At 41.6% G+C, this 115343-nt stretch carries 114 protein-coding genes and 2 riboswitches (1 of these 116 only partly in view); of the genes, 32 read left to right on the forward strand and 82 right to left on the reverse strand.

The features are described from left to right. On the forward strand, positions 1–520 hold the 3' portion of the coding sequence (locus tag MHI46_RS15370) for a M23 family metallopeptidase (RefSeq protein WP_228280212.1). The gene continues 428 nt to the left of window position 1, outside the view; 520 of the gene's 948 nt are visible here — the last part of the coding sequence; the start codon falls outside the window, past its left edge; it ends in the stop codon at positions 518–520. Positions 521–547: 27 nt separating this feature from the next. On the opposite strand, the gene yunB is transcribed toward MHI46_RS15370, so the two are convergent. From yunB to MHI46_RS15390, 4 genes are all read right to left on the reverse strand, one after another. Then, on the reverse strand, positions 548–1318 hold the full coding sequence (gene yunB, locus MHI46_RS15375) for a sporulation protein YunB (RefSeq protein WP_082672222.1): 771 nt from the start codon (positions 1316–1318) through the stop codon (positions 548–550). A gap of 69 nt (positions 1319–1387) precedes the next feature. After that, entirely contained in the window at positions 1388–1693 is a 306-nt protein-coding gene (locus tag MHI46_RS15380; protein ID WP_024425980.1) for a DUF1805 domain-containing protein, read from the reverse strand. A 67-nt stretch (positions 1694–1760) separates the two neighbouring features. Further along, positions 1761–3134: a bifunctional UDP-sugar hydrolase/5'-nucleotidase gene (locus tag MHI46_RS15385; protein ID WP_251181239.1), complete on the reverse strand. Its 1374-nt coding sequence runs from the start codon at positions 3132–3134 to the stop codon at positions 1761–1763. A gap of 66 nt (positions 3135–3200) precedes the next feature. After that, entirely contained in the window at positions 3201–4052 is an 852-nt protein-coding gene (locus MHI46_RS15390; protein ID WP_142945122.1) for a DUF72 domain-containing protein, read from the reverse strand. Between the two features lie 305 nt (positions 4053–4357). Between MHI46_RS15390 and MHI46_RS15395 the strand changes: the two genes are divergently transcribed. The 3 genes from MHI46_RS15395 to MHI46_RS15405 all read left to right on the forward strand — a co-directional run bounded on the left by MHI46_RS15395 (position 4358) and on the right by MHI46_RS15405 (position 7738). Beyond that, positions 4358–5527 (forward strand): helix-turn-helix domain-containing protein, encoded by a 1170-nt coding sequence (locus MHI46_RS15395; protein WP_342502914.1) that lies wholly within the window; start codon positions 4358–4360, stop codon positions 5525–5527. A gap of 331 nt (positions 5528–5858) precedes the next feature. Beyond that, positions 5859–6710, forward strand: coding sequence for a helix-turn-helix transcriptional regulator (locus MHI46_RS15400; protein WP_338592585.1), 852 nt, complete (start codon positions 5859–5861; stop codon positions 6708–6710). Between the two features lie 155 nt (positions 6711–6865). Beyond that, positions 6866–7738 (forward strand): SDR family oxidoreductase, encoded by an 873-nt coding sequence (locus MHI46_RS15405; protein WP_338592588.1) that lies wholly within the window; start codon positions 6866–6868, stop codon positions 7736–7738. A gap of 192 nt (positions 7739–7930) precedes the next feature. On the opposite strand, the gene MHI46_RS15410 is transcribed toward MHI46_RS15405, so the two are convergent. The 3 genes from MHI46_RS15410 to MHI46_RS15420 all read right to left on the reverse strand — a co-directional run bounded on the left by MHI46_RS15410 (position 7931) and on the right by MHI46_RS15420 (position 11540). Further along, complete coding sequence (locus tag MHI46_RS15410) at positions 7931–8659, reverse strand: NPP1 family protein (protein WP_039181218.1); 729 nt, start codon at positions 8657–8659, stop codon at positions 7931–7933. 290 nt (positions 8660–8949) lie between these two features. Next, positions 8950–10149, reverse strand: coding sequence for an MFS transporter (locus MHI46_RS15415; RefSeq protein WP_342502915.1), 1200 nt, complete (start codon positions 10147–10149; stop codon positions 8950–8952). Positions 10150–10304: 155 nt separating this feature from the next. Next, on the reverse strand, positions 10305–11540 hold the full coding sequence (locus MHI46_RS15420; RefSeq protein WP_342502916.1) for an alanine--glyoxylate aminotransferase family protein: 1236 nt from the start codon (positions 11538–11540) through the stop codon (positions 10305–10307). A gap of 171 nt (positions 11541–11711) precedes the next feature. On the opposite strand from MHI46_RS15420, the gene MHI46_RS15425 reads away from it, so the two are divergent. Then, positions 11712–12590: an endonuclease gene (locus MHI46_RS15425; RefSeq protein WP_144491492.1), complete on the forward strand. Its 879-nt coding sequence runs from the start codon at positions 11712–11714 to the stop codon at positions 12588–12590. A 17-nt stretch (positions 12591–12607) separates the two neighbouring features. Here MHI46_RS15425 and MHI46_RS15430 read toward each other — a convergent pair whose 3' ends face one another. From MHI46_RS15430 to MHI46_RS15465, 8 genes are all read right to left on the reverse strand, one after another. Further along, the gene (locus MHI46_RS15430; RefSeq protein ID WP_338592599.1) at positions 12608–13351 is read right to left on the reverse strand and encodes an IucA/IucC family C-terminal-domain containing protein; all 744 of its coding nucleotides are present in this window, start codon (positions 13349–13351) and stop codon (positions 12608–12610) included. Between the two features lie 21 nt (positions 13352–13372). After that, positions 13373–14410 (reverse strand): iron ABC transporter permease, encoded by a 1038-nt coding sequence (locus MHI46_RS15435; RefSeq protein ID WP_144494188.1) that lies wholly within the window; start codon positions 14408–14410, stop codon positions 13373–13375. Then, on the reverse strand, positions 14403–15419 hold the full coding sequence (locus MHI46_RS15440) for an iron ABC transporter permease (RefSeq protein WP_034282660.1): 1017 nt from the start codon (positions 15417–15419) through the stop codon (positions 14403–14405). The genes MHI46_RS15435 and MHI46_RS15440 overlap by 8 nt, the downstream gene beginning before the upstream one ends. Positions 15420–15492: 73 nt before the next feature. After that, positions 15493–16449, reverse strand: a complete 957-nt coding sequence (locus MHI46_RS15445) for an iron-siderophore ABC transporter substrate-binding protein (protein ID WP_039181238.1) — start codon at positions 16447–16449, stop codon at positions 15493–15495. Positions 16450–16588: 139 nt separating this feature from the next. Further along, complete coding sequence (locus tag MHI46_RS15450) at positions 16589–17497, reverse strand: alpha/beta fold hydrolase (protein ID WP_342502917.1); 909 nt, start codon at positions 17495–17497, stop codon at positions 16589–16591. Between the two features lie 226 nt (positions 17498–17723). Beyond that, complete coding sequence (gene psiE, locus MHI46_RS15455) at positions 17724–18152, reverse strand: phosphate-starvation-inducible protein PsiE (RefSeq protein WP_039181241.1); 429 nt, start codon at positions 18150–18152, stop codon at positions 17724–17726. 37 nt (positions 18153–18189) lie between these two features. After that, on the reverse strand, positions 18190–19503 hold the full coding sequence (locus MHI46_RS15460) for a HAMP domain-containing sensor histidine kinase (protein WP_342502918.1): 1314 nt from the start codon (positions 19501–19503) through the stop codon (positions 18190–18192). Beyond that, positions 19484–20185 (reverse strand): response regulator transcription factor, encoded by a 702-nt coding sequence (locus tag MHI46_RS15465; RefSeq protein WP_342502919.1) that lies wholly within the window; start codon positions 20183–20185, stop codon positions 19484–19486. Before MHI46_RS15465 ends, MHI46_RS15460 begins: the two co-directional genes overlap by 20 nt. Before the next feature lie 250 nt (positions 20186–20435). On the opposite strand from MHI46_RS15465, the gene MHI46_RS15470 reads away from it, so the two are divergent. After that, positions 20436–21638, forward strand: a complete 1203-nt coding sequence (locus MHI46_RS15470; protein ID WP_342502920.1) for a DUF418 domain-containing protein — start codon at positions 20436–20438, stop codon at positions 21636–21638. Between the two features lie 83 nt (positions 21639–21721). Here the strand turns inward: MHI46_RS15470 and MHI46_RS15475 are convergent, their stop codons facing one another. Continuing rightward, positions 21722–22654, reverse strand: coding sequence for a WYL domain-containing protein (locus tag MHI46_RS15475; RefSeq protein ID WP_342502921.1), 933 nt, complete (start codon positions 22652–22654; stop codon positions 21722–21724). An 82-nt stretch (positions 22655–22736) separates the two neighbouring features. Here MHI46_RS15475 and MHI46_RS15480 point away from each other — a divergent pair, with 82 nt between their 5' ends. Next, positions 22737–23381, forward strand: coding sequence for an NAD(P)H-dependent oxidoreductase (locus MHI46_RS15480; protein WP_342502922.1), 645 nt, complete (start codon positions 22737–22739; stop codon positions 23379–23381). Between the two features lie 167 nt (positions 23382–23548). On the opposite strand, the gene MHI46_RS15485 is transcribed toward MHI46_RS15480, so the two are convergent. The 24 genes from MHI46_RS15485 to MHI46_RS15600 all read right to left on the reverse strand — a co-directional run bounded on the left by MHI46_RS15485 (position 23549) and on the right by MHI46_RS15600 (position 47867). Then, positions 23549–25405, reverse strand: coding sequence for an alpha/beta fold hydrolase (locus tag MHI46_RS15485; RefSeq protein WP_342502923.1), 1857 nt, complete (start codon positions 25403–25405; stop codon positions 23549–23551). 57 nt (positions 25406–25462) lie between these two features. Continuing rightward, a complete protein-coding gene (locus MHI46_RS15490) occupies positions 25463–26029 on the reverse strand; it encodes a TetR/AcrR family transcriptional regulator (protein ID WP_058838126.1) in 567 nt (188 codons plus the stop codon). Between the two features lie 1023 nt (positions 26030–27052). Then, positions 27053–28231 (reverse strand): restriction endonuclease subunit S, encoded by a 1179-nt coding sequence (locus MHI46_RS15495; protein WP_342503262.1) that lies wholly within the window; start codon positions 28229–28231, stop codon positions 27053–27055. Beyond that, positions 28228–30264 carry an N-6 DNA methylase gene (locus tag MHI46_RS15500; protein WP_342502924.1) on the reverse strand — a complete coding sequence of 679 codons (2037 nt, stop codon included), beginning with the start codon at positions 30262–30264 and terminating at the stop codon, positions 28228–28230. Before MHI46_RS15500 ends, MHI46_RS15495 begins: the two co-directional genes overlap by 4 nt. Before the next feature lie 4 nt (positions 30265–30268). Continuing rightward, on the reverse strand, positions 30269–30493 hold the full coding sequence (locus MHI46_RS15505; RefSeq protein ID WP_342502925.1) for a helix-turn-helix transcriptional regulator: 225 nt from the start codon (positions 30491–30493) through the stop codon (positions 30269–30271). A 437-nt stretch (positions 30494–30930) separates the two neighbouring features. Continuing rightward, complete coding sequence (gene sufB, locus MHI46_RS15510; RefSeq protein WP_017368012.1) at positions 30931–32328, reverse strand: Fe-S cluster assembly protein SufB; 1398 nt, start codon at positions 32326–32328, stop codon at positions 30931–30933. Between the two features lie 17 nt (positions 32329–32345). Further along, a complete protein-coding gene (gene sufU, locus MHI46_RS15515; protein WP_039181277.1) occupies positions 32346–32792 on the reverse strand; it encodes a Fe-S cluster assembly sulfur transfer protein SufU in 447 nt (148 codons plus the stop codon). After that, complete coding sequence (locus tag MHI46_RS15520) at positions 32782–34002, reverse strand: cysteine desulfurase (protein WP_064498067.1); 1221 nt, start codon at positions 34000–34002, stop codon at positions 32782–32784. The genes sufU and MHI46_RS15520 overlap by 11 nt, the downstream gene beginning before the upstream one ends. Next, positions 34002–35315, reverse strand: coding sequence for a Fe-S cluster assembly protein SufD (gene sufD / locus MHI46_RS15525; protein WP_024423399.1), 1314 nt, complete (start codon positions 35313–35315; stop codon positions 34002–34004). The genes MHI46_RS15520 and sufD overlap by 1 nt, the downstream gene beginning before the upstream one ends. 18 nt (positions 35316–35333) lie before the next feature. Next, complete coding sequence (gene sufC, locus MHI46_RS15530; protein ID WP_007500355.1) at positions 35334–36119, reverse strand: Fe-S cluster assembly ATPase SufC; 786 nt, start codon at positions 36117–36119, stop codon at positions 35334–35336. A 213-nt stretch (positions 36120–36332) separates the two neighbouring features. Beyond that, positions 36333–36467, reverse strand: a complete 135-nt coding sequence (locus MHI46_RS15535; protein ID WP_254965641.1) for a hypothetical protein — start codon at positions 36465–36467, stop codon at positions 36333–36335. 215 nt (positions 36468–36682) lie between these two features. Continuing rightward, positions 36683–37051, reverse strand: a complete 369-nt coding sequence (locus tag MHI46_RS15540; protein ID WP_003212803.1) for a carboxymuconolactone decarboxylase family protein — start codon at positions 37049–37051, stop codon at positions 36683–36685. 103 nt (positions 37052–37154) lie between these two features. Next, positions 37155–37976 carry a methionine ABC transporter substrate-binding lipoprotein MetQ gene (gene metQ, locus MHI46_RS15545; RefSeq protein WP_024423400.1) on the reverse strand — a complete coding sequence of 274 codons (822 nt, stop codon included), beginning with the start codon at positions 37974–37976 and terminating at the stop codon, positions 37155–37157. A gap of 14 nt (positions 37977–37990) precedes the next feature. After that, positions 37991–38659, reverse strand: a complete 669-nt coding sequence (locus MHI46_RS15550; protein ID WP_079919062.1) for a methionine ABC transporter permease — start codon at positions 38657–38659, stop codon at positions 37991–37993. Further along, positions 38652–39677, reverse strand: coding sequence for a methionine ABC transporter ATP-binding protein (locus MHI46_RS15555; protein ID WP_058838173.1), 1026 nt, complete (start codon positions 39675–39677; stop codon positions 38652–38654). The genes MHI46_RS15550 and MHI46_RS15555 overlap by 8 nt, the downstream gene beginning before the upstream one ends. A gap of 154 nt (positions 39678–39831) precedes the next feature. After that, positions 39832–39940: riboswitch (SAM riboswitch) on the reverse strand. Positions 39941–40042: 102 nt separating this feature from the next. Continuing rightward, complete coding sequence (locus MHI46_RS15560; protein ID WP_024423403.1) at positions 40043–40384, reverse strand: SCP2 sterol-binding domain-containing protein; 342 nt, start codon at positions 40382–40384, stop codon at positions 40043–40045. Between the two features lie 120 nt (positions 40385–40504). After that, positions 40505–40807 carry a thioredoxin family protein gene (locus MHI46_RS15565; RefSeq protein ID WP_342502926.1) on the reverse strand — a complete coding sequence of 101 codons (303 nt, stop codon included), beginning with the start codon at positions 40805–40807 and terminating at the stop codon, positions 40505–40507. Positions 40808–40820: 13 nt separating this feature from the next. Next, entirely contained in the window at positions 40821–41165 is a 345-nt protein-coding gene (locus MHI46_RS15570; protein ID WP_024423404.1) for a toprim domain-containing protein, read from the reverse strand. Between the two features lie 131 nt (positions 41166–41296). Next, positions 41297–41533, reverse strand: coding sequence for a YusG family protein (locus MHI46_RS15575; protein ID WP_039181284.1), 237 nt, complete (start codon positions 41531–41533; stop codon positions 41297–41299). 44 nt (positions 41534–41577) lie between these two features. Then, complete coding sequence (gene gcvH, locus MHI46_RS15580) at positions 41578–41961, reverse strand: glycine cleavage system protein GcvH (protein ID WP_008347039.1); 384 nt, start codon at positions 41959–41961, stop codon at positions 41578–41580. A gap of 66 nt (positions 41962–42027) precedes the next feature. Next, the gene (locus MHI46_RS15585; RefSeq protein ID WP_251181255.1) at positions 42028–42384 is read right to left on the reverse strand and encodes an arsenate reductase family protein; all 357 of its coding nucleotides are present in this window, start codon (positions 42382–42384) and stop codon (positions 42028–42030) included. Positions 42385–42495: 111 nt separating this feature from the next. Next, on the reverse strand, positions 42496–44277 hold the full coding sequence (locus MHI46_RS15590) for an acyl-CoA dehydrogenase family protein (RefSeq protein WP_144494165.1): 1782 nt from the start codon (positions 44275–44277) through the stop codon (positions 42496–42498). 14 nt (positions 44278–44291) lie between these two features. Then, a complete protein-coding gene (locus MHI46_RS15595) occupies positions 44292–45467 on the reverse strand; it encodes an acetyl-CoA C-acetyltransferase (RefSeq protein WP_260774795.1) in 1176 nt (391 codons plus the stop codon). Between the two features lie 12 nt (positions 45468–45479). Further along, on the reverse strand, positions 45480–47867 hold the full coding sequence (locus MHI46_RS15600; protein ID WP_260774796.1) for a 3-hydroxyacyl-CoA dehydrogenase/enoyl-CoA hydratase family protein: 2388 nt from the start codon (positions 47865–47867) through the stop codon (positions 45480–45482). Positions 47868–48066: 199 nt separating this feature from the next. On the opposite strand from MHI46_RS15600, the gene MHI46_RS15605 reads away from it, so the two are divergent. From MHI46_RS15605 to MHI46_RS15615, 3 genes are read left to right on the forward strand one after another with little or no spacing between them, the layout of a single operon-like run. After that, on the forward strand, positions 48067–48204 hold the full coding sequence (locus tag MHI46_RS15605) for a YuzL family protein (RefSeq protein WP_003212904.1): 138 nt from the start codon (positions 48067–48069) through the stop codon (positions 48202–48204). Positions 48205–48230: 26 nt separating this feature from the next. After that, the gene (locus MHI46_RS15610) at positions 48231–48482 is read left to right on the forward strand and encodes a hypothetical protein (protein ID WP_047202428.1); all 252 of its coding nucleotides are present in this window, start codon (positions 48231–48233) and stop codon (positions 48480–48482) included. 11 nt (positions 48483–48493) lie between these two features. Continuing rightward, entirely contained in the window at positions 48494–48841 is a 348-nt protein-coding gene (locus MHI46_RS15615) for a spore coat protein (RefSeq protein WP_039181293.1), read from the forward strand. 33 nt (positions 48842–48874) lie between these two features. On the opposite strand, the gene MHI46_RS15620 is transcribed toward MHI46_RS15615, so the two are convergent. The 3 genes from MHI46_RS15620 to MHI46_RS15630 form a co-directional block, all read right to left on the reverse strand. After that, positions 48875–49126 carry a YusU family protein gene (locus MHI46_RS15620; RefSeq protein ID WP_024423411.1) on the reverse strand — a complete coding sequence of 84 codons (252 nt, stop codon included), beginning with the start codon at positions 49124–49126 and terminating at the stop codon, positions 48875–48877. Positions 49127–49197: 71 nt separating this feature from the next. Further along, entirely contained in the window at positions 49198–50028 is an 831-nt protein-coding gene (locus tag MHI46_RS15625; RefSeq protein ID WP_008347057.1) for an ABC transporter ATP-binding protein, read from the reverse strand. 145 nt (positions 50029–50173) lie between these two features. After that, the gene (locus MHI46_RS15630) at positions 50174–50620 is read right to left on the reverse strand and encodes a YusW family protein (protein WP_180272447.1); all 447 of its coding nucleotides are present in this window, start codon (positions 50618–50620) and stop codon (positions 50174–50176) included. A 113-nt stretch (positions 50621–50733) separates the two neighbouring features. Between MHI46_RS15630 and MHI46_RS15635 the strand changes: the two genes are divergently transcribed. After that, positions 50734–51576: an oxidoreductase gene (locus MHI46_RS15635; RefSeq protein ID WP_260776107.1), complete on the forward strand. Its 843-nt coding sequence runs from the start codon at positions 50734–50736 to the stop codon at positions 51574–51576. A gap of 47 nt (positions 51577–51623) precedes the next feature. Here MHI46_RS15635 and MHI46_RS15640 read toward each other — a convergent pair whose 3' ends face one another. Then, a complete protein-coding gene (locus MHI46_RS15640) occupies positions 51624–53030 on the reverse strand; it encodes a trypsin-like peptidase domain-containing protein (protein ID WP_126682297.1) in 1407 nt (468 codons plus the stop codon). A 327-nt stretch (positions 53031–53357) separates the two neighbouring features. Here MHI46_RS15640 and MHI46_RS15645 point away from each other — a divergent pair, with 327 nt between their 5' ends. Together MHI46_RS15645 and MHI46_RS15650 are read left to right on the forward strand one after the other, a co-directional pair. Further along, a complete protein-coding gene (locus tag MHI46_RS15645; protein WP_059375004.1) occupies positions 53358–54035 on the forward strand; it encodes a response regulator transcription factor in 678 nt (225 codons plus the stop codon). After that, the gene (locus MHI46_RS15650) at positions 54032–55363 is read left to right on the forward strand and encodes a HAMP domain-containing sensor histidine kinase (RefSeq protein ID WP_058838135.1); all 1332 of its coding nucleotides are present in this window, start codon (positions 54032–54034) and stop codon (positions 55361–55363) included. Before MHI46_RS15645 ends, MHI46_RS15650 begins: the two co-directional genes overlap by 4 nt. A 20-nt stretch (positions 55364–55383) precedes the next feature. Here the strand turns inward: MHI46_RS15650 and spxO are convergent, their stop codons facing one another. Continuing rightward, positions 55384–55548: an anti-adapter protein SpxO gene (gene spxO / locus MHI46_RS15655; RefSeq protein ID WP_003212782.1), complete on the reverse strand. Its 165-nt coding sequence runs from the start codon at positions 55546–55548 to the stop codon at positions 55384–55386. A 192-nt stretch (positions 55549–55740) separates the two neighbouring features. Here spxO and MHI46_RS15660 point away from each other — a divergent pair, with 192 nt between their 5' ends. Then, positions 55741–56619, forward strand: coding sequence for a TetR/AcrR family transcriptional regulator (locus tag MHI46_RS15660; protein WP_342502927.1), 879 nt, complete (start codon positions 55741–55743; stop codon positions 56617–56619). Positions 56620–56667: 48 nt separating this feature from the next. Here the strand turns inward: MHI46_RS15660 and fumC are convergent, their stop codons facing one another. Both fumC and MHI46_RS15670 read right to left on the reverse strand, forming a co-directional pair. Then, positions 56668–58062, reverse strand: a complete 1395-nt coding sequence (gene fumC / locus MHI46_RS15665) for a class II fumarate hydratase (RefSeq protein WP_024423418.1) — start codon at positions 58060–58062, stop codon at positions 56668–56670. Positions 58063–58151: 89 nt separating this feature from the next. Next, on the reverse strand, positions 58152–58319 hold the full coding sequence (locus tag MHI46_RS15670) for a YvzF family protein (RefSeq protein ID WP_003213147.1): 168 nt from the start codon (positions 58317–58319) through the stop codon (positions 58152–58154). A 112-nt stretch (positions 58320–58431) separates the two neighbouring features. Between MHI46_RS15670 and MHI46_RS15675 the strand changes: the two genes are divergently transcribed. From MHI46_RS15675 to MHI46_RS15690, 4 genes are read left to right on the forward strand one after another with little or no spacing between them, the layout of a single operon-like run. Then, complete coding sequence (locus MHI46_RS15675; RefSeq protein WP_039181313.1) at positions 58432–59856, forward strand: spore germination protein; 1425 nt, start codon at positions 58432–58434, stop codon at positions 59854–59856. Further along, on the forward strand, positions 59843–60937 hold the full coding sequence (locus tag MHI46_RS15680; RefSeq protein WP_058838138.1) for an endospore germination permease: 1095 nt from the start codon (positions 59843–59845) through the stop codon (positions 60935–60937). The genes MHI46_RS15675 and MHI46_RS15680 overlap by 14 nt, the downstream gene beginning before the upstream one ends. After that, positions 60934–62055, forward strand: coding sequence for a Ger(x)C family spore germination protein (locus MHI46_RS15685; protein ID WP_260774800.1), 1122 nt, complete (start codon positions 60934–60936; stop codon positions 62053–62055). The genes MHI46_RS15680 and MHI46_RS15685 overlap by 4 nt, the downstream gene beginning before the upstream one ends. A 37-nt stretch (positions 62056–62092) precedes the next feature. Beyond that, a complete protein-coding gene (locus tag MHI46_RS15690; protein WP_039181321.1) occupies positions 62093–62461 on the forward strand; it encodes a hypothetical protein in 369 nt (122 codons plus the stop codon). Between the two features lie 42 nt (positions 62462–62503). Here MHI46_RS15690 and MHI46_RS15695 read toward each other — a convergent pair whose 3' ends face one another. The 6 genes from MHI46_RS15695 to MHI46_RS15720 all read right to left on the reverse strand — a co-directional run bounded on the left by MHI46_RS15695 (position 62504) and on the right by MHI46_RS15720 (position 67042). After that, positions 62504–63139 carry a response regulator transcription factor gene (locus tag MHI46_RS15695; protein ID WP_024426015.1) on the reverse strand — a complete coding sequence of 212 codons (636 nt, stop codon included), beginning with the start codon at positions 63137–63139 and terminating at the stop codon, positions 62504–62506. Beyond that, positions 63136–64200, reverse strand: coding sequence for a two-component system sensor histidine kinase LiaS (gene liaS, locus MHI46_RS15700; protein WP_024426016.1), 1065 nt, complete (start codon positions 64198–64200; stop codon positions 63136–63138). The genes MHI46_RS15695 and liaS overlap by 4 nt, the downstream gene beginning before the upstream one ends. After that, a complete protein-coding gene (liaF, locus tag MHI46_RS15705) occupies positions 64197–64988 on the reverse strand; it encodes a cell wall-active antibiotics response protein LiaF (protein WP_172643439.1) in 792 nt (263 codons plus the stop codon). Before liaF ends, liaS begins: the two co-directional genes overlap by 4 nt. 3 nt (positions 64989–64991) lie before the next feature. Then, complete coding sequence (locus tag MHI46_RS15710) at positions 64992–65861, reverse strand: DUF4097 domain-containing protein (protein WP_024426018.1); 870 nt, start codon at positions 65859–65861, stop codon at positions 64992–64994. A 104-nt stretch (positions 65862–65965) separates the two neighbouring features. Continuing rightward, positions 65966–66634, reverse strand: coding sequence for a PspA/IM30 family protein (locus MHI46_RS15715; protein ID WP_024423427.1), 669 nt, complete (start codon positions 66632–66634; stop codon positions 65966–65968). Between the two features lie 15 nt (positions 66635–66649). Then, positions 66650–67042 (reverse strand): membrane protein, encoded by a 393-nt coding sequence (locus MHI46_RS15720; RefSeq protein WP_024426019.1) that lies wholly within the window; start codon positions 67040–67042, stop codon positions 66650–66652. A gap of 426 nt (positions 67043–67468) precedes the next feature. Between MHI46_RS15720 and MHI46_RS15725 the strand changes: the two genes are divergently transcribed. The 4 genes from MHI46_RS15725 to MHI46_RS15740 all read left to right on the forward strand — a co-directional run bounded on the left by MHI46_RS15725 (position 67469) and on the right by MHI46_RS15740 (position 72003). Next, the gene (locus tag MHI46_RS15725; protein WP_126682301.1) at positions 67469–68263 is read left to right on the forward strand and encodes an AraC family transcriptional regulator; all 795 of its coding nucleotides are present in this window, start codon (positions 67469–67471) and stop codon (positions 68261–68263) included. A gap of 275 nt (positions 68264–68538) precedes the next feature. Continuing rightward, a complete protein-coding gene (locus tag MHI46_RS15730) occupies positions 68539–69843 on the forward strand; it encodes an NtaA/DmoA family FMN-dependent monooxygenase (RefSeq protein WP_342502928.1) in 1305 nt (434 codons plus the stop codon). Between the two features lie 41 nt (positions 69844–69884). Beyond that, positions 69885–70871 carry an ABC transporter substrate-binding protein gene (locus MHI46_RS15735; RefSeq protein ID WP_039181335.1) on the forward strand — a complete coding sequence of 329 codons (987 nt, stop codon included), beginning with the start codon at positions 69885–69887 and terminating at the stop codon, positions 70869–70871. Positions 70872–70953: 82 nt separating this feature from the next. Then, a complete protein-coding gene (locus MHI46_RS15740; protein ID WP_342502929.1) occupies positions 70954–72003 on the forward strand; it encodes an NAD(P)/FAD-dependent oxidoreductase in 1050 nt (349 codons plus the stop codon). Positions 72004–72093: 90 nt separating this feature from the next. Here MHI46_RS15740 and MHI46_RS15745 read toward each other — a convergent pair whose 3' ends face one another. Continuing rightward, positions 72094–72663: a cob(I)yrinic acid a,c-diamide adenosyltransferase gene (locus MHI46_RS15745; RefSeq protein WP_064498056.1), complete on the reverse strand. Its 570-nt coding sequence runs from the start codon at positions 72661–72663 to the stop codon at positions 72094–72096. Positions 72664–72891: 228 nt separating this feature from the next. Here MHI46_RS15745 and MHI46_RS15750 point away from each other — a divergent pair, with 228 nt between their 5' ends. After that, complete coding sequence (locus MHI46_RS15750) at positions 72892–73206, forward strand: antibiotic biosynthesis monooxygenase (protein ID WP_039181343.1); 315 nt, start codon at positions 72892–72894, stop codon at positions 73204–73206. A gap of 151 nt (positions 73207–73357) precedes the next feature. Here MHI46_RS15750 and MHI46_RS15755 read toward each other — a convergent pair whose 3' ends face one another. From MHI46_RS15755 to MHI46_RS15815, 13 genes are all read right to left on the reverse strand, one after another. After that, the gene (locus MHI46_RS15755; protein WP_058838146.1) at positions 73358–74644 is read right to left on the reverse strand and encodes a heme ABC transporter ATP-binding protein; all 1287 of its coding nucleotides are present in this window, start codon (positions 74642–74644) and stop codon (positions 73358–73360) included. Continuing rightward, positions 74641–75699: an iron ABC transporter permease gene (locus tag MHI46_RS15760; protein ID WP_064498054.1), complete on the reverse strand. Its 1059-nt coding sequence runs from the start codon at positions 75697–75699 to the stop codon at positions 74641–74643. Before MHI46_RS15760 ends, MHI46_RS15755 begins: the two co-directional genes overlap by 4 nt. Further along, the gene (locus MHI46_RS15765; RefSeq protein WP_039181350.1) at positions 75665–76615 is read right to left on the reverse strand and encodes an ABC transporter substrate-binding protein; all 951 of its coding nucleotides are present in this window, start codon (positions 76613–76615) and stop codon (positions 75665–75667) included. The genes MHI46_RS15760 and MHI46_RS15765 overlap by 35 nt, the downstream gene beginning before the upstream one ends. Positions 76616–76787: 172 nt before the next feature. Then, positions 76788–78179, reverse strand: a complete 1392-nt coding sequence (locus MHI46_RS15770; protein WP_342502930.1) for a glycoside hydrolase family 28 protein — start codon at positions 78177–78179, stop codon at positions 76788–76790. Positions 78180–78199: 20 nt separating this feature from the next. Next, positions 78200–79693 (reverse strand): altronate dehydratase family protein, encoded by a 1494-nt coding sequence (locus tag MHI46_RS15775; RefSeq protein ID WP_342502931.1) that lies wholly within the window; start codon positions 79691–79693, stop codon positions 78200–78202. Next, entirely contained in the window at positions 79690–81141 is a 1452-nt protein-coding gene (locus MHI46_RS15780) for a tagaturonate reductase (protein WP_342502932.1), read from the reverse strand. The genes MHI46_RS15775 and MHI46_RS15780 overlap by 4 nt, the downstream gene beginning before the upstream one ends. Before the next feature lie 58 nt (positions 81142–81199). Next, the gene (locus tag MHI46_RS15785; RefSeq protein ID WP_041088294.1) at positions 81200–82210 is read right to left on the reverse strand and encodes a LacI family DNA-binding transcriptional regulator; all 1011 of its coding nucleotides are present in this window, start codon (positions 82208–82210) and stop codon (positions 81200–81202) included. A 57-nt stretch (positions 82211–82267) separates the two neighbouring features. Beyond that, a complete protein-coding gene (gene uxaC, locus MHI46_RS15790; protein WP_342502933.1) occupies positions 82268–83704 on the reverse strand; it encodes a glucuronate isomerase in 1437 nt (478 codons plus the stop codon). Between the two features lie 135 nt (positions 83705–83839). Further along, positions 83840–85594 (reverse strand): HAMP domain-containing sensor histidine kinase, encoded by a 1755-nt coding sequence (locus MHI46_RS15795; RefSeq protein WP_251181272.1) that lies wholly within the window; start codon positions 85592–85594, stop codon positions 83840–83842. A 3-nt stretch (positions 85595–85597) separates the two neighbouring features. Beyond that, a complete protein-coding gene (locus MHI46_RS15800) occupies positions 85598–86320 on the reverse strand; it encodes a response regulator transcription factor (RefSeq protein ID WP_059375037.1) in 723 nt (240 codons plus the stop codon). A gap of 174 nt (positions 86321–86494) precedes the next feature. Beyond that, on the reverse strand, positions 86495–87310 hold the full coding sequence (locus MHI46_RS15805; protein WP_047202399.1) for an ABC transporter ATP-binding protein: 816 nt from the start codon (positions 87308–87310) through the stop codon (positions 86495–86497). A gap of 20 nt (positions 87311–87330) precedes the next feature. Next, a complete protein-coding gene (locus tag MHI46_RS15810) occupies positions 87331–88353 on the reverse strand; it encodes an iron ABC transporter permease (protein ID WP_047202398.1) in 1023 nt (340 codons plus the stop codon). Further along, positions 88354–89406, reverse strand: a complete 1053-nt coding sequence (locus MHI46_RS15815; protein WP_107163065.1) for an iron ABC transporter permease — start codon at positions 89404–89406, stop codon at positions 88354–88356. It lies immediately after the preceding gene. 259 nt (positions 89407–89665) lie between these two features. Between MHI46_RS15815 and MHI46_RS15820 the strand changes: the two genes are divergently transcribed. Beyond that, entirely contained in the window at positions 89666–90604 is a 939-nt protein-coding gene (locus MHI46_RS15820) for an iron-hydroxamate ABC transporter substrate-binding protein (RefSeq protein ID WP_251181273.1), read from the forward strand. Positions 90605–90639: 35 nt separating this feature from the next. Here MHI46_RS15820 and MHI46_RS15825 read toward each other — a convergent pair whose 3' ends face one another. The 3 genes from MHI46_RS15825 to MHI46_RS15835 form a co-directional block, all read right to left on the reverse strand. After that, positions 90640–92046, reverse strand: coding sequence for an amino acid permease (locus MHI46_RS15825; protein ID WP_039181382.1), 1407 nt, complete (start codon positions 92044–92046; stop codon positions 90640–90642). Positions 92047–92237: 191 nt separating this feature from the next. Further along, positions 92238–92416: riboswitch (Lysine riboswitch) on the reverse strand. A gap of 122 nt (positions 92417–92538) precedes the next feature. Continuing rightward, a complete protein-coding gene (gene sspJ / locus MHI46_RS15830; RefSeq protein ID WP_041088277.1) occupies positions 92539–92682 on the reverse strand; it encodes a small acid-soluble spore protein SspJ in 144 nt (47 codons plus the stop codon). Between the two features lie 81 nt (positions 92683–92763). Continuing rightward, complete coding sequence (locus MHI46_RS15835; protein WP_024423455.1) at positions 92764–93192, reverse strand: MarR family transcriptional regulator; 429 nt, start codon at positions 93190–93192, stop codon at positions 92764–92766. Positions 93193–93363: 171 nt separating this feature from the next. Between MHI46_RS15835 and MHI46_RS15840 the strand changes: the two genes are divergently transcribed. The 4 genes from MHI46_RS15840 (at position 93364) to modB (ending at position 97381) form a co-directional block, all read left to right on the forward strand. Continuing rightward, positions 93364–93849 (forward strand): metal-dependent hydrolase, encoded by a 486-nt coding sequence (locus tag MHI46_RS15840; RefSeq protein WP_342502934.1) that lies wholly within the window; start codon positions 93364–93366, stop codon positions 93847–93849. A 123-nt stretch (positions 93850–93972) separates the two neighbouring features. Further along, positions 93973–95823 (forward strand): LTA synthase family protein, encoded by a 1851-nt coding sequence (locus MHI46_RS15845; RefSeq protein ID WP_251181275.1) that lies wholly within the window; start codon positions 93973–93975, stop codon positions 95821–95823. 116 nt (positions 95824–95939) lie between these two features. Beyond that, the gene (gene modA, locus MHI46_RS15850) at positions 95940–96716 is read left to right on the forward strand and encodes a molybdate ABC transporter substrate-binding protein (RefSeq protein WP_342502935.1); all 777 of its coding nucleotides are present in this window, start codon (positions 95940–95942) and stop codon (positions 96714–96716) included. Further along, positions 96716–97381, forward strand: coding sequence for a molybdate ABC transporter permease subunit (gene modB / locus MHI46_RS15855; protein ID WP_251181277.1), 666 nt, complete (start codon positions 96716–96718; stop codon positions 97379–97381). The genes modA and modB overlap by 1 nt, the downstream gene beginning before the upstream one ends. Positions 97382–97420: 39 nt before the next feature. Here the strand turns inward: modB and MHI46_RS15860 are convergent, their stop codons facing one another. The 7 genes from MHI46_RS15860 to MHI46_RS15890 all read right to left on the reverse strand — a co-directional run bounded on the left by MHI46_RS15860 (position 97421) and on the right by MHI46_RS15890 (position 105893). After that, the gene (locus tag MHI46_RS15860; protein WP_039181397.1) at positions 97421–98266 is read right to left on the reverse strand and encodes an aldo/keto reductase; all 846 of its coding nucleotides are present in this window, start codon (positions 98264–98266) and stop codon (positions 97421–97423) included. 69 nt (positions 98267–98335) lie between these two features. Continuing rightward, positions 98336–99205, reverse strand: a complete 870-nt coding sequence (locus tag MHI46_RS15865) for an ROK family protein (protein WP_342503263.1) — start codon at positions 99203–99205, stop codon at positions 98336–98338. A 63-nt stretch (positions 99206–99268) separates the two neighbouring features. Continuing rightward, positions 99269–101284 (reverse strand): Na+/H+ antiporter, encoded by a 2016-nt coding sequence (locus MHI46_RS15870; RefSeq protein ID WP_039181402.1) that lies wholly within the window; start codon positions 101282–101284, stop codon positions 99269–99271. A 312-nt stretch (positions 101285–101596) separates the two neighbouring features. Continuing rightward, the gene (locus MHI46_RS15875; RefSeq protein WP_058838163.1) at positions 101597–102208 is read right to left on the reverse strand and encodes a trimeric intracellular cation channel family protein; all 612 of its coding nucleotides are present in this window, start codon (positions 102206–102208) and stop codon (positions 101597–101599) included. A gap of 347 nt (positions 102209–102555) precedes the next feature. Then, positions 102556–102969 carry a disulfide oxidoreductase gene (locus tag MHI46_RS15880; protein WP_024423464.1) on the reverse strand — a complete coding sequence of 138 codons (414 nt, stop codon included), beginning with the start codon at positions 102967–102969 and terminating at the stop codon, positions 102556–102558. Beyond that, positions 102966–103652, reverse strand: coding sequence for a thioredoxin domain-containing protein (locus MHI46_RS15885; RefSeq protein ID WP_025094107.1), 687 nt, complete (start codon positions 103650–103652; stop codon positions 102966–102968). The genes MHI46_RS15880 and MHI46_RS15885 overlap by 4 nt, the downstream gene beginning before the upstream one ends. A gap of 141 nt (positions 103653–103793) precedes the next feature. After that, entirely contained in the window at positions 103794–105893 is a 2100-nt protein-coding gene (locus MHI46_RS15890) for a heavy metal translocating P-type ATPase (RefSeq protein WP_058838165.1), read from the reverse strand. A 412-nt stretch (positions 105894–106305) separates the two neighbouring features. Here MHI46_RS15890 and MHI46_RS15895 point away from each other — a divergent pair, with 412 nt between their 5' ends. The 3 genes from MHI46_RS15895 to MHI46_RS15905 are packed head-to-tail and all read left to right on the forward strand — an operon-like array spanning position 106306 to position 108873. Continuing rightward, positions 106306–107049 (forward strand): metal ABC transporter ATP-binding protein, encoded by a 744-nt coding sequence (locus MHI46_RS15895; RefSeq protein WP_058838166.1) that lies wholly within the window; start codon positions 106306–106308, stop codon positions 107047–107049. Beyond that, the gene (locus MHI46_RS15900) at positions 107049–107921 is read left to right on the forward strand and encodes a metal ABC transporter permease (RefSeq protein WP_058838167.1); all 873 of its coding nucleotides are present in this window, start codon (positions 107049–107051) and stop codon (positions 107919–107921) included. The genes MHI46_RS15895 and MHI46_RS15900 overlap by 1 nt, the downstream gene beginning before the upstream one ends. A 13-nt stretch (positions 107922–107934) precedes the next feature. Further along, positions 107935–108873, forward strand: a complete 939-nt coding sequence (locus tag MHI46_RS15905) for a metal ABC transporter substrate-binding protein (RefSeq protein WP_342502936.1) — start codon at positions 107935–107937, stop codon at positions 108871–108873. Between the two features lie 37 nt (positions 108874–108910). Here MHI46_RS15905 and MHI46_RS15910 read toward each other — a convergent pair whose 3' ends face one another. Continuing rightward, a complete protein-coding gene (locus MHI46_RS15910; RefSeq protein ID WP_342502937.1) occupies positions 108911–109459 on the reverse strand; it encodes a hypothetical protein in 549 nt (182 codons plus the stop codon). A gap of 88 nt (positions 109460–109547) precedes the next feature. Here MHI46_RS15910 and MHI46_RS15915 point away from each other — a divergent pair, with 88 nt between their 5' ends. Continuing rightward, a complete protein-coding gene (locus MHI46_RS15915; protein ID WP_058838168.1) occupies positions 109548–110153 on the forward strand; it encodes a TetR family transcriptional regulator C-terminal domain-containing protein in 606 nt (201 codons plus the stop codon). Between the two features lie 18 nt (positions 110154–110171). Here MHI46_RS15915 and MHI46_RS15920 read toward each other — a convergent pair whose 3' ends face one another. The 4 genes from MHI46_RS15920 to MHI46_RS15935 all read right to left on the reverse strand — a co-directional run bounded on the left by MHI46_RS15920 (position 110172) and on the right by MHI46_RS15935 (position 115275). Beyond that, entirely contained in the window at positions 110172–111104 is a 933-nt protein-coding gene (locus MHI46_RS15920) for a response regulator (protein ID WP_342502938.1), read from the reverse strand. Beyond that, on the reverse strand, positions 111101–112417 hold the full coding sequence (locus MHI46_RS15925) for a sensor histidine kinase (protein ID WP_039181423.1): 1317 nt from the start codon (positions 112415–112417) through the stop codon (positions 111101–111103). Before MHI46_RS15925 ends, MHI46_RS15920 begins: the two co-directional genes overlap by 4 nt. Positions 112418–112533: 116 nt before the next feature. Further along, complete coding sequence (gene aspA / locus MHI46_RS15930) at positions 112534–113979, reverse strand: aspartate ammonia-lyase (RefSeq protein WP_039181426.1); 1446 nt, start codon at positions 113977–113979, stop codon at positions 112534–112536. 18 nt (positions 113980–113997) lie between these two features. Continuing rightward, a complete protein-coding gene (locus MHI46_RS15935) occupies positions 113998–115275 on the reverse strand; it encodes a cation:dicarboxylase symporter family transporter (RefSeq protein ID WP_039181428.1) in 1278 nt (425 codons plus the stop codon). Positions 115276–115343: the final 68 nt, after the last annotated feature.

Here is a 115343-nt window from a genome sequence, read left to right on the forward strand (position 1 = left end):
CGTTGGAATCATTTCATCTTTTATGAAGCTATATAAGCACTACGGCCATCTTGATCTTGGAAAGCATGCTTTTCCTCTACCAGTTGGAGCTGACTACAGCTACCGAAGTACATGGGGAGATGCGAGAGGATTTGGAGGAAGAAGAATTCATGAGGGAACCGATTTATTTGCCCATTATGGACTTCCCGTTCGTGCGACATCGTATGGCGTGATTGAAATGAAAGGCTGGAACCGCTTTGGCGGCTGGCGGATAGGCATTCGAGATATTCATAATCATTATCATTACTTCGCTCACTTAAATGGCTTTGCGAAAGGACTTAAGACAGGTCAAATAGTTGAACCAGGTCAGGTGATTGGATCTGTCGGAAGCTCCGGTTACGGCCCTCCAGGCACCGCAGGAAAATTTCCGCCGCATCTTCACTATGGCATGTACAAAGACAACGGCAGAACGGAATGGTCATTTGACCCATACCCTCATTTGAGGGCGTGGGAAAGAGCTGAACGGAAACGAAAATCGTAAAAAAACAGCCCAATCATTGTTGGGCTGTTATTCCTTTTTCTCCTTTTTCTCTGGGAGAACAATTGGTGGAGCACCTGAGTTTGTTCCGCTGCCATTATAATAATCTGGTACGTCTCCTTGAACGGCTTGTATGGAGACAGGAACAGAGTTTTTAACTACGATTGTTTCAGAAGCAAATGGGATAATGACTCTTACCTTAACCTCGATCAGAACACTAATATCAATCAACGCATTGTTGATGCCATAAGGCTTAATGTTTTTCTCAACGTCCGTGTGCGGATCACCAATCACACTAAAGCGTACAGGTACTTTTGGTCCGAGGTTGGCGATGAGTGCATTTCCGGATGCCTGACCGAGCGGAATGTTATATATAATGCCGTCATGTCCATCTGCTTGATCCTTTAACGCTTCTTTTGCCTCTTTTTGAAAGTTCCCCTTTTCAATGTCCTCTAAATTTTTCTGAAGATGACGTGATAGGTCAGCCATGGCTTTCGATGTTGCTTGCGCATTAAAATCGATGGTCGTCACTTTTCCGTTCTCACTTGTATTCATGACCACCATATCCTTCATATTCTCCTGATCGTCTGCAAAGTCTTGCACTGAATATTGTATGAGGTGATTGGCGATGCGCTCTGTTTCTAGTTCAGCAATGTGAATAAGGGTTGGTTTAATGGATCGGTTGATAAAAAACAAACTAATCACGGTTGAGAGCACAAAGAATACGATGGCAAGCAGCATGACGTAACGAAATGGCAAAGGGCCCTTTTTGTAGGGGCGATAACGGCGGTTCATTCTCAATAAAAAATCCCCCCTTCTCCATTACATGTGTATGCAGACAGGCGGGGGGATAGGAATCATCTCTCTATTTTATTTCACCATTTTTAATAATGCATCTCTTCCAATTGTTCCAGCTGAGATGCCTAGCGCTTCTGCGGCGTATGTCACAGATTCTAAAGGAGCATCGAGCAATTGCTCAATGGTTCTTACACCAACTGCTCTTCCTGCAATAATTCCTCTATCTGCAAGCTTTTCATTCAAGAGCCCGACATCAAGTGCACCGCACATGATATACCCGTGTTCATTTGTTACTGCCATGAAATTTGTCTTCGGCAGCTTGACGGTGACCGCTGTAAAGGAATGGCCATCAATTGTAATAGGTGTTAAATTCACCAAATCCCTTCACTCCTCTCATCACAATCTATGTGAAAAGAGGGCGCGTGTTGTTAGGCTGAAGCGGATTTCATGTGGCTTCCTTCAAGCGCCATGTCAGAACATCACGTAAAAATTCAGGCATGAAATATTCAATGTGTTCGTGATCACGGATATGCGGAAAAAGAGAGCCTAATGTATACATATCGACTGTGCCAACTGTATAGGAGGCGTCTTTTTTGATCAATTGACCATGTACAAAGACATCCTTCACCCGTTTGACCTCGCCTTCGTCGAATGTATAGCTGAGGCCGCTATATAGCATTTTCCCCATCAGCTCTCCTCTAAAGCCGAAGCCTTTAATGCGCAGCTGTTCCATTTTTTCTTCACAGCCCCGCTGAACCGTTTCGATGAGCTGTTGACCGGTAAGCGTCACCCGAATGGGATTAATGGGATGCGGACATATCCGGTGGATTTCTTCTCTTGTGACGATCCCTGCCTCTAATGAATCAAGCACCATACCTGCATTCATCATGCCAATATCTGCCTCGCACCAATCTTTAATGGCATCTGTTAAGAGCTGCGGAAGCGGAGATTCGTCGAACCACTTCGTTTCTAGCTTCGACTCAATTGTTGTGACTTTTTCCTGCATGAGTGCTTTCGCTCTTCTTTCTGCCTGCTGTAAGGTGGTGATGGCTTCGTTTGATTCACTGATGAGCTGATCCACTGACTGCACTGTCGCCTTTTTCTCTATCAGCTCTTTGCGCGCTGTATCGATTGTCAGCTCGACGCAGCCAATATAATGCCCATACTTTTCAGCGCATGCAAGCAGCACCCCATTGTCCATCTCGCCCTGTTCTAACAGATGATGCGTGTGTGATCCTAGGATGACGTCGATTTCAGGGAAATCACGAGCGACCTCCCGATCATGGATAATACCGAGATGGGATAAGAGCACAATGACATCTGCCTGCCCCTTCACTTCCTGCAGCATGTCCCGTATGCTGTCAAACGGATCAGTAATGTTCCAGCCCAGCTTTTCATAAACAGGTATATACGCAATGGTCACGCCTAAGAGACATATTCTCAGTCCGTTTTCCAATGTGATCATATGATAGGGCTTTGCCCATGATGGCCTTTTGCCTTTCTCAAATAGATTAGACAGGACCACAGGAAATTGTGCATTCTCATACAAGTGATCAAGCTGATCATGAGGCAGCGTAATGCCTTCATTATTCCCGATCGTGACTCCATCATAGCCAAGCTGATTGAGGAGCTTGACGTTTACCTTTCCATAATCAGCTTCGGATACGAGGTTCACTCGATCCATATGGTCGCCAATATCAAACAAGAGCATCTGATCGTGAACTTGACGCTTTTCTTCAATATAAGCTGCAATTTTTGGCCAGTTCTCAAAGTGGCTGTGCAAGTCGTTTGTATGATATAACCATAGCTTCTGCAGCATGTTGATCTCTCCCTCAAGTTGTCACTGACCGTCTCATTCAGGTTGAAAGCTTCAGTCAGCTCTCGGTTAACTAAATAAATCTAACTGCTTCGGAGACAGGCTTGAATACGTGATATCCAGCAAATCAATCATCTGCTGGCCATTTGCCGCTGCATCTCCGCCGGAGTTATTATTAAACACGACATAGACATCTTTCGATTGCTGATGCAGGATGTCGAGATTCTTTTTCCACTCTTTTAATTCAGCTTCATTATATAAATATAAGTATCTCACTTCACGCCAATTCTCATGGTCTGCCGGGTGAAGCCAGCCCTGTTTATTCCTCCCGTGAAATCGGACCAATGTTTTATCACGGTGTGTAGCTTGTATGACTGGCGGAATGGAGCCTTCTCCGACTTGCGGTTCATCACAGACGGAATGAATCCATCCTTCCTTTTCCATAAAGGATAAAGTCTGCTCATAAAATTCTTCTGAAAACCATGTACGGTTTCGGAATTCGAGAGCACATGGAATATCGCCCATCTTCTCCTTACACCATCTTAAATAGTGGACGTGCTCTTTTTTGCAATCAAACCATGGGGGAAATTGAAATAGGACCATGGCTAGTTTCCCTTCACGAATAAGCGGAGTCAATGAAAGAATAAACGCGTCAAACATTTCTTCCTTCGAAGCAAACGGAATCTCGCCCCTTTGATGTCCAGTCATTCCTTGGTATGCTTTTACAACAAATTGAAAGTCATCTGGCGTATCCTTTATCCACTTTTCATGATTACGCTCAGGCTGAACCGCATAAAAGCTGGCATCCAGTTCCACAATCGGAAACGTTGATGCGTAGTGAAACAGCTTTTGTGCGCTGCCGATTTTCGGCGGATAAAGACTGTCATGATCTCCCCAGCCAGTTAATCCGATATAAATCATGTTTCTCACCTCTTGCCACTCTCATGTATAGACGGCTTCCTCACATCAAAGCCTTTGTTCCTTGTGATACCCATATTTCTGAAAGAAATTCTTCTGTCTACAACATATCATATTTGCTCGTAATTCTGAATGAAGATGACTGGCGGCACGTGATTTTATCCTGACGCTCTGTTTGTTTGTCATATTAATTAACAACTTTCTATCTAAAATGATTTTAGCTGATAACATAAAATGCATATCAGAGATGTTGACAGCAATTGTCCATTTTTTTATTCATCTTCACCAATAAAGGAGATTGAGTGGATATGAACATAGACGATAACCAGTTTGACATATTACAAAAAATCGCCAGAAATATTCACAAGCCTCTCTATTTGTTTAACCAGTATGGACGTATACTGTATACCTCGCACTCCATGATGACGAGCCCAGAATGGATGCACATTCTCCCCTTTTTTCGAAGCAGGACAACTCATTCTTTTTCGATGATACATGCTAAACAAACCTTTTCCATCTTTCCGATTGATTTAAACGAACAAACATGTGATTACCTGGTCATCCTTTCTTTCATTCACCCGCAGAATAAAGCATTGCATGGGATGATTGCAAAAGCATTGAACGAAATGTCGATTGCTCGTATGAGACAATATGCCGCCCTGCAAACGGCCAAGCGAGCTAGAAATGAGGGTTTTCGCAGATGGATAGAGAGGGCATCGTTTTCCCAGCAAGATCATTTACATTTCGCTCAATCGTTTGGATTAAGCGCCGAATGCCGCTATCTATGTATGATCTGTCAGCTTGACCAGCGCAGCGATACCACATGTTTTATGGAGCAGCAAATGGTTTTAGATCATGTGATTGATCTGCTCGAAAGTGCACTTCTAACCTGCCCATTTCCTGCCTTTCTGTTTGTCAAAGGTGATATGGGTGTTGTATTGATGGAGGAGACTGGCAGTTGGCCGGAGGTTAGCGGCAGTCTCATCTCTTTTTTAAAACAATTGCAGCTGCTTGTTAAACTGCAATTGAATCACACCATTTCTTTTGGGGTGAGTTTGACCGCCTGCCTAATCCACCATCTGTCTGAAGGCTACAATGAAGCATTAGAGGCTCTTCAAACCGGACATCTCTCATCGCGAACTGATTATATTCAATTTTATCAGGCGAAGGATGTACCAGATTTACTAAGGCTTATTCCAAGAAAGGATATGATCACGTTTCACCAGCTGCACCTACACCCGTTATCTGAACCATCACAAGTCGATCAAAGTCTTCTTCACACCTTGTCTGTCTATTTAGAAACCCATTGCCACATTTCAGAAACAGCCAAACGATTGTCTATTCATCGCAACACGGTCATTTATCGCCTTGAGAAGTGTGAAGAATTGCTTCGAATCAGCTTAAAAGATCCTGATGCAACATTGCGGCTGCGCTTAGCCTTCCGTATTCAAAGGTTTCTCACATCCCATCCTGATTGAATTTTTTCTTCCGAAGCTTCATATTTGTATTTGATGATATTTTTCTGAATTTGATACATTCACGATCGCAGACTGGTTTGCCCATACATCGAAAGATATTTCTCGACGGCAGCATCAAGCCGCCATTTACGAAAACATTTTATTAACTTATGATACAGTTCACCGTAACGGGTCTATCGGCGAAAAATTAGCCAAATATCAGGAGATGGATATCTACAGGTTATCGAGATTATAATGTTCTTATATGGCTATCTAATACAGTGTCTTTGAGAGTGTGACGTGCATTCTCTGCGTATGCGGCCAATTTAGGAATATAAGGAAGGTGATTTATGTGAAAGCGAATCGTTCTTCATCAACATTGGGCGAATTCATCAAATCGCGCAGAGAACGGCTGCAGCCTTCTGAAGTGGGGATACAGCCGCTGCCCGGCCGAAGGCGAACTCCGGGACTTCGAAGAGAAGAAGTCTCTTATCTTGCTAATATGAGTGTGACCTACTATACCTGGCTGGAACAAGGCAGAGAGGTTAATCCTTCGCCAGAAGTGCTGCTCAATATTAGCAATGCGCTACAGCTTGATGAAGATGAGCAGAAGTATCTGTTTGATCTGGCAAATCTAGACCTGGCGCCCGCAGATGCCGTGCCGAATCGTGAAGGGCCAGATACCGAATTTTTTAAAAAGATTGTAAATCAATTGTACTATCCCTCTTTCATCACGGATGAGGGTTCGGATGTGATAGCCTGGAATCGGGCAGCAGAACTCATCATAGCCGATTTCGGCAGTCTGCCGGAAAACGAACGGTATATGTTGAACATCATGTTTTTCAAGCCAGATTACCGCAAAAGACTGGTGAATTGGGAAGGATTTGCCCGTTACTCCGCAGCGGTTATGCGCGCAAATTTCGACCGCTACAAGGACAACCTGTTGTATATGGAAAGGTTCGAACGTTTGAGAAGAGAAAGTGTGGATTTTGCGTATTTCTGGGACCTTTACGAAATCAAACAAAAACGTGTAAAAACTGCTTTATTTCGTCTTCCAGACGGGCAGGAGATGGAGTTCGAGCTTCATTTCACAGCTGCAATAGATAACGATGCTGGCCTTCACTGGTGTTTCTTTGTCCCTGTACCCGGTTCAGGCACAGAGGAGAGATTATTGCGTTTATTGGAGCAGGACAGGCTACTTTAACAAAGCGAATAATAATACATCCAGATTGAATCGGGTGGTCATACAACCTTTGATTCTAGACTGTTACTCCCGTTAATAGTATAAACGTGCTGTGGTTGCATCACTCTAATTACAGGTATGATACTGAGGAATTCAAAAATTGGAGGATGTTTATCATGCAAACATGGTTTATTACAGGAGCATCAGGAGGCCTGGCTTCACGTATCACTCGTCGGTTACTTGAAAGAGGGGACCGTGTTGCCGCAACAGTACGTAAACCGGGTGTGCTGGATGATCTACAGGCTCAATATGGCTCCCAATTATGGCAGGCTAAATTAGATCTGACAAATCCACAGCAAATTGCTGAGGTGGTGGAACGCGCATTTACAGAACTGGGTACGATCGATGTGTTTGTTAATAATGCAGCCTATGGATTATATGGTGCGGTGGAGGAAGCAAGTGATAGACAGATCGAGCATCTGTTCATGACCAATGTACTTGGATCACTGCGCGCTGCACGCGCAGTCCTACCTTTCTTCCGTAATCAGGGCAATGGGCACATTGTACAGATTTCTAGTATGGCGGGACATTATTCTATTCCAGGTATGGGACTGTACAGTTCTTCAAAATGGGCGGTCGAAGGTGCCTTTGAAGCGCTAGCCAAGGAAGTTGCACCATTCGGCATTAAGACAACCATCGTGGAGCCCGGCGGAATCCGCACAAATTTCGCTGCAGGCAACGCTGTATTCGGAGAGCAGATGGATGTATACCGAGATTTGGAGGCTGGCCAATTAGTTAGCATGATGAAGGGGGAAGTGCCCGGTATAGATATGAGCATGCTTAATCAGATGGTGATCGGCGATCCGGATAAAATGGCGCAGCAGATTATACACCGTGTCGATCAAGGAGATGGTCCAATACGTATGGCACTTGGCAGTGACGCCTATAAGAAAATCAAGGCCTCCCTGTTGGAAAAAACAGCTGCATTGGAAGAGCAGAAAGAACTGGCATACTCAACTGATGCAGATGATGTGAACAAACAAGTTTAAACGTCAAAGCCACTCCTTACAATGGAGTGGCTTCTTTTCGTCCTTCAGCTTTCGGTATATTTAATAAGTGGTGCAGAATAGCCTTAACCCCACCCCAATTAGTGAAAGAGCATTTACACGTAGATGATGCAATTTTGTTTATCAAAAAAACCGATCATCTAAAAAATGATCGGTTCTGTATCATTGTTAACCTTATCGGTACCACGCTTTTGCTAAATTGTTTTTAAAATTACTATCTTTGAAAGGTACGTTGGCACTACCAAAATCTGTTGTATTCAATGCATGTCTTGCTGCCGGCGTTAGATCATCCCAGCCAATTAAAGGCTGCATCCCTTTACCGCTCACATTGCCGCTTACATCCAGCTCGTGGTTCAATGGCCAGTTGCTATCATAACCAACCAAAGGATTTGTTCCTAAAATACTTGCGGCACTCGGTGCTGCTTTCTTATATTGCCCATGACCTGAGTAAGCAATCGATTGAACACGCGGGCTGGCTACAGCTGGGTTGTCAATCCAAACGACAATGGATTCCCAGTCATGACGATGACCAAAGCCCGGTGATGGATTATCTTTTGGGAAATACCAAGCATACATAATCGCCCAGCTGCCATTGTACCAATCTGAACGTGAATATACTTGACCGATATTACTGCTGCATCCACCATTATGTGAACCGCTCGTTTTTAACCCTCTGCTTGTGTTTCCAGCAGCATCTACAGCTGGGAATGGTACACATCCATGCCATACTTTCAAATAAGGCTGAAATTTCTTCGCCGCTTTTTGTGTAACAGTTGTTGGATTGACTTCTCTAAAACCAACTACCTTGTCATGATCAATTTCTGCCGCATGAACTGCTGATGGCACTGCTGTACTAAACATGGTGACGATAAAAAATATAATGGCAAACATAAACTTCTTCATTTTCTATCCCCTTTTCTCTTGATTATCTCAGTTACCTCATGCTGTCGAGATTGATGTTACCATTGCGGAAAAAGCCAATCAATCACTTTTTACACAAAATGTATATTTTAGTATTTTATTAACAAGTTTTTATTGATCTCAAAGACCTAAATTTATGGATTTCATCTCAGTAAAAGGTGTAAATATTGATAAACTATACTATTCATTTAGATAAAATATAAAACATATACTATTTCTAATTGGAATTTTTCTAAATGTATTTCATTCAATAAAAAAAGATTGTAGATCAACTACAATCTTCCTTGCGCTGCATGAACATGCTGCACTTTTTTCCCCCACACGATGGATGCAGCGAAACTGACGCAAAGCACCAGTGTTCCAAACATAAAAGGAAACTCAATATTCACATCAAATAATATACCCGCAAGACTCGGTCCGACGATATTGGCAAGGCTCATAAAGGATGTATTGAGACCGCCTGCTATCCCTTGCTGATTGCCTGCCATCTTGGACAGCAATGTATTGAGGGCTGGACGGACAAATGACGTAGCCGATAAAAATAAAATCGAACCTGTAAAGATCAACCAAAAGGACGGCGCAAAACGGCAGGCGATCAGCATGAAAGCCGCTCCTAACAGCGCATAACGGACGACTCTCATCTCCCCAAATCGTTTCACACAGGCATTCACTAACGCACCTTGGACAAGCACCCCTGTAAGACCCGCAACCGTAATCACAAACGCAATATCCTTCGGTGAAAATCCGTGTTTTTGGTCTACATATAAGCCGAAAATCGATTCAAAGTGAATGATCCCGAAATTGAGGACAAAGGCCAATATAAACAAAAAGCCGTACGATGTCTTTAGAGCTTGGATCATTTGTACAAAAGGATTGAAATGAATGTCCTTGTTGAGCCGCGCCTCTTCCTGCTTTTCCTTTGTTAATGTTTCAGGTAAGAATAGGATGGATAACAAAGTAGAAAGGGCAGCAAAGGAACCGGCAATGAGAAATGGAAAAGCGATCCCGTACTCAACCAAATAGCCGCCTACGCCCGGCCCAATGACAAAACCTAGTGTCATCGCTGCACTGAATAGACCCATTCCTTTCCCTCGGTCCTTTTCACTTGTGATATCAGCGATGTATGCAAACATGGCCGGCATGAGCAAAGCCCCGGCAGCACCGCCTAAAAAGCGAGACACAAACAGCATCCAAAGCTGATCAGCAAAAGCAAAAATAAACTGAGCAATCGTAAAGCCGGCAATCCCGGCAATGATCAATTTTCTTCGTCCAAATCGATCGGTCAGTGCGCCGGCGATCGGCGATAACGCGAATTGTGTGAGGCCTGTTGCAGCGACAAGAAAACCGAGTGTTTTTCCTGTTGCGCCAAAGGCTTCGATGTAACTCGGCATAACAGGTACAATGAGGCCAAAGCCAAGCATGGCAATAAAAATATTGAGCATCAAAATGTATAATCTGCCCATCTTCTTCATACAAAAAACCTCTTTCTGCAAAATAAATGAAAATGATGACAAAAAGGATGAGAACTTCTCCAGTATAGCGATAACCTTATCTATAAGTCTAGTTTTTCAAAAATTAGCGTTCTTTTCCAAATAAAAAATACCCGCCAGTGGCGAGTATGATATATCTATTCAGCTTGTTCATAGTTAGAAAGAGCCGCCTGAAGCCCTGCTCCGCAATGGATAGACGCACCGTGTTTGATGAGGATCGCTTCCAGACCCGCTAACACAAACAGCACATTTTCCTTTCGGCAGCTGTAGCCCATTGTCCCAATTCTCCATATACGGCCGGCAAGCGGTCCAAAGGAGCTTGCAATCTCAATTCCAAAATGATGGAGCAGGTCGGCACGGACCGCTTCTCCGTCAATACCATTTGGAATGACAACACAGGTCACAACCGGCATTTTACAATCTGGATCACCAAACAATTCAAGCCCCATCGCTTCAAGACCTTTCATCAAGGCTTTTTCATGATACGCGTGCCTTTGAAAACGTTCAGACAGCCCTTCGTCAAGCACAAGACGAACCCCTTCTCGCAGTGCATAGAGCATCGTTGTCGCTTCTGTATGATGATTTAATCGTCTTGGGCTCCAATAATCCTGAAGCTGGCTTAAATCAAAATAATTGCTTTTGATTGGAGAAATATCGATCTGTTTTTGTAATTCATCCTGTGTCGCAATGCCTTTTTCTACTTTCTTTCTCGATTCAATGACAGCTGCGACTCGGTCATTATAGGTAATAGGTGACATGCCTGATGGAACAGATAAACATTTCTGCGTGCCGCCAATCGCCGCATCAATTTTCCATTCATCCACTTTTACCTCGACACCGCCAATGGTCGCCACAGCGTCTACAATGAACAGCGCATCAAGAGCCCGGCATGCTTCACCAATTTGCTTGAGCGGCTGCAATCGTCCGGTGGATGTTTCACCATGAACCATGGCAACGATTTTAGGCTTGACCCGCTTTATTTCTTGGATGATGTCGGCAGGATCAAAAACCGTCCCCCATTCACATTCCATTGTATGCACCTCAGCACCGTAGCGCTGCCCTATTTCAATGAGCAGGTGACCGAAGCGGCCAAAGACAGGCACAAGCATTGAATCTCCCGGCTCAATCACACTGGCGAGCACAGCTTCAAGCCCTGAACGGGACGTACCGTCAATTGGATAAGCCCATTTGTTTTCTGTTTGAAAAAGTGACCGCAATAAGGTCATTGTTTCGTTCATTATGTGTGTAAATGCTGGATCAAATTGACCGAGAATAGGGGTGCTCATCACACGGAGCACTCTCGGATCTACTTCTACGGGCCCCGGTGTCATTATCGTTCTTGAAGGTGTTTGCAGTTCTTTCACGTTATCCATCCTCTCCCTTGCTGTCCATCCTTATAAGCCCACTTATACAGGAATGCTCTTAAAATAGCAATCTCTTTTCCTACGAACTCATTACATAAAATTTACGATAAATCCATTTATTTCTTCATGACAATATGATAGAAATAAAGAGAATACATTCCCTATCAAGGAGGAAATCGAATGAAAAGAACTTTATTTGGAACTGTGGCCGCCGGAATCATGATATTCGGCACATTCGCCGCCCCGCTGCCTCCAGCTGCAAACGCTCAAGGTTTCAATCTGAATGAACCTAGTCAAACGATCACCTTTTCCCCGTTACAGCTTCAAAACGAAACATCTGCACAACAAACGCAAACTGCCGCCACAAGTCAAATCGATTCCTATTACCAATCTGCTGCTGGCAAATCAGGACCCGCTCTTAAAAAGGCTTTACACGATATCATTGATGATCATACGCAGCTATCCTACAGCCAGGTTTGGGATGCATTAAAGAAAACAGATGAAGACCCCAATAACTCTAACAATGTGCTGCTGCTTTATAGTGGTGCCTCCCGCTCAAAGCAAGCGAATGGTGGAAATGTCGGCCAGTGGAACAGAGAGCATGTCTGGGCAAAGTCTCATGGCAATTTTGGGACAAGTCAGGGGCCTGGGACAGATCTCCACCACCTTCGTGCGACAGATGTGCAAACGAACAGCACACGTGGAAATTTAGATTTTGATACAGGCGGTAATGAATACAAAGGGGCGCCGGGCAATTTCTACGATAGCGACTCATTCGAACCTCACAGCCGGGTCAAAGGAGATGTTGCGAGAATGCTCTTTTATATGGCGGTTCGCTACGAGGGTGATGACCGCTTTCCAGATTTAGAATTAAACGACAAAGTGAATAATGGAAGCTCGCCTCTTCACGGCAAAATGTCTGTGCTTCTCAAATGGCACAAGCAGGACCCAGTCGATCAAATCGAACGGAACCGCAATGAGATCATATATCAAACGTATCAGCACAACCGCAATCCTTTTATTGATCATCCTGAATGGGTAAGTGAGATTTGGGAATAAAAAAAGGCACTGCTATGCTACGAGCAAGCAGTGCCTTTCTTTTGTTCAAGAGGACAAACAAGACAATAATCAAGACTCTCTGATTTTTTCTCAAGCTTATAATACATACAGCAGGTTTTCCGATTGGATGTTTCAAGTAAGCTGTCGTCTAGGTTTAAACTGTGCTGAAATGGATTTTGCTGAGCTCCAAATACATCCCCAGCCGCCTGCTTCAAATACAGATAATCCTCCCGCACGCGCTGCTTCACCGCACGTTCTTCCGCTTCCCTCATCATGCTTCGATAAAGAGAGTTGATTCGAACCGCTACATTTTCCCATAAAATACGATAAGAGAGTTTTGATGTGCAGTTCAGTACGTCTAAAAGAGGCGTGACACACTCCGTAAACAGCGCACGTACGACCTTCTCTCTCCACTCATGCCGATCTCCTTCTAGTCGAACAAACGAACACGCCGCCTCATCAATTTCAATTTTCCGATCCTCTCTAAATGCACATGCTGCTGGTGAAAACTGATAGATACCGTCATACAGCGTCATCAAATATAGAGAGGAACTGACGGCTAAATAGGCATACCGCTTTGAAAACATAGAAGCTGCTACCGCAAGATTGGGTGCATGCATCGCTTCCTTTTCAGCTTCTAATAAACGTATGACGGCTGCTTCTGAAAAAAGCGCAGCAAGTGTGCGATCAGATGTCATTGGTCCATTTGTGATGTGTACCCCGAAATCAAGTAATTCTCTCTCAACCCACTCTGGCCTCATATCAAAACCCCCATCTTCTGTTTATCGATTGCGCTGTTGATATAACAAATAAATAAAGAACGGTGCACCAATAGCTGCCGTAAATACACCTGCTGGGACATCTAACGGTAGAAATGCGGTTCTAGCCACAAGATCAGCCAGCATCACGAGAATACTTCCAACAAGCGCAGATGCTGGGACAAGTGCTATGAATGAACGTCCAATGATCATCCGTGCAACGTGCGGCGCCATGAGTCCAACAAATTCAATGCCGCCTGCAAATGCGACTGCAACACCAGCCAATGTCACACTCATCAGGAGAAAGAATAATCGTTTCGCCTGCACTTTTACCCCGAGACCTGTTGCAAGATCATCTCCAAGTTCTTTTACATTCATCGTTCTTGCTAACACCATGACAATCGGTAAAATAATCATCACCCAAGGAAGCATCGCCGTGACGTCTTTCATCGTAGAACCATATAAGCTGCCCGTCAGCCAGATATATGACTTTGTCGTTGTCATCGTATCACTAAGAACAAGCGTAAACGTCACACATGCCTTCATAATGGCAGAAATCCCAATTCCCATTAGGACAAGTGTGATCGGTTTGACCCCTTTTTTCCATGACAGCAAATAGATTAGGCACGATACCGCAAAAGCACCGGCAATCGCCCATAAGGATTGATAAGCAATAGGCACAGTGCCCATCCAAAAGACGATGAACATAATCGCACCAAACGAAGCACCACTCGTAATCCCAATGATGTCAGGAGATGCCAGCGGGTTGCGGATCAACCCTTGCAAAATAAGCCCTGATACCGCAAGCGAGGCTCCGACTAAGACAGCCAGCAGCGTTCGTGGAATCCTCAGCGTATTTAACACAAAGGAATTTCCCTCTCCCTGACCGATTAAATGAAGCAGCACATCCACCGGCTGAATGAACCGGCTTCCCATACTGAGACTGAGAATAAATAAACCAAAGGCAATGACCGTCAATAAAAGTAAAATCAAAAACGTCCGCTTTGAAAATTGAAATGAAATGCGCCCGCCTTTAGAACGCACTGTATATGTTTTAGCCACCTGTCTTCAACCCCTTGCGCACGAGATAAACAAATAGAGGCGCTCCTGCTACCGCCGTCATGACACCAATCGGCACTTCCTGCGGCATGATCAGAAAACGAGCCGCCAGATCCGCGGCAAGTAAAAGCGACGCCCCCACAACGGCACAATACGGCAGTACCCAGCGGTGGTCAGGTCCGACAAGCTTTTTCACAATATGCGGCACAAGAAAACCAACAAAACCAATTGAACCGGCAACAGCGACCGAACCACCTGCTAAAAAGACGACGAGTACACCCATCGTGATTTTCAGCAGCAGTGTACGCTGGCCAAGTCCTTTGGCAATATCATCTCCTGACAAAAGAACATTAATAGAACGTCCTAGAAGCAGCGCCACAATAGTCGCACCGAGAATATAAGGTAACACAGGGATTAACATATCAATGCTTCTTCCAGACACTGAACCAGCCATCCAGAACAAAATACTTTGAATTGACTGTTCATTCACGATTAAAAGACCTTGTGTAAAAGACGCAAACAGTGCAGATATCGCCGCTCCTGCAAGGACAATTTTGACTGGCGTTAATCCATCTCTACCAATGGAACCCAATAGAAAAACAAGCATCCCTGCAATCGCTGCGCCTAGAAAGGCTGTCCACATATAACCTGTTAACGACTCTGTTGAAAAGAAAACAATCGAAATCACGATAAAAAAGAGTCCACCTGCATTAATTCCTAATAAATCAGGCGCCGCAAGCGGATTTCTCGTCAATGCCTGCATGAGTGCACCTGAAATCGCCAGGCTAGATCCAACGACCGTCGCGATTAAAGCTCTTGATAATCTGGATGTCATGACAATCACACTGTTTGGATCCGATTCATCAAATTGAAGAAACGCATGGATGGTGGCTTTGAGGGAAATGGAGGTTTGCCCAAGGGAAATACTGAGCATAAAAAAGACCAACATCAACACAATGAATCCAGCAAAAAGCAGTGCCTTGCTTGAATCCTTTTTTAATAAACTTCTCATCTAATTCCCGCTTTCAATCTGTTATGGAAAAAAGGAGAAAATGGTATGTTCACATTTTCTCCTCTGTTAAGACTTATTTATCAATTCCTAGACGATCATAAATATCATCAAGCATCATGTTTGCAGCGATAATACCGCCGCCCATGTTCCAAGTGATTTCATCTACTTTATGCACTTGTTTCGCTTTCACTGCGTCAAGCTGCTTCCATAAAGGATGACTCGTCCACTCTTTATATGCTTTCTCAACCGCCTTATCTTGATCATCCATGAAGTAATAGATCACATCTGCATCCATTTGCGGAATGCTCTCTTTGTCTGTCAGTGTAATAATGTCTTGCTTTTTATCTTTGACATTCTTAGGTCCTTTAAAGCCTAACTCTGTTAAAATCGACCCTGCGAAACCAGTTTGATAGATTCTAGCATGGTCTGCACGGAAGTTCACCACAGACACACTCATTGGCCAGTTTTTGATGTCTTTTTTCGCTTTTTCTTTGAAGTCAGCGACGCGGTCATCCCACTTCGTCAGCAATTCTTTTGATTTGTCTTCCTGATTTAACGCTTCACCCATCAACTTCACTGTATCTTTAAAGGTGAACACTGTTTCTGTTGCAACAGTTGGAGCGATTTCTTGCAGCTGATCAAAAATTTGCTCGTGGCGGATTTTTGATGCAATGATCAAATCAGGCTTAAGCTTTTCAATTTCCTCTAAGTTTGGCTGTGTTTCCTGCCCAACAATTTTAACATCCTTTAAGTCATCTCTTAAATATTTATACGTAGGTGCTTCAAGCCAAGATTCTACAACACCCACTGGTTTAATGCCCATAGCGACTGCTGCATCCGTTGCTCCTTGGTACAGCGTCACAATACGCTTTGGTTTATCCTTAATATTGTCAGTTGAACCGATAGCGCTTTCAACAGTCCTTGTTTTCTCTTTATTACCTGACTTGCCGTCACTGCTATTGCTGCCGCAAGCTGCAAGTAAAACGATGGAGAGCACAACTAATAGCGACCAAAAAGATTTCTTGAACATGTACCTCACCTATCCATTCTATATGTAGTCATATCGTTTGATAACGATTCTCATTATCACATTATGATTTTATCATAGAAAAGGATGGTGTCAATGTAAATTTTTAATTAAATGGGAGAGTATTGACTAGTTGTTCATACTAAATAGAAGGATTCCACATTTGGATCGTCCTGCCAATCTGTTTTCCCGCTTCTAATAAAATCGACAAATGGGTATGTCCTTCCAGCACTTGATAGACTGATTGTTTTTTGAGTGGTTCTTTCGGCAGTTCATGATAGGGAAGAAATGTCTCGACGTCATACAGCTCATCCTTGCTGCCTACAAACATGCCATACGGCCGATCCATCTTCGCAAATTGTTTTTTAGGTGCAGATGGGGTTAAGGCAAGAGATAGATTGACAGTGATGGTCGTCAATAGAAGTGGATCCTGCTCGACCACCCATGCAGGATAGTGAAAACGTACGGCTTCAGAATGACTCATCAGACTCCCTTTTGTCATCGCAGACAGAATGAATTTCCATACTTGAACGGTGGCAAAAGGAATTTGATCAGCCCTTGCAGTACCTGACTTATAGCCAAATTCAGGTGCGATGAAAAAGTAACCGTCCACTTCTCTTTTTTTGGGCCAAGACAAGTAGTTAAGCAGCAGGCCTGCTCCCGAAGAATGGCCACAAAGGTAGATGGCACCTTTATGATCCTGTTTAATGGCATCCACAACCTGCGACATATCTTGCCATACATCCGTGACACTAGGTGTATCCCCTTTTTTTCCTTGTGAATGGCCATGGCCTCTTAGATCAAGTAAAAATACATTTACGTGAAAATCATGTTGCAGTGTGTAAGCGATATGCTCATAACCAGCCAAACTATGAGCACCACCACCATGAATCAAGATCACATTGGCCTGCGTCTTCTTTTCTGATAAAAATGGATAATACGCAAGGCTTGTACCATCATGTGATAAAATGAATTGTCTTTCTGGAATATGTACAGAGGCTGCATGTTGCATACTTGTAAACGAGAATGATTCTGTCTTGGTGTGTGTCAATTGATTTCGCTCCTTTAGCCAGAAATGAGAATGACTAAGCCGAATTAGTCATCCTCCTTCCTGCATCCTATTCATTCATATCCTGCAGAGGGAAGGTCTTACTTTTTCTAAATCATACCATAAGAACATGTCAATAAAGTCGGTGCTTTGTAAAACGCCTTTCATCATACTGTACATCTCTTTATGAATGCACAAAAGACGAACGTCCATCGTTCGTCTTCTTTCCTTACTTCACTTCCTCATGCTCTTGAGCAGCATCTCTTTTGCTCGCGATAAAGAGTGCACAGGTCATAGCAAGAATGGCCAGCGCCCACCAGAAGGTCGATACCGCCTCTTCATGATCAATAATAATTAAACGGATGACAGCTGTGATCCCAATATAAATAAAATAACGAAGCGGGAAATGAAAGTTAGATTTAAAGTATTTAATAATTAAGGCAATAAACTCAAAGTACATAAAGAAGATCAGCAGTTCCCCAAGCATTCCATAATAGCTTTCTCCTTTGTTGAACAGTGTTTTATAAACAAATTGGACAATGTACCATGTTTCACTGATTAAGAGAACACTTAAAGCGATGGCCAAAAAGAACAGACAGATATTGAGAAGGCCTTGTAAGAGATCAGGTATCTTTTGGAAGTTGTTGAATCGTTTCATTGAGTTGTCTCTCCATTCCAGTATATTCATTTGTTTTCTACATTTTTATGTTCCAAAATCGCAGCACGATGTAGTAAACATCGTTCCTTTCTATACTTTCAAACTGCCCGTGCATGCGAGACATCATTCGTTTGATGCTTCGTTCACCAAGTCCAGTACTTTCCTGCGTGTCATTTGTCTCGTTTATCGCATTGCTGATATGGATCTCAAAGATTTCTTGATCGGATAAAAACGTGAGATTGATATTCTTTTTGGGATCTGCGTATTTCCGTAAATTGGACATCACATTATCAAATACTCGGCCAAGCAGCTCGACATTCACATTGATATAGCTGTCAGGCAGCTCTCCTAAAAGATGAACCTTAAAGTTCTCTTGATGCAGAATGGCCACTTGATCTGACAGGAGATCGTAAATCACCTCTTTGACTGCAACGGTCTCAAGCTCAGATTCATGTTCTTTATCCAGCAGAAAATAGGCAAACAGATTGTCAGACAGATTTTTTAATTGCAGTGCTTTCCCGTAGGCACTCGCTATATATTGATCTTTTTGGGTATCCGCTCCAGTCTCTTCTTTTTTCGCAAACTCCAGATTCATCATCAACGACGTCAGCGGTGTTCTCATATCATGGGACATTTCGGTGACCAAGCTGCGGCTCTCTTCTTGCAGCTCATCAATGGCTTGAAGCTTGTCCAAAAAGGCTTTTCGCAGATCCTCAATACTTTTGGCAATCATCGCTAATTCATCATGCCCTTTTACCGTCATCTCATAGTCCAGCTCTCCGCCTTCAAGAATGTGAATCTCTCGATGAATCATTTGCAGGTAGCGCAGACTTTTGCGAATGCCAAGAAGAACTATGAGGAGAAATATAAGCGTTGCCCCGAGCAGCTCCAGTGTAAAGGCAAGATCGTGGTAACGAGATGAATAGAAACCATCCACCATGACGCGGCCTTTACCGTCGCTAAACTGAACCGGATACGAATGATGCTTAGCGTACTGGGTCATCCTTTCTTTTCCGTACGCCGATTCATCGGTAGCGGAATAAATAGAGTCATATTGCAGCACTTGATCATTGAAGATGGTCAAATTAATGTAATTCTCTTTTTTCACCCACTCGCCAAACGCTTTTCGATCCGTTGAAGACAGCCCATTCTCAGACACGTAGCGGCTGAATTTTTGAATATACTTGGCTGACTCCTGCTCGTAATACTCGTCAGAACTCAAATATCCATCGATCAAATCATTGGTGATCTTTTGCAGCGTCAAAAAGACAATACCACTTACGATTGCAGCCGCCAAAATCAACAGTGCCAGCTTTTTGGCCAGTGTATATTTACGATGTGGATGTGCCAAATCGATATCCTCTTCCCCATTCAGTTTTGATATATACAGGGCGCGCAGGATCATCTTCAATTTTGGCACGAAGCTTTCGAATATGCACCATCACCGTATTGTTGGAACAATAGAAATAGGGCTGTCCCCACACGCTTTCATAAATATTTTGAGCAGAAAATATTTTGTTTCGCCTGCTCATGAGCAGCTTTAACATCCGATATTCTAGATCAGACAGCTTAATTTGCTGGTTTTCTTTCCATACTTCATTAAATTCTTCACTTACCCTCAGCTTACCCCCAACTAGAAAAGTCTCTTCCTGCTCTCTCTTTTCCTGATAGACGGTATACCTGCGTAATTGTGCAATGACTCTAGCATGAAGCTCCTCTTCTGAGAAGGGCTTTGTCATATAATCATCCCCACCGGCAAGTAATCCTTCAGTTTTATCGAATGTACTCGACTTGGCTGTCAGAAATAGAATCGGAACGTTAGATGAGGATCTTATGTGCTGGCATGTTTCGATGCCTGAGAGCCCTGGCATCATCACATCTAAAATCACCAAATCGAGCGAATCATCCACAAGCTTCAATGCTTGCTCGCCATTCATCGCTCTTAACACCTCATATCCTGCACGTGTAAGGGATTCCTGCAGAAGTTCACCAATATCCTGATCATCTTCTACGACTAATATTCGATGGGTCATGTCTCTCACCTCATGTAATGTGTTGCTCTTTCTTTTATGTCTTTACTATATATCATCTAACTATGTGAAAAGATACAGCATAAACCTTAACAGTTTATGAATTTAAGAATCTGCCATCAAATGGACACATTCATTTCCAAAAATTCACTTCTTCATAATTGGTTAAGAATTGATCTATATATTGATTCATTGTAAGGATCAATGGTTCGATCCAAATCACATTTATCATAACAGGAAAAGGGGCACGGATATGAATGCAAACAAAGTAGCACACGGACAACCGATGAGTCTGCGAGAAAGGGTTCATTTCTTGGACATCGTACGAGGATTCGCCTTAATGGGGATTATTCTAGTCAATTACTTTTTGATCATGGATTCGGCCAAGGGATTTGACATGCAGTCAAATGATGTCTTTCACAATGTGGTGAATTGGTTTGCCTCGGGGAAATTCATTACACTGTTTTCCTTTCTATTCGGGGTTGGTTTTATGATTTTTATGGACCGAGCTGCTCAGAAGGTGGACAGTCCAACCAAGCTGTTTGCACGCAGGTTAACCATTCTCTTAGGATTTGGCCTTCTGCATTTGACCTTTGTTTGGATTGGTGACATTTTGGCCTATTATGCAGTCGCTGGCTTTTTATTGCTTTTCTTTTACAAACGAACAGCCAAAACCATCCTATACTGGCTGATCACACTCTTTGTGATTCAATTGCTCACACCTATTTTCACGATGCTGTTCAATACCATGAACACAGCATCAGGCAAGCCGGATTTTGCTGACTTCGAGCTAGCCAGCCACAACAGCCTGACTTATCTAGCATCTATTGGTGACCGGTGGACAGATTTGGCCACAATGGCTTCTGGTTCATTTTCTATGATCTATTCTATGTTCCTCATGTTTTTACTTGGTGTGTATTTTGTGAAAATGGAGTTATTCAAAAACATGGGGGCGAAAAAAGCGATTTGGAGTCGCATTTGGATCATTTTCACAATCGCGTTTCTAATTACACAGAGCAGCACGATCATAGTAGCGGTCAATCCTTTTGAAAATACACTATTGGTGGACATAGCCTCTGTCCTTGAACAAAACGGCGGATTAACAGGCAGTATGTTCTATATGAGTACACTTGCGATGCTGTTTATTCACGTTCCTCAGCTGCGTGGTGCTTTGATGGTCTTTACCAAAGTCGGACGCATGTCACTGACCTGTTATTTGCTTCACTCTATCATTGGCACAATGCTATTTCTGAAATACGGGGCCGGACTTGCCAATCATCTTCAGCCAGCTGGCACGTTTATGATTGGACTGGGGGTTTATGTCTTCCTAGTGCTCTTCAGTACGCTATGGTTAAAGCGGTTTAAATATGGTCCGATGGAGTTTATTTGGCGTCAGCTGACATATGGGAAGGTTGATGATAAATCGAAAACAAGCACAATGCATGTAGCGAAGTAACTGACATCATAGTAGTTAAAAAGAGTGAGAAAAGGCGAACTTTAATGGTTCGCCTTTTCTGTAGTATATTAGTTTTTTGTGATTCAATACTGGTCAATCACTTCTCTCAATTGATTCAAATAACTTTCTTTCAATTCATCTGGGTATTCAATTTTCACATGTTTCCCGAATGACATAAAATAGTGTGTCATATATGATAATTCTTCTTGGTTGTACCCACCCACAATATAAGGAATATGATCAACGATCTCCAATTTCATATTCGGGTAATGATGCTTCAAAAACTTTTCTTTTCCTTGTTCCGTTAATCGACATTTAAATGAGATATCATGATAAGTTTTTTCGTACGCGAGTTGCAGTTCTTTTAATTCTTCCTTCGTAAATGTGTCTCTGATTTCTTCTTCAATCACCATGTCCTTCATAAAGTCACATCTATAGATGCCCCACTTTTTATTTTGAACATCATATGCTTGAGAAAACCAAATGCCATTTCGATAAAACAACTCAAGAAACTGCAGCCTGATCCATTTATTTTCATATTGAGTGTAAGTCATCTTCACTATTTGATCTTCCATCATCGCCTGTAAAATCAATTCCAAATGATTTTGTTCACTAACTGGTGCGACATTATAGTAATGAATCACATCCAAAGTCTCCGTAATCATTTGCTTTCTCTCATCAGACATTGTGGCAAACAGCTTTTGGCGAATTTGTGAGTAGGATTTTTTAAATGGTGTTGCTGACACCAGGTCTAGCGCTTTAAGAGCGAAAAAAATAGCTTGGACTTCTTCTATATTGAAATAAATAGGAACCAATGGAGATTGATTCACCAGTCGATATCCTCCGTGTCTGCCATTTTCAACGTAAAAAGCTAAGCCCATTGACTCTAGCTCTTCTATATCCCTTAAAGCCGTCCTTTTAGAAATGCCAAATTCGGATTGTAAATCCTTTAACTGAAAAGAGTGTTTATCACTTAAAAAAATAAGTTCTTGGTTTAATCGTTCTGATTTTTTCATTTGTATTCCCTCTTAAAAAGGTGCCTTCTTTTGTCACCTTTATCATTTATACTCAGCTTATCAAAAGAAAAGGAGCATGTACATGCAAACATTAATCATTAACGCACACCCAGATTTCACTCATCGAGAAAGTTATTCAAACAAACTGCAAACACTATTTTTAGAACAGTTTAAAGAAAGGTTTCCTCATGAAGAACCAACCATTTTGCATTTATATGGAACTGAAATTCCTCGTATCGAAAAAGAACAGCTGCTAGGTATTTGGGATAAGCAAGCATCCGAACAAACATTAACGGCTACCGAAGAAAAAATCGCCGCTGCGTCATCTGCTTTATTGGCTCAATTCAAAGCACATCATCGAATTGTGATCGTGTCACCTGTTCATAATTTCAATGTGACTTCACGAATGAAAGATTATATAGATAATGTCTTTATTGCGAGAGAAACGTTCAAATATACAGAAAATGGTTCTGTTGGTCTGATGACTAACGATTATCGTGTACTTTTGCTTCAAGCAAGCGGCTCAATTTTCACAAATAACGATCGATATACACCTCTGGAATTTTCGCATCATTACCTAAAAGAAATATTCCAAAACTTGATGGGCTTTCAACAATTTCATATTGTCCGAGCACAAGGAACAGCAATTTTAGAGCAAGATGTGATCTTACAATCGGCATCTGATGATATGACGAAAACCTTAGATCAGTTTTATACACCTAGTTAACTTCTATTTAACCAAAAAGACCCAAAACGAAAAATCGTGCTTTTTTTGATAAAAATCACCTTTTTCGTTTTAGGGTGCTATAAAATCTTTCACTTGATGTGTATCGGTGAGACCCCAAGCACTGCGACTTCATTTCAATTACGACATACTTTATTTATCCCACATTCTCAACTGCTAGTAAGACTATTTTTTATAACCAATGATGCCGTTTCACGCGGATGGCTAAGAGGAAAATGATGGCCATACGGAACTAAATCAACCTTACCAAGATGCGATGGAGCAGAATAGCCTTTGTCATACTCCCCCCAAATCATGTGAAGATTATGCTTTGTTTCTTCATTGAAATCACCGTGATCGTTTTTCAAAAGTAACTGGTTAAGCTGAACCGTCGTATTTAAAATTCTAGGAGACGTAAAACTGTTTCTGATTTTTTCAATATAATGTTCAGGGATGCTCTCCGTGCTCTCAAACAAACCTTTACTTAATAAATAACGCTCTATCCTATTAGGAGTTGCTAATTTTAATGTCCATTTGTTCATCCATTGTGGAACATTTAGCGATTTAGCATTTTTTTTAGCAACTGGCGGCTGAAGTAAAGTGATTGAATACTTCTTATCTATGTACCCTTGTCCCAATGCTTCCAGTAGAATAAACGCACCGAATGAATGGCCAATTAGATGTGCACCATTTGTCGCTTTCTCCAATAACTTTTTCACTACATTCAAGTAGATATCTAGAAGGTTTTTCTCTCGTTTAAAAGGGGAACGCCCTAAGCCAGGAAGATCCAAGACCCATACAGGTTGACCCGTTTTTTCATGAAGCTCTTGTGCTAAAGGAAATAAATCCTCTCCATTACTCAATAAACTATGTAATAAAATAAATGGTTTCCCCTCTCCGTGTAATTGGTAAACGGTATTGTTATCGCATAATGTTCGCTCATATAAATGATGATGCTCACCATGTTGATCCATCATTCGATAATCCAGATCAGCTACTACGGCAGGTAAAAACTTCATGACGCTCGTCTTCTTAAACCAATCTCCTCCCATTATGTTTTTCACTGAAGCATTTGAAAATGTTCGTTTAGTCATAAAATTGAGTCCATCAGAAGGAATGTTTGTTATTTTACTTACTCCACTTTTCATCATTGCTTTCATAAACGGCATTGGGACAGAGATTTTTGGTGCTCTCATATTCATACTTTCCGACATCACACTTAATAATTCAGCAATGTTCGGATCGTTCTCTTTGTCTTCAACAAGTGTATATGTTTGAATAGCGGGCTGTTCGATCCTGAGAACCTGCACAATAAACTTCGCAAACTCATCGTTTGAAATCAGTGGCAGTCTATATCTTTTACCTCCAGGAATCACCGGCATGAGTCCTCTTCGTATACTTGTCACAAGCAAACCTAATCCTGCTATCTGCTCTGTACTCCCTGTTTTACTACTGCCGACTATAGTTGGCGGATTAATGACAGAAAGCGGATAACCTAGTGCTGTTGCCTGTTGACGGATATAAAGATCTGCTAAAAACTTTGTTCTCTCATAAGGATTTTTGATTTTCAAATAATTGTTTCCTTCTTTAAACACATCAATTGCAATCTTGCTATTTTCATCATCAAAGGGACTCATATAACCGACAACATGAATAAAATGCTGCAAGCCCTTCAATTGATTAATATTTTTAGCTAATTCACCAATATATTTGGCGCCATTTAAAAAGACGGAAGCTGCCTCGTTACTTGTCGCTTGAATATCCATGGGGCCTCCTGCGTGAATCAGCACATCCGTTTTCAACACCATCTCCATATCTTTAGCACTTAGACCTAAATCTATTTTCGTTAAATCACCTTCAATAAAGTGCATCACTTCCTGTTTTAAAATGCCTCTTTCTTGAAAAATACGTGTTGCTTTACTTTTCGACCTCACTAAAAGAAGAATGTTCACATCCTCTTTGGCTAATTCTTCGACTAATTGCTTTCCTATAAAGCCTGTTCCACCTGTTAAAAATACTGTTTTCATATGAAGTCTCCTTTTAGTACTATTTAGTACTAATTTGATGTAAAAAAAATGCTTCTATTATCGAAGCAAGTTAAATAAATGATCTGCTGTTTTTGTGATGACCGTTGCATCCTTCAATGTTTCTGAAATAAATAACGCTCCTTCAAGATTTGTAATAAAAAGTGATGCCACCTCATCAATATGAATCGTATTTCGGAATTCCCCGCTCTCTACCCCTTGTTTCAGCAATAGAGAAACTTTCTTTTGTAATCCTGTAAAAAAAAGACCTATTTTTTCTTTTATTTGCGTGGCCTGTGCAGGACTTTGAATATAAAGAGTAATAAATGGACAGCCGCCCTTATACTCTCTCGACTGAACGCCTTGTGATAATTGCTTTAAAAACAGTTGGATACGATCTTCAACTGAAAATTGGGTCTGAGAAATTACGTCGTCTATTGCAGCTTGATACATGTCAATCCAATAATCAACGACCCCTGCTAATAATTCCTCCTTATTAGAAAAGTGATAATACACATTAGACTTTGACACTTTGCTTACACGTACCAATTCATCCATACTTGTATAAGCAAACCCTTTTTCCAAAAATAATGTTGCAGCTACTTCAAGCACACGTTTTTGATTCATTAATTTTACCTTTGTCATAATTAGAACTATACAGTACTAATTTAAATGTTGCAAGTATTTATGATCATTTAGAAAAGAGTTTGATGAAAAAGTTTTCTTGATACAGTCAAACGCAAATGAGGAAACAAACCCTATATCCCATTCCATGTCTCAAATGAAAAATGCGTCCATAGAAAATTATGATGGCTTTAATGATAATCATGATGTGATTGGAGAGGTGGAAAGACTTCACGAACGACATTATTTCTGTCATTCCATCATGAATGTGAGTAAGAACCATTTTTTGAGGGTTCATACTGAAAATTTATCCCACTAAAAACACAACGCCATGAAGATTTTCAATTAACAAGTGGTATCACTCGAAATTACATGCCTTCAAAAAGCATTGTGTATCAATGTTTTTTATTAACCAATAGAACTTTCCATTTCAAACTTGATTAATTTTGCTCGAAATTGGGCTGTAATGATTAACAATAAAACCGCTCAAACCTTTGATATAAAGCCATTCTTCAAAGTGGGTTCTAACCTATCAAAAAAGTACCTTAAATAACGCTTTACTCGACTCACCCTTTTAATCGAAAAAGACTTATAAGGTAAAAACTTCTATTAACGATATTCGTGGAATGAATTTCTTCGTCACAACACACACAATAATCTTTTCGGTTTGTGATAGTAAAAGACTAGCTCTCACAATGACTTTATCATTCTATGGCAGTTTATCCAAGGTCAATCCTCCAGAAACTAGCTGCAAAATTTCTTAAACACGTGAGCACTTAATTCCGCTTTTAGGATGACTTTATAGTTTGACCCGACGCTTCTCTATTCTTCGCATCTTCACTGGTTTCCCTCAATTCCTTGATATCGTACCCAAAATGGCATTAAATCAAGGTTTTAATAGGCAATTCCATATCAAAAACCTATAATTTTGGACGAATTTAAAAAAGCCACATATACCGAAACCCCTTTTATATCAAGGCTTTCAAGGCTATGTAGCTTTAATTTGACGGCTTAAGGGTACTCTCCCTATGGCTTCTTAATTTCTTCTATGCTGTTTTTGTTTACAATGCTCTTTGCAGAATCGATTTTTCTATTCGTACACAAGACAACATCTTTTATAACAAGCTTTTGGATTGCGGATATGAGCGTTTCCATAAACTCATAATCGGGTTTGTTATTTTTAATAGGAAGACTTATAAATTTATTTCTGACTACATTCCAACCACCCAATTTATTTTTATATGAATATTTCGGCAAATCTGTTACTTCATTAATGCATGGAACAGTAAATAAATACTGATTCTTTGATAGTTCCCTATCGTCATAAATCCATTTAATTGCATAAGCATCAGATAAAACTGTAAACTCCCTGGATTGAAAATACGCTCGATACACATCACTATTAGAGGGAATAGAAATTACATTCTCTAAAATAGTTGCGTTTTCTTTAGGGGCAAAATAGTTTAATCCTTGGTTCATAAAACTGGAAGTAAGGCATGGAAGAATGTATTTTCCTGTTGGCTCTTTAGGTAGTTCTTTAGCTTTATAAGGTAACTTTTTTGTATTTATCCTTTCGAATAAATATTTCATCTGATACTTTTTCCATTCAACCTTATTGAAGGATCTTATCGCCCTTTCTTCTTCTTCTGTTAACTCACAATTTTTCAGACCTGTAGCAGTTAAATAAGACTCCAGCTCACCAACACGTTCAGTTTCTAACTCGGCTATGAAGCTTTCCATAAAATCAAAATCTATTTCATTTTTCAGTATGGGTAATGTTATTTTTTGCTTTTCTATAATATTTACATTAAAACTTGAACTACCCCAAGAAAAAGAACTGAAGGATTTCATCATTGTTGATAGGAAAAACTGTGCGTTCTTTTTATTAAATCTTTTATCTTTTGCCTTTAATATTTTAATTTTATCACCAGTAAAATATGGATTTTCTTGATAAAACATTGTTGCGGTATCTTGCCCAAAAGAAATTGTATTACCTTCATTTAAGAATTTTTCATCTTCATTAATAAAACCCTTTTGTCCATTGTTGGAACTCATTCTAACAACATAAGGATAGTCACCACTTTTTAAAACTTGGACTTTATTTGCATCAAATCTCTTTTTAGATGATAAGACCTCAAATAAATCACCTATTTTATATTCGCCCCACTTAACTTTCTCTAATTTTTTGTTAAGTGAGGCACCTATTTTCCCAAGCTTTCATCACCTTTGTTTTGCTGTCTTAAAATATTTGATACTTCCCAAGCTAAGTAGTCGCTTACAGTTTTTTTGAAATCTTGTATAGTAGGTTTAGTGTCTATTGGTGCGCTTTGATTCCAATCTGCACCATTATTAGGATCAATAGTACCTTCGTAGTACTCTTTTTCCGTAAAAAATTTGAGTTTGCTTTTTCCAAAGCGGACCAAGTTTACTAGCTCATCATATCGTTCTTTAGCATGATCAGTGTCTTTTAGGTTGTTAGTAGCTTTCTTACGGTTAGTTCTAGTGTATCCATCATTGGAGAAATCAATAAACTTTACAATCTCATCTTTATGATGTATTTCATTCACTTTAAAGACGTATATATTAGTTTGGACGCTTGATTTACCGATGAATATATCCACAGGCATTTTAATGCTTGCTAAAAGAGTATGCTTTTTCAATATTCTCTTATTGTATTCTTTAGCTTTTCCAGAACCTGCAGAGTTTTGAATAATAATTGCAGCATAACCTTTATTCATCATTCCAAGTGCTTTTTCAACAAAGTTCATCCCACTTCCATTGGCGGAATATGGTGGATTCAGAACAAAAGCATCTGCAGGGAATTTACCTTCAGTTTTACCAAAGCCATAATTTCCGTTAAAATCTTTCAAAGAGTCTTTGTTTAAAATATTTGAGCTTCCATCACCCATTAAAATCATATTTAGGATTGCCAACATATACACGCTTGAGAGCAACTCTAAGCCTAGCAATTGTTCAGCTTTTATTTTAATCTCTTTTTGAGTAAGTTCTTCAGGTGATGTAATATTATCTTTGGCATCATTAAGCATTTCATTCATAGCAGCAACCAACAATCCTGCAGATCCCGTAGCAAAATCCCACACATATGAATCTTTATTTACTCGTGCTAATTTAACCAAGAGAGTAGCAACATAAGATGGAGTAAGAACTACATCGTTAAGTTTGTCTTGGGAAAAGCCAAGCCATCCATACATCTCATTAAATAGCTTACCTGTGAAATCAGTTGTTAGCCCTATCTTATAGTATATGCCTAAATCATCTACAATTTTAGTAAAAACCCTTTTTAGTTGACTTTCGCCATTTTCAACCTTGTTGATATTATCAGTTAAAAGTGTGTTTTGCAAAGTCCTTATGATAAGTTCTTTTTTCTCATTTGGTAGTTCTTTTTCATTCAAAAATGCCCTTATTTTTCTTACTATTATTTCACCATCAGTATTTCCTTGTTCAGTAGAAGATTTTAAATCAGATTTTTCTAGAGGTGTAACTTTCCCAGGTATTCCAAGTGTTGCAATAATAGAAGCCGCAACTAAATAAACACGATCATTCTCACCTAATCCTTTTTCGTTTTGATAAATATCGTTATTAAGTTTCACTAAACTAGCATCTATCTCTTTTTCTCGTTGTTCTTTTAACTTATCAAGTTCTTCTTGTGATAAATGTAGTGTTTTTACTTTACTAATAAACGCATCAAAATTTGCAGGTGCTAAAAATGAAAGGTCTGAATACACCCCAACTCTTTGTCCTACCCCTAAATTGCTCTTTGAAACATAATAAACTCCAATTTCATGTTGGATTTTTCCAGTTTCATCTTTGTATCCTGTCACACCAATAGCAATAATATCTGTATAACTAGTATGATGTAGCAAAGCATTTGCATAATGCACGGCTCCATTTACTGCAAATGAATTTATATTTTTAAAATGCGGCTCATTTTTGGAAGTTTTATTTTCAACTTGTCCATTACTATCAAGTTTTACAAGTTTATCTTTATAGCCCTTATATTCAATAAGAACAGGATAAAAATCTAAATTCTTGTCTTGTAAAAGTAATTTTACATCAGGACGATTTGCACCTGATCCGCCATTCTTAGTAAAATAATCAGAAAGTGCTTTGTCTATTTCAGTATTTAAAGCCTCCTGTTCTAATTTATAATCTAATTTATAAGATTTAAGCCAACCGTTCGCTAAATCGGCAATATTTGGTTCTACTGATTTCCCCACTTGTTTATAACCTCCTATTATCTATGTCTTCTGTTATAAATTCTAATATTTCATCCACTCCACAATTAAGTACAATACAGATTTTTTCTATACTTTCAAGTGAAACATATCTATTTCTTTTTAAGCGTGTAATAATGTTTGCACTAATACTCGCCTTTTCAGCAAGTTCTGCATTTGTCATTTCCTTATCTATAAGCAATTTGAACAATTTATTGTAGCGGACAGCCATTGCTGAAGCCTCCTTTTAACATTCTAAACAAAATTTTAACACGAATACGTGAATAATTAAATTAGAATGTGAATATTGTGGCAAATAAATACCTATCAGTTTTCTTACTTCTACAAAAAATTTTGATTTCTTTCAAACAAAACACCAAAAACGATAGAAATATGGCATTTAAAGATGTTACGAAAGATTGGCTTGAACATAAAAAGCTAATGTAAAGGAATCAACTTTTACTCAAATTGAAGTTTTTAGAAATCACGTTTTACCCACTTTTGGGCATAAAACAATCAAAACATCTTGGATATTACTGAAAAAATAGAAGAAGACGAACTTCAAAAGTTCGCCTCCTACACTAAAAGATAAAATCAAATCGGCACGCCTTCAATTTTATATTTTTTAATGATCCCTCAAACCCTTGATATACAAAGGCTTTTTCTGTATTAACCAATAGAACCTTCCATTTCAAACTTAATCAAGCGGTTCATTTCAACGGCGTATTCCATTGGCAGTTCTTTTGTGAATGGCTCGATGAAGCCCATGACGATCATTTCTGTTGCTTCTTCTTCAGAAATTCCGCGGCTCATCAAGTAGAATAGCTGTTCTTCTGATACTTTTGATACTTTCGCTTCGTGCTCTAATGAAATGTTGTCGTTTAAGATTTCATTGTAAGGAATTGTATCAGATGTTGATTTGTTATCCATGATGAGTGTGTCACACTCGATGTTTGAGCGTGCACCTTCTGCTTTGCGTCCGAAGTGAACGATTCCGCGGTACGTTACTTTACCGCCTTGTTTCGAAATCGATTTCGATACGATCGTTGAAGATGTGTTTGGTGCAAGGTGAATCATTTTAGCACCTGCATCTTGGTGCTGACCTTTACCTGCAAGGGCAATACTTAATGTCATACCACGAGCGCCTTCACCTTTTAGGATGACTGCTGGGTATTTCATTGTCAGCTTAGAACCGATGTTTCCATCAATCCATTCCATTGTTGCATTCTCTTCACAAATCGTACGTTTTGTCACAAGGTTGAAGACGTTGTTTGCCCAGTTTTGAATCGTTGTATAACGGCAGTAGCCGCCTTTTTTGACGATGATTTCAACAACCGCACTGTGAAGTGAGTTTGTTGTGTAAACTGGAGCCGTACAGCCTTCTACGTAATGCACATGTGCGCCTTCGTCAACGATGATCAGTGTACGCTCGAACTGACCCATGTTTTCAGAGTTGATACGGAAGTATGCTTGAAGTGGAGTATCTACTTTTACGCCTTTTGGTACGTAGATAAATGAACCACCAGACCATACAGCCGAGTTAAGCGCAGCAAATTTGTTGTCAGTCGGAGGAATGACTTTTGCCCAGTGCTCACGGAAGATGTCTTCGTTCTCTTTTAATGCGCTGTCTGTATCTTTAAACACAATGCCTAGATCTTCAAGATCTTGTTTCATGTTGTGATACACAACTTCAGATTCATACTGAGCAGATACACCTGCTAAATATTTTTGCTCTGCTTCTGGGATACCAAGCTTATCAAAGGTTTGTTTGATTTCTTCTGGTACTTCATCCCAAGAACGCTCAGAGCGCTCAGATGGCTTTACGTAGTACGTAATTTCATCAAAATTTAATGCATTTAAATCTCCGCCCCATTGTGGCATCGGCATGTTGTAAAAGTGCTCAAGAGATTTCAAACGGAAGTCAAGCATCCACTGAGGCTCTTCTTTCATACGAGAAATTTCTTCAACGATCTCTTTTGTCAGTCCGCGCTCTGAACGGAAAATGGAAACGTCTTTATCAGAAAAGCCGTATTTATATTCACCAACATCTGGCATTTTTTTAGCCATCCATTTTCACTCCAATCTTATGATTTGCCGTTATCTTCGGCAGATGCGCCTTTTTCAAGCGCCTTCCATGATAATGTTGCACATTTGATGCGGGCTGGGAATTTTGCCACTCCCTGCAGCGCTTCAATGTCACCAAGATCAATGGAATCGTCGTATTCTTTTCCTTGCATCATATCGGAGAAAATCCGAGACATTTTCAAAGCAGTTTCAATATCTTTCCCTTTAATCGCCTGCGTCATCATTGAGGCAGATGCCATCGAAATCGAGCATCCTTCTCCTTCAAATTTCGCATCAGTGACTTTTTCGTCTTCGATTTTCATCGTAAGACGAATACGGTCACCACACGTTGGGTTGTTCATATCGACGACAATACTGTCGTTTAACACACCTTTGTTTCTCGGATTTTTATAATGATCCATAATCACTTGTCTGTACAGTGTGTCTAAGTTTACATTAAAAGACATTCGTAAAATACTCCTTTGTCTTACGGAGCGCTGCAATGAGTAGATCAATCTCTTCTTCTGTATTATACAGGTAGAAGCTTGCTCTTGCAGTCGCTGATACACCAAGCCATTTCATGAGCGGCTGTGCACAGTGGTGTCCAGCACGAATGGCGACACCTTCCGTATCCAGAACAGTTGACGCATCATGCGGATGGACGTCGTCTAAGTTAAACGTCACAAGCCCAGCTCGGTGCTGCGGTCCATAAACAGTCGCACCTTCAAGCTCCTTAAAGCGCTCAAGCGCGTAAGTGGCAAGCTGATGCTCGTAACGGCTGACTTCCTCCATACCGATGTCATTTAGGAAGTCAATTGCTTTTCCTAGTCCAACTGCTCCAGCAATAATCGGTGTTCCCGCTTCAAATTTCCACGGCAGCTCTTTCCATGTGGAATCATACAGATCCACAAAGTCGATCATTTCACCGCCAAACTCAGCAGGCTCCATATTATTCAACAGGTCCTTCTTCCCGTAAAGCACACCGATGCCAGTCGGTCCACACATTTTATGCCCAGAGAATGCGAAAAAGTCACAATCTAGATCCTGAACATCAATTTGCATGTGCGGAGTGCTTTGTGCACCGTCGACGACAATGATTGCCCCATGTTCGTGGGCAATTTTGGCGATCTCTTTAATCGGGTTGATGGTTCCTAATACGTTTGAGACATGTGTGACAGCGACGATTTTCGTTTGATGTGTGATCGTTTGCTTCACATCTTCAAGCGATAGCGTGCCGTCTTCCTGTAACGGAATGTATTTCAATGTGGCGCCAGTTGCTTTCGCTGCTTGCTGCCAAGGGATGATATTCGCATGATGCTCCATATGCGTAATGACAATCTCATCGCCTTCTTTGAGGTTGGCTCTAGCATAGCTGATCGCCACTGTGTTTAGTGCAGTCGTTGTACCTCTAGTAAAAATAATCTCCTGGACAGATGAAGCACGGATGAATGCACGAACTTTCTCTCTCGCACCCTCGTATGCGTCCGTTGCTCTTGTGCCAAGGGTATGAACACCCCGGTGGACGTTCGAGTTGTAAGACCGGTAATACTCATTCATTGCATCAATGACCACTCTTGGTTTTTGAGAAGTCGCTGCACTGTCCAAATACACCAAATCATGTCCGTTCACTTGCTGATGAAGGATTGGAAATTGCTCACGAACGTCTTTGATATTCATTATTTTACTTTCCTTTCAATTACAGAAATCAGCTGCTTTTTAACTCCTTCAATCGGCAGTTCTTTCACAACTGGATTTAAGAAGCCGTAAATCACAAGTCTTTCTGCATCTTCTTTGGAAATTCCGCGGCTCATGAGGTAGTACAATTGAATTGGATCGACACGTCCAACAGAAGCAGCGTGCCCTGCTGTCACATCATCTTCATCAATTAATAGAATTGGGTTTGCGTCACCGCGTGCTTTCTCACTCAGCATGAGGACACGTGATTCCTGCTCTGCATTTGACTTTGTTGCGCCATGCTCGATTTTGCCAATTCCGTTAAAGATAGAGGATGCTTGATCCTTCATCACACCATGCTTCAAGATATACCCTTCAGAGTTTTTACCGAAGTGGATGATGCTTGTTGTGAAGTTTTCTGTTTGGTTTCCTCGGCCGACAACAACTGATTTCGTATCACCGAATGTACCGTCGCCCATCAGTTTTGTGATGTTTTCAGACACAACGTCTCCATCATTCATCAGACCAAGCGCCCATTCGATTTTACTGTCACGGCCATTAGCCATACCACGTCTGTTTACATATACTGTGACACCTTCTGCAAGGTTATCTACAGCACCGTATGTGACGCGGGCGTTTGCACCTGTGAACACTTCAGAAACGATATTGAAGATCGCTTCTTCCGGTTTTGCTGTACTGATGTAGTTTTCTACATATGTCACAGCACTATGATCGTCTGCTACGACGATGACATGGTTGAACAAAGTCGTTTCGTCATTTTCATGAAGATAAACAGCTTGAATTGGTGCTTCAAGCTCAACGTTTTTCGGAACATAGAGGAAAGCTCCGCCATTCACTAAAGCAGCGTGTAAAGCTGTTAGTTTATGCTCATCCACTTTCACTGCATCTGTCATGAAGTATTGTTTCACTAAATCTCCATGCTCACGAATCGCTGTATGAAGATCCGTGAAGATCACACCTTTGTCTTTCGCTTCAGCTGAAAGAGACAAATAGGCCGGCGTTTGATCACGCTGAATGTAAACTGTCTTATCTGTGTCCTCTAAATCAATAAGAGATTTCACTTCTTCAGGAAGCTCTTCTAATGATCCAAATGGTGCACTTTCGACTGTATGCTGTTTGAAATTCGTTAAATTCCATTTTGAAATATTCGTTTTGTCAGGCTTTGGCATTGGGAGGTCTTCTGCTTTTTCAAGAGCCTGTAAGCGAAGGGAGCTCATCCATGCCGGTTCCTGATGCTTCTCGGAGAAGCTTTTGACATAATCTTGATCTACTGATAATTTCGTTTCTAATGTCATCAATAATCCTCCTAACGCTTACGCTTCTTGACCAACAGTTTCGTCTTCAATTCCTAACTCTTTTTTAATCCAATCATAGCCTTCTGCTTCTAGACGCTGTGCGAGTTCTGGTCCGCCAGATTTCACGATACGACCTTGCATCATGACATGAACGTGATCTGGTGTGATGTAGTTCAGTAGACGCTGATAGTGAGTGATCATTAAGCAGCCGAAGCTTTCGCCGCGCATTTTGTTAATTCCTTTAGAAACAACTTTCAGGGCATCGATATCAAGACCAGAATCGATTTCGTCAAGGATGGCGATCTTTGGTTCAATCATCATTAATTGAAGAATTTCGTTGCGTTTTTTCTCCCCGCCTGAGAAACCTTCGTTTAAGTAGCGCTGTGCCATATCTGGGTCCATTTCAAGGAACTCCATGTTTTCGTCCATTTTGCGGATGAACTTCATAAGAGAGATTTCATCGCCTTCTTCTCTGCGTGCGTTAATAGCAGAACGAAGGAAGTCAGCATTTGTGACACCGCTGATTTCAGATGGGTATTGCATCGCAAGGAAAAGACCAGCTTGAGCGCGCTCATCTACTTCCATTTCAAGGACATCTTCGCCATCAAGCAAGATGCTGCCTTTTGTTACTTCATATTTAGGGTGACCCATAATTGCAGCAGATAAAGTAGATTTACCTGTTCCGTTTGGTCCCATTACTGCGTGGAATTCTCCACCTTTTATCTCGAGGTTTACACCCTTTAAGATTTCTTTCCCTTCAATCTCAACGTGCAAGTCCTTAATTGTTAATGTCGAAGCAGTCATATATCGATACCTCCAAAATAATCATTATTCTCAATTTATTCTCATTCTAATTTTATAACAAATTAAAACTGAATACAACACATTCACGATAAGCGTGAGAGGATGCTCTCAAAATTCTAACAAAAAAAGCAGGTAGATAAAAGGATTTATGTCGAAAAGACTGTTTTCATAAAGAAAGGGCGGGAAACTGTTCTCCCCGCCCCTCAGCTATTATTAGCCTCTTATATTCATTTTTGCGAGCTGTCTTTTCTCATCTCGATAGGACTGCTCTCGTTTATATTCCACTTTCATCCTTAAGTCATGGTCTCTTTCGTACTCTGCATAGCTCATGCCATGAGCTTGATGCATGGCCTTTTCCATCTCGGCGGTATAATCCAATCCCAGTGTACTATGGTCCGAACAAATAATAAACCATTCCCTTCCTTGAGTGTAGCTTTATTGTAGCAAACGTATGCGGCTTCACTCAAAAGGGATATGACGCTCTATGACGTCATATTTTCTCACACATTCGGTTGAGAAGTACTCAACTCCTTGATATGGAAAAATACCTTGTTTTCCTTCTTTTAATGCGTCTGTCCTCCAAATTCATCAATACATTGCTGAACGACAGTGATTCCTTGGCTTAGTGCTGCCCCGCCGCCAAAAGCTGCCGCCACGCTCACAACCTCTAGCAGATTCTCTTCTGTCGCCCCTTGATCGAGCGCTCCCTTTGTATGATAAATCATGCAGTATTCATCCTGCGCATGAATACTGATGCCGAGGGCAATCATTTGTTTTTCCTTTTGCGTTAATGAATCGCTTTGAAAGCACTGCTCCGTAAATTCATTAAATTTCTTTCCAAACACCGGCATTTTCTTCTGGAATTCACCCATTGCGGTTTTATAATCAGTCAGTGATTGCTGCATGGATCCGCTCATATGCTGTTCATTCATTTTGATTCCATCCCTTCAGGTCATTTGTACGTTTTTATTATGAGCGAGATTTGAAAAAATACACAAAAAACCTCGCTTTGAGGAAAGCGAGGTTGAAATGTTGTTATTCAGATACAGGCAATACTGCACCGTCATATTTTTTGTCGATGAATTCTTTGATTTTATCAGAGTGAAGAACTTCCATTAATGCCTTGATCTTATCTGATTTTTCGTCACCTTTGCGAACCGCAACGATGTTTGCATATGGGTTGTTCTTTGTTTGCTCAAGTTCGATTGAATCTTTTTTCGGATTCAATTTATTTTGGATCGCATAGTTGACGTTGATAAATACAGCATCGCCTTCACTGTTTTCATAAGCTTTCGCAGTTAATTCAGGCGCGATTTTTTTGAATTTTAGGTTCTTTGGGTTTTCTTTAATGTTCTTTACTGTTGCGTTGATTGTATCAACCTTTGGATCAAGCTTGATGACACCAGCATTTTGCAGAAGGGCAAGCATACGGCCTTGTTCAGCTACGTTGTTTGTCATGATGATTGTGCCGCCGTTTGGAATATCTTTTACTGATTTGTATTTCTTAGAGTAGATACCGAAAGGCTCAAGGTGAACCGCACCAGCACTCACTAGGTTATAATCTTTGTTTGATTTATTTTCTTCGTTTAAGTAAGGGATATGTTGGAAAAAGTTCGCATCCACTTCTTTTTCAGCTAACGCTTTGTTGTACATTTTATAATCGCTAAGCACTTTCACTTTTAAATCGTAGCCTTTTTCTTTTAGAAGTGGTTTTGCTTCTTCAAGAATTTCGGCATGCGGCGTTTTTGAAGCGGCAACCGTAATGGTTTTGCTTTCACTTGCGTTATTAGATGAACCGCACGCAGCTAAAATACCTGCAAATGCTAGAAATAGTGCACTTAAAATCAATTTCTTCATGAATAAATCCTCCCTTAACGTTTATCAATTTTATTTGTAATCAAATCACCGATTATTTGAATAATAAAGACGATGATGAGAATAAACACAGTGGCTACAAGTGTGACATCTGTATTACCAGATTGGTACCCTTCCACATAGGCGAGGTCACCAAGTCCGCCTGCTCCAATTGCACCTGCAATCGCAGTAGAGCCAATTAGAGCAATCGCTGTTACGGTAATACCTGAAATAAGGGCTGGCAATGATTCTGGAAGCAATACTTTGAAAATGATTGTCGACGTTTTTGCTCCCATTGATCGTGCTGCTTCAATGACTCCTTTGTCTACCTCACGCAGTGCAATTTCGACAAGACGTGCATAGAATGGAGCTGACCCTATGACAAGGGCAGGGAGTGCTGCATTTGGACCTAGAATCGTATGCATTAAGAATTTCGTGAACCCTAGTAAAAGAATAATTAAAATGATAAAAGGAATCGATCTGAAAATGTTGACGACAGCGCCGATGACAGCATTAATCGGTTTATTTTCCCAAAGACCGCCTTTTCCTGTAAGGAAGAGCAGGAGCCCTAAGATAATCCCGATGACAAAGGCAAATGCCAATGAAATCAGTGTCATATACACCGTTTCACCTGTTGCACTCCAGATGACGTCTAAATCAACGTTCGGAAACCATTTCTCAAACATGTGTCATCACCTCGATTTCAACCTGTTTGCTTTGGATATAGGCGATGGCTTTTTCTACCTCGGTCTCTTCTCCATTAATGTGGATAAAGAGTGTTCCAAACGCGCCTTCCTGCGTTTGAGAAATCTTCCCTTGAAGGATGTTCACATCGACATGAAACGATCGAATGATTTCTGTGATCAGTGGCTGCTCGGCAGAGTCTCCAATAAAGGACAACCGTACGACCTGACCTTCTTTTACTCGTTCTAGGACGTGCTCGATTGTTTCTTTCGCTTCTTCTGGTTCCGCAAGCTGTTTCACAAATCGCTTCGTCATTTCTTCCTTCGGCTGTCTGAAGACACGCAATACTTCGCCTTCTTCGACAATACGTCCATTTTCCATGACCGCGACGCGATGACAAATTTTGCGAATGACGTGCATTTCATGTGTAATGAGCACAATCGTGAGCCCTAACCGTTTATTGATATCGGCCAAAAGCTCAAGGATTGAATCGGTCGTTTGCGGATCTAGCGCAGATGTCGCTTCGTCACATAGAAGAACCTTTGGATCATTCGCTAATGCTCTCGCAATGCCGACACGCTGTTTTTGCCCGCCGCTCAGCTGAGACGGATACGCATTTTCTTTTCCTTCTAAACCGACCAATTTAATCAGTTCATTCGCACGTTCTCTCCGTTTTGATGTCGGTACCCCTGCGATCTCCAGCGGGAACATAATATTCTGTCTCACCGTTCTTGACCAAAGTAGGTTAAAGTGCTGGAAGATCATGCTGATTTCTTGTCTTGCTTTCCGAAGTTTCGCATTCGATACTTCATTGATCCGGTTGCCTGCCACTTCAACAATTCCTTCTGTTGGCAGCTCCAGACCGTTTAATAGGCGAATAAGCGAGCTTTTTCCTGCACCACTATACCCGATAATTCCGAATATTTCACCTTTATCAATATCCAAGTTGACGTCTTTCACGGCATCAACATTTCCGCTTTTTGAATGATACGTTTTTGATACATTCTGTAAATGGATCACAGTCTGATCACCTGCTTTCTTGCTGAATCTATAGGTTTCCATCACATACGTTATTTATTCTTCTTTCTGTCATGACTCTAGCCTGACGCCAGGTCAGTAAAAAAGACCTAACTGCAACGCAAGCAGAAAGGCCTTTTATGTCAATTACGCCTTTCTCTCATCTTTCAAAGCGCTGCGGCTTTGAGTGAATTGGCACCAATTTCAGCTATGCTGACGGTTGCCGGGTTTCATAGGGCACGTCCCTCCACCTCTCTTAATAAGAGAAAATATGTTGTTTTATGTGATGTTCATGTTTTTACTAACGTAGAATATCATGCTATCTGAGATATGTCAACGCTGTAAATCGCTAATTTCCAAGTAAACAACTACGTTATCATTTTTCGAAAAAAACCGTTCGTCAGCCAAAGCACTGCCTCTAGTCTAAGGAGCGCACGGAATGACCCTTTGACTTTGACTTGTCCTCTGCTGATTAACTGCTGTAAGGACATATCTCCATCTAATAATTGTAGAATCTCTTTCCTCTCACCATAAAAGATGAGATCCGATAACTCAATTGCAGGTAGTTTCTTCACTTCACCACGTTCATCCACAATCAATGTACAAGAGTCAGTTTCCGCCTCAAATGTAATCTTCAAGGATGATGATGAGAGCAGCGGTTTTAATAGTAAACGCTGCCCTGTGTTACCATGGGCTTTCACATTTTCCACATGTATAACCTCCCTGTCATTTGGTTATACATAACATTTCTCTACAAACATCTTCTTGTCCTTTATAAATAACTCGACAAATTTTCAAATGAATTTCTTGAAATATGACAAAAAACCGCTTTATTTAGCGGTTTCAATCATTTCATGAAGATATGGAACTGAGTGAAAGGCATAGCCTTTTTGCACCAACTCTCCTTTTTTAAACAGTAGAAAGCAAGGAACACTCTCGATCTCAAATGCTTTTGCAAAACCTGGTGAATAGTTTAAATTGTTTTCGTAAAATGGTACATCCGGCTGCATGGCGTCTACGACTGCCAGCATTTTCTTTGCCAGCTGGCATGTTCCGCAAAACGGTGTATATAAGTATAAAAGAAATAAATCGTCCTCTATCTCTTTGAATTCGCGTTCTTCAATCTCTTTCATAATACGTCCACCCTCATAAATATTTCGAATGAACATCAATGTTTGCAGCTAATAGGATAGATGCAATGTGGGCTGACGGTGAAGCGGCCACTTCGCGGTACGTTCTATCGACAAAAAGATGAAGTGCTTCAGGGAATTCTTTTCGAAATTGCTTCCGCAGTTTGTCGCCTGCATCGTCACTGTCTGCTAATATGTAAACGTCTTTCCCCACTAAATCGTCCACAAGCTGGTCCAGCTTCGATGTACTGATCGTGCCATTGGTGCAAATGATGGTAACAGGTTCACTTATGACTTCTTTCAGCTTTTGTTTGTCTGTTTTACCTTCTACAATGATGACCTTTTCTATCTCGACATTCATCACGATCACCCGGCCCTTTTGACGTTGATTCACTTCTTCCTTAGATTACAATCTTTCATCCAGGTTGTAAAGATTGGGCGCCTCGTCATCAAAAAGACTGCAGTTTTTGTTCACTGCAGTCTCCTCTGTGATTAGCACCACCCATTTTCATCGTCACAGTCTACATATTTTTCTGTCCCATCGGTCAATGTATCCGTTAGACGATAAAAACGATTTTGATCATAGGAATATCCCGATTTCAGCTCATATTGGTTTTCACTAATCATTGTGCCAATCTCTTCATTTTGATGATAAAGCACCATGCCGCTTTCTTTGAATCGTCCAGTGACATGCTCTGTTATATCCACCTGTTCTTTTTGAAAAGACAAATTGGACACCCCCCATAAAGGTAGAGTGTCCAATTTCACATGAATTAGTCTTCTTTTGTCATTTCTTCATATTGCTCAGCAGTCATTAAGTTCTCGATTTCAGATGCATCAGCTGGTTCTACAACGATCATCCATGCTTTTTCATATGGAGAGTCGTTGACGAATTCTGGGCTGTCATCCAGCTCATCGTTCACTTCGACGATTGTGCCATTGATCGGTGCATAAAGTTCAGAAACTGTTTTCACTGATTCTACACTTCCGAAAGGCTCGTCCGCTGTGATTTTGTCTCCTACTTCAGGAAGCTCAACGAACACGATATCGCCAAGCTCAGATTGAGCAAAATGCGTAATACCGATACGCACCTTATCTCCTTCTACTTTGACCCATTCATGTTCTTCTGAATAACGTAAATCTTTTGGTGTGCTCATTCAATACCCCTCCAGTCTTTTCTTACAATCTATATTGAAGATACCACAATCTGAATGAAAGTTACATCATTTCCAGACGCTTTTAAATGTATCTTCGTTAAATCCAACTGTTACTCGTTTACCGTCTGTTATAATCGGGCGCTTGATCAGCATTCCGTTAGACGCGAGTAATTCTAGCTGCTCGTCCTCTGACATTGCAGGAAGTTGATCTTTCAGCTGCAGCTCCCGGTATTTTTGTCCGCTTGTATTAAAGAATTTCTTCAGCTCTAAACCGCTTTTTTCGTAAAGGGCTTTTAATGTTTCTTTATCAGGCGTCTCTTCGACGATATGTATGCTGTTGATGTCTTTATTGTGTGCTTCCAGCCACTTTTTTGCTTTTCGGCATGTACCGCAAGATGGGTATTCGTAAAAATCTAAAGCCACCATTTTCACCTCCTGCAAATTGTGACAACATTTTATCACAAAATATTTTAAAAACCTAAATGTATGCTTACAAAAAGGTGCGGAGTGATATCCGCACCTTTTAAGCCATCCTTATACGATATATTTCTCTGCTTCAAAGATTCGTTTTGCCACTTCACGCTTTTTGGCGATGACATTGATTGGAGTAAATCTTGTCAGCTTGCGAAGGGCTGACAGGCTCATGCGGAGTGAATCTCCTTCCTCCATCGCAATCAAGGATTCTTTTGCATGGGCTTCAATCTTTAAGAAAGCCTCCTGCGTGAAAATTTGTGTGTAAGCCAGCTTTTGAGCGTTCTTTTCTACGCCTGATGCAGCGATTGCCTTTTCCGTACGCAAAATTGCTGATTCAGCAGCAAAAATTTCATTGACGATATCGGCTATGTTCACAAGAATTTCTTGCTCTTTGTCTAAGGCTTTCCCGTATTTCATGGCTGCCATACCAGCTACCATTAAGGCGACCTTTTTCGCATGGGCGAGCAAATATTTTTCTTGATCGAGCGGCTGATCGCCTGGCTCTTCCGGCATCATCATCATTAGCTCTTCCTGTAAGGTCTGCGCTTTTTGAAGCAGCGGAAGCTCTCCTTTCATCGCTTTCTTCAAGAATGTACCTGGTACAAGCAAACGGTTGATTTCGTTTGTCCCTTCAAAGATCCGGTTAATTCGTGAGTCGCGATAGGCTCTTTCGACCTCGTATTCTTGCATGAATCCATATCCGCCGTGAATCTGCACGCCTTCATCCACAATATAATCTAACGTTTCAGAGCCAAGGACTTTACAGAGAGAGCATTCAATCGCATATTCCGCAATGGATTGAGCAATTTGTTTGCCGTCTTTTTGCTCTTCGTCACTTAATAGACCCATCCGCTGTTCAAATAATCCAACCGTGCGGTAAACAGCACTTTCCATCGCATAGAGCTTTGCTGACATATTGGCTGCTTTTTCACCAATTAAGCTGAATTGAGAAATTGGTGTTTTGAACTGCTTACGCTGGTTCGCATATTCGGCCGACAATTGAATCACGCGCTTTGATGCACCGATTGTGCCGACTGCCAGCTTGTAGCGTCCGATATTTAAAATGTTAAAGGCAATCACATGTCCTCTGCCAGCTTCACCGAGCAAATTCTCCTTCGGTACTTGGGCATCTTCAAGAATTAATGTTCTTGTCGATGATCCTTTAATGCCCATCTTTTTCTCTTCAGGTCCCGTTTTGACACCTGGAAAATCCTTTTCGACAATAAAAGCAGAGAAGTGTTCACCATCAATCTTCGCATATACAACAAAGACATCGGCAAATGCGGAGTTTGTGATCCACTGCTTTTCTCCATTGAGGACATAATGGGTACCTGCTTCATTCAGAACCGCAGTTGTTTTTGCTCCAAGAGCGTCAGAGCCTGATCCTGGCTCAGTGAGTGCGTACGCCGCAATGGTTTCACCAGAGGCGAGTCCTGGCAGGTACGTTTCCTTTTGCGCTTGATTTCCGAAGAGCACGATCGGCAGAGAACCAATACCGACATGAGCGCCATAGGAAAGTGAGAAGCTGCCTGCTCTAGCGAATTTTTCAGTAATGATTGCTGAACTGATTTTATCTAATCCAAGCCCGCCGAATTCTTCAGGTACATCGGCTCCTAAAAGCCCAAGCTCTCCAGCCTTTTTGAGAAGCCTGACCGAATGCTCGAACTCATGGTTTTCAATTTGATCTATATGCGGAACCACATCTTGTAATATATAATCCTCTGTTGTCTTTCCAATCATTTGATGTTCATCAGAGAAATCCTCCGGTGTAAAGATATGCTCATAATTCGTCTCATCAATTAAAAAGCTTCCACCCTTTTTTACATCTTCCAATGCTTTCATCCTGATTTCCCCCTTTAGATCAATTCAAAAATTCCTGCTGCTCCCATGCCCCCGCCGATACACATTGTGACAATACCAAATTGCTCGTTTCGCCGTTTCATTTCATGAATAAGTGACAGCGTTAGTTTTGTTCCTGTACAGCCGAGCGGATGTCCAAGCGCAATTGCCCCGCCGTTGACATTCACTTTTTCTTCATCAATTCCTAAATGGCGAATGACTTGAATTGCCTGAGAGGCAAACGCTTCGTTTAATTCAAACAGTCCAATATCCTTCAGCTCAAGTCCAGCGATTTTCAGCGCACGCGGTATGGCTTCAACCGGACCGATCCCCATCACCTCAGGCGGTACACCGCCAACAGCAAATGCTCTGAATTTAGCGAGCGGCTGAAGAGAAAGTAAGGATGCTTTCTCGCGATCCATCATCATCACACACGCAGCCCCGTCACTTGTTTGAGACGAGTTCCCTGCAGTCACCGTACCTTTTGTCGAAAAGGCTGGACGCAAAGTGGAAAGAATCTCTTCCGTTGTACCTGCTCTCACACCTTCATCCTGTGAGAACGTGAATTGATGCTCTTCTAATTGATATTGTTCTCCTATCCGCCGGTCTGTTACATCAACGGGCACAATTTCATCAGAAAACTTCCCTTCTTGAAGTGCCTTTGCTGCCTTTTGATGACTCCTCACCGCAAAGGCGTCCTGATCTTGACGTGTGACCTGATACTTTTGCGCCACTTGCTCTGCCGTGTGCCCCATGCTCATGTAGTATTCAGGTGCTTGCTCTGCCAAGAGAGCATTCGGACGAATGGAATGCCCCATCATCGGCACCTGCGACATCGATTCGACTCCTCCGGCTAAAATCGTGTCTGCCTGCCCGAGCATAATTCGTTCACCCGCATAAGCGATAGACTGAAGACCAGACGAGCAGTAACGGTTTATGGTAATGGCAGGTACCGTATACGGCAGTCCCGCTAGTGCTCCAATATTTCGTGCTACATTTAACCCCTGCTCTGCTTCTGGCGTTGCACAGCCAATGATCAAATCGTCTATTTGACCGTCGTATTCACCGGCACGCTTTAACGTTTCTTTTACACATAATGCGCCCATATCATCAGGCCGGACATGTTTTAACGATCCTTTTTTCGCCTTCCCTACTGGTGTTCTTGCGCCAGCGACAATGACTGCTTCTCTCATTTTGACTCCCCCTTAGTTACGTAAAGGTTTTCCTTTGACGAGCATGTGCTGCATACGTGCCTGTGATTTCACTTCTCCTACAAGACTTAAAAAGGCTTCTCTTTCAAGCTCTAATAAGTATTGCTCCTCTACCTCTGTTCCAAATGGTAGTTTCCCGCCGGAAATGACATGAGCTAATTTTTTTACGATGGTCATGTCATGCTCTGAAATGTATCCTGACAGTCTCATATTTTCAGCAGCCAAAATCATCGCTGCATAGCCTGTTTCTCCCATGATCGGCACCTTTTGCTTGAGCGGCGCGCGATAACCGGCTTCATCAAGAGAGAGCACCAGTTGTTTTGCATCATAGATCAGGTGATCCCCGTTCATACTAATCCGGTCGCTCACGCGGAGCATGTTCATATCCCGCGCTTCCTCAGCTGAAGTTGATACTTTTGCCATTGCAATTGTTTCAAATGTTTTCAGCGTGGCATCCTGTATAGCCGTCTGCGACGGCTTCGCTGACCCTTGCAGGTGACGAAGATATAATTCTTTATTTCCACCGCCCCCTGGAATCAGTCCAACTCCCGCTTCCACAAGTCCCATGTAAGTTTCGCTGGACGCCTGTATAGCCGCTGCCGGCAGACAAACCTCCGTACCGCCTCCTAATGTCATCCCAAACGGTGCGGCTACAACTGGGCGGTCGCTATATTTCACCTTCATCATCGCCTGCTGGAAGCGCCTGATCACAAAGTCAATTTCAAAGAAATTGTCGTCCTGTGCTTCCATTAAAATTAGGGCAAGGTTGGCGCCAACACAGAAGTTCTTCCCTTGGTTTCCGATGACAAGCCCTTTGTAATTCTTTTCCGTCTCATCAACAGCGCGATTGATCATATCGATGACATCTAGTCCAATGGCATTGCTTTTAGAGTGAAATTCGAGCAAGGCGACATCATCACCAATATCAATCAAGCTCGCACCAGAATTTTTGAAGATGACGTCCTGTTTCTTTTTCAATCTAGCTAAAGAAATATGTTTGTCGTTCCCTTTTTCCTGTACGTAAGCCCCATCCTGATAAAACGCACGCTCTCCATCAGCATTCTCTTGATAGAATGTGTCGTGTCCTTTTGACAGCATGTCTTGCACCCATGCTGGGATGCTGTGGCCTTCTCCTTCCATGCGCTCGGCGGCTTTTTTGACGCCTATTGCATCCCACAGCTCAAATGGGCCGTGCTGCCAGCCGAATCCCCATTTCATTGCGTTATCGATGGACTGAATATCATCCGCAATTTCGCCTTTTAGATGCGCTGAATAAAGAAGTACGGGCGCTGTCATATTCCAAAGCAATTGCCCTGCACGGCCATCTTGATAAATAAGCGCTTTCAACTTTGCTTTTGTACCCTTTTGCTGTTTCGCCATCTCAATGCCTGGATCTTTAAGCTTTGTGCGCTCTCCATATGTGAGCGTCACTGGATCAAGCTCTAAAATGACCTTGCCATTTTTTTGATAAAATCCTTGTCCTGCCTTGCTGCCAATCCATCCTTTTTCGAGCATTCTTTCAATAAACTCAGGCAGCTGGAAAATCTCTTTTTCCTTTCCTTCTACCTGTTCATAGACGTTTCGTGCCACATGAGAAAATGTGTCAAGCCCCACTACATCAAGTGTACGGAAGGTCGCACTTTTCGGTCTTCCAATGAGAGGTCCTGTGACAGAATCCACTTCTCCAATGGTGTATTTGTTCTCAAGCATTTCACGCACTGTGACAAGAAGCCCATACGTGCCAATGCGGTTTGCAATAAAGTTCGGTGTGTCTTTAGCTTCAACCACACCTTTGCCGAGTACATCCTCGCCAAATGTTTTCATAAATGAAAGTACTTCTGGATCGGTTTCTTGAATAGGAATGATTTCTAAGAGCTTTAAATAACGAGCTGGGTTAAAAAAATGTGTGCCTAAAAAGTGGCGTTTAAAATCATCTGATCGGCCTTCTGCCATTTTTTCAACCGAAATACCAGATGTATTGCTCGAAACGATGCTTCCTTCTTTGCGGTGTTCGTCGATGAGAGAGAATACGTGTTGTTTTATGCTGAGCTTTTCAGTGACGACTTCAATGATCCAGTCAGCATCGTGTAATAAGGAAAGGTGGTCTGTGAGATTTCCCGGTGTGATGTATGATAGGTTTTTTGCTGAAGTAAGAGGTGCTGGCTTTTGCTTTAACAATTTTTTCATCGCTTCTTGACTTAATCGATTCCGAACACTAGGGTGATCAAGCGTTCGCTTTTTCGCCGTTTCTTCTTTTGTCAGTTCATTTGGCACAATATCTAGCAGTGTTACTGGTATCCCGATATTGGCTAGATGCGCAGCAATGCCTGAGCCCATGACACCTGAACCAATGACAGCCGCCTTGCGAATATGTTTGCCCATAAATATCCCCCTAAACATTTTGAATGAACAGTCATTCATTTTTTGTCCAAAAAAAAGCAATGCCTCTTTCTTTATCTTAAAAGATTTTCCGAAACAGTTCAATAGCGGATTTCAAAAATTTACACATTCTCATGTGCCTTATTTTGCGGCGTATGAATTAAAGATCAAAGGGAATTGTAAGAATGGAGGTGATGTCCACATGTCTCGTTTGAAGAAAAACCCATCGAAAGCAGGAGTAAGTGCTGCAAGTGTAAAAGGAAACGCAGGTCCATCACAGGAAGCAGACCTAGGCGGGAAAAAAACCAGTCAAAATCAGCAATATAAAAAGAATCAGTAAGGAAACAAAATCGTAAGGAGGAACACATGTTGAACAATCAGCCAATGAATATGCCCCCAGAAGTCATTTCAGTGAAGGATTCCTTGTACTTAGAGGATATGCTCAACTGGAACTTGATCGCCATGAAAAAGGCTCATTTTATGGCCGAGCATTGCCAGGATCAAACATTGAAACAAGAATTAAATCAAGTTGGCCAAATGCATCATCAGCATTACACACAAATTCTTCAGCATTTAGGCAGCTCAGGGCAAGGCCAGTCTACTGGCTTTATGCAATAGGAGGAAAAAACATGGAACAGCAAAACCAACAAAAAATCGGGAATCCACAAACCCCGGTTCCCACAACTACAAACATGAACGATCGTGATTTCGTTACAGATCTCTTGTCTACTGAAAAATACATGACAAGTGGATACAACACAGCGCTCAATGAATTCAGTCATGAATCTCTTTACCAGGATATTCAGCGAATTGCGCTGGAAACACAGAAAACACAAAGACATTTATATGATGTCATGTTCCGATATGGCTGGTATTCTGTTGAAGCGGCTGATCAGCAAAAGCTCCAGCAGACACACCAGAAATTCCAGCAAACACTGACAGATCAATCTCCGTACGGATCATCACAAATGTCATAAGAAAAAAACTGCCAGTCTGATGCTGGCAGTTTTTTAACGGTCTTTATTGGCGCGATGAGCTTCGTTCAACTGTTTGATTCGTTGAATCGTGTGTTTGATTTCTTCTTTTGCTTCCGGATACGTTTCATTGAAATGCTTTGCTAGCGGCGGCATGCTTTTGGCAATATGAGAGTAGATCACCCATTGTTTCACATCTTGTTTCAGCTCGTCTGTTGATTCACCGAGCAGCAGCTCTGTATATTTATCAAGCAAGCCTTCCAGCTTTTCATCTAATTCATTTCCCATTGATATTCCGCTCCTTTTTCAGAAAAAAGCCTGACTCTGTGAGACACAGATGTCAGGCTTTTGACATACGATTATCTTGCAGCAAGAAATGTTTCAGCTTGCGCTTGCTGCACAATACAGCGTCCTCTACCGTGCGGAATACATAATGGTGTTCCAAATAGAGGATCTGTTGTCACTTGGCAATTCATATCAAAGACATTTTTCACGAGATCACAATTAATCACTGTTTCTGGTCTGCCTTCTGCATAAATTGACTTGTCTTTAATCGCGACAAGATGATGAGCATATCTGCATGCGAGATTGAGATCATGAAGAACCATCACAATCGTGCGCTGCTCTTTCTCATTTAAATCAAACAGAAGGTCCAAAATTTCGATTTGATGCGTCATGTCTAAATATGTCGTCGGCTCATCTAACAAAATAATATCGGTCTCTTGGGCCAGCGTCATCGCAATCCATGCACGCTGCCTTTGTCCACCTGATAATGAATCAACGGTCCGATCAGCAAGATCTTCCATCTTTGTTGACTTCAATGCGCGATTCACTGCTTCTTCATCTTGCTTCGACCACTGCTTCAGCCAATTTTGATAAGGATATCTGCCTTGCTTCACTAACTGATGCACAGTTAATCCTTCTGGCGCTTCTGGTCCTTGTGGAAGAATAGCGAGCTGTTTCGCTACTTCTTTTGTTGGTAATTTTGCAATGGAATGACCTTCAAGCAGGACAGAACCACCCATTGGCTTCATGAGACGGGCCAAAGAGCGAAGTAGCGTGGATTTACCGCATCCATTACTGCCAATAAATACTGTGATTTCACCCTTAGGGATTGATACATTTAGTTCATCGATGATCATTGTTTCTCCGTAGCCTAAGCTTAAACCTTCAGTAGAAATGGCACTCATTCCGCTCAAACGCTCCTTTTCTCATCCAAATTTTTATATGAAATATCGTCTAGTACAGACGTAAAAGATCACTTATCTCAATTTAGTGTATCAGATTTAAGTGATCTTGAAAATCATTTTCAATTAAAAAATGAGAAAGTCTCGTTTATTTCTTCCTTTGGAATGTACGTTTGGTCCCATCCTCGAGCTTCAGATCGATCTGAATCCGCTGATAATCATCATCTAAATTAAAAGCAGCTAATAGTTCATTTACATACGCTTCATTGATCTTTGCACTAGGAATCGACATATCATTCAGCTTCATCTTCATCTCGCGCAAGGCTTCTTCCCCTTCATAGCGGACCCCATTCATATGATCACGAATGATTGCCTCCTCTTTGCCTCTTGCCTGACGGTAGGTCGCTTCGTATAATTCGTTTTTCTGTCCATATTGTACATGCAGATGCAGATGCTGAAATGGCAGTTCCTTCATTTGAACAGCTGACAGACTTTCTGCCTCTGCTTCATGTGTTTGTTGTAATGGTTCAATTGATTGACAGCCGGACAGCATAAAGAGCAGCACTCCTATTTGTCCCGCCTTCTTCCAACACATCATGTGTTTCCTCCTATTTCACAGCATCGCTTTTTATTCTTCTCCAGGCTCCTTTTTGTTATTCAATAAAACATCTCACTATGATAAATTTAAACAAAAAGGAGAACCGGATGATGAAAAAAACAGCCATTGTAACTGGTGCCAATAGCGGCTTTGGCAAGCTCATCACGATGCATCTCGCCAAGCAGGGCTATACAGTGATTGCCGGCGTCAGACAGGAAAACAATGCAAAAAAGCTCGCTGAAGAAATCGAGCAAGCCTCTTTATCCGGCATGATACATATTGAAGCGTTAGATGTGACTGATACGCAGTCGATCCAAGCATTTCAGAAGAAACTTCATGCCTACGCACCTATTACCCTGCTTGTGAACAATGCGGGAACAGCCTTTGCTGGTTTTGCGGAGGAGGTTCCTGTTGACACGTACCGCCAGCAATTTGAAGTGAATGTCTTCGGTGTGATGGAAATGACCCAAGCAGTCCTGCCGTTTATGACGAGCGGCGCAAAGATTTTCAATATGAGCAGTATCAGCGGATTAATGGGAATGCCTGCACTTTCTCCATATGTATCCTCTAAGTTTGCGTTGGAAGGCTATACAGAAAGCCTACGGATTGAACTAGCTTCGTTCGGTATCCAGGCGGCCTTAATTGAGCCGGGCTCTTTCCAAACAAATATTTGGAATACCTCCATGAACGAGCAAATGATTCAGCCAGCAGAGGGATCGAAATACATAAAACTCTATCAAAAGATGATGGCCCATATTGATGCCCAGAAATCCAACTATGGAGATCCTCGTGAAGTGGCAGCGCTTGTTGTTCGGTTAGCAGAGAAGAAGCGGCTGAAACGGCTGAGATATCTTGTTGGAAAAGGCGTACGACTTTCATTCACAGCAAAACAGCTTCTGCCGTGGAACATGTGGGAACACCTCATACTGCGTACACTCTCTTCAAAAAAATAAGCACAAAAAAACAGGTGGATATGTTGACCTCCACCTGTTTTTTTCATTTATTCGCTCTCTGACTGTCCAAGGGTAATATCTAAATTTTTGTTCTTTCCTTCACGGATGACAGTCATTGTGGTTTTATCGCCGACTTTTGTTTCTTTGTAAAGAATTTCTTTCAGCTGAGAGCTGTTCACTACGTCTTTCCCTTTGAACTTGATGATGACATCTCCAGATTTCAAGCCTGCTTTTTGCGCAGGTGAACCTTTTGAAACATCCTTTACGTAAATGCCTTTGCCGATTTGTTTATCAAATAAGCCGAGCGTATTTTCCTGATACGTCTCAGGCACTTGCTCAAGGTCAATCATTTGTACGCCAAGGTATGGACGTTCAACTTTTCCATTTTTCAACAGCTCATCTACAATCGGTTTGACATCGTTACTTGGGATGGCAAATCCGAGTGATTCCACACCGCTTTCGCTGATTTTCAAGCTGTTAATACCAATGACTTGACCATCTGTATTGATCAGTGGCCCCCCGCTGTTTCCTGGGTTAATGGCTGCATCTGTTTGCAGTACATTCATCTCCACTGTACCAGATGACGTATTTGCTTCAACAGTACGATCAAGACCACTAATGATTCCTTCTGTCACAGTACCTGAAAACTGTGCACCGAGCGGATTCCCAATGGCAATAACTTTATCTCCAGCACGAAGCTTAGAAGAATCACCAAAGCTCGCCACTTTATCAATGCCGTCTGCATTGATTTCAACAACGGCTAAATCTGTCATGACATCACTGCCGACAAGCTTTGCGTCTTTTGTTTTTCCATCGTATAGTGTGACCTTTAATTTATTGGCCCCTTCGACAACGTGGTTATTTGTAATAATGTACGCTTTTTTGCCATCTTTTTTGAAAATGACACCAGAGCCTGTTCCAGCTTCAGCTTCTGTTTGATCACCGCTCAGTCCAAATGAATTTTGTGTAGATTGATAGTTTGAGACCCCTACAATAGTGGGCTCTAAATCTTCTACCATATCAGCAACATTTGTGGCATTGGTGATTTGTTTTGTCGAGAAATTATCTGAGGCTGCCGGTTCGCTTGATGCAGTCTGCGTTTGCGTGTTGGCAGCTGTATCCTGTGACTGCGGCAAAAGCGGTGTAATGCCAAGTACAAGACCCCCGCCAATAATTCCTCCAAGAATCGGGCTGAGCCATGCCGCCTTCCGCTTTTTCTCCTTTTTTGACGCACGGTCATCCACCATTTGAGGAGAATGATTCGTCACACTCTCCTGCGCGGCAGATGTTTCGTTTTCATGCTGGTGAAAAACGAGTTCCTTCTCTTTTTCTGGTGCGTCTATTTGTTTCTCATTCTCTTGATGGGTATCTTCTTGATGGTTCATTTCATTGTCTTGATTCGTGTTTTCTGGATGATTCATCTTATTCTCTTCATCTTCTCTTCGGAAATCCATCGCTTGCACTCCTTTACATCATGTTTCATTTCATATGTCTAGATAGGACTCAGGTCCTCTTAATGGAAAGATCATTGAAAAATACTTTATGGCAATATGTCAAATTATATAATACTTATTCATAGAAAAAAAGCAAGGTGCGCACATTGATGAAAAGCACCTATTCATCCGCCTTTTGTCTATGCCCTTTTTTCCCTTGACCTTATCATAATCAAACATTATGGGATAATGATGAGAAGAATATGTGAAATTGTGAAAAAAGCATGTGATTGTTGACATGCCGCCTTTGTATCCCGTTATAATGACGTTGAGAGGATGTGGAAGACTTTGTCGTACACCATTTATTTAGTTGAAGATGAACAAAACTTAAATGAACTGTTAACCAAATATTTAGAGAGTGAGAATTGGAATGTCTCCTCTTTTTTAACCGGAGAAGCGGCACGCGAGGCAATGAACAAGCCGCCGCATCTATGGATTTTAGATATCATGCTGCCTGATACAGACGGCTACACCCTCATTAAAGAAATCAAAGCCGCATCACCTGACGTACCGGTCATTTTCATTTCAGCACGTGATGCCGATATCGACCGTGTCCTCGGTTTAGAGCTGGGAAGCAGTGATTATATTGCGAAGCCGTTTCTTCCGCGTGAGCTGATCATTCGGGTACAAAAGCTGCTGGAGCTTGTGTATAAAAACAGTGATACCCCGCAGCAGCAAAGTGTCACAACCGTTTCTTCTTATGTCATTCATGAGGATGTAAGAGAGGTGTATGAAGAGGGTCAGCTCATTAACTTAACTTCTAAGGAATTTGACTTGCTGCTTTTATTTACACATCACCAAGGACATGCTTTTTCTCGTGAAGATATCCTCGTCAAAATTTGGGGACACGATTACTTCGGGACAGATCGTGTAGTCGATGACCTTGTTAGACGGCTGCGCAAAAAAATGCCCGACTTAAAGGTCGAGACCATCTATGGATTCGGTTATAGGATGCTAAAAGGATGAAGAACAAACCGCTCGCTTTTCAAATTTGGGTTGTGATCTCTGGCATTTTGCTCACCATTTCCATTGTCCTGATCATTCTATTTTCTAATACATTACGTGACTTCTTCACAAATGAAATTTATAAAAATATTGAAAATGAACAGCAAGTGCTGACAGAATATCCATTAAACCGAGACGGCTCGCCAAAGTCGACACCGGAAAACCGCTCCGTGCAGCACATTTTGATTCCGTCAAATGAATTAGATCAAATGGCGCAGTTTTTTCCGCATGCCTTTATTGAGAAAATCCAATCGTTTGTGAAAAAACAAAAAAGCGCAACGAAACGGTATTCTGAAGAGGTGAACGGCCAGCATATCTTTTTTGTCATCAAAAAGGTATCATCAGGCAATACACCATATATTCTTCTATCCTATGCACCAGATTCTTATCGAGACGACCTGTCCTTTACGCTGTTTAAACAGCTGATCTTTATCTTAGGCACCGTTATTTTACTAAGCTGGATTCCATCGATTTGGCTTGCCCGCTATTTATCCCGACCAATCGTTGCGTTTGAAAAACACGTCAAACGGATTGCACAAGAGGACTGGGACGATCCTGTCATCGTTGACCGGCAAGATGAAATTGGCAAGCTTGGTCATACCATTGAAGAAATGAGACAAAAACTCATTCAAAAGGATGAAACAGAACGGACACTTTTGCAGAATATTTCACATGACTTAAAAACACCTGTCATGGTCATCCGCGGCTACACGCAGTCCATTAAAGATGGTATTTTTCCTAAGGGAGATCTTGAACAAACGGTGGAAGTCATTGAAGGTGAAGCGGAAAAGCTTGAGAAGAAAATCAAGGATCTGCTGTACTTAACTAAGCTTGATTATTTATCAAAACAACATCCCGCACATTCTTCCTTCCTACTCAGTAATACGATGCTGGAAGTGGTCGACCGAATACGCTGGTCGAAAAATGAATTGCAGTGGAACGTGGACTTAGATGATGAGGCTGCTCTTGAAGGCGATCCAGAACAATGGAGCAAATTATTTGAGAATGTACTAGAAAATCAACTTCGCTATGCAAAAAGTAAGATTGATATTCAAATGAAACAAGAAGAGGATCAAATCCGCATTGTTATTCGAAATGACGGTCCTCCAATTGAAGAACATATGCTGTCCAACCTATACGAACCTTTTAGTAAGGGAAAAAAGGGCGAATTCGGCATTGGATTAAGCATTGTCAAAAGAATTCTTTCAATGCATCAAGCGTCCATATCTATTGAAAATGATGATCTAGGTGTACGTTATACAATCATAGTTCCAAAGAAGAGACTGTAGGTTTTTGACCGCAGTCTTTTTTAGATGAATGAATACCCATTGAAATCACGGTATGTGGCTTTAATCTTTTTGCCAGCTTGATACATCCATTTCTTTTCAATGGTTGTCTCTTTCGGCATTTTGACTTTTTCTACTTGAATCCCTTTTGTTCGCAAGCGTCTAATCATATCATCAATTTCTCTCATGGAACATCATCCTTTCACATATTTTGACCAGTTGGTCACCTTACTTTATAATATAAAGAATTACACTGTAAAAAACAAGTTACAATCTGATTAATTTTTGAAAACTTTCGTCGTTTATGACCGATAAGTCACATCTCTTTGCGCACGTTTCCTAAGACATTTGTCTCTCGGTAAGAAAGGATGACATTCATATTGAAAAAGAAAGAAAAAATGATCATTGAGGCTGGCATGAAATTATTTGCCAGCAAAGGCTACAACGCAACGTCTGTTCAGGAAATTGCGGATGAATGCCACATGTCAAAGGGTGCTTTTTATCTTTATTTTAAATCAAAGGAAGCACTGCTCATTTCGATCCTTCATTACTATTACGATAAGGTATTTACCCGGATTCATGAGGTTCAAACAGAGGGCGGCACACCAAAAGAAGCCTACCGAAAACAGCTCACTGTCTATTACGATAATATTTTGCAGCAAAAGGATTTTATTAAAATGCAGCTGAGCGACAGGGCGCTTCCACTGAATGAAGAAACGCAGCAGCTCGCAAAACAAATTAGGCTTGCGACCGTCCAGCTTCACATTGATAACATTAAACAAGTATATGGAGATGCTGCTATTCCTTATATGGCTGATTTATGTTTGGCGATTGAGGGCATGAGCCACGTTTATTTCGAGCTGGCGATTTTATATGATTTTCAGCTGGAAGCAGAAGAACTTGCCACAACCATGATTCATCGTATCGATGATTTGATGGGCGGTATGATGAAGCGCAATGACCTTCCTCTCATTTCTGTAGATCAAGCGAGCGATTGGTTTGGTCCGATTTATGAACGGTCATTCGATCCGCTCACAGAATCTCTTTTAAAGGAGTTAAGAGAGATTGCTGAATCACACTATGAAGTGAAGGACGAACCCGATTTATTTGAAGCGCTTGGCATACTAGAAAATGAATTAAACAAACAAAAACCAAGACAAGTCATCGTCAAAGGCATGCTGTACCAATTAAAATTATACGCACCGCTTCAAACCAACTCTGAGTCACTTTTGCGTATTTTGAAAGAGGATCATTTGTAAACGCATCACTTTTAATGAAAAAAACCAGGGGCAGCCGCCCCTGGTTTCTTATTTTGCTTTCGGTGTCACCATTTCTTCTGGTTTCACAAATTGCTCGAACTGCTCTTCTGTTAGCAGCTCTAATTGAAGTGCTGCTTCTTTAAGTGTTAATCCTTCTTTGTGAGCAAGCTTCGCAATTTTTGCTGCATTTTCATATCCGATGTGCGGGTTAAGTGCCGTCACAAGCATCAATGAATTGTTCAAGTTTTTCTCAATCGTTTCAAGGTTTGGTTCGATTCCAACTGCACACTTGTCATGGAATGAGTTCATGCCGTCAGCAAGTAGTTCAACTGATTGCAGGAAGTTATAAATGATGACTGGCTTGAATACGTTCAGCTCAAAGTTTCCTTGGCTTGCCGCAAAACCGATTGTGGCATCATTCCCCATGATTTGTGCTGCAATCATAGTTAAAGCTTCACTTTGAGTTGGGTTGACTTTTCCTGGCATAATAGAGCTTCCCGGCTCATTTTCAGGAATGATCAATTCGCCAATTCCACAGCGTGGGCCACTTGCAAGCCATCTGACATCATTGGCAATTTTCATTAAATCAGCTGCAAGTGCTTTTAAGGCACCATGCGCATACGTAATTTCATCATGGCTTGTCAGCGCATGGAATTTGTTTGGTGAAGAATTGAATGTTTGACCTGTCAGCTGGCTGATTTCCTCAGCAACATATTGACCGAACTCAGGATGTGCGTTAATGCCTGTACCAACAGCAGTTCCGCCAATGGCTAATTCTCTCATTTTTTCAGTTGATTCTAGAATCATTTCTTTTGAACGGTCCAGCATGTATACCCAGCCGCTAATCTCTTGGCCTACTGTCAGCGGTGTTGCATCCTGCAAGTGCGTACGGCCGATTTTCACAATCTCTTGATACGCTTTTGCTTTCTCATCAAGAGTTGTTCTTAACTGATCAATAGCAGGCAGCAACTTTTTGTACACAGCTAAAACAGCTGCCACATGCATAGCCGTTGGGAATGTATCGTTTGAGCTTTGGCTGCGGTTAACGTCATCATTCGGGTGAATGCTGAACTCACTATTTTTATCTTTCAAATAAGCAGTTGCTCTATTTGCAACGACTTCGTTCATGTTCATGTTACTTTGTGTTCCACTACCTGTCTGCCAAACAACAAGCGGGAAATGCTCGTCATACTTTCCGCTGATGATGTCATCACATACAGCAGCAATTGCTTCTGCTTTTTCGCTTTCAAGGTTGCCAAGACGCTCGTTGGCAATCGCTGTGCTACGTTTCAAAATTGCAAACGCATTCACAACTTCCTTTGGCATTTTCTCAGAACCGATTTTGAAATTTTCTTTGCTTCGTTGTGTTTGTGCACCCCAGAACTTGTCCTTCGGCACTTTGATTTCGCCCATTGTATCTTTTTCGATTCTAAATTCCGTCATTATGTATCCCTCCATAGCTTCTCATCACTCAACTCTATTCTATACAAAAAACGAAAATCCTTTAAGCGTTTTCAATTAAAATTTTATCTTTATTTTAATTTTAGTTCAATATAAACGCGAACATCCTTCGAATATTTGTATTTTGGGTTCGTTTTTCCGTAGTCCTTTGATGTATATGTCACCTCATAATGCTTGTCAAACGACTGTAGAATACGGTCGATCTCCTCTTTTGTTCCTGCTAAACGAATCTGTGCCATCTTGTTTCCTCCAAAACCCTCATTCTTTCTTTTACCACAAAATAATGTAACACAGAATATTGTTTTTTCAAGCAGGTAATGCTAAGAAAAAGATTTGAGGCGGGTGATCCGAATGAATCAAACTCCATTAAAAGAGCACTTATACGATAACCTCTCCGTCATCCTTCCACAATTAAAAGAAATGGACGACTTGGTTCATGAGAAAAAAACGTTGCCTCACGGACAGGTTGTTTACTATTTATACATAAAAGAAATGAACGAAACGATGGAGATTCAAACCTTTTTAAAGCTGCTTCTCCAAGATCATACGTCTCTCACAAAAGAGAAGCTGGAATCCAATTTATCGATGATGACCACCCGTTCGGTGAAGACTTCTGAGGAATTGGTCGCTGCGATTTTTGATGGGCATTGCGTGGTACTGATTAACGGTTTTCAGCATGCGTACATTTTAGAAACGCATGGAACGAAGAAACGCAGTATAGGGGATGCTACCTCTGAAACAGTTGTGAGAGGACCGAAAATTGGCTTTATTGAAGATTTAGATACGAACTTAGCTCTTGTAAGACAGCGCTTGAAAAACCCCGATCTTAAAACCGTCGACATGAAGATTGGTCAAAAGAAGTACACCCAAGTGACCATCATGTACATAGATGGCATGGCTCAATCGTCTGTTTTAAAAGAAGTGAAAAAACGACTCAAGCAAGTCACCATTGATGATATACAAGATTCTGGTGTTCTTGAGGAACTGATTGAAGACAATGTGTACTCGCCTTTTCCGCAAATCCAAAACACAGAACGGCCGGATAAAGTGGCGTCTGCTTTAAATAATGGACGTGTCGCCATTTTTGTTGATCATTCTCCTTTTGTGTTAATTGTACCTGCTTCCCTCGCGACGATTATGCAATCACCTGATGATTATTATGAAAGGTGGATCGCCGCCTCTCTCATTCGGATGCTGCGATTTACCTCTATCTTTCTGACATTATTTTTATCAGCCATTTATATTGCGCTTGTGTCCTTCCATCAAGGACTTTTACCAACAACACTGGCTATTTCGATCTCAAGTACAAGAGAAAATGTCCCATTTCCGCCTATTGTGGAGGCACTCATTATGGAAATAACAATTGAACTGCTGCGGGAAGCGGGTTTAAGGCTGCCAAATCCGCTCGGTCAAACGATTGGACTTGTAGGTGGAGTTGTCATCGGACAGGCGGCCGTTCAGGCTCATATTGTGAGCTCAATCATGGTGATTATCGTCAGTGTGATTGCCCTTGCGTCCTTTACTGTTCCTCAATACGGGATGGGCATGTCGTTCCGCGTGCTCCGCTTTGTGTCTATGTTTACGGCAGCTACTTTGGGTTTATATGGGATTGTGCTGTTCATGCTCGTTCTCCTTACTCATTTAACACGGCAAAAAAGTTTTGGTACGCCTTATTTTTCACCAGATTTTGTGTTCAGCTATAAAAATGAAGACAATTCCATCATTCGATTGCCTTTGAAAAATCAAAAGAAAGGAGAACGATATGGTCAATCATAAAGAGTCGATCACCAGCTATCAGGCAAGTGCCATAATTGCCAATACAACATTAGGTGCCAGTATGATGATTCTGCCAAGAGCAATGGCTCAAGCTGCAGCTACACCTGACGGCTGGATTGCGCTCTTACTCATGAGTGCCATTTACATTGTATTTATTTTTGCGAATGTCCTTATGATGAAAAAAGTCCCCTTCTCCTCTTACTATGATTATACAAATGAGGGTCTTGGAAAGTGGGTTGGCGCTCTTGCTAACATATTGATTATTATTTATTTTCTTGGCGTTGCCAGCTATGAAGTACGGGCGATGTCGGAAATGGTGAAGTTTTTTTTGCTTCAAAACACACCTGTAGCGGTGACAATGATCAGCTTTATTTTGGTTGGACTTTATCTTGTAGTCGGCGGGATTGGTGATTTTGCCAGACTGTGCCCCTTTTTCCTCATTGTCACCTTGATTATCTTATTTGTTGCATACGGACTCAGTGTTCAAGAATTTAAGTTAGATAACCTCCGGCCTGTTTTAGGAGAGGGATTCTCCCCTGTCTTCAAATCCCTTAACGCATCAGCCATTTCGTTTGTTGGCATTGAAATGATATTGTTTATGCCTGTCTATATGAAAACGCAAAAACACACCTTTGCTTATGGCGCAGTCGGCTTTTTGATTCCTGCGATCATCTATATTTTCACCTATATTCTTGTCGTTGGTGCGTTCACGGTAAAAGAAACAGCGACTTTGACTTGGCCGACGATTGCCTTATTTCAATCGTTTGATATACAAGGAATCTTTATTGAGCGAATCGAATCCTTTTTGCTCATCGTTTGGCTTGTTCAACTTTATACGAGCTTTGTAGGATATACGTTTTTTGCTGCAATGGGGTTATCAAAACTCACAAAATTCCCCAAAAAGATCGTGCTCGCGCTGATGGGAATTGTCATCTACTTTGCCGCCATTTTCCCAAAGGATGTTGATACAGTGCGCAATTATTTAACCTATGTAAACCATTTATTTTTCCTTTTATTCGGTATCCTCCCGTTTCTCTTATTTATCATCGTGTTTTTGAAAAGGAGGCGGAAAGCAGCATGAAAAAGAAGAAGGTCTTTGCATTACTCGCCCTTGTTCTATTAAGTGGATGCTGGGATAGTACCAATATTGAGGAGCTCAACATGGCGATTGGTTATGGCTTAGATAAAGGAGATAACGGTCATAAGCTGAAAATATCTATGCAAGTCCTTGTTCCTCAAAAAATTGAACAAGAATCCAGCGTAAAAGACCCAACAAAGATTATTGAAACTAACGGTGATTCCGTACATCAAATATTTCGAACAACGACTCTCAAAAGTCATCGGATTTTCGCCCAGCAGCTGAGGGTGTATTTATTTTCTGAGGAGCTTATCAATGAGAATAATTTTGACCTCGTCATTAATCAATTCATTCGCGACAATGAAACGCGGAGAGGAAGCCTCGTCTTTATGACCTCTGAAAAGCCTGGGGACTTGCTGAAAATCAATGATGATGGGCAGCCTGCTTCTTCTACATTATATGATATTTCGGGGAATACAAAATCGACCATCCGTATGTTAAAGCCTGTTTCATTAGGAGATATTTCTACTGCTATGCAAAACAACGTATCTTTTGCTGTTCCGAAAGTCAGTGTGGATCAAGGGAAATTAATACTCGACGGTGCCTCTATTATTAAAAACAAACGATTTCTCACCGACATCTCTCCGTTAGCCGTGCAGTCATACAACCTATTGACAGGGGAAGGAAAAGGTGGAGTCATTGAATTTAAATATGACCACAGCATCTATTCTTATGAAATATTTAAACTGAAACACAACATTGAAACGAAGAAAACAGCCAGCGGAAGATATCAATTTGATGTATCCGTAGAGCTTGATGGAAGATTATCTGAGGATTGGAATGAGCGTGAGAATGCATTTAATGAAAAGTATCTTCAAGAGATTGAGGGTGCAGTGGAGCGTCAATTAAAGAAAACCGTAAAAGATTTCATTGGGGAATTACAGCATGAGATCAAAGCAGATATTTGCGGGTTTTCTCAAAAAGCGAGTATTGCGTATCCGAAGGACTTTCGAAAAGAAGTGAAGCATTGGGATGAGATTTTTAGTGAATCGGACATTCGTTACAAGGCAAATGTGAAAATCCGTGACTTCGGGACTAAGGGCGCAACACAATCTTTATAGAGTATGTTAAAATGGTAAGAAAAAAAGGGTGTCAATCATGAAACGAGCTTTACTTTCGGCCGGCATTCTATTTTTGATTCTAGGGATACTTCTGTTAATCGTTGTATTCATGCAATCAAAAGAAGATTTCTTCATTGAAGCCGACAGCTTTTCAAGCACATTTTTGATCGTGGTTTATTATGGACAAACCCCTGCGCTCCTTCTATTGGGAGGCGGATTATTCGTCGGACTTTCACAGATCATTGATTTGCAGGAAAAAAAAGCGGCAGCAGCAAAGGAGAGCGTAAAGCTTTTATCCGAAATGAAGAAAACCCTGGAAGAAAAATCGGCCAAGGAGCAGGAGGCTTTTCCAGTTCCTGAGCTCCATCAACTATCCGAACGTCCGATCACAGGACAGAAGGACTAATTTTACGCATGTTCTAGCAGCTTTCACTTGAAAGCTGTTTTTTTATTGAATCAGCTTATGGCGGTGGGCATACACAGCCGCTTGCGTTCGATCTTCCACATCAAGTTTGGAAAGAATGTTGGTAATATGGGTCTTCACCGTTTTAATTGTAATAAATAATTCCTCAGCAATGACCTTATTCGATTTCCCATCCGCAATCAGCTTCAAAATCTCCATTTCTCTTGCTGTTAATGAATCGTGAAGGATAGACCCATTTGATGAATGACGGAGTTTATTCATGACCTTTCCTGCCACTTTCGATTCAAGTCTTGGTTCGCCGATACTTGCAGATCTGATGGCATCCGCAATTTCTCCTGCCTTGGATGTTTTTAATAAATAGCTTAAAGCACCCGCCTCAATCACTGGATAGACTTTATCATCGTCAATAAAGCTCGTCAGAACAATGATCTTGGCATCTTCAATTTCCTGACAAATTCTTTTCGTTGCTTCGATGCCATCCATCCCTTCCATGACAAGATCCATTAAAATCACATCTGGCCTTAATTCAACGGCTAGCTCTACACCTTTTTGTCCATCTGACGCTTCACCAATGACTTCAATATCAGCCTGCGCCTCTAAAAAGGCCGCAAGCCCCATTCTCACCATTTCGTGATCGTCGATTAAAAGCACTCGAATCATCGAACGTTCTCTCCTTTTCCTTCATCAAAAATGGGAACCTTCACATCAATTTGTGTGCCTTTTCCCTCAAATGACATAATCTCTGCGACACCGCCTACCTCACTTGTTCTTTCTCGAATCGATTCCAGTCCGTAGGAGGCCGTCTTCACATGGTCTGTTTGAAAGCCAATACCATTATCAATAATCTTTAGCTGCACTTGACGGTTTCTTATGAGCAGACGCACTGTCACTTTTGTCGCCTTTGCATGCCTAAACACATTCGACAGTGCTTCTTGCACAATTCGGAAGAGGTGGTCCTCTACTCCTTTAGATAACGGAACATCATCTTCGATTTCCCAATCAATATCAATCGGCTGCTTTGCTTGGAATTCATTTAGCAGCTCAATTAAGCCTTTTTTCAGGTCTTTTCCTTCTAGCGTGATCGGTCTTAGGTGAAGCAGAAGAGCACGCATCTCATTTTGTGCATCGCCAGCCATTCGTTCGACAAGCTGCATTTGCTTTAATATCTTTTCGTCCTTTTCCTTCATGCCTTCAAGAATAGCTGAAGTCATCATTGAAATTGCAAATAACTGCTGACTGACCGCATCATGGAGCTCTCGTGCAAGCCGCTGCCGCTCTTCTGAGACGACCGATTTCTTCATTTGAACCTGCCATTCAGCCCGTTCATTTGAAAGCTTTTGCAAAGAGGCTACTTGCCCTTCGACCCGCTTCGCCATTTCATTTAATTGATCGGCGGCTAAGCCAATTTCATCGTCGCCAAGAGACGGCAGTCTGTATGCAAAGTTTCCATTTTCAAATTTCAAAATCGACTCAACAAGCTGATCGAGGCGTTTCTTATGCTGATAGCCAAATACACTCCCGGCAGAAATCCCAATCGCAAGACTAACGATGAGTAAAATACAAAAAAACGGTATGCCAAACCAGCGGGTAGAAAGCAGGATCATCGGATCAAGCTGATAATAAAAAAACATCGGCAGTGTCGTCATTGTCACAACACCGAGCGAGATACCGACGCCAAGACGAACAGATTGCCACTGGAGACCTAAATGCAATTTCCTCATAAGTATCTCACATCCACATCTCCGATCAGCAGAGAGATGGAGATTTTCACTTTTCGTTTGCTCTCATCGTAATCGTTGGTCATCACGTACACTTTACTGCCGAACCCGCTTCTTTTTTCATCTATGATTTTCATATCACCAATCGCGGCGGAAGCACTCACACATACTTCAATATCCTGCGGTACATAAATATCCACATCTCCAATCAGCCCGCTAATCACGATCGTACTCTCTTCTTCTGCGATGATCGCCTTTGATAAATCGATTTTAACATCGCCAATAAAACCTGAAATCGTCAAATCACTTAATTGAAACGGCTTTTTCATCAGCCTGACTTCACCAATAAAAAAGTCATGCTCTTTGCGCGGCTTTGTCTGGCTTTTTGTTTTCTTCTGATCGCTCTTTTTTTCAAGATTGACTTTCAGTGAAGGCTTCCCGTCTTCTGATGTTTCCTTTTTATCGACATCAAAAACAGGTTTATTTTTCAATAAGCGATAGCCGGCATAAATCAAAAAGGCCGCAAATAGGTAACCTGTTAAACTAAATGTAATATTGAGCAGAAATTTTAAGAAGAGAAAGCCGGCAAAAATATAGGAAACTGAACCGAGCCAACGTTTGGATCGTGAGTGCAGCCAATAACCCGCCAGCGCAAAAAACACAGGCCAAAACAAATCTGCTCCGATCCCAATAATTTTGAGAAATAAATTAATACCAAATATCACAACAATGATGCCTAAAATTTGATTCCTTGTAAAACGCAGTTGACTCGCCTCCTTCCTTTCTATCATTCATTACCGCAGCTTGAGGTTACCACTTGTCATTTCAATATCAACTAAATGTGTCCCTTTTCCCCGCGTACCTGTAAAGCCTCGACCTTCATTATCCACTTGATCAAAGTCATACGAGTGATCGACGCTTCCACTTGTTTTTTTCACCTGAACGTTGAAATCTCCGTCATCTGGCAAATTAAATTTCGCGCTCCCTGATGTCATATGAAAGGAGACAGGTGACTCAATTGTATCAAAACTTGCTGTCAATCGGCCGCTTGTCATGCCCAATTGCAGCTCGCCTTTGACATCATTAATATCGGCACGCCCTGAAGTTGCCCCAATATCACTATCCTTCGCATCAATGTGCGACACTGCCAGTCTGCCAGAGGTTGCTTTGATTTCTACATTTTTTGCTGAGAAATTCTCAGCTGTAAGGTTTCCGCTCGTTGATTTGAGTATTACATCTTGAAGGGACAGCTTTCCTTCTCCATCAATCTCACTGACGCCGCTTCCACCCGTAATCTTCACATTTTTATGATAATCTGTTGGAATTTTAACTAAAAGCTCTCCTTTTTCAAATTGAGTAAAAAACAAGAAGCTTTTATTTTCAGCACGAATTTTGAACGTACCGCCTGTTTGCTCCGCATACATTTTCCCTTTTCCATTGACAGCAGTCACCGAGATATCAGAACGATTTTCAGGTTTTACCTTCACGCGAAACCCAGAAAGAGAAATATCTAATTGATCAATCTCCTCTTTTTTCGCTGAAGCTGTTGTCACTGGTTTTTCACGGGAAAAACTTAAATGAAAGAGATTTTCATTTTTGAAAAGCATGCCAATCATTAAAAAGATACCTACAAGTATACAAATTAGACCGATTAATCGCTTCATTTATACCATCCCTTTATCTTCTGACCTTTTCATTATAAGGAAAAGCGAAACAGAAAGAAATCAAATATCGGAAGAAAAAGCCTGCTTTTCTTCCGATTTGACCTCTATACGTTTGCTTGCTGCTGTTCAGGCTTTTTCTCAAGTTTCAGCTTCTGCCATTCTTTTTCAACCTCATCGGCGTAGTCTAAATGAGCATATGCCCCTTGATCTGCAAATTGTGCATAGCTGCCTGCTTTTGTTTCCATTTCTTCAATACGGTTCTCCATTCGAAGAAACTCTTTATATGCACTTTCACTGTCTACTTTATTGATGGAATCATTCATATGCTGCTTTGCCTGTGCGGCATTGGCTCTTGCAATCAGTGCCTGCTTCTTGTCTTTTATATCACGCAGCTTCGTTTCTAAGTGCTGCAATTGCTCTTTCAGCTCTTTCAATTGTTTTACAGATTGCTGGTAGGCTTCCTGATATTCGTTGTGCTTTTCTTCAAAATACTTCATTTCTGTGAGCGCTTTTCGTGCAAGCTCCTCTTCTCCCGCATGATATGCCAGCTCGGCCTGTTTCTTTCGCTTTTCAGCAAATGCTTCCGTCTCTTCTGCTTTTCGCAGGAAGCCTTGCTGAATCGTTTGCTGTTTGATGATGGCATGTTTCGCTTTCGCAACATCATCCTCCATATCACGAACGTATTGATTCAGCATGACACGCGGATTCTCCAATTTATCTAAACCTTCATTGACAGTTGCAACAAACATATCTCTTACTCTTCTTAATACCATTTGATATTCCTCCCTTTATTTTTTCTTTAAAAAGTCTTCCCACTCTTGATCAAAAGACGTATGAATCGGTTCTTCCGTATTAGGTGCCGTGTTTGGCTCCATATAGGCTCTGCTTGATGATTTTTCGGTAGATTCACCATTGATCATCGACCAGCCAAAATAAAGAAGTACCCCTGCAAATGCGATGCCGAGTATAAACGGCAGAAATTGCACGACGATCAGTACACCAATAACTGCTAGAATGACACCTAAGGTTTTACTGCCTTTTTCGTATTTTTTAACACCTACATAGATGAGCCCTGCACCAATCAAAACCGGGATCAGACCACCAAATGAACCACCAAAGAAGATGGATAAACCGACAAACAATAAAATTGAACCGATAATGGTTTTACTTGTTATTTTCATCTTCATGCCTCCTTTCTTGCTCCTTGCTTTAACTATAGTCAAAAAAGAAAGCCGGCAAAACGTGTCACAGATTGATTTTTGATTGCGACTAGAGTCGTAACAATGCTCAGACTGAACGGTTGAATCAAACAAAAAACACTCTTCGAAAAGAAGAGTGTTGCAGATTGTTGACAAAGGGCTAAAATGACCTTGATTTTAGCCCTTTGTCTTCTTCAGCGTGATAGAAAACCTTTGCAGCCCTAGGAAGGACGAGTACCGGAGCGGAGCGAATTAAACATTCGTGAGCACCGGAACGCAGACCTGACAACGAATGCGAGGGTTTGCCTACACACTGAAACACTCTTCGAAAAGAAGAGTGGTGTTAAACGTATGGTAGAATCACAGAATAAGTTGTATCTAAATCAAGTCAGAGGCAGGTGTCGTATATTGATAAATAAAGATCAACTAGCTGATCTATTTGCTAGTCATTCTTTTCACATACAAGAAATCTATCGTTTAGTCATCCAGCCCCATAGTACATTAAGGGAGTTTAAGACAGAAAGTGCTGGCTTTCTTTTCAGTATTCGCGGGGAAGCTAGGCTGAATGTTAATGGAAAGAGCTACGATTTGCAGCCAGGGTCCGTCATCCATGTAACACCAGGATGCCAGCTTGCCCTGCAGGTGATCAGTCAATCAGAATACGAGTACCATTCACTTTTCTATCATTTGAATTGTGATAAAGAATCTGACTGTGACACTGTTTTCAAGCTGGAAACGGGAGCAAATCCGAGAATCATTGAATTACTCACCATGCTCCATCAGAATGTCCATACACCTGGCGGAATGGGGAAACTTCGAGTCAAAGAATTATTTTTACGCATCCTATATCAAATACTAATGGGCTGTAAGCAGGAAGAGAGCTCTCCTCATGAAAGGGTCATTGAGGAAGCCATCGCTTATATTAGAGGACAATATATGATTCCATTAACACTTCAGGATCTCGCTGAACTGTTCGATATGAATCCTAAAAGCTTCTCATACTTTTTCCATAAATATACCGGACTTCACCCAATTGACTATGTCATCCAGTATCGTATGGAAAGAGCGCTTGAAATACTAAAGGCAGGCAATATTTCGATTCGTGACGTTGCTATGACTGTCGGCTATCCCAATCCGCTATATTTTAGCAGACTATTTAAAAAGAAATTCGGAGTGCCGCCTAGCGCATATACCGCGAAATAAATCTGTCGTATTTCTTCTCAAAACGATAGACGCCAGCCTCATTCCTTAAAGGAATTCCACAGCTCTCTATGAAATAACCAGCCTAACTGCCTCATAAATTGAAGTCGATCAAGATCATCGCTCTTCTGTCAGTCCAGATTAGATAATAATGCATATGATATTCGCTATTTGTGTATTCGCATTTCACGAGGTCCTTGCTATACTATTCAATGATAATGATTATCAATATCGATTATTACTGACTAATAATCAGCAACGACAGGGAGGCAGATGATGTGAACAAAAAAAGGCAGCTTTGTATCGGATTGTCCTTGTCAGCGACCTGGTTGAAGGGAAAAGGCTGGCAGCATCCGAGCAGCATGGTAGAAAACTTATTTTCAACCAACTTTTACGTTGAGCTTGCAAAGAGAGCAGAGATGGCCAAGCTTGACTTTCTTTTTAAGCCGGATGCACTGACACTCCACATAGAGTCATTGGATCACTCCCCTGGCTTTGGCGGTCTTGATCCAACGGTTTTGCTTGCTTCGATTGCTCATGAGACGGATCGAATCGGACTTGTTTCAACTGCCTCGACTACGTTCAATCCTCCCTATGTAGTGGCGAGACAGCTTCAGTCCTTGCACTCGATCAGCAATGGGCGTGCCGGCTGGAATATTGTCACTTCGATCGACGGAGCCGATAATTTTAGCCATTCACCCATGCCAACCTCAGAAGAACGATATAAGAAGGCGATGGAATTTACGGATGTTGTACGCAAGCTTTGGGAGAGCTACCCAAATGAGGCGCTGCTCATCAATCGAGCGACAGGACAGTTTGCTGACAAGGAGAGAATTTCTTCTATTCAACATGAGGGTCATTTCTTTCAAATTAAGGGGCCGCTTAATGTGCCAGCTCATCCGTCAGGAACCATTCCTTTGTTTCAGGCAGGTGCTTCGGAAACGGGGCGGGATTTTGCCGCTTCAACTGCAGATGCGATGTTTGCAGCAACCCCTGATATGGCCTCAGGCATTGAATTACGGAAAGACATGAGGAGAAGAGCATGCAAGCATGGCCGCCAGCCGGATGAGATCCGTGTGCTGCCTGGCTTGTACTTTTTTATAGGAAAAACACGTGATGAGGCGCATGAAATGTATCGAGAGGCTCATTCCCATTTAAGCACTGCACAAGGTTATGCAGCGATACAATCGATTCTAGGTCTCGATATTCGTCACCTTCCCTTAGATCAACCCGTTCCTGCCGATATGCTGCAAGGATTGGATGAGCAGGTACGCAGTCAGACTCATGCTGATTTGCTGCGCAGGTTGATTGTACAAACGCAGCCTACCGTAAGAGAACTACTCTCCAGACCAGAGGTCATTGGATCGGCACACTGGGTCATCGTGGGAACAGCTGAGGATGCACAGAGAGAAATAACCAGATGGTTTGAAGCAGGCGCTTTAGACGGTTTCATTGCTCTTCCGGGCTCAGTACAATCACTAGAATTATTTTTTGACGAATTGGTCCCCTTACTCGTCCAACATGGCTTATTTAAAAGTGAATATACAGGATCCACCTTACGGGAGCATCTGGGGATGAAATAAAGCACGACTACAATAGGCAGTTTGAGAGGAGTTTTGAAAAGATGAATAAGAAATTAATGATCATCGGCTTCATTTCCTTATTGATGCTGATCATGGCGGCATGCGGCGGAGGAGACAAGCCTAAGCAATCAACTACTGCCTCCGGAAGCAAAAATGCCGGAATTGAAAATTCAGGTGATGCTGCTACGAAAACAATAGAGTATCTTGGGAAAAAGTATACCATCCCGAAAAAAGCCGAAAAAATCGTCATTACTGGGGCAATGGAAGCGATGGAAGATGCCGTTGTACTTGATGTTCATCCGGCAGGGGCAATATCAGTAGGAGGAAAGTTTCCGAAAATATTTGCTTCAATCACAAGCGATTCCGAATCAATCGGTGAAAAACAGCAGCCAAATTTTGAAAAAATATTAAGTTTGAAACCTGATGTTATTTTAGGCTCCTCTAAATTTCAACAAGTCGTACTGAACAAGTTAGAGAAAATTGCGCCGACCATTCCAATCTCCCATATCGCGACAAATTGGGAGGCTAATTTAGAGCTAATGGCCGAATTAACAGGAAAACAAACGAAAGCAGAGAAAATCCTCACTCAATACAAAACAGATGTCAAAGACGCAAAAGCTTCGTTAAAGGAAAAGCTCAAGGATAAAAAAGTAGCCATCATTCGCATTCGGGGAGCACAAGCCTTCGTATATCCAGAAGATGTTTATTTCAATCCTGTCTTGTATAACGAATTGGGTCTCGCCGTTCCTCAGCCGATTAGTTTGGCAAAGACACAAGAAGCAATCTCTGTCGAGCAGCTAGGGGAAATGAATCCGGATTATCTATTTGTACAATTTTCTACGGATGAAAATCAAGAGGCAAGGCAGGCATTTGATGACATGAAAAAGAATCCTGTTATTCGAAACATGACGGCCTTTAAAAAGGATCAGGTTTATATCAATGTGGTACATCCACTCCTTGAAGGAGGACCTGCTTATAGCCGCATCCAGTTTTTAGAAGCCTTGCAGCAGCAATTAGAAAATAAATGAGACTACATGAATCAGCTATGAAATCATGACTATGGTCATTTTTAAAAATAAATGAAGCAAAAGAAGTGGGGAGAATTATACGATGCAGGACATGGAAGTATATGATGTAACCATTATTGGCGGCGGACCTGCTGGATTGTTTTCCGCCTTTTATAGTGGATTGCGTGAAATGAAAACGAAACTGATTGAATTCCAGCCTTTCCTTGGAGGAAAGGTTCATGTTTATCCAGAAAAGATGATCTGGGATATAGGAGGATTAACGCCAGTTCCAGGCTCGCAGCTGATTGAACAAATTGTTACTCAAGGACTGACCTTTGATCCAAAGGTCGTACTCGGAGAAAAGGTGACCTCTATTTCTCAAGACGAAACAGGTCAATTTGTTCTCCACACCGCGTCCAATCAAAAACATTACTCCAAAACCGTCATTTTAGCTGTTGGAGGAGGTATCCTCAAGCCGATTAAATTAGATATTGAGGGTGCAGAACGATTTGAGGTTCAAAATTTGCATTATACGGTCAAATCCCTTGCACGTTTTAAAGATAAAACCGTGTTGATCTCAGGAGGTGGTAATTCAGCCATTGACTGGGCGAATGAGCTGGAGCCGATTGCCAAGCAAGTGTATTTAACCTACCGGAAAGATGCTTTAAAAGGCCATGAAGCCGAAATATCAAGACTTAATAACAGCTCTGTCCAATGTCTGCTTCATACCTCGATTGAAAAGCTCATCGCAGCAGACGATCATGAGCGGATTGAAACGGTTGTCCTCAAAAATAATCAGGACAATACTTTATTTAAGCTAGCCATAGATGAAGTCATTATCAATCATGGATACGAACGAGACAAAGAATTACTTGCGAATAGTACCATTAAACTAGAGCAGAAGGATTACTGGATTGCAGGAACTCCACTGAGTGAGACGTCAGTCCGGGGCATTTATGCAGCAGGCGATATTTTGCATCATGAAGGAAAATTACATTTGATTGCTGGGGCTTTCCAGGATGCTGCGAATGCAGTAAACCAAGCGAAGCAATACGTAATGCCTGATGCAAGCGCTCGTGGAATGGTTTCTTCGCACAATGACATATTTATTCAAAAAAACAAAGAGCTGATGAAGCATTTGTATACGAAATAAAGTGTTCATTGCACAAGCAAGACTTGGAATCCCTTCTGTGCTTACAGAACGAAGACGTTTAGCACTCTTCTCATTCGAAGAGTGCTTTCCTTATTTAGAACGAAACACGTCGGCACTTCGTTCATATTCAACATCAGCTTCACCAAGCCGATGATTCACGATTCGGGCAGCAGCAAATAAATAATCGGATAGACGGTTTACATATGTGAGCGCAACGGTTGGAATCTCCTCCTGTTTCGCAAGCGTCACAATATGCCGCTCTGCTCTTCTAACGACTGTCCGCGCCACATGTAAAAGAGCAGCACCTTCCTGACCGCCCGGTAAAATAAACTTGGTGAGCGGCGCAGCTTCTTCTACATAGACATCCATTCTTTCCTCAAGGACTGCCACAGAGGCTTCTGTTAATTTGCCCTCTTTAGGTGGTTTCACTGCTGCCAAATCACCGCCGCAGTCAAACAGCTCATGCTGTATAACGATCAGCTCTGACAAAAGGTCCTGAAACAATTCGCCATGCTGCCGTAAATTTGCATGCGCAAGTCCAATGAAGCTATTCGCCTCATCTAATGTGCCGTAAGCTTCAACTCTCACGTCATCTTTATCGGCTCTTCCTCCGATCAAGCCTGTTTGTCCCTGATCCCCGGTTTTCGTATAAAGTTTCAACGGTATTCCCCCTTTTCTACTGCTTTGTCCTTTTAGTATAACCCGAACTAAATAGGATGTAGTTGTTTTACTAAAACATGGTGAATGAATGTCATTAATGAAACAGAAAAGTGAACCATTTGTCCATTATGAAGGCCAACCACCCCTTTTATTTCCTTATAAAATAATGATTGAAGATATAGTTTATAGTGTCTAAAATGTGATTAAGACAAAATGAAGGAGGATGGTATGAGTAAATTTAGTTTATTTAACAAGTTTATGGTACAAGAAGGCGAAAAAGAAAAAATGGTTGATATTCTGTTAGAAGCAGCAGAATCAATGAAGAATTTGGATGAATGTGAAATATATCTTGTGAATATTTCCGAGAATGAACCAAATTCTGTTTATGTTTATGAAGTGTGGGCAAACGAAGATGCCCATCAAGCATCTCTAGGTCATGAAGCTACCCAAACATTAATAAGTCGTGCGAAACCAATTATTACTGGTATTGATAGAATCAATACTTTAATAACACAAGGCGGAAAGGGCATTTCATCTAATTAGAATTCAACCGTCTTAGATATAAAATTAGAACTGGTTGTCATTGTGGCAGCTTTTTTTCTTAAGAACAATTGTAATGACTACACATTTTAGATATGTGTAGTCATTACAATATCAACTGTTTTACTCAACTAACCTAAATATAACTGTACGTTCACTTTTGAATGACTTTCAACTTATGAAGAAGCCCATACACCTTTTGTCCTAATCTTTCGTGTAGAAGGTCAACATCTTCCGTTTCCTGCGTATTGGGTGCAGCAATACAAAGATGATGGATTGGAATGCTTGTTTCTTGCTTTATGATGTGCATAAGCTGACCTATGAGCTGAACAGCTGCGCCGTCTGATAAAGATCGTTTCAGGATAAGCCAAATGTTCAACTTTTCCTGCTGAAGCATGCTGTAAAGGATCATATCGTCTTCGGCGTCTTCTGCAGCGTATTTCGCTAATCCTTTAGCTTGCTCGAAAAACAGCATATCTTCAGTTGGCTCTAACTGATGATGAAGCGTCTTCGTTCCCGTTCCAATCGACCTTTTCCAAAAGAACCCGCCGTTTTCCTTATGTGAGGTAAGGATGCGAAGAGGCTGATTAATGGAAAATGTCATTCCTTCTGAGCCATATGTCCTCCAGCCATCCGCTATGTTTACAATTGATGTTTTAGAAGGGGCGGAAGGTTCAACCATCAGCTGAGGGTTTGCCCTAATTGGATGCTGGAGCGGTGTCACATTTGTTTCATACACACGGTTGATTCGTTCGGTGGTCAAAACGTGATGCGGCAGTCCTAACATGTCAGTCTTTCCTTCATGAAGCAGCAGCAGCCGATCACAATATAAACTAGCAATGTTCACATCATGGAATACGCCAATGACCGTTAACCTAGAGGAAGTCGTTTCTTCTTTAATTAAATCAAGCAAATCTTTTTGATAGGCTAAGTCAAGGAAGCTGGTTGGTTCATCCAGCAATAAATATTCAGGCTGCTGCGCCAATGCCTGTGCCAAATACACACGCTGCTGTTCACCGCCACTTAACTCATGGATGGGTTGATCCTTAAACTGTGCAACACCCGTTTGTTCCATTACTTTTCTGACGACCTGCACATCTTCTTGCGTGGCAGATTGCAGCCACCCTTTTTGATATGGATAACGGCCGAATTGGACGGTTTCTTCCACCGTAAATGAAAAAACTTGATCCGTTTTCTGCGGCAGAACTGCCATCTTTTGCGCAAGCGCCTTTGGCTGATAGGATTGAACAAGGTGACTGCCGAGGCGCACTTCACCGCTCTCAGGGGCTAAAATTCCTGCCATCATTTTAAGCAGGGTCGTCTTCCCGCTCCCGTTTGGGCCGAGTATACCGAGAAATTCTCCTTGCTTTACTTCAAGGCTAATGCCACGAATGATCTCTTTCTCTCCATAGCCACCTCTGATTTCCTTCACTTGAATCATACGTGCGTCCCCCCTCTATATTGACGAATGAGGATGATGCCAAATACAGGTGCACCAATTAACGCAGTAATGATGCCAATCGGTAATTCAGTCGGCTCAATGATGGTACGGGATAACACATCTGCTAATACGAGAAAGGAAGCACCGTTCAACATAGACAAAGGCAGCAGATGCCGATGATCCGTGATAGTTAAGAGGCGGATAAAATGCGGAATCACAAGTCCTACAAAACCGATCGTCCCTGATACCGCTACTGCACTTCCGGTCAGAATCGAGCCCGCCAGCAGCACAATATATTTGCTCCTTTTCACATGGACACCTAATAGCTTTGCCTTCTCCTCGCCATATGTCATGACATTCAAATCTCGCCCCATCAACATTAACGTAAAGGTCCCAATAAGAAAGAAAGGAAGAAAAAGCGCAATATAACGCCAGCCTCTCATGGACACACTGCCAAGCAGCCAATGAATGATCTCTTTTAGATCATCACCTGTTAAAGCAATCATCAATGAAATGAGCGCACCCAAAAAAGAGCTAAAAATCACTCCTGTTAAAATTAAAGAAGAAATGCTCATCCCCCGATGAACAAGACGCGCAAAAAAGAGAACGAGACACAGGGTCACAAGCGCCGTTGTCATACTGAATAATGGCAATGTGAAACTGCCAACAAGCGGGAGCTGCAAGCTAAAAAACAGAGTCGCTACGGCTCCAACTGATGCCCCTTGAGATACCCCCAGCGTATAAGGGTCAGCGAGAGGATTTTTTAATAAACCTTGAAAAGCTGCACCAGATAACGCCAGTGCTGCTCCGACTAATGCCGCTAATATGACTCTTGGCAGCCGAATGTTCATCATAATATTGCGATCGATGGAATCAATGGTTCCAAACTGTATTCCGAATAGTTCATGAATAAATATACGAAGAATAGAAGGAATGGGAATCCCTAAGCTTCCAAAGGAGATTCCCATTCCAATGCTCATCACAAGAAGTAAAGCACTTAGTGTATATGCGATGATCAATTTATTTGAACGTGTCAGGATAGACGCTTTTCGCAAGAGCCTCGACTCCTTCAACCAATCGCGGTCCCGGTCTTGATGCGAGATCCGTATTCAATTGAAAGACTTGTTTTTCTTTCACTGCTTTCATTGCATTCCAGCCGTCTCTTTTTTTCAAATCAGCTAAGCTGGAACCATCAATTGTCACGATGACATCAGGATTTCGTTTGATGATCGATTCTTCTGTCATTTGCACCCAGCCAGTTTGATCGCCAGCAGCATTTTTGGCATGGATAACAGAAAGCATTTCATCCATAAATGTATTTTTACCAGTTGTATAGATTTCAGGCGCACCTGACACTTCGACAAAGACAGTTTTTTGTTTGTCTTTTGAAATCGTCTCTGCTTGTTTCTTGATGTCATTCAATTTTGTTTTCATCTCGTCTACAAGTTTTGTTGATGCTTCTTTCACGCCAGCTGCTTCACCGATCATATCGATTGATTTGTACACATCCTTAAAGGAGGTTGCATCATTTACAGTCAGAACTTTTATCCCTGCATCTTCAAGCTGTTTAAATCCTTCTTTTGATCCCATTTGAGATGCATGTGCTAACACAAGATCTGGCTTTAATGAAATGACCTTCTCGACATTGAATTCAAGTCCGCCAATCTTCTCTACCTTTTCGACTTCCTTTGGATAATTATCAAAGTCTGATCGTCCAACCATTTTATCTCCAAGGCCGAGTGCATAGGCAACTTCTGTATTACTTGGAATTAACGAAACAATTCGTTTAGGCTGTTCTTTGATTTCGACCGTTTTTCCAGCTGCATCTTTAATCGATACTGGAAATGCCGCAGTGGCCGTTTCTTTATTTTGTGACCCTGTTGCTTTATGATCTGTCTCAGCGCCTGCACATCCTGCTAAAACACCCATCACAAGCAATAACGATAGCCAAATAGCTGTTAACTTTTTCATGAGCGAACCCCCTGGTTTATGTACTGCTTAACGAAATCTCTTTCGTCAATTCTTTTCTAATTTCGGGAATATTATACTACAGTGCAGATAGGTTGTATATGTGATTTCTAAAAGCGTCTTTTCTGTTCATAAAACAAAAAAACAGCCTCTAAAAAGACTGTTTTTCACTCTTCTATTGATTGATTGGTTCTCCATTGATAACGACTTTCTGAAAATCAGGAGAAACTGCATGCTCTAAAGATAAGGGATACGCCACTTCATCTATGACACAATCTTTCATTTTAAAATGAGTAACAGGAGAATGTGCGTATGCGGCTATTTTCACACCATATCGTCCGCCGTTGCTTTTGAGTCCTTCTACTTCAATATGACGTACAACAGGACGATGCGGACCAGCATCTCCTTCCTCATACATCATGTCGATACAGATCACTTCATGCTTTAGACTTTTGACTGTATTGTTTTTAAAATAAATATGTTCAATCGTACCGCCTCTGACAGAGTTGGTTTTAATACGCAGTGCCCGATCAAGGTTAGGACTGTCCATTACGTTATCTTCTGCATAAACATACTTTACCCCGCCGGAAATCTCGCTCCCGATCGTCACACCGCCGTGTCCATCCCTCATCTCATTTCTACGAATGACGATGTTTTCAGATGGAACCCCTATTCTCCGTCCATCCTCGTTTCTGCCCGATTTGATGGCAATACAATCATCTCCGTTATCAAAATAACAATCTTCGATGAGCACATTCCGGCAAGACTCCGGATTGACACCATCTGTGTTTGGTCCATGCCCAATGATTTTAACGCCGCGGACGATGACGTGACTACTTAATACAGGATGAATTTGCCACATTGGTGAATCCTTCACTGTCACTCCTTCGATTAGAACTTGCTGACATTGGTATGGCTGAATAAAGCTCGATCTTAAATAATGGCCTTCTCCAAACACCCTTTCTTCTACCGGTATTCTCTTTTCCGCCATTTCAAACAAAAGCTGACGATCCCGATCCTGAGAGGGCTGGCCATTTGTCCCATACTTCCAAGGCCACCAATGATGCTCATCCCCTCTGCCATCAAGCGTTCCGGCTCCAGTAATGGCGATATTTTCTGCATGGTGTGCATAAATGAGAGGTGAATAATTATAAAGCTCAACCCCTTCATATCTTGTCAGTACGAGAGGCAGATAATCCTTTGGGTCTTGACTGAATGTCACATAGGCATTCTCATGCAGATGAAGTTCTACATTGCTTTTCAATTCTAAAGCACCTGTCACAAACGTCCCTCTTGGGATCAGCACCCTTCCTCCTTTCAACCGATGTGCATCATCGATGGCAGACTGAATGGCATTTGTAGATAACTCTTTCCCTTCCGCATCTGCTCCATAATGAACCACATTCAATTCACGATCAGGGAACTGCGGCGCTATTATCTGCTTTAACACTTGATCAATCCCGTTTGCTTTTTTATCTTTCTTCCCTTGCTTTGCTAAACGAGCAATTCCGATTCCAGTTAGTACCGTTCCTGCTGTGATATACATCAAATCCCGTTTTTTAGACACTTTCTCATCCCCCAGTCGCCTTAAAGTGTGACACCTGTTTTGAAAATAGCCAGCTCTCTAAAATTGTTTTTTTCATGATTTAACAGCTTCCCACTCGCCACATCAATAACCGTTGAAATGAATTTTTCTAACACGACATCTTCCGGTACATCTTCAAGCAGTTCTCCGGCATTAAAGTCAATCCAGTGCTTTTTTGTTTCATATAAAGCTGTGTTGGTCGATATCTTCATTGTTGGCACAAACGTACCAAATGGTGTCCCCCTGCCTGTTGTAAAAAGCACCATTTGACAACCGGAAGCAGCAAGAGCAGATGAAGCAACCAAATCATTACCAGGTGCACTTAATAAGTTCAATCCCTTTTGTTTCAGCAGCTCTCCATATTTCAATACATCTTTAATATCAGAAGTACCTGCTTTTTGTGTACAGCCAAGAGACTTATCCTCTAATGTCGAAATTCCACCAGCTTTATTTCCCGGGGAAGGATTTTCATATACCGGCTGTCGATGATCCAAGAAGTATTGTTTAAAGTCATTGATCATTTGCACAATATTGTCGAAAGTCGCTTCTGATGCTGCTCTCTCCATTAAAATCGTTTCAGCACCAAACATTTCGGGCACTTCTGTCAGCACCGTCGTTCCGCCTTGTGCGACAATAAAATCGGACAGTCTGCCTAAAAGCGGATTTGCAGTAATACCGGAAAATCCATCTGATCCTCCACACTTCAAGCCAATTTTCAGCTCAGATAACGGAATGTCTTCACGATGATCTTCTTTCGCCGCATCATAAATTTCCTTGAGTAAAGCCACTCCCGTCTCAATCTCATCTCCTACTTCTTGGCTTCTTAAAAATTTCACTCTCGTACGGTCATATTCACCTAATGTGGACTGAAAATCCTCAATGTCATTGTTTTCACACCCAAGTCCAAGAACAAGTACTCCTCCAGCGTTAGGATGCTTCACCGCATTTTGTAAAATGGTTTTCGTATTTTCATGATCGTCCCCAAGCTGTGAGCATCCATAATTGTGCTTTAATACGAGGGCTGTTTCAAAAGGATGGATGTTTCCACCCATTTCAGCGGTGAATATTTGGATCATTTGATCGGCGATGCCATTCACGCATCCAACGGTGGGAACAATCCAAAGCTCATTGCGGATTCCGCTTTCGCCATTTTTTCGTTTATATCCTTTAAATGTAAGATTCGTTTTTTTATAGGGGTTTTCTGATAATGAAGGCTGGTATTCGTATTCTAGCTTGCCAGATAAATTGGTTTTAATATTATGCGTATGCACCCATTCTCCAGCAGAAATGGCAGTCACTGCATGACCAATGGGATAGCCATATTTGATAATATTCTCTCTTTGCTTGATATCAGCCAATGCAAACTTATGACCTTTGCCAACGGTCTCTTTTAAGATAATCGTCTGTCCTTGATGCTGCAGCTCTTCCCCTTGTTCCAATCCTTTTAAAGCAATACCGACATTATCTGAAGGGTGGATGACAATAAATTCTTTCATGCCTTCTCCCCCTGATTTTCATATTGATGAAGCAACATTTGGTGAACAGCCGCACTCATCCCGTGCTTCTGTATGAGGGCAAGCTGATCAGCTACAGCTTGACTCAATCCATTTACATCCGTTAAATCTCTGCCCCATAATGATTCGTATGAAAGGATACTCGCTGCAACCGCTTCATTGGAACGGGTTTCCCATGCTTCCTTCATGAGCGTGAGCACAGTTTCATCATCCTTTACCCTTCCTGCATGTACTCTGTAGAAATAAATGAGACTGCTAAGTGAAAACACAAGTTTCATTGGCAGCTGTTTCTTTTGCTCGACATAATCAAGCAATGACGGAAGATTACGGGTTCGGAATTTGGATACCCCATTCAGTGCAATATCCAGCAATTGATGCTTTACAAATGGATTGCAAAAACGATCCCAAACGGATTGTGTATAAAGAAGAAGCTCATCTTTAGGAAGTTCAAGTCCTGGCAGTACTTCCTCCTCTAGCATACACCGGATGAACGGACCAACATGCTCATCATCCACAGCTTCTTTTACAGTTTCTATACCGCATGAGTAAGCAATCGGCACCATCGCTGTATGTGCACCATTTAAAATTCGTACCTTGCTCATACGATAAGGCGCAATATCCTCTACAAAAAGAACATTTAACCCTGCTTCTTGAAAGGGGAGCTCCTTTTGTACGAAGGCAGGTGCTTCAATGACAAAAAGATGATAATATTCCGCCGTGACAAGCAATTCGTCAATATACCCTTCTTCCTTTTCTACGATTTCAGCCGCTTCCTTAGAGAATCCAGGGACAATCCGGTCCACAAGCGTATTACAAAACGTGTTGGCCTCTTTTATCCATGTCATAAACGCAGGCGGCAATTCCCACTCAGCTGCCATACTGATCACATATTCCTTCAATCGATCACCATTTTGTTCAACCAATTCACAAGGCAGAATGATCAGTCCTTTCTGCTCATCTCCAGCAAATGCTTTAAACCGGTGATACAAGAACGCTGTCAGCTTTCCTGGAAAACTGGCTTGCGGCCGATCCTCCAAACGGTCCTCCTTTTTGAGCACAAGTCCTGCCTCCGTCGTGTTTGAGAAGACAAAGCGGAGATCCGGGTTTTCTGCTACGTGTAAAAACTCCTCGTAATCCGTATACGTACTAATTCCTCTGCTAATCGATTGGATGATCATACGTTCATTCATTTCTTGCCGGTCATGATATCCCTGAATACATAATGTGTACAAGCCATCTTGTTCATTTAAGGCTGCCACTGATCCTTTTCGAGGAGGGACAACAACAGCTCTTCCTTTAAAATCTGTGCAGTCGTTCAGCTTCTGGATGTGCCAATTGATAAATCCTCGCATAAAATTTCCTTCGCCAATCTGCAAAATCGTTTCCGGATACTCAGGTGCCGGGTATATGGCTTTTGATAATCGTTTCAAATGGATTCCCCTCTCCAAGTAATATGCACACGTGAACATTTTTCTAAAAAGGTGCTGATTACTGCACCTTTTTAACTGAATCTCTGATCATCAGCTCTGTGTGAACATACACTTTTTCCATATGATCTTCTTCTTGCTCTTCACCGTTTATTACTGAAAGGATGGCTTCTGCTCCAAGTGCACACATTTTTTCAATCGGCTTTTTCACCGTTGTCAATGCAGGTGTGGTATAGGATGAAAATGCAATATCATCAAAACCAATAATAGAAATATCATTTGGACACGTTTTGCCTTTTGCAAATAAAGCATTCATTGCACCGATCGCCATGTCATCATTTGAGCAAAAGAGCGCTGTTGGCGGTTCATCAAGGGCCAGCAGCGATTCCATTGATTCATAGCCGCTTTTCATGTGATAATCGCCTTTCATCATATATTCTTTCTTCATAGGTATTTGGTGATCAATTAACGCTTGCAGGAAACCAGCTTTTCTTTCTTGAGTTGATTTAAAGCCTTCTTTCCCTTCAATGATGGCGATTTGTTCATGACCTTGCTGAATGAAATGGTGTGCAGCCTGGTAAGCTCCTTGACTATCATCTGCTAATATATTCATGACTTCATGACTTTCTACACGGCGATTCAGCACAATGATGGGAATGCCCTGTTTCTTCACATGATGGATAAACGCCTCATCGTGCTCGCTTTGACTCATGAGCAAAATGCCATCATAGCGTTGTTTATGAATGGTCGTATAATCGTGAAAGTCATCAATTCCTCTTACAAAGAGATTATAATACTCTGTCATGACGCTATTGACACCTTTTAACGCATCTACAAAGAAGCTTGAAGATGTGCCCTCTGTTAAACTCGTAAAAAACAGACCGATTGTAAATGATTTTTGTGATACAAGGCCTCTCGCATGGACATTCGGTGAATAATTCAGCTGTTTTGCAATCGACAAAATCTTTTGTTTTGTCTTCTCTTTAATAAAAGGACTGTTATTCAAAGCCCTTGATACCGTGGTATGAGAGACGTTTGCCAATTTTGCTATGTCTTTAATTGTGACTGTCATGCTATTCCGCCTTTTATGATTTTTTACCATCTTATCATAAAATCGCTTTCATTTTCTTCATGTCATTTTGTTCGGATGCTGGAGCTGCTTCGCCCGGTCAAATTGGAAATACTGTCTGGCATTTTCATAGCTGATTCCTTTCACGATTCCCCCTAACAGATCAAGATCATATGGAGCTTCCCCTTTTTCTACCCAATCTCCGATGATATCGCAAAGCAGTCTTCGAAAATATTCATGCCTTGTATACGACAAAAAGCTTCTTGAATCTGTTAGCATCCCAATGAAACGGCTGATCAGTCCAATACTGGATAGAGCCATCATCTGCTCTGTCATCCCTTGTTTCGTATCATTAAACCACCAAGCTGTACCGTGCTGAATCTTCCCAGGTGCCGTCCCGTCTTGAAAGCTTCCAGCCAATGTGGAAATCACAACATTATCCCTTGGATTCAAGGAATATAAAATGGTTTTTGGCAGTGCCTGTTCTTGTTCTAAACGATCCAATATTCGGCAAAGCGGCTTGGCAATGTCTTCATCATTCATCGCATCATACCCTGTATCTGGCCCAAGCCGCTCAAACATTTTCGTATTGTTGTTCCTAAGTGCATTGATATGAAGCTGCATCGCCCAGCCCCGCTCATAGTAAGCCTGACCAAGCTGAATGAATGTTTGTGTTTTAAATTTAATCTTCTCTTTTTCCGTCAATGCATGCCCAGACATTCTTTTATGAAAGATGGTTTCCACTTCTTCTTCCGTCGTTTCTTCAAACGTCATTTCGTTAATGGCATGATCTGAGATCAGGCAGCCCTGTTCATGGAAAAAATCAATTCTTGCACGGAGTGCTGTTAAAAAGTCTTGATAGGATTGGATTGGAGTAGATGAAGCCTCTGCCAGTTCGTGAACATACGCTGTAAATAGTTGATTCGTTATATCAAGTGCCTTATCAGGCCGAAATCCGGGCAGCACTTGCACAGTGAATCCTTCTTCCCGCAGTTTTTGATGATAGCAAAGCGAATCGACTGGATCATCTGTCGTCACGACTGTTTCAACGTTCGATTTCACAATGAAGTCTCTTGCACCAAAACCCTCTCCTTGCAGCTTTTCATTTACTTTTTGCCAGATGATGTGTGCGGTTTTTTCGTTTAAAAGTTCCTCAACTCCAAAATATCGTCTCAGTTCTAAATGAGTCCAGTGATAGAGCGGGTTTCCAAGGGTCATGGGAACAGTCTTCGCCCACGCCAGAAATTTCTCATAGTCTGAGGCATCCCCTGTGACGTGTGATTCTGGTATGCCGTTTGCTCTCATGGCACGCCATTTGTAATGATCTCCGTAAAGCCATGCTTCGGTGATATTATGGAAGGTTTTATTTTCATAGATTTCTTTGGGGCTTAAATGACAATGGTAATCTATAATTGGAAGGTCCTTAGCAAACTCATGGTATAGCTTTTCCGCCGTTTGACTGTTGAGTAAAAACTGATCATCTAAAAAGGCTTTCATCAAACTCCCCCATCTCTCTTATAAATAAAAATGATTTGTTCACGTTAACAATTTTATTGTAATCGTTTACAAAATTGATTTCAATCCTAAAACAGGAAAAAACGATCTCCTTTAGAAAAGAAAATCGTTTTTTTGCTATTTTACAGGTGATGATTTTTTTAGGATAATCGCAATAGTTGTTCCAGAGCCTAGTTCACTTTCAACTTGAATATCACCGTCATGCAGCAAGACGAGCTCTTTTGCTATCGCAAGCCCGAGACCAGTTCCGTTCGTTGGATCATTTGTATTTGTCCCTCTGTAGTAGCGGTTAAATAGGTGATCCACCGTTTCCTGTGCCATTCCGCGGCCATTGTCTTTCATTTCGATCCGAACTTCTTCATCTGTTTCAGATAAAACAGCTGTAATATGAGTGCCTTTTTCGTTATGCTTCACTGCATTCGCCAGCAGGTTCTCAATCACTCGTCTGAACCAGGCTTTATCGATCTCAAATATGACACCATCAGTTTGATCTTCAAAGGAGGATGGATAATCCTCAGATGAGGAGCTTCTTAAGAACTCATCCATAATGGAAGCTAAAAATTCACTGAGTTCAACCGGTTTCCGATTAATAGGCAGGGCACCATTCTTCAATCGGTACGTGAGGTTTAAATCCTCAATCAGTGTCGACATGTATTCTGATTTCTCACGAATCACCTGTCCCATTTCCATGACTTCTTCCTTGGACCATTGATATTGATCGGACTCAAGCATGAGTCCATAGCCGTAAATCGTACTTAAAGGCGTTTTCAAATCATGAGACAATCCTGCAATCCATTCTTCCCTTGTGGTTTGAATTTTTCTTCGGTTTGCTTCATTCTCTTTTAACGTATGTGTGAGCTGATCCATTGTTTTTAGGATATCCTCAAATAAACGGTATTCCCGCTTAATACGACCTTTTTTATTTTTACTTACTGGAATTCCCTTTCTATTTGTTGGTTCCTGCAATTTATTTTTTGATAAGAAAATCAGCCAGCGAATAATGTGATAAATTGGCAGCCCATAGCGATACGAATACCATAATGTCATGACAATGATAATAGTGAGCGCAAGACCTGCAATTAAGATGGTTGTATATTGATTTAAAGCGTCTCTCTCTTTATCGTAAAGCTCATCTGGGCTGTATACTTTATTTGGTACCGAAACGATGATATACAGGTTTTTATTCACTTTCATATAAGTGAGGTCACTTCTAAATTCCCAAGGCTTCGATTGATACTTGAGCAATTCAATATCCGTTACGTTATGTTTCAAACTTGTGTTGGTCCGAATGCCTTTTAAATATTTTCCTTCTTCATTGAACAGATGAACCGATCCGTTCATTCTCTTCAAGAATTCTTTCGTTTCAACCGAATATTGAGATAATGCAGCCAAATTTTTCTCGTGCTGCTTCAGATAATTGGCTACCTTTGTACTGTTCGTTTTGAACCCGTATAACACAATAAAGCTTTTTTGATCAATCTCAATTGGCCAGAAGTACATCTTGTAATCTTTAAATTCTCTTTTTTCAAAGATCTTGATCATTTCATCCTTTTGATAGGATGTTGGAATGGATTTAGGGCGGTGATAGCTATAAACGTTTTTCTTTTTCGAATCAATCACTTGCAGCCAGCCGTCTCGTTTTTTTACTGCTTGCTTGAGCTGATCGTCGGCTTCCATTTGTCCATCCTCGTTAAAATAAAGCCAACTCATGAGTGTATCTCCATCAGCTTTAGTTAAACCAGTTTCAGTCATGTTCTCATAGTGTTTTGTTAAATATAAGTTCTCAGAGAACGTATTCCCGATCATCAGAATGGCAATGACAATAAACATTTGTCCGACAAAGTGAAAGAAAAGTTTTGCTCGTAAATTCATAAACTATTGAAGGACCTTTGCAGGGTGTGGTATAAATTTATATCCCATACCACGGATCGTCACAATATATTCGGGCTGACTCGGATCTAATTCAATCTTTTCTCTCAACTTTCGAATATGAACCATGACAGTGTTGTTATCACCATATGATGGGACGCCCCATACTTTCTCATAGATTTGATCTTTTGAAAGAACCACATTCGGATGATCACAAAAGTACTTCAGCAAAGAAAGAAGCTGAGCTGAGCATGCCGTCACCTCTCCTCTTACTTTCAATTCGGCTGCATGAGGATGATAGGAGAAATGGGCATAATGATACTGGCTTTGAGTGTCTTCTTGTTCCTCCTGTAAGGAGATGTATGTTCGGTTTAGATGAGCCTTAATTCTAGCCACTAGCTCAAGCGGATTAAATGGCTTCGTGATATAATCGTCTGCCCCCTGCGCAAAGCCCGTCAGTTTATCGACATCAGACGTTCTTGCAGTTAAATAAAAAATAGGCGCTTTCGTTACTTTTCTGATTTCAGGCAGAACGTCAAAGCCAGATTTACCGGGCATCATCACATCTAGAAGTAAGAGGTGGATGTCCTCGTTTTTGACAACATCTAATGCTTCATCTGCATGGTAGGCTTTATAAATATGCTTGAATCCTTCTTTTTTTAATACGCGTTCAACCATTTTCACAATTGCTTCTTCGTCATCTGCAATCAATATCTTTGCTGTTTCCACGCATCTCTTTCCTTTCTAGCTATGATCTCTAACCGTATATTACCATTGTCTAAAGTAAAAAAGTACCTCTTTTCTGCATAAAAGCGAAAAAAATCAACTGGAGAAAATAGTAGCACTAGGAAGTTTCAAACACGCAAAAAAACCCGGCAGCTGCACCGAGTTCCTTTGCATCTATTATCCATTTACAGCTTCTAGCTTTCGTTCATGATTCATTAAATCATATGTTAAACAAATCGGCTTATTCGTTCTAGGATCAAGCACAATTTCTGCATCAATATGGAATACCTGACTGAGTACCTCTTTGGTCATGACCTCATGAGGCGTACCGTCTTTTATGACTTTCCCTTGATTGAGGGCAATCATGTACTGTGAAAAACGCGCCGCATGATTCAAATCATGGATGACCATCAACACAGTACGCCCCTGCTCTCTATTTAAGCGTTCTAAAAGCTGAAGAATCTCGAGCTGATGTGCAAGATCCAAATACGTCGTAGGTTCATCCAATAGGAGCAGCTCTGTTTCCTGGGCAAGTGCCATCGCAATCCATACACGCTGACGCTGCCCGCCTGAAAGTGCTTCAATTGGCCGATCATGAAAAGCGATCATTCCCGTTTCCTCAAGTGCCCATCTGATGATTCGTTTATCTTCATTTGATAAGCGGCCAAACCCATTTTGATGCGGGAAACGTCCATATGACACAAGCTCATACACTGTCAGTCCACTAGGTGCTTCGGGTGTTTGCGGTAAGATCGCCATTTGTTTTGAAATTTCTTTTGTCGGCGTCTCATGGATAGCCTGACCATTTAAATAAACAGCTCCTCGATTGGCCTTCATAATACGAGACATCGTTTTTAAAATGGTTGATTTCCCGCAGCCATTCGGTCCAATCAGTGTTGTCACCTTGCCTTTTGGGATACTGACATTCAAATCTTCTACAATCAAACGGTCTTGATAACCGATACAAAGCTTTTCTGTTTCGAGCGATTTCATATGTTGTCTCTCCTTCCTCATTAGTTCGATTTCATCAATAAGTAAATGAAGTAAGGTGCGCCTAAAGCAGAAACGACAAGGCCAACTGGCACTTCTGATGGTGCAAGTATGACGCGGCCAAGTGTATCCGCCAATAATAATAACAGCGCCCCAATCAACGCGGAGGCCGGTATCATTCCTTGATGCTTTGGCCCAACAAGCTTTCTCGCCAAGTGCGGTGCGGCTAATCCTAGGAAAGAGATACTTCCTGCAACAGCAACACTCGCACCTGCTAATGCAACGGCAATCAGCATGAACAAGCTTCTTTCTTTATGAACTGAAATGCCTAATCCATAGGACAGCTGATCACCCAAATTCATGATATTTAAATAGCGTGATCTGACAATCGCGAATATAAGGAAAATCACCATCCATGGCAGAACAGACAGGACATACGTCCAGCTTGAGCCATAAATACTTCCAGATAACCACACGATGGCTTGGTTAAAATCATTTGGGCTCATTTTCAATTGAATGACCACAATCGCTGCTGAAAACGCAGCATTAACACCAATACCAGTTAAAATCAATCGGACAGGTGTGATGCCTTTTTTCCACGCTAACACATAGATGAGAAATGCAGCAAAGCCTGCACCTACGAACGCGAAAAGCGGCAGTACAAAAATCGAGAAATCACCTAAATTCGCCATCGTGCCTTGAAATGCAAAGATAAATAGCACAACGGCAAAGCCAGCGCCGGCATTGACACCGAGAATACCTGGGTCAGCTAAACCATTTTGCGAAACACCTTGCCAAATCGCTCCTGATACAGCGATAGAAGCACCGACAAGTAAAGCGATGACCATTCTTGGAAGTCGGAATTCGAATAATACGAGCTCATCCATTTCACTTCCGAATCCAAAAAGTGTTTTCAATGTATCCATCGGAGAGATCCGAATTTCTCCGGTATTTAAACTAATAAGGAACACAGCTACGATCGCGAAAAAGATCATGAGCATCGTTCGTTGATATTTCTTTTTCTTTGCTTGCTGCACCATTTCCATTTAAATTCCGCTCCTTTCACGTCTAGCTAAATATAAGAAGAAAGGAACGCCTATAATCGCCGTAATGGCACCGACTGGCGTTTCAAACGGAGCATTGACCAGCCTCGCAGCAATGTCTGCATAAATTAACAAAGTGGCCCCTAAAATAGCGGAGCATGGGATAATCCAGCGATAGTCCACTCCGACCAAGAATCGAGTGACATGAGGGATCACAAGCCCGATAAAACCAATAGAGCCTGCTACCGACACGGCAGCACCCGTTAAAAGAATAACAACCAATACGCCAAGCACCTTGACCGTTTTCGTATACTGTCCAAGTCCTTTCGCCAATTCTTCACCTAAGCTCAGAACCGTGATCGAACGGGCAAGGATCATTGCAATGATTAGTCCTGCAATGGCAACTGGAATGATGATATGAATGTTGCTCCAATTCACACCTGCCACTCCGCCAGCATACCAAAAGCTCATATCTTGAGCGACGTCAAAACGAATGGCAATGGCTGAAGAAATTGAGCTCAGAAGTGCTCCAACCGCTGTACCAGCTAGTGCGAGTTTAACCGGAGTCAGTCCCCCTTTTGACATAGTACCGACACCAAATACAATAGAGGCACCGAGTGCGGCTCCAACAAATGACCAAAGAATTAATGTGAAAGAAGATTGGCCAGGGAAAAATGCTAATGCAATGGCAATCGCAAATGCGGAGCCATTTGTCACACCCATAATCTCAGGTGACGCCAGCGCATTTCTTGTCATTCCTTGCATAATGGCACCTGATACGGCTAAAAAGGCACCGACGAGCGCGGCTCCAACTGTGCGCGGCAGCCTCAATTCCCGAATGATTTGATGTGAAGTTTCTTGTGGATCAAAATGAAAAACGGCTTCCCATACAGTCTGTAGATGAATGTTTGCCGCTCCTAATGATACCGATAAAAAAAGACCAAATGCTAAAGCGATGATTCCTATGATGATAACAGCTGCTGTTCCAAAAGGCTTCGTGACAATATCGATCGTATCATCGCTGGCTGGCAGCTGTTTATTCGATTGTGAGCCCAAAACCAGTCTCTTCCTTTCCGTTCATGTTTATTCTTTATTAGTGATAATGATTATCAATCTCGAAGTCTAGTATATCACTTTCTTTTCTTTTTGAAATCATTGTTCTGATAAATTTCTTTATTTTCATCAAAAAACTGTGAGAATTTCATCATTTTTCTTTAGGCCTAAATTAGCCAATGCATTTTTCTTTCTATCATGTTACGATAAAAAATGAAATTGAGAATCATTATCAAGGAAAAATGAATAGGAGAGAACCTTTGTGAAAAAACGAACTGGATTTCTTTTGATTTCTTTATCGATTCTTATGATCTTTACAGCCGCTTGCGGCAGCACTTCAAATAAACAATCTGCAGCGAAAAAGAATGACATGATGACATATCAGGATGCCAAAGGTGAGGTGAAGCTTCCGAAAAATCCGAAACGAATAGTTCTTCTTGCAGAAAGCTATTACGGGGACCTCGTCACACTCGGCAAGACGCCAGTTGCTACAACATCACCCATCTTTAAAAACCCTTTTTATAAAGGGAAAACAGATGGAGTGGAAAATCTCGGAAGAACCCCATCGGTCGAAAAGGTAGCCGCTTTAAAGCCAGATATGATTATTGCTTGGGGGGAAGATGAGAAGTTTGATCAATACAAAAAAATCGCCCCAACTGTAGCGGTAAAATACAATCAATATTCTTTCAAAGATCAGCTAAAAGAATTCGGTAAAATGACAGGTACACCAAAAAAAGCAACAGAATGGATCACAAAATGGGATACCAAAATTGCTGAGGTGAAACCAAAGGTAACCAAAGCTGTTGGCAGCAAAACGGTCTCGATTGTATCGCCATTTGATAAAGGCATTTATATCTTCGGAAACACCTTTGCCCGCGGAGGCGAAATCATTTATGACGAGCTGAAATTAAAAGCACCGAAGGCTGTCAAAAAAGAAGCGATCGACAGCGGTGTTGGCTATGCGAATATTTCTCTTGAGAAGTTGCCAGAATTCGCAGGCGACTATATTTTCACAGGTCCATGGAGCGGCTCAAAAAGTAAAGGTGACCAAGTGTATCAAAGCAGCATTTGGACATCACTTCCTGCCGTCAAAAATAAACATGTATTCGAAATAGATCCAGTCGGTTTCTTCTTTAATGACCCAGTGTCACTAGAAGGTCAGCTAGAGTTTATTGTGGATCGATTGACATCTGCATCATAAAAAAACGTTTCTCCAGAGATGGAGAAACGTCTTCCTTATACCGTTCCTTTGGCAAATCCTTTTGACATGAATGGATAAAGCAAAATACCTACTAAGAATAGACCGATTCCAAGACCAAAGGTTTTCAAGTCGGCTGTTCCTGAAATAATGACCCAAGCTGAATACCCCATGGCAACAAGTGCAATGATGCCGTCTCTCGTTCGATTTCCTTTTTGAAGCTCATACGTGTCACCTTGCATAATGACCTTAAAGCTGTAGATGGAAGACACAATATACGGAATAAGATACGCAAGTGTCGCTGATGTAGTTAAAAAGGTAAAAGCTTCATTAATCGTACGTGACATCACAGAGAAGATAAACAGCTGTGACATAATATTTGTAACAGTCAAAGCGAAAGCAGGGCTTCCTTTTTTGTTTGTTTTTGCAAATACTGCTGGAAAATCACCAGCCTTTGCTGCTTGATACGGTACTTCTGAACCAAGTAAAATCCAGCCAAGCATCGAACCAAACAAGCAAATAATCGCCAGCAGAGCCATGACAATTCCGCCAGCTGGCCCAATAATAAGCTGAAGCACATCTACGAATGGTTTGTCAGAGCCTTGCAATTGATCGTGTGGCAGAACGCCCATTGTAATCAACGTGATAATCATGTAGATCGAAAGTGCGATTAAAAGACCTGTAATGGTCGCACGTTTCACATCACGCTGTGAGGATGCTCTTCCTGATAAAATGACAGCTGATTCAATTCCAATAAATGCCCATAGTGTGGAAATGGCCGCATGATGAATTTGACCACCAAGGCCAAGCACTCCTTCGCTGCCTGTTTCAACCGGGAAGTAGTAATGTTCAAATAATGCCGTTTGAAATGCAAATAATCCCGCAACAATAAAAAGGACGAATCCAAGCACCTTTGAAAAGGTCGTAATAAAATTCAATTTACTTGCAGCACTTAAGCTTGTAATTAAAATGGTATGTGTTCCCCATAGAAGAAGGGTACATACGATAAACGTCATGAGCTGACCAAGCGTGACCGCTTCTTTTCCAAAGGTAAAAACTTCAGTCTTCACTGTGAGAATCGGGAAAAAAGTCGTTAAATAACCAGCAAGGCTTGTAATAATTGCGACATTACTAATCCAGCTTGCCACCCAATATCCCCACACCATTGTAAATCCAGCTGCTTTCCCTTTTTTCGGATCTTTAAAAAGCGCCCTTGCATAACTTTGTGGTCCAGCCGTCAGCTGCGGCTTATGAATGGACAAATGCCCAAATACAAGCGCAATCATCAGCACACCGCCGCCTGTGACAAGCCATGCCATCGTCACACCTAAAGGACTTGCGTGCTGGGCAAGCGTACTTGGCAGCATAAAGATGCCTGAACCTACCATATTTCCGACGACAAAAGCCGTCAATAACCAAAAACCCCATTTTTTTGTCTGTTCCATTTCCGTACCTCCGTTTTATTCACTTTGGACCAGACCCGGCAGTATCTTCATTGATATATTTGTGAAGCAATGACTTGCATTCTTTATGTTCATAATGGATTACTTTTTAACAGCATACCCTTATTTTTGTGACTCAGAACATAAAAAAAAGCCTGAACAAAAGTCCATGCTTTTCAAAACATACACCTTGATCTCCGGATAGCCCTCCACGCTTCAAAGACGTGGCAGTCCTGCATTTATTCAATGCAGACCCAGCATAAAGAAAGTTGGAGCTCTCTCTACACTTCGGCGCTGATGCCTTTTTTCTCATGATCTACGATTCCATCTCTCCTATGAGTGACTCATCATCCGCGCAACCTCTACCTCACTGAGACATAGCGTGAGGATTTCTATTCATTTTTACTACACGAAGGTTATCAAACATTCTCACATCTGTCAAAGGGAAAAACATAGAAAAAAGGCAGAGAACTGTTTCTCTGCCCTATACCTTGCTTATTGATCGTTGTTTTTCTTCTTTTGTACAGCTTCCTGAAGCGGATCGCCTGCTAGCTCTTTACTTGCTTCCTCTAACAGCTGATCTACCTGCTGATGGTTTTTCTCACTTTTCGCTTTTTTATCCTTTTGGAAAAATGACATCGCTGTTTCCTCCCTTTTCATATAATGCGGTTGCCTGTTTAATTTGTGCTACAGCGCTCAGCATTATACTAGGGAAGAGGCTCAATCATCATGAAAGGTCTGTCTCATTTTTTGCAAGTACGACAGAAAGGTTTTTAAATCATCCTTTGTGAAGTCTGACATCATATGCTGAATCACCTTTCCGAAAAGACGAGTATGCTTTTCATAAATGGCCATCCCTTTTTCCGTGACTTCTAAACGGACAAGTGATGAATCGTCCTTGTCCCGTTCTCTTTGAATATAACCCTGCTCACATAATTTATTGAGTGCAATAGAGGCTGCACCAGGGTTTAAAGAGAGTCTTTGCTTCAGCTCTTCGGCATGTGATACTTTGCCTTGTATCAAAATAGAAAGAGCATATATCTGTGGGGGCGTGATGTCTTTCTCTAACTCAAGTAACTTGCGGTTTAATTTACGGCTGACTTCATAATGTACAAGAACAATTTCTTTTAAAATGTCTGCATTACCCATCCGAATCGCATCCTTATCGTTAGTATCAACATGACTTCCCCCTTATTATAGAATGTTTTTCCATTCAGCCAACCCTTTTGGCCTCTTTTTCTTTAGAAATAAGCCTTGCTGAATGAATCCACCCTTGATATAGTGAGTACTTGAACTAAAGATAGAACAGGAGTACGCATCATGACAGGAAAAACACACATCATGGGCGGAATTGCCGCCTCCACAGCCGTTGCCTACTATTATGGATTCGAGCCAGTGACGATGGCTGCTGCTGGATCAGCAGGTGCTCTGATCCCTGATCTTTGCCATACAAAAAGTAAAATCGGCAGAAAATTCCCGCTGCTCTCGACACTGATCAGCAGTGTGTTCGGTCATCGCACGTTTACACACAGTTTATTATTTTTGCTGATCATTTATTTTCTAGCAACAACATACATTCCAAATGACAGCCTAAGTATCGGTTTACTAGTCGGGATGGCAAGCCACCTCATTCTGGATGCAGGAACAGTGAATGGGATTAAATTTTTATTTCCGGCTTCCATTAAAGTGCGTCTTCCCTTCTATGTCAAAACAGGCAGCACAGGAGAACAAGTCGTACTAGCTGCTCTCACCGTCGTTACCTGCTATTACATCGCTGTCCTCTGCGGCATCTCCATCCCATTCTAATGAATCAGAAAGAGTTTTCCGAAAAACACAGGATATGAATTGATCATTCCTCATTTTTTTAGTAGGTTTAAGATAAGTGTTTTTGCCTTGCAGCTGAATACAGAATGGTGAGGAGCTACATAAATGAAAGCGTTTTTCAAAAATCACTGGTTTTTAGTGTACTCCATCCTCTTCATGTGGATGAAAACATACATCATTTATCAATTCGGATTTCACATACGAACGGCCAATCTGTTTCATGAATGGCTGCTTTTGATCAATCCACTTAGCTTTTTGCTCCCTTTGTTTGGGATTGCTCTTTTTTTAAATGAAAAGAAGCAAAAGGTATTTTTATTAACCGCAAACTTGATTTTGACGGCGATTCTCATATCTAATACGATCTTTTATGGATTTTATATTGATTTCATTACAATCCCTGTATTATTCCAAGCGAAAAACATGGGAGATATGGGCAGCAGTATGACAGAATTATTTCACCCGCTGTTTTTACTGATGCTCATTGATTTCGTGGTGCTGGCGTGGCTGTTAAAGCGCAAACCTTTAGCGCCAAAAGCCTCCTTTAAAACGATCAAAACATATTATGCGGTGTGCTGCAGCTTTCTATTGTTTCATGTCAGTTCAGCCATGATGGATCACCCTCGCTTTCTGACAAGCTCTTATGATCGAGAAGTGATTGTACGAAACCTTGGGCTGTTCCAGTTCCACCTGTATGACGGGGCTGCCCAAACAGCACGTATTGGACAAAAAGCCTTTGCAGATGAAGATACACTTTCAACCGTAGCAAACTACACAAAGGCTGATTACAGTGCACCAAACGAAGAGTACTTTGGACTTGCTAAAGGCAGGAACGTTGTGTTCATTTCACTAGAATCAACACAGCAATTTGTCGTTGATCAAAAGGTGAATGGACAATACATCACCCCCTTTTTAAATCAACTTGCTAAAAAGAGTTTTTATTTTGATGAATTTTATCAGCAGACTGAGCAAGGAAAGACATCGGATTCAGAATTTATTGTCGCAAATTCCCTCTACCCATCTAGCAGCGGCGCTGTCTTTTTCACAGCGAGTGACAACGAATACGACACGTTATACAAGCAGTTGAAAAAAGAGAACTATCAATCCGTCCAATTCCATGCGAATAATAAAACGTTTTGGAATCGTGATGTCATGTATGAATCGTTTGGGATTGACCGCTTTTATGATGTCGATTCGTATCAGGTCAATGAACAGAATTCAACTGGCTGGGGCTTAAAGGATATTGACTTCTTTGACCAATCCATTGATTATTTAAAAAAGTTGAAGGCGCCTTATTACAGCACGTTTATTACCTTGACCAATCACTTTCCATTTGAAATCGATCCAAAGGATCAATTGATTGATGAATATGATTCGTCCAGCGCCATTTTAAACCGCTATGTGACGACCGTCCGCTATCAGGATGAAGCCATTAAGACATTTTTTGAGCGCATGAAAGAAGAAGGACTGTATGACAATACAATGTTTGTCCTCATGGGGGATCACTATGGTATCTCCGAAGCACATCATCAGGCAATGGCAGAGCTGCTTAAAAAAGATGAAATCACACCGTTTGATGCAGTGAAATTGCAGCGGGTTCCCTTTTTGATTTACATTCCTGGGGTCACAGATCAAGCACCGCAGACAATTTCTGAAACAGCTGGGCAAATCGACGTGAAGCCGACACTCCTGCACTTACTCGGTATTGAAACGAAGGATGCCATTCAATTTGGCAATGACTTATTTTCAAACGAACGGACGCCTTTTGCTGTTTTGAGAAACGGGAACTTTATTACAGATGATTATCTCTATACAAAGAACACCTGCTATGATCAAAAAACAAAAGAACCTGTTGAACAGGATGAGGTGTGTCAGCCTTATATCGAAAAAGCCAATAAAGAACTTTCCTTATCAGACAAAGTGATCAATGGGAATTTGCTGCGTTTTTATCAGCATTAAAAAGTCGCCATCTGGCGGCTTTTTCTTTTCTCTTTTTACTGAAAGCCTATGAATGGTCAAATAAGTTTGCTTATAATAAAGAATACATATGATATTGAATAATAAGAGGTGTGAACATGAAGTATGCGTTCTTCGCCTTCATCGCCATCTGCTTGCTCCTGAGTGGGTGTCAAACAGAGATGAAGTCATCGGATACAAGCAAAAAAACAGAACTTGTCATTTCAGCAGCGGCAAGTCTTCAGGATGCACTAAAGGAAATTGAATCCGCCTTTAATGATGAGCACCCGAATGTGACATTAACAAATAATTTCGGGTCATCCGGCGCATTGAAGCAGCAAATTGCGCAAGGGGCAAAAGCGGACCTCTTTTTCTCAGCAGCTGAAGCGCCCTTTGATGAGCTTGTGCAATCTGGAGATATCGATCAACATTTTATCAAGGATGCCATCCAAAATGAGCTTGTATTCATTGTGCCAAATGATCATTCTTCCTCTATTAAAAGCTTTCAAGACGCCCAGCACATAAAAGGGAAGATTGCTCTTGGCACACCAGAATCCGTTCCTGCTGGTACATACGGCAAAGAGATTTTCACAAAGCTGAACATCTGGGATCAAGTGAAAAAGAACGCTGTATACGGCAAGGATGTGCGGCAAGTTTTAAGCTACGTAGAAACAGGAAATGTGGAAGCTGGTGTTGTGTATAAGACAGACGCCCTTGTTTCCAAAAAAGTAAAGATTGCAGCTGAAGCCAATCAGGACATGCATTCCCCGATCATTTATCCAGTAGGAATCGTAAAAAGGACAGAACATGTAGAGGAAGCCAAGTCCTTTTTTCAATTTCTTCAATCAGAAACAGCCAAATCAATTTTTAAGAAGTACGGCTTTCAAGTGAATTAATGCCTATGATGACTGAAGAATTTCTATCTCCTATTTGGCTGTCCGTTGAGGTTGCTTTTGTGAGCGGGCTGCTTGCCACTGTTTTTGGCACAACGATTGGCTTTTGGATGGCACGAAGCTCGTTTAAAGGAAAAATGATTGTGGAAACGCTGTTGATGCTTCCGCTTGTCCTCCCACCAACGGTCGTAGGATTTTTATTGCTCGTCATATTCGGAAGGTATAGCATGATCGGGGGCGCGATTGAATGGATCTTTCACCAGCCGGTCATTTTCACTTGGTGGGCGGCAGTTATTGCATCAACAGTTGTGGCATTCCCGCTTATGTATCAATCTGCAAAGGCTGGATTTTCTACGATTGAGTCAGACATTGAAGGGGCTGCAAAAGTAGATGGTGCTCATTCATTCCAAGTCTTTGCCTATATTACAGTACCACTTGCCCTGCCTTCCCTTCTATCAGGCAGTGTCCTCAGTTTTGCCAGAGCACTTGGTGAATTCGGGGCAACCCTAATGTTTGCCGGCAACATCCCGGGAAAAACCCAAACACTCCCAACCGCTATCTATGTGGCGATTGATTCCGGACGAATGGAGCTTGCTTGGGCGTGGACAATTTGTATTGTGATTCTATCTTTTATCATGCTGTTGGCTGTGCGCCGAAGCAGTACGTAAAAAATCCTCTTTCTCACATGAGAAAGAGGATTTTTTTATTTATTCAAACCCAACCGTCATCGTCTCTGGATTCGAGCCGACACGTTCGTTATTGTTTAATGCATCGATTTTTTCCATGTCTTCTTTAGAAAGCTCGAAGTCAAAGATGTCTGCATTTTGTTTAATACGTTCTTCATTGATTGATTTAGGAATTGTCACGACACCGCTTTGCAGATCCCAGCGCAAGATGACTTGAGCAACAGATTTGTTGTAGCGTGCAGCAATGTCTTTCAAAACGTCATGATCTAATAGCTTCCCTTGCATCAGCGGAGACCATGCCTCAATTTGAATGCCTTTTTCCTTTGCATATTGACGCAGTTCAACAAGTGTCAGTTTCGGATGAAACTCCACTTGGTTCACAGCTGGAACAACCTCAGCATCTTTTAACAGCTCTTCTAAATGCTGAATATAGAAGTTGCTGACGCCAATGGCTCTGACTTTCCCGTCTTTATAAAGCTTCTCAAGTGCGCGCCATGTGTCTTTAAATGTATCTGCATTTGGTCCAGGCCAATGAATCAAATAGAGGTCTAAGTAATCAAGACCTAATCGGTTTAAGCTTGCGTCAAACGCCTCAAGCGCTTTATCATAGCCTTGATCTGTGTTCCATACTTTAGACGTAATAAATAAATCTTCTCGTTTCACACCAGATTCTTTAATCGCTTTTCCTACGCCTGTCTCATTTTTATAAACAGCTGCCGTATCAATGCTGCGATATCCGTTCCGTATGGCTGCTTTTACGGCATCTACCACTTGATTGCCGTCCTCCACTTTGAATACACCTAAACCAAACCAAGGCATTTCTACTCCGTTATTCAGTGTTACGGTATCATTCAAGCTTTTGACCATTTTAACAACCACCTTTTTTATAGATTCCATCTCTTTCATTATCTCATGTTGTGCTTCAAAACTCTATTATCAGGCGTTTCTCTTCGCTTCGATGGCTAAGAGCAGCGCACCAGTCATGCCAGCCTTGTCCTCAAGCCCAGGGGAGACAATGTATGTATCAAGCGGCGGCAGGTCCACATAATCATTGACATAAGCAGCTAGCTTCTCTCGAATGAGTGGGAATAGCTGCTTTTGCTTCATGACGCCTCCGCCCATTATGATGCGCTCTGGGCTTAAAATGAGCGAGTATTGCATAAGCGCTTGCGCTAAATAATCCGCTTCAAGTGCCCAAACCGCTTCATCCTGAGTCAGCTCTTTGGCAGGTTTCCCCCACCTTTTCTCAATCGCTGGTCCAGCTGCCAGTCCTTCTAAGCAATTTCCATGTGACGGGCAGACACCTGCAAATGGATCAGATTCATGCTGCCTGACAAGGATATGCCCCATCTCAGGATGTGAATGACCGTGTAGAAGCTCATTTTTCACAACAGCCCCCGCACCAATGCCTGTACCGACCGTGATATACAAACAGCTGCTTAGCCCTTTGGCTGCCCCTTTTGTTAATTCACCTAGTGCTGCGGCATTGACATCAGTTGTAAAAGATACGGGGACACCTAATTGCTTCTCAAGCTCAGGAATGAACGGGTAATGCTTCCACTCCACTTTCGGTGTGTTCATGATATAACCGTATGAAGGATCGTCCTTTTGTACACAAATGGGGCCAAATGAGCCAACCCCTAATGCTGCAATGTTATGCTGCTTGAAAAATGGAATGAGCTTTTGTATTGTTTGATCCGGGTGCTCTGTCGGAATCGTCATTTCCTCTAAGATGTCTCCATGCTCATTGCCGATTGCACAACAAAATTTTGTACCGCCAGCTTCAATTGCTCCATAATAGGCCATCATTGATCTCCCCCTGCTCGTTCTCTTTCTTCATCATAAAACATGGGGGAGAAGATGACAACATCACGTATTGGTAAGCAGAACAGCTTCCATGTCATTAATATACTCTCTTAAATGATGGGCAATATCACGATTGATCTCACCATCTTCATATAAGGTTTGTATTTCATTTCGAATCGTCTGTACAGCTTGGAAGTTAAGCTCTTTTTTCTTTCGGTCAAATGAACGGTCTTTTTGCTGGAAGAAGCTTGGACCGTGTTCACAGCGGAAAATGACTTGGTTGTAAAAACCAATAACTTGGTGGCACGTTTGCTGGTTTTCATCTGTCATATGCTGTTTGATCGAGTCTACCGCAGCTTCAGCCGTTTTCTTACGGATTTGTTTATACGAGTCCTCTTTTTCTAAAATACCGTTTGAAATGTGCTGATTCGGCCGCCATAATTGCAGCCATTGAAGCAAGCGCAGAAACTTCACTTTTGAAAAACGAATTTTGAAGGAGTTTGAATACAGCATTTCCAGCTCATGAAATCTCTCTTGCAGCTCATAAGCTTCTTCCTTGTCAATTTTCTCTTCATCAATTAATTGTTGAAGTTTCATCTGTTCTGCTTTGATACCGTGCAGTCTGATTTTCCGCTCTTGTCTTCTCATCCCGAATTGGTATGGTTCACGCTGGATATTTCTCAGCTTCATTCGGTAATCATTGATGAGTGCAAGGGATACTTCCCTGTTGTCCTCATTCATCCCTTCTTTTAACGTTTTAATAGCACTTCTCAGCAGCTTCCGTTTTGCATGCTGAATCTTTGTATCCAAGTCCACGTCGACCTGCTTGTCTTTTTTCTCAGATAAAAGAGGCAGTAACACACTAGCTAAAATGAGTGTACATAAGATCACGCCTGCTGCGAGGAAAATAATCAAGTGCCGCTCTGGAAATGGTGATCCGTCCGCAAGCGTAAATGGTATTGAAAAGGCACCTGCTAATGTGACAGCACCACGAACACCAGAGAATGTCATCAGCATCGAAGCCCGCAGCTTCGGTTTTTTTACATTCTGCTTTTTCGTTACACTCCAGTTACCTGCCCAGAACAGCCATACCCATAAGAACCGCAGCACCATGAGACATAGCGTAATAATTAAGATATAGCCAATGACCTGCATATTATTAAATGCTTCATCCTGGAAAATGACTGTGGATACATCAGGAATCTGCAATCCAAGTAAAACGAAAACAAGTCCGTTTAAAATAAATAAAATAATATTCCATGTGTTTGATGAAGCAATTTGCAGTTTGGCTAAATTCGCTTCCATTCGATCTTGCTCAATGGCATGCGTCACACCACCGGCCACAACGGCTAAAATTCCGGATACACCAATTTCTTCTGCTGCTAAATAAATCACAAATGGTGTAAGGATTTGCAGGATGATATGCATCGTGACATCGTCCATTCCTAAACGGCGGAGAAAATAGCGAAAACGAATGATAAAGAAGGATAGAATAAATCCAGTTAATAAACCACCTGCGGCAATGAGGACAAAGCTAAAGGATGCCTGAGCAATTGAAAAGGCTCCCGTCACTGTTGCGGCAATGGCAAATTTAAAGGCGACAAGTCCTGATGCATCGTTCATCAGCCCTTCGCCTTCCAGCAGTCTCATGATGCCCTTTGGCATATTCACACGGCTGGATAAAGCACTTACTGCCACCACATCTGTCGGTGATAAAATCGCTGCAAGCGCAAATGCGGCTGGAAGCGGTATGCTTGGAATCATCCAATGAATGGTATATCCCGCTACAACGACGGTCGCAAACACTAAACCAAGCGCTAAAAGAAGAATAGGTGCTCTTAATTTCCATAGCTCGTCCCTTGGGGTACGCTTTCCGTCATTAAATAACAGCGGCGCAATAAATAGAACGAAGAAAAGTTCAGGATTTAAAGAAATATGTAAACCTGAAGGAAAAGCTGCCACCAATATACCTAAGCCCACTTGAATTAACGGAACAGGAATAAAGGGGACAAAACGATTGATAATATTGGACGCTGCAATGAGTGCCAGTAGTACGAGCACTGCTAAAAAAATCTCCACTAGTACATGTCCCTCCTATGTATATTTTTCGTCAAGTTTTGCTTACATGCAAAGATGTGTTCATTTCATCCATCCGTCCGATCAGAAGTGCTTCTTTAGTATTCCGCAAAAAGTGAAACCAACACATAACAATCCATCTAGGCAAAAAAAGGCTGAATCCAGATATTCAGCCTGCTGACAAAATTTTCATCATATGTATTGTTCAAATGATGAACAATAGACCTGCTTTTATTTTACACGAAAACTCCAACATCTGCTGACATTCAGCTCTTATTAAACACAAAAAAAGAGCGAAATCGCCCTTTTTTCGTTTCACCCTTTATTTAAAAAATAAGACCTGGCGGGAAGACGCCATTTGAATAAGTAGGAACAAACCCTGCATACGACGAGGATGACAAACAGCAGATATAAAGCAAGCTCGCCTTGCGCTAAGCCGAGTCCGACGAATAAGCCGCCAAGGGCTGCCCATACGGCGTAAATTTCTGCTTTTAGCACAAGCGGCTTTCGTCCTGCTAATAAATCACGCACAATTCCGCCGCCGCTTCCAGTCAAAACGGCTGCCACAATGACCGCACTGAGCGGAAGTTCTCTTTGCACAGCAAATAGTGCGCCTTGAATCGCAAACGCTGCTAAACCGATCGCATCCGAGAAATTTCCCCATGTGCTCCAGTGCTTAAGCAAAAGCTTCGGAAAAAGAAACACAATCGTAATAGATACAAGGGCAATCGTAAACATTTTGCCCTGTGACCATAAAGCAGACACCGGAAGACCAATTAATAGATTTCGAATCGCTCCACCGCCAAATGCTGTCACAATCCCTAAAATGTACACACCAAGAATATCGTACTCTTCCTCCATTGCCACAATCGCACCACTAATGGCGAATGCGACAATGCCAATGATACTTAAGACTTCCCATGCCATTTTCCGCTTATCTCCTTACCATTATCTAATCATCCAATACTACTCCCTTAATGTATAACTGACACAGGCGAAAAGCAATACAAATTTTCTTTAAATTTTATCTTTTTGCAAAAATAAAAAATAGCCCGCTTATAAGCAGGCTACAGATTGTTGACAAAGGGCTAAAATGATCTTTATTTTAGCTCTTTGTCTTCTTTTCAGCGTGATAGAAAACCTTTGAAGTCTAGGAAGGACGAGTACTGGAGCGGAGCGAATTTGACATTCGTGAGCACCAGCGCGCAGGACTGACAACGAATGCGAGGGTTTGTCTACACGCTGATAGCCTGCTTATAAGCAGGCTATCTCCTTCAATCTTCTTTTGCATTTAACAGCAGCATACTAATGATGATGAGAATAAATGCAATAAGGGCTAGTAGTGGAATGGTGATAAAACCAAACCAGTTCAAATAATCAACGGAACAAGGAATACCGCTCAGACAAGGGCGAATCGATGCAAAGCCAGGTATCTTTTGTTCCATATAATGATAAATAGAAAAACAAGCGCCAATCACAGCCAAAGGTAGAACGTAATACTTTACTTTCACATCGCCTCTGAATGTCGCAATTCCAAGTAAAAGCACAAGCGGGTACATGAAGATGCGCTGAAACCAGCACATATCGCATGGGATAAACTTTTTTACTTCACTTAAATACAGGCTGCTCATCGTCGCAACGATAGAGACGATCCAAGCACTGTATAAGTAAACAAGCTTATTCTTCATGATTTTTTCCCTTTGAGCTCTTGATCAATTAATTCTTTGATTTCATCATAGTCATAAAAGTTTTGGACTTGTTTATTGTTAATGAAAAGAGTTGGTGTTGCATTCACTTTATATTGGTTCACAAGCTGATCGTCTGTGTTCAGCTGAGGCTGATATGTTTTCTTCGATAGGTTATCTTTAAGCTTGTCCGTATCTATTTTTGTTGTCTTTTTCGCTAGCTCCGTCAGCTTAGCAGGCGTAACCCATTCTGCTTCACTATCTGGCTGTGCTTGATAGACAGCTTCATGAAATGCCCAAAAGTTTTTCGGATCTTCCTTCCACACTTCTTCAGAAGCTAGTGCTGCTAATACAGCGCCATCTCCATGAACAGGAAGTGGCAAGTTAATAAACGAAAATGATACATCGCCTTTATCTATGTAGTCCGCTTTCAGTTTTGGGAAAATGTCTGTTTCAAATGATTTACATGAAGGACATTTATAATCCCCAAACTCGACAATTTGCACGGCTGCGTTTTTATCTCCCATGACAGGCTGTCCTTTAATAGAAGGCTTACTGTCAACCGTTTGTGCTTCTTTGCTGTTGTTGTTCCCAATGACGACGAATAATCCGATGAGAAGAGCTGCGATAATGGTTAAAATAACAGCAAATTTAATGGATGAAGATTGATTATTTTTTTTACTCACAAAAGCACCTACCTTATCTTTTTCATTCCTTCAAAAGAAAAAGGATAATAGCTTAGAATAATGCCATTATCCAACTTCTTCTATTTTAACAAGAGGGGATTCATTATGAAAGATGGTATTCATGAATTTTTCCTTACAATTTTATTTCATCACCCTCATGGCATTTAAAACAGCGAGTACGGTCACACCGACATCCGAGAAGACGGCTTCCCACATGGTCGCAATACCAAATGCACCGAGTAATAGGAAAACCCCTTTAACCCCAAGAGCAAATGCAATGTTCTGCCAGACAATCCTTCTTGTTCGTTTAGCGACAGCGATGGCTTCTGCAACTTTTGACGGTTGGTCTGTCATAATGACGATATCAGCCGCTTCTACCGCTGCATCTGAACCAAGTCCGCCCATCGCAATACCTATGTCTGCTCTTGCTAATACCGGTGTATCATTAATGCCATCCCCAACAAATAATAATTTTTCTTGAGGCGCTTTTTTCTGATCAATTTCTTCTAATTTTGTTACTTTATCCTGCGGTAATAATTCTGCATGTACTTCATCTATGCCAATTTGCTGGGCGACCGCTGTTCCGACTTGTTTGGCATCACCAGTCAGCATGACAGTTTGAATGCCAGACGCTTTTAGAGCGGAGACAGCTTCAATTGCATCATCCTTTAATTCATCTGCAATCAAGATCGATCCGGCAAACTCACCGTTAATCGCCATGTACACAACCGTTCCGCTTCGTTTTTCTTTTTCATATGAAATGCCTTCTCGTTCCATCAAGCGATGATTTCCCGCCAAGACTTGTGAACCACTGATGGTCGCTTTAATTCCATGTCCTGCAATATCCTCATATGCTTCGATCTGGCTTTCATCAAGCGGAGAACCATATGCCGCTTTAATTGATTCAGCAATCGGATGTGAAGAATGAGCTTCTGCTAAAGCTGCAAAAGAAAGCAGCTCCTCTTCTGACCACTTTTCGCTAGCTGTCACGATATTGGTCACCGTAAAGTTTCCTTTTGTGAGTGTGCCCGTCTTATCAAATACAGCATAGCTCACAGAGTTCAGTGCTTCTAAATAGTTACTGCCTTTTACAAGGATGCCTCGTTTAGAAGCTGCCCCAATTCCCCCGAAGAATCCTAATGGGATGGACACGACAAGCGCACACGGACATGAAATAACAAGGAAAACGAGTGCCCGGTAAACCCAGTCAGACAATTGTGCTGATGGAATGAGAAGCGGCGGCACAAAGGCAAGCAGTAATGCCAATACAACAACAGCCGGTGTGTAGTATTTTGCAAACTTTGTAATAAAGTTTTCTGTCTGCGCTTTTCGGCTGCTCGCATTCTCAACCAAGTCTAAAATTTTCGTCACTGCCGATTCGCTAAGTCCTTTTTGCACTTCAATTTCAAGAATCCCGTTTTGATTCACAAACCCTGCAAGAACTTCCTTCCCTGCTTCTACATCCCGCGGCACAGACTCCCCTGTTAATGCGGAGGTATCCACGAGTGAAAAGCCTTCAATGACGAGGCCATCAAGTGGAATTTTTTCGCCTGGTTTCACGACGATACGGTCACCGACTTTTACTTCTTCCGGCTTCACTTTTTTCGTTTCATTTCCTACTTTGAGATTCGCATATTCAGGGCGAATATTCATTAATTCACTAATGGATCGTCTTGAACGATTCACTGCTGCCCCTTGGAACAGCTCTCCAATTTGGTAAAACAGCATCACTGCCAGTGCCTCTGGATATTGCTGAATCACAAAAGCGCCAGCTGTTGCAATGGTCATTAAGAAGTTCTCATCAAATACTTGGCCGCGCACGATATTTTTCAGCGCTTTAAAAACAACATCACCGCCGACTAGTAAATAGGCTGCGAAAAACGTGATGAATTTTAGTAAGCCATCTTCTGGTATGAAATAAGCCGCTGTTCCAATGACTGCACCGCCAATTAATTTCAGCACAATCGCTTTTAAATTCTTTGTCCCATGATCATGATCGTGATGATGGCCTTCTTCTTTTGGTGATACACTCACATGAGGTTCGATGGACTGAACCGTTTTTTCAATACGCTTTGACATCGTTTCTTGCTTATCTGCATGTGTGACAGTCAATGTCCCTGTCGCAAAATTAACGGAACAAGCTTCAACGCCATCCATTTTGCTGACACCTGTTTCAATTTTACGTGCACAGTTTCCACAATCAAGACCGTTTAATACGTATTCATCCTTCATTTTTTTCATGTTCTCACCTTTTTTCTATATGATAAGTAACGTTCCCTGGATCGATTAAACCTATTAAAAATCAAAACTTTATATATGAGCATATATTCATATATTGGATTACCTTTATTATATGAGGAGTTCTTGTCTTCTGTCAATCATTTATGAAGAAATAATTGGTTTTTTTCTGTCCGATTCTGTCATACGGATTTTCAATAAATCAAGCTCATGTCCCCTGCTCCCCGCATAACATAAAAACGATCGTTTTCAGTTTTTCTCTTTACAAAAGAAGGACAGACGCTTAGAATAAAATAAAAGTTTCCCTAAGGAAACAAATTAGCATTAGAGAATCATTTCATCCTTTAGTCAAAATTATTTATTTTATGCATATATCTTTAGGAAGTGCAATCATGATTGAAAGGGGCCGCAAGAGATGTCAAATGCTTTAACAATCGACCGTCTTCATGTCTCATATCACGGACAAGATGCATTAGAGAACGTCTCTCTTTCCATACAGGAAGGGACAATGACAGGAATCATCGGTCCAAATGGTGCTGGTAAATCGACGTTACTCAAGGCATGTTTGGATTTAATTGAAAAAGATCAAGGGGATATTCGTTTTTTTGAACAGCCCTTTAAACAAGTGAGAAAACAGATCGCCTATGTACCGCAGAGAAATGATTTAGATTGGACGTTTCCCATTCATGTACTGGATACCGTACTACTTGGAACATATCCGAAGCTCGGACTAATGAAACGTCCAAAAAAAGAAGACCGGGCATATGCGTATCACTGTTTAGAAAAAGTCGGAATGCAAGACTTTGCCAAAAGACAAATCGGTGAGTTATCCGGCGGGCAGCAGCAGCGTGTCTTCCTTGCAAGGGCTCTTGCTCAAAACGCACAGCTCTTCTGTTTGGATGAACCGTTTGTCGGGATTGATATGGCAAGTGAAGAAACGATGGTGCGCATTTTGAAGGAATTACGAGATGAAGGAAAAACCATTTTGGTTGTCCATCACGATTTGAGTAAGGCAGATGATTATTTCAGCCATCTTGTTCTGTTAAATAAAAAACTCATCAAAGCAGGGTCTGTACACGACATCCTTCGCCCAGAGATCATGCTGGAAGCATATGAAACACAGCTGCCATTCTTAAAATCAGCAGGAGGAGACGTGTAATGGAATTTTTAACCGGACTCTTTGAATATGCTTTTTTACAAAAAGCGCTATTTACATCCGTTATGGTAGGCATCATTTGCGGCGTTATCGGCTGCTTTATCATTTTACGCGGCATGGCCTTGATGGGAGACGCCATTTCACACGCCGTACTGCCAGGTGTCGCCATTTCTTATATGCTTGGAATTAACTTTTTCTTCGGTGCCGTTTTAACTGGCGTGTTAACAGCGATTGGAATCGGTTACGTGAGTCAAAACAGCCGCATAAAAAATGATTCAGCCATCGGCATTGTCTTTACAGCCTTTTTCTCAATCGGGATTATTTTGATCACATTTTTGAAAAGTTCGAGTGATCTATATCATATTCTATTTGGAAACGTACTAGCTGTTCGATCAGCTGATATGTGGATTACACTTGGCATCGGCATTTTTATTTTGCTAGCCGTCATCGTTTTCTACAAGGAACTGCTCATTAGTTCATTTGATCCGGTGATTTCTTCGGTTTACGGTTTGCCGAATCGTATGATTCATTATTTTCTCATGACCTTATTGACCCTTGTAACCGTTGCATCACTGCAAACCGTTGGGATTATTCTTGTCGTTGCCATGCTGATCACGCCGGCAGCCACCGCTTATCTCTTGACAGACCGGCTCTGGATCATGATTTATTTATCTGCTTTTTTCGGTGCTGTATCTGCTGTCGTAGGCCTAGGGCTTAGCTTTACGTATAACTTATCGTCTGGTGCTTCCATCGTGCTGGTTGCCACCATTTTATTCGGCAGTGCCTTTATCTTTTCACCAAAGCAAGGCATTCTATGGAGATCATTAAAATCTAAACGAAAACGAACGCACTTAAAAAAGGAAGCGTCTATGTAAAAGGAGGACATATATGAAGAAGGCATTTGCAATCCGTTTGACCGCAGTATTCATTGCCCTTATGATCATCGCAGGCTGTTCGACCCAGCAAAGTAATTCCGGTAAAGATGACGGCACATTAAAAGTTGTCACGACCTACTCCATTCTTTATGACATTGTGAAGGAAGTAGGCGGGCAGCATGTCTCTATTCACAGCATTGTTCCCATTGGTACAGACCCACACGAATTTGACCCACTGCCAAAGGATGTTCAATATACGACGGATGCAGACCTTGTTCTATATAATGGCTTGAACCTTGAAACAGGAAACGGCTGGTTTCAAAAGCTGCTTGAATCGAGCGGCAAGGACGGGGATGATGCACCTGTAGCCGAGCTGAGTAAAGGCGTCAAAGCGAAGCATTTGTCTTCAAAAGGGCTCGAAAGCCAGCAGGACCCCCACGCATGGCTGAATGTTGAAAATGGGATCCTTTATGCCCAAAATGCCCGAGATGCGCTTATTCAAGCGGACCCTGAGCATAAAGAGGATTACGAAAAAAATGCAGAAGCCTATATCAAAAAGCTTCAAGCGCTTCACGATGAAGCAAAAGACAAGTTTGATCAGCTGCCAAAAGACAAAAAGCTCCTAGTCACAAGTGAAGGAGCATTCAAGTATTTTGCAGAGGCGTATGGACTGAAAGCCGGCTACATTTGGGAGATCAACACAGAAAGTGAAGGAACACCAGGACAAATGAAGCGCATCATTCATTTTGTCAAAGATCATCAAGTTCCTGCTCTCTTTCTTGAAACAAGCGTTGATAAACGAAGCCTTGAAAGCCTCTCTGAGGAAACCGGGGTTCCAATCAAAGGAAAAGTCTTCACTGACTCTATTGGAAAAAAAGGTGAAGATGGAGACAGCTACTATAAGATGATGAAATGGAATATTGACACCATTTACAAAGGGTTGTCATCATAAGGAAAGACAGGTGGAGTGAATCCGCCTGTCTTATTTGTCAGCCTGCTATATTTTCCGGATGTTTTTTCGGCCAAATGACGTAGCTGATGCTAATGACAAAATCAATGGCTAGGATCATTCCCCATGTACTGACAAGCTGCATCAGCGCTTCCGTCCGCTCTGGTGCTTGGATGAGATAGGTCAAACCATATAACAGCCCCGCTCCGATGACATAAGAAATGACATGCCGAGCCCAGCCGACCATTTCATACATAGACCGCTCTTTACCGTACTTTGGTTTTCCCTTTGGCTTAGGGCCACCTGCAAAACGATAAGCAAACTTAGCATCTGCCCATTTCACCATTTGATGTCCAAAGGCCAGACTCACACCAATATAAACAGCCGCAAGCCCGTGGATGACAGTCGCCACAGCCCCCTGTCTTAAATCTATATAAGTAGCCGCAAGAAGGATGAGATCTAAAACCGGCGTACAGACAAGAAAGAAAGCACCCCACTTTTTCTGTTTAAACACATAACGAAGCGTTAAACCCATTAAAATAAACAGCCAAAAACCAATTTCACATGCCACAATCAGTAACCCGACCAATTTCCCCACATCCTTTTTAACACAATTGTATTAAATAAAAAATAACACAGATGTGTTAAAAAAACAACAGCTATGCTAAAATCAATGTATGCCAAAAATCGTTGATCACCATAAACAAAAACAAAAGGTCGCTCAAGCTGCAATGAGAGTGATTAAACAAGAAGGTTTGGAAAGCGCTTCTGTACGAAAAATAGCAGTAGAAGCTGGAATTTCAGCCGGCTCTATGCGTCATTATTTTTCCACACAGCAAGAGTTGTTTCTATTCTCCATGAATTTAATTCAGGAAAGAGTCAAGGAGCGGATTACAGGGCTTCCATTAAACGGTTCAACGGAGGAAAATGTCATCAATTTATTGGAGCAGGTTCTTCCACTTGATGAAGAACGAAAATTTGAAATGGAGGTGTGGCAGGCTTTTTCCGTCAAGGCACTGACTGAACCAGATCTACAGCCGCTCAATGCAAAGATGTATGACGAACTTTTCCAAACCGCCCAATATTGTTTAATGAAATTGAAAGAGGATGGGCTGCTGCTAGATGATATCGATCTTTTATTAGAAACTGAGCGGCTTTATGCGGTCATTAATGGGCTTGCATTGAATGGAATTGTACAGCCTCATCGGTTACCACCTCAGCTCATACGCTCCGTGCTGCAAATGCACCTGCAATCCATCACAAAAAAAGACATGTCTCCCTAATTGGAGAGCATGTCTTTTTTAATCTTCCGTAAAAATACGTTTTGCTTCGTAGTAAAGCACCTGCACAAATTTCTTCACATTGATACGGGTGTGTTCTTCTCTTCCGCTCATCTCTTTCGTCAATTCACTCATTTTCTTTCGCACGATGGTGAAATCGAAAAATTTTGATGCGTAATTTTCAAATGTTGGATGGGAAAAATCGGTTAGCCCAAGTGATGCGATATGTTTCAATGATTGGTTGATCGCACGTCTTACCCGCTGCTCGGCTGCCTTTGCTTCTCTTGCGATGTCTGCCGATGTGTAGGGCTCACTTAATTTATCCTCCGTAATCCCAGTGAAAATGATCTTTAAAGAAGGAAAGGAATCATGATGATCAGCATGCAGCGCTAAATACTGGTCTGTAAACAGAATCATATCTAATAAATCTTTAGACCCCTTCTCACCAACAATACCAAGCTCCGCCAGCAAAAACTGCCCTGCCTCTGCAAGACTTTTCCCCCGCTGCTTCGTTTTCGTCTGACCGCGCTGCTGAAATTGCATGACTGATTTAAGCGAGTGCTGAATATTTTCAATTGAATGCTCTAAATGAAGACGTTCAATCATGAGATGGAGGACGCTTAAGACCTCTACACGATTGATCGGCTTTGTCACATAATACTCGACGCCAAGCGTATACGCCTGTCCGATTAATTCCTTTGTTTCAACCTGTGACAGCATTAAATATTTCCCGTGAAACTCATCCTTGATTGCTCGAATCGTTTCAAGCCCGTCTCTTTCCGGCATCAATAGATCAATACATAAAATATCAATGTGCAAATCATTTAAGTAGCTGGCTGTTAACTCAGCGCCATCCTCTGCTTCTCCGGCCACAATACCAAGCTCTTCATCTTCAATGAGCTGAGCCAGTGAAGAACGAACGGCTTCATCATCATCAACAATAAAAAATCTCATCTCCCAATCCCCTCTTTTCTACTGACTTGATCTACTGGTATCGTTAATGTGAAAATTGTTTGCTTATTTGGGATACTCTTCATCTCAACACTTCCGCCAAGCTTCTCCGCTGTATCCTTTACATACGCAAGCCCGATACCGCTCGATGGATTCCCAACCTGGTCGTATTTTAAAGTGAAACCCGGTTTAAAAATAACATGATGATTACGTTCTTTTATGCCAGGCCCGTTGTCGCTGATTTGAAAAATCACCTGGTTCTCTTTCTGTGAAATAGAAAGTGACACTTCTCCATCTACAGGAATGGCTTCAACAGCGTTGGATACGATGTTATTTAACAAAGATAGAATGGTATACACGTGATAGGCGGGGTGCTGCCCATCTTCATCATAATGAAAGACAATGTTTTTTTTAAGAGATTCAGCATAATTTTCATGAATGCGAATGACAAGCCCAGCGATATGAGAAGGACTCTCATAAGCCTGGAAATTTTCCTCATGAATCAGCTTTGATAAGGCAGAAAAAATCCGCTGGTTATCCTTTTTGATTTCATGCACCTCTCCTGCAATTTGCAAGGCGGTTTTACCGAGCTTTTTCAAATCCAATGATTCTGCATCCTTTGCGTGGTGAAGAGATTGATACAATTGATAGGATGTAGCCGTAATGTGCTCAGCATGTGCGAGTGTTTTATGAAAATATGTAGATTCCGTGTAAAGGTTAGACAGGAGCATCAGCAGATGTTCCTTTTCCTTTTTCATCTGACGCTCTCTCGCCTGCTCTTCATATAAACGAATCATTGTATAACAAGCCAACACGAAAAAGCTTCTGAAAATCGCCAAAACAAATAATTGAAACAGCGTCCGCCCCGTTAAAATTTCATCCATGGTGCCTCGAAGTGCGATGATCTCAACAACGCTTGCGCACAGCTCCATGATGATACCTGTTGCTCCAATCAGCCAAGGCTGATCACGGAAACGTCTGACCTTCAATAAATAAAAGAGTGTGCCATAGACGACATAATAAAGCAGGGAAGGAAATCTTAATGAAACCGCCTCTTCCAGCGGAAGATGCCCTGTCACGGCTGTATCAAGCAGCACGCGAAACGCAAAAACAGATATCCCAGCGATGATGCCGCTTGCCCATGCAGGAAATCTTTTCATTTGAAGCAGGATAAAGAAAAAGACAACGGTTCCAAAGCTGACCCGAAAGCTGTCCTCAAATGGATAAAATTTAAACTCTCCGCCAATCGGCGTCAGTACAATGAGCAGCACAATTAAATAAGGCTCTGTATTCAGCCATTTTTTTAGTAGATTCAAACGCAGTCACATCCCTAATAATTGACGATAGTATACTATGTGAGCTAAAGAAAAACAAACCTTCATGAAAAAGCGCACACCGGAACTTTGCCGGTGTGCGCTTCTCATGATGCCGCTTAATCTTCTAAACGATCTTTTTCTAAAAGTGATGCGCCAGCAATACCTGGTTTTGTCATTTCAAAAGGATTTAAGATGACATCAAGCTCTTCCTCTGTTAACACATCATTTTGCAGACAAAGCTCACGTACAGATGCGCCTGTAAGAATGGCTTCTCTTGCAATTCGTGCAGCCGCTTCATAACCAATATGCGGGTTCACCGCCGTCATGACACCGGCACTCTTTTCTACATATTCTTTTAATCTAGATTCATCTGCTTTTAGGTCACGCAAGCAGTTGTCCACAAAGGACTCGAATACATTTTTCATCATGCTGAGAGATTGAAGCAGGTTGAACACCAACACTGGTTCCATAACGTTCAGTTCAAGCTGGCCAGCCTCTGATGCAAGACAGATTGTGTGATCGTTCCCAATGACTTGGAAAGCCACTTGGTTCATGACCTCAGGCATAACTGGATTGACTTTCCCTGGCATGATAGATGAACCTGGCTGTCTCGGCGGCAAGTGCAGCTCACCAAAGCCTGCTCTTGGACCAGAAGCCATCAGACGAATATCGTTCGCCATTTTGGACATGTTCATCATACATACTTTAAGCGCAGCAGATACTTCTGTATAAGCATCTGTATTTTGCGTTGCATCGACTAAATCTTCAGCACCAACTAACGGTAATCCGCTAATGTCAGATAGATAGCCAACCACTTGGCGAATATATTTAGGATCTGCATTCAATCCAGTTCCGACTGCTGTTGCACCCATATTGACTTCATATAAATGCTGTCTAGACTGCTTGATACGTTTAATATCACGAGCAAGAACTTTTGCATACGCACTAAACTCTTGTCCAAGTCTGATTGGAACAGCGTCCTGAAGATGCGTACGTCCCATTTTGATGACATGATCGAATTCCTGCGCTTTTTCAGTCATGACTTGATGCATGTTTTCCATCGTATAAAGTAGTTTTTCAATCATATTCAATGTTGAAATATGAATCGCTGTTGGGAAAACGTCGTTTGTTGACTGCGACATATTCACATGCGTGTTTGGACTTAGCTCAGTATAAGCGCCTTTTTCCTTTCCTAGTAGTTCAAGCGCTCTGTTTGCAATGACTTCATTGGCATTCATATTCATTGAAGTGCCAGCCCCGCCTTGAATTGGATCGACAATAAATTGATTGTTCCATTTTCCTTCGATGACCTCATCTGCCGCTTCAACAATTTTTTCTCCAAGGCCAGAATATAGTCGCTGTGTATCCATATTTGCAAGTGCGGCTGCCTTTTTGACAATCCCTAATGCTTTGATGAGTTCCTCATGAATACGGTAGCCTGTAATTGGAAAGTTCTCCACTGCACGTAATGTTTGAATTCCATAATATGCTTGAGTGTCTACTTCCTTTTCACCTAGAAAGTCTCGTTCGATTCGAACTTGCTTGTCCTGTAGCTTCGTCATTTGAAAAGATCTCCTTTTTTACGCTGCTTTTGTTTGTTGTTTCAATTCCTCAATATACTTCTTCGATTTCTCTTGATCAAATACTTTTTCCCACTTAGACATGACAATGGCTGCAAGTGAGTTACCAAATACGTTCACTGTTGTACGAACCATGTCAAGAAGTCGGTCGATCCCAACGATGAAGGCAAGTCCTTCAAGCGGCAGTCCCATAGCACCAAGAGTTGTGATGACAACAACGATCGATGCACCTGGTACACCAGCCATTCCTTTAGATGTCAGCATTAAAATTAATAGTAACGTAATTTGCTCATAGATGGAAAGCGGCATGCCGTACATTTGTGCAACAAATATCGCAGCAATGGATTGATAGATAGCACTTCCATCTAGGTTAAAGGTATAGCCTGTTGGAATAACGAACGACGTGATCGCTTTCGGGCAGCCGAACTTCTCCATTTTGTCCATTAATCTAGGCAGTACAGCTTCTGAACTTGCTGTTGAGAATGCAAGAATGATTTCTTCTTTTAATACTCTAAATAGTGTAAAGACGCTTGTTCCAGCCATTTTAGCAATAATGCCAAGTACAACAATGACGAAGAATGCCATTGTACCGTAAACGACAAGTACCAGTTTACCTAGCGGGAGAAGCGCTCCGACCCCGAATTTGATCACCGTCACACTGATGAGCGCGAATACACCAAATGGTGCAAACTTCATCACTTTATTGGTCACCCAGAACATGGCTTCGAGTATACCCTCAAAGAATCCTAATACTGGTTTTCCTTTGTCTCCTACTGCGGCAATTCCTAATCCGAATAAGACTGTAAAGAAGATGGTTGGTAATAGATCACCTTCTGCAATAGATTGGAAAACGTTTGTTGGTACAAGATGAACCAACGTTTCAGAGAAAGTCGCTTTTTCAGAAGAAGCCTTAGATGTCTCTTCATATTTAGAGATATCGCCTTTCTCCATGTTGCTCATATCAATTCCTGTACCAGGATGGAAGACGTTTGCTGCAAGCAGTCCAACTGCTAATGCAATCGTTGTCACAATCTCGAAGTAAAGAATTGTTTTTCCGCCGAGTCTTCCGATCGTTTTCATATCGCCTACACCTGCAACTGCTACAATCAATGCAGCAATAACAATTGGAAGAACGATCATTTTAATTAAATGGATGAATATATCGCCAATCGGCGTTAACACATTAATAACGGTTTCATTTTGATAAAACAGCGCTCCCACAACAACACCCAGAACAAGTGCAATGAGTATTTGAGAAGCTAACCCTAACTTTTTCATACGTGAACCCCCTTTTTTTGATAACGCTTTCTTTGTTGCTTAATCGCATCTTAACGACGAACCTACAA

The organism is Bacillus sp. FSL K6-1000 (assembly GCF_038630785.1).
In the GTDB taxonomy this organism is placed as follows: Bacteria; Bacillota; Bacilli; order Bacillales; family Bacillaceae; genus Bacillus; species Bacillus safensis.

What these genes read in the sequence shown, in the direction of transcription:
- MHI46_RS15475 (WP_342502921.1), bottom strand. Translation starts at nt 22,654, where the DNA reads ATGAAAAAATCAGAACGATTAAACCAAGAACTTATTTTTTTAAGTGAT.
- MHI46_RS15630 (WP_180272447.1), bottom strand. Translation starts at nt 50,620, where the DNA reads ATGTGTTGGAAGAAGGCGGGACAAATAGGAGTGCTGCTCTTTATGCTG.
- MHI46_RS15465 (WP_342502919.1), bottom strand. Translation starts at nt 20,185, where the DNA reads ATGACCCATCGAATATTAGTCGTAGAAGATGATCAGGATATTGGTGAA.
- MHI46_RS15840 (WP_342502934.1), top strand. Translation starts at nt 93,364, where the DNA reads ATGACAGGAAAAACACACATCATGGGCGGAATTGCCGCCTCCACAGCC.
- MHI46_RS15935 (WP_039181428.1), bottom strand. Translation starts at nt 115,275, where the DNA reads ATGAAAAAGTTAGGGTTAGCTTCTCAAATACTCATTGCACTTGTTCTG.
- MHI46_RS15890 (WP_058838165.1), bottom strand. Translation starts at nt 105,893, where the DNA reads ATGAAAAAAATGAAGGATGAATACGTATTAAACGGTCTTGATTGTGGA.
- MHI46_RS15390 (WP_142945122.1), bottom strand. Translation starts at nt 4,052, where the DNA reads ATGATTTATATCGGATTAACTGGCTGGGGAGATCATGACAGTCTTTAT.
- modA (WP_342502935.1), top strand. Translation starts at nt 95,940, where the DNA reads ATGAAGTATGCGTTCTTCGCCTTCATCGCCATCTGCTTGCTCCTGAGT.
- MHI46_RS15750 (WP_039181343.1), top strand. Translation starts at nt 72,892, where the DNA reads ATGAGTAAATTTAGTTTATTTAACAAGTTTATGGTACAAGAAGGCGAA.
- MHI46_RS15415 (WP_342502915.1), bottom strand. Translation starts at nt 10,149, where the DNA reads ATGAAGAAGATGGGCAGATTATACATTTTGATGCTCAATATTTTTATT.
- MHI46_RS15640 (WP_126682297.1), bottom strand. Translation starts at nt 53,030, where the DNA reads ATGGATTTCCGAAGAGAAGATGAAGAGAATAAGATGAATCATCCAGAA.
- liaS (WP_024426016.1), bottom strand. Translation starts at nt 64,200, where the DNA reads ATGAGGAAATTGCATTTAGGTCTCCAGTGGCAATCTGTTCGTCTTGGC.
- MHI46_RS15620 (WP_024423411.1), bottom strand. Translation starts at nt 49,126, where the DNA reads ATGGGAAATGAATTAGATGAAAAGCTGGAAGGCTTGCTTGATAAATAT.
- gcvH (WP_008347039.1), bottom strand. Translation starts at nt 41,961, where the DNA reads ATGAGCACACCAAAAGATTTACGTTATTCAGAAGAACATGAATGGGTC.
- MHI46_RS15600 (WP_260774796.1), bottom strand. Translation starts at nt 47,867, where the DNA reads ATGGGCAAACATATTCGCAAGGCGGCTGTCATTGGTTCAGGTGTCATG.
- MHI46_RS15615 (WP_039181293.1), top strand. Translation starts at nt 48,494, where the DNA reads ATGGAACAGCAAAACCAACAAAAAATCGGGAATCCACAAACCCCGGTT.
- MHI46_RS15625 (WP_008347057.1), bottom strand. Translation starts at nt 50,028, where the DNA reads ATGAGTGCCATTTCTACTGAAGGTTTAAGCTTAGGCTACGGAGAAACA.
- sufC (WP_007500355.1), bottom strand. Translation starts at nt 36,119, where the DNA reads ATGACTGCTTCGACATTAACAATTAAGGACTTGCACGTTGAGATTGAA.
- MHI46_RS15795 (WP_251181272.1), bottom strand. Translation starts at nt 85,594, where the DNA reads ATGAATTTACGAGCAAAACTTTTCTTTCACTTTGTCGGACAAATGTTT.
- MHI46_RS15535 (WP_254965641.1), bottom strand. Translation starts at nt 36,467, where the DNA reads ATGCATCAAGCTCATGGCATGAGCTATGCAGAGTACGAAAGAGACCAT.
- sspJ (WP_041088277.1), bottom strand. Translation starts at nt 92,682, where the DNA reads ATGTCATTTTTCCAAAAGGATAAAAAAGCGAAAAGTGAGAAAAACCAT.
- MHI46_RS15720 (WP_024426019.1), bottom strand. Translation starts at nt 67,042, where the DNA reads ATGAAAATAACAAGTAAAACCATTATCGGTTCAATTTTATTGTTTGTC.
- MHI46_RS15430 (WP_338592599.1), bottom strand. Translation starts at nt 13,351, where the DNA reads ATGAGGCCAGAGTGGGTTGAGAGAGAATTACTTGATTTCGGGGTACAC.
- MHI46_RS15650 (WP_058838135.1), top strand. Translation starts at nt 54,032, where the DNA reads ATGAAGAACAAACCGCTCGCTTTTCAAATTTGGGTTGTGATCTCTGGC.
- sufU (WP_039181277.1), bottom strand. Translation starts at nt 32,792, where the DNA reads ATGTCTTTTAATGTAAACTTAGACACACTGTACAGACAAGTGATTATG.
- psiE (WP_039181241.1), bottom strand. Translation starts at nt 18,152, where the DNA reads ATGAAACGATTCAACAACTTCCAAAAGATACCTGATCTCTTACAAGGC.
- MHI46_RS15765 (WP_039181350.1), bottom strand. Translation starts at nt 76,615, where the DNA reads ATGAAAAAGTTAACAGCTATTTGGCTATCGTTATTGCTTGTGATGGGT.
- MHI46_RS15685 (WP_260774800.1), top strand. Translation starts at nt 60,934, where the DNA reads ATGAAAAAGAAGAAGGTCTTTGCATTACTCGCCCTTGTTCTATTAAGT.
- MHI46_RS15740 (WP_342502929.1), top strand. Translation starts at nt 70,954, where the DNA reads ATGCAGGACATGGAAGTATATGATGTAACCATTATTGGCGGCGGACCT.
- MHI46_RS15900 (WP_058838167.1), top strand. Translation starts at nt 107,049, where the DNA reads ATGGAATTTTTAACCGGACTCTTTGAATATGCTTTTTTACAAAAAGCG.
- sufD (WP_024423399.1), bottom strand. Translation starts at nt 35,315, where the DNA reads ATGACATTAGAAACGAAATTATCAGTAGATCAAGATTATGTCAAAAGC.
- MHI46_RS15590 (WP_144494165.1), bottom strand. Translation starts at nt 44,277, where the DNA reads ATGAAAGCATTGGAAGATGTAAAAAAGGGTGGAAGCTTTTTAATTGAT.
- MHI46_RS15570 (WP_024423404.1), bottom strand. Translation starts at nt 41,165, where the DNA reads ATGAATGTCGAGATAGAAAAGGTCATCATTGTAGAAGGTAAAACAGAC.
- MHI46_RS15635 (WP_260776107.1), top strand. Translation starts at nt 50,734, where the DNA reads ATGAAAAAAACAGCCATTGTAACTGGTGCCAATAGCGGCTTTGGCAAG.
- MHI46_RS15395 (WP_342502914.1), top strand. Translation starts at nt 4,358, where the DNA reads ATGAACATAGACGATAACCAGTTTGACATATTACAAAAAATCGCCAGA.
- MHI46_RS15860 (WP_039181397.1), bottom strand. Translation starts at nt 98,266, where the DNA reads ATGGTCAAAAGCTTGAATGATACCGTAACACTGAATAACGGAGTAGAA.
- MHI46_RS15710 (WP_024426018.1), bottom strand. Translation starts at nt 65,861, where the DNA reads ATGAAGCGATTAATCGGTCTAATTTGTATACTTGTAGGTATCTTTTTA.
- MHI46_RS15915 (WP_058838168.1), top strand. Translation starts at nt 109,548, where the DNA reads ATGCCAAAAATCGTTGATCACCATAAACAAAAACAAAAGGTCGCTCAA.
- MHI46_RS15420 (WP_342502916.1), bottom strand. Translation starts at nt 11,540, where the DNA reads ATGGATAACGTGAAAGAACTGCAAACACCTTCAAGAACGATAATGACA.
- MHI46_RS15540 (WP_003212803.1), bottom strand. Translation starts at nt 37,051, where the DNA reads ATGAATGAACAGCATATGAGCGGATCCATGCAGCAATCACTGACTGAT.
- MHI46_RS15755 (WP_058838146.1), bottom strand. Translation starts at nt 74,644, where the DNA reads ATGATTCAAGTGAAGGAAATCAGAGGTGGCTATGGAGAGAAAGAGATC.
- uxaC (WP_342502933.1), bottom strand. Translation starts at nt 83,704, where the DNA reads ATGAAAGCCTTTTTAGATGATCAGTTTTTACTCAACAGTCAAACGGCG.
- MHI46_RS15470 (WP_342502920.1), top strand. Translation starts at nt 20,436, where the DNA reads ATGAATGCAAACAAAGTAGCACACGGACAACCGATGAGTCTGCGAGAA.
- MHI46_RS15785 (WP_041088294.1), bottom strand. Translation starts at nt 82,210, where the DNA reads ATGACAGTCACAATTAAAGACATAGCAAAATTGGCAAACGTCTCTCAT.
- MHI46_RS15405 (WP_338592588.1), top strand. Translation starts at nt 6,866, where the DNA reads ATGCAAACATGGTTTATTACAGGAGCATCAGGAGGCCTGGCTTCACGT.
- MHI46_RS15505 (WP_342502925.1), bottom strand. Translation starts at nt 30,493, where the DNA reads ATGGCTGTCCGCTACAATAAATTGTTCAAATTGCTTATAGATAAGGAA.
- MHI46_RS15605 (WP_003212904.1), top strand. Translation starts at nt 48,067, where the DNA reads ATGTCTCGTTTGAAGAAAAACCCATCGAAAGCAGGAGTAAGTGCTGCA.
- MHI46_RS15805 (WP_047202399.1), bottom strand. Translation starts at nt 87,310, where the DNA reads ATGAAATCGCTCGAAACAGAAAAGCTTTGTATCGGTTATCAAGACCGT.
- MHI46_RS15775 (WP_342502931.1), bottom strand. Translation starts at nt 79,693, where the DNA reads ATGAAAGAATTTATTGTCATCCACCCTTCAGATAATGTCGGTATTGCT.
- liaF (WP_172643439.1), bottom strand. Translation starts at nt 64,988, where the DNA reads ATGATAGAAAGGAAGGAGGCGAGTCAACTGCGTTTTACAAGGAATCAA.
- MHI46_RS15520 (WP_064498067.1), bottom strand. Translation starts at nt 34,002, where the DNA reads ATGAATATCAAAGACGTTCGTGAGCAATTTCCAATCCTTCATCAGCAA.
- MHI46_RS15445 (WP_039181238.1), bottom strand. Translation starts at nt 16,449, where the DNA reads ATGTTCAAGAAATCTTTTTGGTCGCTATTAGTTGTGCTCTCCATCGTT.
- MHI46_RS15895 (WP_058838166.1), top strand. Translation starts at nt 106,306, where the DNA reads ATGTCAAATGCTTTAACAATCGACCGTCTTCATGTCTCATATCACGGA.
- sufB (WP_017368012.1), bottom strand. Translation starts at nt 32,328, where the DNA reads ATGGCTAAAAAAATGCCAGATGTTGGTGAATATAAATACGGCTTTTCT.
- MHI46_RS15875 (WP_058838163.1), bottom strand. Translation starts at nt 102,208, where the DNA reads ATGGCATGGGAAGTCTTAAGTATCATTGGCATTGTCGCATTCGCCATT.
- spxO (WP_003212782.1), bottom strand. Translation starts at nt 55,548, where the DNA reads ATGAGAGAAATTGATGATATGATTAGACGCTTGCGAACAAAAGGGATT.
- metQ (WP_024423400.1), bottom strand. Translation starts at nt 37,976, where the DNA reads ATGAAGAAATTGATTTTAAGTGCACTATTTCTAGCATTTGCAGGTATT.
- MHI46_RS15565 (WP_342502926.1), bottom strand. Translation starts at nt 40,807, where the DNA reads ATGAAAGAGATTGAAGAACGCGAATTCAAAGAGATAGAGGACGATTTA.
- fumC (WP_024423418.1), bottom strand. Translation starts at nt 58,062, where the DNA reads ATGACGGAATTTAGAATCGAAAAAGATACAATGGGCGAAATCAAAGTG.
- MHI46_RS15835 (WP_024423455.1), bottom strand. Translation starts at nt 93,192, where the DNA reads ATGGGTAATGCAGACATTTTAAAAGAAATTGTTCTTGTACATTATGAA.
- MHI46_RS15695 (WP_024426015.1), bottom strand. Translation starts at nt 63,139, where the DNA reads ATGATTCGAGTGCTTTTAATCGACGATCACGAAATGGTGAGAATGGGG.
- MHI46_RS15385 (WP_251181239.1), bottom strand. Translation starts at nt 3,134, where the DNA reads ATGCTGCAGAAGCTATGGTTATATCATACAAACGACTTGCACAGCCAC.
- MHI46_RS15905 (WP_342502936.1), top strand. Translation starts at nt 107,935, where the DNA reads ATGAAGAAGGCATTTGCAATCCGTTTGACCGCAGTATTCATTGCCCTT.
- MHI46_RS15810 (WP_047202398.1), bottom strand. Translation starts at nt 88,353, where the DNA reads ATGGAAATGGTGCAGCAAGCAAAGAAAAAGAAATATCAACGAACGATG.
- MHI46_RS15920 (WP_342502938.1), bottom strand. Translation starts at nt 111,104, where the DNA reads ATGAGATTTTTTATTGTTGATGATGATGAAGCCGTTCGTTCTTCACTG.
- MHI46_RS15715 (WP_024423427.1), bottom strand. Translation starts at nt 66,634, where the DNA reads ATGGTATTAAGAAGAGTAAGAGATATGTTTGTTGCAACTGTCAATGAA.
- MHI46_RS15440 (WP_034282660.1), bottom strand. Translation starts at nt 15,419, where the DNA reads ATGAGAAGTTTATTAAAAAAGGATTCAAGCAAGGCACTGCTTTTTGCT.
- MHI46_RS15680 (WP_058838138.1), top strand. Translation starts at nt 59,843, where the DNA reads ATGGTCAATCATAAAGAGTCGATCACCAGCTATCAGGCAAGTGCCATA.
- MHI46_RS15825 (WP_039181382.1), bottom strand. Translation starts at nt 92,046, where the DNA reads ATGGAACAGACAAAAAAATGGGGTTTTTGGTTATTGACGGCTTTTGTC.
- MHI46_RS15425 (WP_144491492.1), top strand. Translation starts at nt 11,712, where the DNA reads ATGAAAAGAACTTTATTTGGAACTGTGGCCGCCGGAATCATGATATTC.
- MHI46_RS15490 (WP_058838126.1), bottom strand. Translation starts at nt 26,029, where the DNA reads ATGAATCAAAAACGTGTGCTTGAAGTAGCTGCAACATTATTTTTGGAA.
- MHI46_RS15410 (WP_039181218.1), bottom strand. Translation starts at nt 8,659, where the DNA reads ATGAAGAAGTTTATGTTTGCCATTATATTTTTTATCGTCACCATGTTT.
- MHI46_RS15610 (WP_047202428.1), top strand. Translation starts at nt 48,231, where the DNA reads ATGTTGAACAATCAGCCAATGAATATGCCCCCAGAAGTCATTTCAGTG.
- MHI46_RS15670 (WP_003213147.1), bottom strand. Translation starts at nt 58,319, where the DNA reads ATGGCACAGATTCGTTTAGCAGGAACAAAAGAGGAGATCGACCGTATT.
- MHI46_RS15550 (WP_079919062.1), bottom strand. Translation starts at nt 38,659, where the DNA reads ATGTTTGAGAAATGGTTTCCGAACGTTGATTTAGACGTCATCTGGAGT.
- MHI46_RS15865 (WP_342503263.1), bottom strand. Translation starts at nt 99,205, where the DNA reads ATGGCCTATTATGGAGCAATTGAAGCTGGCGGTACAAAATTTTGTTGT.
- MHI46_RS15480 (WP_342502922.1), top strand. Translation starts at nt 22,737, where the DNA reads ATGCAAACATTAATCATTAACGCACACCCAGATTTCACTCATCGAGAA.
- MHI46_RS15880 (WP_024423464.1), bottom strand. Translation starts at nt 102,969, where the DNA reads ATGAAGAATAAGCTTGTTTACTTATACAGTGCTTGGATCGTCTCTATC.
- MHI46_RS15735 (WP_039181335.1), top strand. Translation starts at nt 69,885, where the DNA reads ATGAATAAGAAATTAATGATCATCGGCTTCATTTCCTTATTGATGCTG.
- aspA (WP_039181426.1), bottom strand. Translation starts at nt 113,979, where the DNA reads ATGACGAAGCTACAGGACAAGCAAGTTCGAATCGAACGAGACTTTCTA.
- MHI46_RS15485 (WP_342502923.1), bottom strand. Translation starts at nt 25,405, where the DNA reads ATGAAAACAGTATTTTTAACAGGTGGAACAGGCTTTATAGGAAAGCAA.
- MHI46_RS15675 (WP_039181313.1), top strand. Translation starts at nt 58,432, where the DNA reads ATGAATCAAACTCCATTAAAAGAGCACTTATACGATAACCTCTCCGTC.
- MHI46_RS15845 (WP_251181275.1), top strand. Translation starts at nt 93,973, where the DNA reads ATGAAAGCGTTTTTCAAAAATCACTGGTTTTTAGTGTACTCCATCCTC.
- MHI46_RS15690 (WP_039181321.1), top strand. Translation starts at nt 62,093, where the DNA reads ATGAAACGAGCTTTACTTTCGGCCGGCATTCTATTTTTGATTCTAGGG.
- modB (WP_251181277.1), top strand. Translation starts at nt 96,716, where the DNA reads ATGCCTATGATGACTGAAGAATTTCTATCTCCTATTTGGCTGTCCGTT.
- MHI46_RS15595 (WP_260774795.1), bottom strand. Translation starts at nt 45,467, where the DNA reads ATGAGAGAAGCAGTCATTGTCGCTGGCGCAAGAACACCAGTAGGGAAG.